General features: G+C 48.4%; 97 protein-coding genes, 1 tRNA gene, 4 pseudogenes and 1 riboswitch (2 of these 103 cut by a window edge). Of the genes and pseudogenes, 84 read left to right on the top strand and 18 right to left on the bottom strand.

What is annotated here, in order from left to right; translation table 11 throughout:
* The 4 genes from arfA to DSM465_RS0109605 form a co-directional block, all read left to right on the top strand.
* Positions 1-1,410: the 3' portion of an arabinosylfuranosidase ArfA gene (gene arfA / locus DSM465_RS0109590; protein WP_029761236.1), read on the top strand. Its footprint begins 99 nt before the window's first position; only the last 1,410 of its 1,509 coding nucleotides appear in the window; the start codon falls outside the window, past its left edge; it ends in the stop codon at positions 1,408-1,410.
* A 62-nt stretch (positions 1,411-1,472) separates the two neighbouring features.
* A complete protein-coding gene (locus tag DSM465_RS0109595; RefSeq protein WP_029761237.1) occupies positions 1,473-2,468 on the top strand; it encodes a Gfo/Idh/MocA family protein in 996 nt (331 codons plus the stop codon).
* Between the two features lie 57 nt (positions 2,469-2,525).
* Complete coding sequence (locus tag DSM465_RS0109600) at positions 2,526-3,335, top strand: HAD-IIA family hydrolase (protein WP_029761239.1); 810 nt, start codon at positions 2,526-2,528, stop codon at positions 3,333-3,335.
* Positions 3,332-4,549 carry a sn-glycerol-1-phosphate dehydrogenase gene (locus tag DSM465_RS0109605; RefSeq protein ID WP_029761241.1) on the top strand — a complete coding sequence of 406 codons (1,218 nt, stop codon included), beginning with the start codon at positions 3,332-3,334 and terminating at the stop codon, positions 4,547-4,549. The genes DSM465_RS0109600 and DSM465_RS0109605 overlap by 4 nt, the downstream gene beginning before the upstream one ends.
* A gap of 305 nt (positions 4,550-4,854) precedes the next feature.
* Here the strand turns inward: DSM465_RS0109605 and DSM465_RS20365 are convergent.
* Positions 4,855-6,189, bottom strand: a pseudogene (locus tag DSM465_RS20365) (DDE-type integrase/transposase/recombinase).
* A gap of 167 nt (positions 6,190-6,356) precedes the next feature.
* On the opposite strand from DSM465_RS20365, the pseudogene DSM465_RS0109620 reads away from it, so the two are divergent.
* From DSM465_RS0109620 to DSM465_RS0109725, 22 genes and pseudogenes are all read left to right on the top strand, one after another.
* Positions 6,357-6,563, top strand: a pseudogene (locus DSM465_RS0109620) (Gfo/Idh/MocA family protein); the annotation flags it as partial.
* A 505-nt stretch (positions 6,564-7,068) separates the two neighbouring features.
* Complete coding sequence (locus DSM465_RS0109625) at positions 7,069-8,799, top strand: sensor histidine kinase (protein ID WP_008880055.1); 1,731 nt, start codon at positions 7,069-7,071, stop codon at positions 8,797-8,799.
* On the top strand, positions 8,799-9,590 hold the full coding sequence (locus DSM465_RS0109630; RefSeq protein ID WP_008880056.1) for a response regulator transcription factor: 792 nt from the start codon (positions 8,799-8,801) through the stop codon (positions 9,588-9,590). The genes DSM465_RS0109625 and DSM465_RS0109630 overlap by 1 nt, the downstream gene beginning before the upstream one ends.
* Before the next feature lie 114 nt (positions 9,591-9,704).
* The gene (locus DSM465_RS0109635) at positions 9,705-11,027 is read left to right on the top strand and encodes an extracellular solute-binding protein (protein ID WP_008880057.1); all 1,323 of its coding nucleotides are present in this window, start codon (positions 9,705-9,707) and stop codon (positions 11,025-11,027) included.
* A gap of 75 nt (positions 11,028-11,102) precedes the next feature.
* Entirely contained in the window at positions 11,103-11,972 is an 870-nt protein-coding gene (locus DSM465_RS0109640; protein WP_008880058.1) for a carbohydrate ABC transporter permease, read from the top strand.
* 14 nt (positions 11,973-11,986) lie between these two features.
* On the top strand, positions 11,987-12,853 hold the full coding sequence (locus tag DSM465_RS0109645) for a carbohydrate ABC transporter permease (protein ID WP_008880059.1): 867 nt from the start codon (positions 11,987-11,989) through the stop codon (positions 12,851-12,853).
* A 215-nt stretch (positions 12,854-13,068) separates the two neighbouring features.
* On the top strand, positions 13,069-14,118 hold the full coding sequence (locus DSM465_RS0109650) for an aldose epimerase family protein (RefSeq protein WP_008880060.1): 1,050 nt from the start codon (positions 13,069-13,071) through the stop codon (positions 14,116-14,118).
* Between the two features lie 13 nt (positions 14,119-14,131).
* Positions 14,132-14,758 (top strand): polysaccharide deacetylase family protein, encoded by a 627-nt coding sequence (locus DSM465_RS0109655; protein ID WP_008880061.1) that lies wholly within the window; start codon positions 14,132-14,134, stop codon positions 14,756-14,758.
* A gap of 110 nt (positions 14,759-14,868) precedes the next feature.
* Entirely contained in the window at positions 14,869-16,986 is a 2,118-nt protein-coding gene (locus tag DSM465_RS0109660; RefSeq protein WP_029761243.1) for a glycoside hydrolase family 52 protein, read from the top strand.
* A gap of 2 nt (positions 16,987-16,988) precedes the next feature.
* A pseudogene (locus tag DSM465_RS18270) lies at positions 16,989-17,986 on the top strand (endo-1,4-beta-xylanase).
* A 548-nt stretch (positions 17,987-18,534) separates the two neighbouring features.
* Complete coding sequence (locus tag DSM465_RS0109670) at positions 18,535-20,178, top strand: extracellular solute-binding protein (protein WP_011887515.1); 1,644 nt, start codon at positions 18,535-18,537, stop codon at positions 20,176-20,178.
* Positions 20,179-20,309: 131 nt separating this feature from the next.
* Complete coding sequence (locus DSM465_RS0109675; protein ID WP_011887514.1) at positions 20,310-21,260, top strand: ABC transporter permease; 951 nt, start codon at positions 20,310-20,312, stop codon at positions 21,258-21,260.
* A gap of 14 nt (positions 21,261-21,274) precedes the next feature.
* Positions 21,275-22,165: a carbohydrate ABC transporter permease gene (locus DSM465_RS0109680; RefSeq protein ID WP_008880068.1), complete on the top strand. Its 891-nt coding sequence runs from the start codon at positions 21,275-21,277 to the stop codon at positions 22,163-22,165.
* Positions 22,166-22,180: 15 nt separating this feature from the next.
* Positions 22,181-24,235 (top strand): alpha-glucuronidase family glycosyl hydrolase, encoded by a 2,055-nt coding sequence (locus tag DSM465_RS0109685; RefSeq protein ID WP_008880069.1) that lies wholly within the window; start codon positions 22,181-22,183, stop codon positions 24,233-24,235.
* Positions 24,236-24,251: 16 nt separating this feature from the next.
* Positions 24,252-25,772, top strand: coding sequence for a GH39 family glycosyl hydrolase (locus DSM465_RS0109690; RefSeq protein ID WP_008880070.1), 1,521 nt, complete (start codon positions 24,252-24,254; stop codon positions 25,770-25,772).
* Positions 25,773-25,804: 32 nt separating this feature from the next.
* The gene (locus DSM465_RS0109695; protein ID WP_029761244.1) at positions 25,805-26,758 is read left to right on the top strand and encodes a sugar kinase; all 954 of its coding nucleotides are present in this window, start codon (positions 25,805-25,807) and stop codon (positions 26,756-26,758) included.
* A gap of 17 nt (positions 26,759-26,775) precedes the next feature.
* The gene (locus tag DSM465_RS0109700) at positions 26,776-27,426 is read left to right on the top strand and encodes a bifunctional 4-hydroxy-2-oxoglutarate aldolase/2-dehydro-3-deoxy-phosphogluconate aldolase (RefSeq protein WP_029761245.1); all 651 of its coding nucleotides are present in this window, start codon (positions 26,776-26,778) and stop codon (positions 27,424-27,426) included.
* 117 nt (positions 27,427-27,543) lie between these two features.
* Positions 27,544-28,242 (top strand): GntR family transcriptional regulator, encoded by a 699-nt coding sequence (locus DSM465_RS0109705; protein ID WP_008880073.1) that lies wholly within the window; start codon positions 27,544-27,546, stop codon positions 28,240-28,242.
* A 41-nt stretch (positions 28,243-28,283) separates the two neighbouring features.
* Positions 28,284-29,687 carry a glucuronate isomerase gene (uxaC, locus tag DSM465_RS0109710; protein ID WP_008880074.1) on the top strand — a complete coding sequence of 468 codons (1,404 nt, stop codon included), beginning with the start codon at positions 28,284-28,286 and terminating at the stop codon, positions 29,685-29,687.
* A gap of 20 nt (positions 29,688-29,707) precedes the next feature.
* A complete protein-coding gene (gene uxuA / locus DSM465_RS0109715; RefSeq protein WP_008880075.1) occupies positions 29,708-30,823 on the top strand; it encodes a mannonate dehydratase in 1,116 nt (371 codons plus the stop codon).
* Positions 30,799-31,644, top strand: a complete 846-nt coding sequence (locus DSM465_RS0109720; RefSeq protein ID WP_011887510.1) for an SDR family oxidoreductase — start codon at positions 30,799-30,801, stop codon at positions 31,642-31,644. The genes uxuA and DSM465_RS0109720 overlap by 25 nt, the downstream gene beginning before the upstream one ends.
* A 79-nt stretch (positions 31,645-31,723) precedes the next feature.
* Entirely contained in the window at positions 31,724-32,365 is a 642-nt protein-coding gene (locus DSM465_RS0109725) for a YesL family protein (protein WP_008880077.1), read from the top strand.
* 203 nt (positions 32,366-32,568) lie between these two features.
* Here DSM465_RS0109725 and DSM465_RS0109730 read toward each other — a convergent pair whose 3' ends face one another.
* On the bottom strand, positions 32,569-33,792 hold the full coding sequence (locus tag DSM465_RS0109730) for an endo-1,4-beta-xylanase (RefSeq protein ID WP_029761247.1): 1,224 nt from the start codon (positions 33,790-33,792) through the stop codon (positions 32,569-32,571).
* A gap of 516 nt (positions 33,793-34,308) precedes the next feature.
* On the opposite strand from DSM465_RS0109730, the gene DSM465_RS0109735 reads away from it, so the two are divergent.
* The 8 genes from DSM465_RS0109735 to DSM465_RS0109775 all read left to right on the top strand — a co-directional run bounded on the left by DSM465_RS0109735 (position 34,309) and on the right by DSM465_RS0109775 (position 43,949).
* Positions 34,309-35,103, top strand: a complete 795-nt coding sequence (locus DSM465_RS0109735; protein ID WP_008880079.1) for a Nif3-like dinuclear metal center hexameric protein — start codon at positions 34,309-34,311, stop codon at positions 35,101-35,103.
* A 22-nt stretch (positions 35,104-35,125) separates the two neighbouring features.
* Positions 35,126-35,788 carry an SGNH/GDSL hydrolase family protein gene (locus DSM465_RS0109740; RefSeq protein WP_008880080.1) on the top strand — a complete coding sequence of 221 codons (663 nt, stop codon included), beginning with the start codon at positions 35,126-35,128 and terminating at the stop codon, positions 35,786-35,788.
* A gap of 446 nt (positions 35,789-36,234) precedes the next feature.
* Positions 36,235-37,842, top strand: coding sequence for a glycoside hydrolase family 43 protein (locus tag DSM465_RS0109750; RefSeq protein ID WP_008880081.1), 1,608 nt, complete (start codon positions 36,235-36,237; stop codon positions 37,840-37,842).
* Positions 37,843-37,940: 98 nt separating this feature from the next.
* Positions 37,941-39,278 carry a xylose isomerase gene (xylA, locus tag DSM465_RS0109755; protein ID WP_008880082.1) on the top strand — a complete coding sequence of 446 codons (1,338 nt, stop codon included), beginning with the start codon at positions 37,941-37,943 and terminating at the stop codon, positions 39,276-39,278.
* A 14-nt stretch (positions 39,279-39,292) separates the two neighbouring features.
* Positions 39,293-40,792, top strand: coding sequence for a xylulokinase (xylB, locus tag DSM465_RS0109760; RefSeq protein ID WP_008880083.1), 1,500 nt, complete (start codon positions 39,293-39,295; stop codon positions 40,790-40,792).
* Between the two features lie 254 nt (positions 40,793-41,046).
* Positions 41,047-42,081: an NAD(P)H-dependent flavin oxidoreductase gene (locus DSM465_RS0109765; protein ID WP_008880084.1), complete on the top strand. Its 1,035-nt coding sequence runs from the start codon at positions 41,047-41,049 to the stop codon at positions 42,079-42,081.
* 103 nt (positions 42,082-42,184) lie between these two features.
* The gene (locus DSM465_RS0109770) at positions 42,185-43,372 is read left to right on the top strand and encodes an iron-containing alcohol dehydrogenase (protein ID WP_008880085.1); all 1,188 of its coding nucleotides are present in this window, start codon (positions 42,185-42,187) and stop codon (positions 43,370-43,372) included.
* 175 nt (positions 43,373-43,547) lie between these two features.
* The gene (locus DSM465_RS0109775; protein ID WP_008880086.1) at positions 43,548-43,949 is read left to right on the top strand and encodes an acyl-CoA thioesterase; all 402 of its coding nucleotides are present in this window, start codon (positions 43,548-43,550) and stop codon (positions 43,947-43,949) included.
* A 229-nt stretch (positions 43,950-44,178) separates the two neighbouring features.
* Here the strand turns inward: DSM465_RS0109775 and DSM465_RS20095 are convergent, their stop codons facing one another.
* Both DSM465_RS20095 and DSM465_RS18940 read right to left on the bottom strand, forming a co-directional pair.
* Positions 44,179-44,313: a hypothetical protein gene (locus tag DSM465_RS20095; RefSeq protein ID WP_008880087.1), complete on the bottom strand. Its 135-nt coding sequence runs from the start codon at positions 44,311-44,313 to the stop codon at positions 44,179-44,181.
* Entirely contained in the window at positions 44,273-44,488 is a 216-nt protein-coding gene (locus DSM465_RS18940) for a Fur-regulated basic protein FbpA (protein WP_008880088.1), read from the bottom strand. The genes DSM465_RS20095 and DSM465_RS18940 overlap by 41 nt, the downstream gene beginning before the upstream one ends.
* Positions 44,489-44,668: 180 nt before the next feature.
* Here DSM465_RS18940 and DSM465_RS0109790 point away from each other — a divergent pair, with 180 nt between their 5' ends.
* The 6 genes from DSM465_RS0109790 (at position 44,669) to DSM465_RS0109815 (ending at position 49,543) form a co-directional block, all read left to right on the top strand.
* Positions 44,669-44,974 (top strand): MerR family transcriptional regulator, encoded by a 306-nt coding sequence (locus tag DSM465_RS0109790; protein WP_029761251.1) that lies wholly within the window; start codon positions 44,669-44,671, stop codon positions 44,972-44,974.
* Between the two features lie 275 nt (positions 44,975-45,249).
* Positions 45,250-45,561 (top strand): PTS sugar transporter subunit IIB, encoded by a 312-nt coding sequence (locus tag DSM465_RS0109795; RefSeq protein ID WP_008880090.1) that lies wholly within the window; start codon positions 45,250-45,252, stop codon positions 45,559-45,561.
* A gap of 1 nt (position 45,562) precedes the next feature.
* Positions 45,563-45,895 carry a PTS lactose/cellobiose transporter subunit IIA gene (locus DSM465_RS0109800; RefSeq protein ID WP_029761253.1) on the top strand — a complete coding sequence of 111 codons (333 nt, stop codon included), beginning with the start codon at positions 45,563-45,565 and terminating at the stop codon, positions 45,893-45,895.
* A 16-nt stretch (positions 45,896-45,911) separates the two neighbouring features.
* Positions 45,912-47,231 carry a PTS cellobiose transporter subunit IIC gene (gene celB / locus DSM465_RS0109805; protein ID WP_029761255.1) on the top strand — a complete coding sequence of 440 codons (1,320 nt, stop codon included), beginning with the start codon at positions 45,912-45,914 and terminating at the stop codon, positions 47,229-47,231.
* A gap of 26 nt (positions 47,232-47,257) precedes the next feature.
* Entirely contained in the window at positions 47,258-48,670 is a 1,413-nt protein-coding gene (locus tag DSM465_RS0109810; RefSeq protein ID WP_029761256.1) for a glycoside hydrolase family 1 protein, read from the top strand.
* A gap of 159 nt (positions 48,671-48,829) precedes the next feature.
* Positions 48,830-49,543, top strand: coding sequence for a GntR family transcriptional regulator (locus DSM465_RS0109815; RefSeq protein ID WP_029761257.1), 714 nt, complete (start codon positions 48,830-48,832; stop codon positions 49,541-49,543).
* Positions 49,544-49,615: 72 nt separating this feature from the next.
* Here the strand turns inward: DSM465_RS0109815 and DSM465_RS0109820 are convergent, their stop codons facing one another.
* Entirely contained in the window at positions 49,616-50,746 is a 1,131-nt protein-coding gene (locus DSM465_RS0109820) for an MGDG synthase family glycosyltransferase (protein ID WP_008880095.1), read from the bottom strand.
* A 163-nt stretch (positions 50,747-50,909) separates the two neighbouring features.
* On the opposite strand from DSM465_RS0109820, the gene DSM465_RS0109825 reads away from it, so the two are divergent.
* The 3 genes from DSM465_RS0109825 to DSM465_RS0109840 all read left to right on the top strand — a co-directional run bounded on the left by DSM465_RS0109825 (position 50,910) and on the right by DSM465_RS0109840 (position 53,588).
* A complete protein-coding gene (locus DSM465_RS0109825) occupies positions 50,910-51,485 on the top strand; it encodes a YkoP family protein (RefSeq protein ID WP_008880096.1) in 576 nt (191 codons plus the stop codon).
* A 60-nt stretch (positions 51,486-51,545) separates the two neighbouring features.
* The gene (locus DSM465_RS0109830) at positions 51,546-52,400 is read left to right on the top strand and encodes a metallophosphoesterase (protein ID WP_029761258.1); all 855 of its coding nucleotides are present in this window, start codon (positions 51,546-51,548) and stop codon (positions 52,398-52,400) included.
* Between the two features lie 261 nt (positions 52,401-52,661).
* Positions 52,662-53,588, top strand: a complete 927-nt coding sequence (locus DSM465_RS0109840; RefSeq protein ID WP_008880098.1) for an endonuclease I family protein — start codon at positions 52,662-52,664, stop codon at positions 53,586-53,588.
* A gap of 189 nt (positions 53,589-53,777) precedes the next feature.
* Here the strand turns inward: DSM465_RS0109840 and DSM465_RS0109850 are convergent, their stop codons facing one another.
* Positions 53,778-54,737 (bottom strand): bile acid:sodium symporter family protein, encoded by a 960-nt coding sequence (locus DSM465_RS0109850; protein WP_029761260.1) that lies wholly within the window; start codon positions 54,735-54,737, stop codon positions 53,778-53,780.
* 226 nt (positions 54,738-54,963) lie between these two features.
* Here DSM465_RS0109850 and DSM465_RS0109855 point away from each other — a divergent pair, with 226 nt between their 5' ends.
* From DSM465_RS0109855 to DSM465_RS0109930, 15 genes are all read left to right on the top strand, one after another.
* The gene (locus tag DSM465_RS0109855) at positions 54,964-55,185 is read left to right on the top strand and encodes a FeoA family protein (protein ID WP_008880100.1); all 222 of its coding nucleotides are present in this window, start codon (positions 54,964-54,966) and stop codon (positions 55,183-55,185) included.
* 2 nt (positions 55,186-55,187) lie between these two features.
* Positions 55,188-57,182, top strand: a complete 1,995-nt coding sequence (feoB, locus tag DSM465_RS0109860; RefSeq protein ID WP_011887502.1) for a ferrous iron transport protein B — start codon at positions 55,188-55,190, stop codon at positions 57,180-57,182.
* A 14-nt stretch (positions 57,183-57,196) separates the two neighbouring features.
* A complete protein-coding gene (locus DSM465_RS18945) occupies positions 57,197-57,343 on the top strand; it encodes a FeoB-associated Cys-rich membrane protein (protein WP_008880102.1) in 147 nt (48 codons plus the stop codon).
* Between the two features lie 513 nt (positions 57,344-57,856).
* Positions 57,857-58,453, top strand: a complete 597-nt coding sequence (locus DSM465_RS0109870; protein WP_008880103.1) for a DUF5317 domain-containing protein — start codon at positions 57,857-57,859, stop codon at positions 58,451-58,453.
* A gap of 184 nt (positions 58,454-58,637) precedes the next feature.
* Complete coding sequence (locus DSM465_RS0109880; protein ID WP_008880105.1) at positions 58,638-60,464, top strand: bifunctional diguanylate cyclase/phosphohydrolase; 1,827 nt, start codon at positions 58,638-58,640, stop codon at positions 60,462-60,464.
* Positions 60,465-60,636: 172 nt separating this feature from the next.
* Positions 60,637-61,092 carry a c-type cytochrome gene (locus DSM465_RS0109885; protein ID WP_029761261.1) on the top strand — a complete coding sequence of 152 codons (456 nt, stop codon included), beginning with the start codon at positions 60,637-60,639 and terminating at the stop codon, positions 61,090-61,092.
* Between the two features lie 21 nt (positions 61,093-61,113).
* On the top strand, positions 61,114-62,982 hold the full coding sequence (gene nosZ / locus DSM465_RS0109890; RefSeq protein WP_011887499.1) for a Sec-dependent nitrous-oxide reductase: 1,869 nt from the start codon (positions 61,114-61,116) through the stop codon (positions 62,980-62,982).
* A gap of 51 nt (positions 62,983-63,033) precedes the next feature.
* Positions 63,034-63,600 (top strand): hypothetical protein, encoded by a 567-nt coding sequence (locus DSM465_RS0109895; protein ID WP_008880108.1) that lies wholly within the window; start codon positions 63,034-63,036, stop codon positions 63,598-63,600.
* A complete protein-coding gene (locus DSM465_RS0109900) occupies positions 63,597-64,898 on the top strand; it encodes a nitrous oxide reductase family maturation protein NosD (RefSeq protein WP_029761262.1) in 1,302 nt (433 codons plus the stop codon). The genes DSM465_RS0109895 and DSM465_RS0109900 overlap by 4 nt, the downstream gene beginning before the upstream one ends.
* Complete coding sequence (locus DSM465_RS0109905) at positions 64,895-65,692, top strand: ABC-2 transporter permease (RefSeq protein ID WP_008880110.1); 798 nt, start codon at positions 64,895-64,897, stop codon at positions 65,690-65,692. The genes DSM465_RS0109900 and DSM465_RS0109905 overlap by 4 nt, the downstream gene beginning before the upstream one ends.
* Complete coding sequence (locus DSM465_RS0109910; RefSeq protein WP_029761263.1) at positions 65,689-66,357, top strand: ABC transporter ATP-binding protein; 669 nt, start codon at positions 65,689-65,691, stop codon at positions 66,355-66,357. Before DSM465_RS0109905 ends, DSM465_RS0109910 begins: the two co-directional genes overlap by 4 nt.
* The gene (locus tag DSM465_RS0109915; protein ID WP_029761264.1) at positions 66,354-67,265 is read left to right on the top strand and encodes a FixH family protein; all 912 of its coding nucleotides are present in this window, start codon (positions 66,354-66,356) and stop codon (positions 67,263-67,265) included. Before DSM465_RS0109910 ends, DSM465_RS0109915 begins: the two co-directional genes overlap by 4 nt.
* Positions 67,266-67,452: 187 nt before the next feature.
* Complete coding sequence (locus tag DSM465_RS0109920; protein WP_029761265.1) at positions 67,453-68,205, top strand: DeoR/GlpR family DNA-binding transcription regulator; 753 nt, start codon at positions 67,453-67,455, stop codon at positions 68,203-68,205.
* Positions 68,202-69,113 carry a 1-phosphofructokinase gene (gene pfkB / locus DSM465_RS0109925; RefSeq protein WP_029761266.1) on the top strand — a complete coding sequence of 304 codons (912 nt, stop codon included), beginning with the start codon at positions 68,202-68,204 and terminating at the stop codon, positions 69,111-69,113. The genes DSM465_RS0109920 and pfkB overlap by 4 nt, the downstream gene beginning before the upstream one ends.
* A 25-nt stretch (positions 69,114-69,138) precedes the next feature.
* On the top strand, positions 69,139-71,010 hold the full coding sequence (locus tag DSM465_RS0109930) for a PTS fructose transporter subunit IIABC (protein ID WP_029761267.1): 1,872 nt from the start codon (positions 69,139-69,141) through the stop codon (positions 71,008-71,010).
* Positions 71,011-71,080: 70 nt separating this feature from the next.
* Here the strand turns inward: DSM465_RS0109930 and DSM465_RS0109935 are convergent, their stop codons facing one another.
* Positions 71,081-72,058: an MBL fold metallo-hydrolase gene (locus DSM465_RS0109935; RefSeq protein WP_008880117.1), complete on the bottom strand. Its 978-nt coding sequence runs from the start codon at positions 72,056-72,058 to the stop codon at positions 71,081-71,083.
* 89 nt (positions 72,059-72,147) lie between these two features.
* On the opposite strand from DSM465_RS0109935, the gene DSM465_RS0109940 reads away from it, so the two are divergent.
* Positions 72,148-72,549 carry a secondary thiamine-phosphate synthase enzyme YjbQ gene (locus DSM465_RS0109940; RefSeq protein ID WP_008880118.1) on the top strand — a complete coding sequence of 134 codons (402 nt, stop codon included), beginning with the start codon at positions 72,148-72,150 and terminating at the stop codon, positions 72,547-72,549.
* A gap of 137 nt (positions 72,550-72,686) precedes the next feature.
* Here DSM465_RS0109940 and map read toward each other — a convergent pair whose 3' ends face one another.
* Positions 72,687-73,436, bottom strand: coding sequence for a type I methionyl aminopeptidase (gene map / locus DSM465_RS0109945; RefSeq protein WP_008880119.1), 750 nt, complete (start codon positions 73,434-73,436; stop codon positions 72,687-72,689).
* Positions 73,437-73,651: 215 nt separating this feature from the next.
* Positions 73,652-74,957, bottom strand: a pseudogene (locus tag DSM465_RS20155) (ATP-binding protein).
* A gap of 260 nt (positions 74,958-75,217) precedes the next feature.
* Between DSM465_RS20155 and DSM465_RS0109955 the strand changes: the two are divergent.
* From DSM465_RS0109955 to DSM465_RS0109980, 6 genes are all read left to right on the top strand, one after another.
* Positions 75,218-77,584 carry an immune inhibitor A domain-containing protein gene (locus DSM465_RS0109955; RefSeq protein WP_035498423.1) on the top strand — a complete coding sequence of 789 codons (2,367 nt, stop codon included), beginning with the start codon at positions 75,218-75,220 and terminating at the stop codon, positions 77,582-77,584.
* Positions 77,585-77,901: 317 nt separating this feature from the next.
* Positions 77,902-78,153 carry a hypothetical protein gene (locus DSM465_RS0109960; RefSeq protein WP_011887492.1) on the top strand — a complete coding sequence of 84 codons (252 nt, stop codon included), beginning with the start codon at positions 77,902-77,904 and terminating at the stop codon, positions 78,151-78,153.
* A gap of 103 nt (positions 78,154-78,256) precedes the next feature.
* The gene (locus tag DSM465_RS0109965; RefSeq protein WP_029761269.1) at positions 78,257-79,051 is read left to right on the top strand and encodes a uroporphyrinogen-III synthase; all 795 of its coding nucleotides are present in this window, start codon (positions 78,257-78,259) and stop codon (positions 79,049-79,051) included.
* 184 nt (positions 79,052-79,235) lie between these two features.
* On the top strand, positions 79,236-80,252 hold the full coding sequence (locus DSM465_RS0109970; RefSeq protein WP_172437868.1) for a 2-oxoacid:acceptor oxidoreductase family protein: 1,017 nt from the start codon (positions 79,236-79,238) through the stop codon (positions 80,250-80,252).
* On the top strand, positions 80,243-82,537 hold the full coding sequence (locus DSM465_RS0109975) for a thiamine pyrophosphate-dependent enzyme (RefSeq protein WP_029761272.1): 2,295 nt from the start codon (positions 80,243-80,245) through the stop codon (positions 82,535-82,537). The genes DSM465_RS0109970 and DSM465_RS0109975 overlap by 10 nt, the downstream gene beginning before the upstream one ends.
* Positions 82,538-82,676: 139 nt before the next feature.
* Positions 82,677-83,207, top strand: coding sequence for a hemerythrin domain-containing protein (locus DSM465_RS0109980; RefSeq protein WP_008880127.1), 531 nt, complete (start codon positions 82,677-82,679; stop codon positions 83,205-83,207).
* A gap of 244 nt (positions 83,208-83,451) precedes the next feature.
* Here DSM465_RS0109980 and narI read toward each other — a convergent pair whose 3' ends face one another.
* Genes narI through DSM465_RS0110000 form a run of 4 tightly spaced genes read right to left on the bottom strand, consistent with a single transcriptional unit; the run spans position 83,452 to position 89,906 of the window.
* Entirely contained in the window at positions 83,452-84,156 is a 705-nt protein-coding gene (gene narI / locus DSM465_RS0109985) for a respiratory nitrate reductase subunit gamma (RefSeq protein WP_029761273.1), read from the bottom strand.
* Complete coding sequence (gene narJ / locus DSM465_RS0109990; protein ID WP_029761274.1) at positions 84,132-84,707, bottom strand: nitrate reductase molybdenum cofactor assembly chaperone; 576 nt, start codon at positions 84,705-84,707, stop codon at positions 84,132-84,134. The genes narI and narJ overlap by 25 nt, the downstream gene beginning before the upstream one ends.
* Positions 84,708-84,760: 53 nt before the next feature.
* Positions 84,761-86,230 carry a nitrate reductase subunit beta gene (narH, locus tag DSM465_RS0109995; protein WP_029761275.1) on the bottom strand — a complete coding sequence of 490 codons (1,470 nt, stop codon included), beginning with the start codon at positions 86,228-86,230 and terminating at the stop codon, positions 84,761-84,763.
* Entirely contained in the window at positions 86,220-89,906 is a 3,687-nt protein-coding gene (locus DSM465_RS0110000) for a nitrate reductase subunit alpha (RefSeq protein WP_011887489.1), read from the bottom strand. The genes narH and DSM465_RS0110000 overlap by 11 nt, the downstream gene beginning before the upstream one ends.
* 172 nt (positions 89,907-90,078) lie before the next feature.
* Here DSM465_RS0110000 and DSM465_RS0110005 point away from each other — a divergent pair, with 172 nt between their 5' ends.
* The 7 genes from DSM465_RS0110005 (at position 90,079) to DSM465_RS0110040 (ending at position 99,569) form a co-directional block, all read left to right on the top strand.
* Positions 90,079-90,582 carry a metal-dependent hydrolase gene (locus tag DSM465_RS0110005; protein ID WP_008880133.1) on the top strand — a complete coding sequence of 168 codons (504 nt, stop codon included), beginning with the start codon at positions 90,079-90,081 and terminating at the stop codon, positions 90,580-90,582.
* A 75-nt stretch (positions 90,583-90,657) separates the two neighbouring features.
* The gene (locus tag DSM465_RS0110010) at positions 90,658-91,407 is read left to right on the top strand and encodes an alpha/beta hydrolase (RefSeq protein ID WP_008880134.1); all 750 of its coding nucleotides are present in this window, start codon (positions 90,658-90,660) and stop codon (positions 91,405-91,407) included.
* A gap of 390 nt (positions 91,408-91,797) precedes the next feature.
* Positions 91,798-95,958: a tetratricopeptide repeat protein gene (locus DSM465_RS0110020; RefSeq protein ID WP_029761277.1), complete on the top strand. Its 4,161-nt coding sequence runs from the start codon at positions 91,798-91,800 to the stop codon at positions 95,956-95,958.
* Positions 95,959-96,040: 82 nt separating this feature from the next.
* A complete protein-coding gene (locus DSM465_RS0110025) occupies positions 96,041-96,304 on the top strand; it encodes a hypothetical protein (RefSeq protein WP_008880136.1) in 264 nt (87 codons plus the stop codon).
* Between the two features lie 42 nt (positions 96,305-96,346).
* The gene (yidC, locus tag DSM465_RS0110030; RefSeq protein ID WP_008880137.1) at positions 96,347-97,096 is read left to right on the top strand and encodes a membrane protein insertase YidC; all 750 of its coding nucleotides are present in this window, start codon (positions 96,347-96,349) and stop codon (positions 97,094-97,096) included.
* A 367-nt stretch (positions 97,097-97,463) separates the two neighbouring features.
* Positions 97,464-98,015 carry a cysteine hydrolase family protein gene (locus DSM465_RS0110035; protein WP_008880138.1) on the top strand — a complete coding sequence of 184 codons (552 nt, stop codon included), beginning with the start codon at positions 97,464-97,466 and terminating at the stop codon, positions 98,013-98,015.
* An 81-nt stretch (positions 98,016-98,096) separates the two neighbouring features.
* On the top strand, positions 98,097-99,569 hold the full coding sequence (locus DSM465_RS0110040) for a nicotinate phosphoribosyltransferase (RefSeq protein ID WP_008880139.1): 1,473 nt from the start codon (positions 98,097-98,099) through the stop codon (positions 99,567-99,569).
* A gap of 187 nt (positions 99,570-99,756) precedes the next feature.
* On the opposite strand, the gene pepF is transcribed toward DSM465_RS0110040, so the two are convergent.
* Positions 99,757-101,607 carry an oligoendopeptidase F gene (gene pepF / locus DSM465_RS0110045; RefSeq protein WP_029761279.1) on the bottom strand — a complete coding sequence of 617 codons (1,851 nt, stop codon included), beginning with the start codon at positions 101,605-101,607 and terminating at the stop codon, positions 99,757-99,759.
* A gap of 89 nt (positions 101,608-101,696) precedes the next feature.
* Between pepF and DSM465_RS0110050 the strand changes: the two genes are divergently transcribed.
* Both DSM465_RS0110050 and DSM465_RS0110055 read left to right on the top strand, forming a co-directional pair.
* A complete protein-coding gene (locus tag DSM465_RS0110050) occupies positions 101,697-102,587 on the top strand; it encodes an aldo/keto reductase (protein WP_029761281.1) in 891 nt (296 codons plus the stop codon).
* A 12-nt stretch (positions 102,588-102,599) separates the two neighbouring features.
* Entirely contained in the window at positions 102,600-104,756 is a 2,157-nt protein-coding gene (locus tag DSM465_RS0110055) for a DNA topoisomerase III (RefSeq protein ID WP_008880142.1), read from the top strand.
* A 326-nt stretch (positions 104,757-105,082) separates the two neighbouring features.
* Here DSM465_RS0110055 and DSM465_RS0110065 read toward each other — a convergent pair whose 3' ends face one another.
* Entirely contained in the window at positions 105,083-105,961 is an 879-nt protein-coding gene (locus tag DSM465_RS0110065; RefSeq protein WP_029761282.1) for a glycerophosphodiester phosphodiesterase family protein, read from the bottom strand.
* Positions 105,962-106,145: 184 nt separating this feature from the next.
* On the opposite strand from DSM465_RS0110065, the gene DSM465_RS0110070 reads away from it, so the two are divergent.
* From DSM465_RS0110070 to cobO, 8 genes are all read left to right on the top strand, one after another.
* A tRNA-Gln gene (locus DSM465_RS0110070) sits at positions 106,146-106,217 on the top strand.
* Between the two features lie 216 nt (positions 106,218-106,433).
* Positions 106,434-106,919, top strand: a complete 486-nt coding sequence (gene rraA, locus DSM465_RS0110075; protein ID WP_029761283.1) for a ribonuclease E activity regulator RraA — start codon at positions 106,434-106,436, stop codon at positions 106,917-106,919.
* A gap of 57 nt (positions 106,920-106,976) precedes the next feature.
* Positions 106,977-107,168, top strand: a riboswitch (cobalamin riboswitch).
* Between the two features lie 380 nt (positions 107,169-107,548).
* Entirely contained in the window at positions 107,549-107,713 is a 165-nt protein-coding gene (locus DSM465_RS19435; RefSeq protein ID WP_155120999.1) for a hypothetical protein, read from the top strand.
* Positions 107,659-109,023, top strand: coding sequence for a cobyrinate a,c-diamide synthase (locus DSM465_RS0110080; RefSeq protein WP_029761284.1), 1,365 nt, complete (start codon positions 107,659-107,661; stop codon positions 109,021-109,023). The genes DSM465_RS19435 and DSM465_RS0110080 overlap by 55 nt, the downstream gene beginning before the upstream one ends.
* The gene (locus DSM465_RS0110085; protein ID WP_029761285.1) at positions 109,016-110,518 is read left to right on the top strand and encodes a cobyric acid synthase; all 1,503 of its coding nucleotides are present in this window, start codon (positions 109,016-109,018) and stop codon (positions 110,516-110,518) included. The genes DSM465_RS0110080 and DSM465_RS0110085 overlap by 8 nt, the downstream gene beginning before the upstream one ends.
* Positions 110,519-110,696: 178 nt before the next feature.
* Complete coding sequence (gene cobT / locus DSM465_RS0110090) at positions 110,697-111,752, top strand: nicotinate-nucleotide--dimethylbenzimidazole phosphoribosyltransferase (RefSeq protein WP_029761286.1); 1,056 nt, start codon at positions 110,697-110,699, stop codon at positions 111,750-111,752.
* A gap of 60 nt (positions 111,753-111,812) precedes the next feature.
* Positions 111,813-112,064: a hypothetical protein gene (locus tag DSM465_RS0110095; RefSeq protein ID WP_029761287.1), complete on the top strand. Its 252-nt coding sequence runs from the start codon at positions 111,813-111,815 to the stop codon at positions 112,062-112,064.
* Positions 112,051-112,590, top strand: a complete 540-nt coding sequence (cobO, locus tag DSM465_RS0110100) for a cob(I)yrinic acid a,c-diamide adenosyltransferase (protein WP_029761288.1) — start codon at positions 112,051-112,053, stop codon at positions 112,588-112,590. Before DSM465_RS0110095 ends, cobO begins: the two co-directional genes overlap by 14 nt.
* Before the next feature lie 155 nt (positions 112,591-112,745).
* Here cobO and DSM465_RS19600 read toward each other — a convergent pair whose 3' ends face one another.
* From DSM465_RS19600 to metA, 3 genes are all read right to left on the bottom strand, one after another.
* Entirely contained in the window at positions 112,746-112,895 is a 150-nt protein-coding gene (locus DSM465_RS19600; RefSeq protein ID WP_169817286.1) for a hypothetical protein, read from the bottom strand.
* Positions 112,896-113,076: 181 nt separating this feature from the next.
* Positions 113,077-113,172 carry a YjcZ family sporulation protein gene (locus tag DSM465_RS18950; RefSeq protein WP_008880168.1) on the bottom strand — a complete coding sequence of 32 codons (96 nt, stop codon included), beginning with the start codon at positions 113,170-113,172 and terminating at the stop codon, positions 113,077-113,079.
* 142 nt (positions 113,173-113,314) lie between these two features.
* Complete coding sequence (gene metA / locus DSM465_RS0110115) at positions 113,315-114,223, bottom strand: homoserine O-acetyltransferase MetA (protein ID WP_029761289.1); 909 nt, start codon at positions 114,221-114,223, stop codon at positions 113,315-113,317.
* 128 nt (positions 114,224-114,351) lie between these two features.
* Between metA and DSM465_RS0110120 the strand changes: the two genes are divergently transcribed.
* Complete coding sequence (locus DSM465_RS0110120) at positions 114,352-114,867, top strand: hypothetical protein (protein WP_029761290.1); 516 nt, start codon at positions 114,352-114,354, stop codon at positions 114,865-114,867.
* 60 nt (positions 114,868-114,927) lie between these two features.
* Positions 114,928-115,343 carry the 5' portion of a glutathione peroxidase gene (locus DSM465_RS0110125; RefSeq protein ID WP_029761291.1) on the top strand. 61 nt of this gene lie beyond the right edge of the window, so 416 of the gene's 477 nt are visible here — the first part of the coding sequence; the start codon lies at positions 114,928-114,930; its stop codon lies beyond the right edge, outside the window.

Below are 115,343 nucleotides of genomic sequence, written 5' to 3' on the forward strand. Positions count from 1 at the left end.
GCGGTATACGGAGGGATTTATGAGCCGGGTCATCCACAAGCGGATGAAAACGGCTTCCGGCAGGATGTCATTGAAATGGTGAAAGAGTTACAAGTACCGATTATCCGTTATCCGGGCGGGAATTTTGTGTCCGGTTACAACTGGGAAGACGGAGTCGGACCGAAAGAAAAGCGGCCGCGGCGTCTTGATTTGGCGTGGAAGTCGGTGGAAACCAATGAAATCGGGTTGAATGAATTTGTTGATTGGGCAAAGATGGTCGGGGCCGAAGTGAATATGGCCGTCAACTTAGGAACGCGCGGCATTGATGCGGCACGCAACTTGGTTGAATACTGCAACCATCCATCGGGCTCGTATTACAGCGATTTGCGCATTTCCCACGGCTATAAAGAGCCGCATAAAATTAAAACATGGTGTCTAGGCAATGAGATGGACGGTCCGTGGCAAATCGGCCATAAGACGGCCGTTGAGTACGGACGAATCGCTTGTGAAGCGGCCAAAGTGATGAAATGGGTGGATCCGACAATTGAACTTGTTGCGTGCGGAAGTTCAGGTAGAAATATGCCAACATTTGCGGAATGGGAAGCGATCGTTCTTGATCATACGTATGAGCATGTCGATTATATTTCCCTCCATCAATACTTTGGAAATCGAGATAATGACACGGCGAATTATTTGGCGATGTCGCTGGAAATGGATGATTTTATCCGTTCGGTTGTGGCCATTGCTGATTATGTGAAGGCGAAAAAACGAAGCAAGAAGACGATTCATCTTTCGTTTGATGAATGGAACGTATGGTATCACTCAAATGAGGCGGATAAGCAAATTGAACCGTGGACCGTTGCGCCGCCTCTGTTGGAGGATATTTATAACTTTGAAGATGCGCTTCTTGTCGGCTGCATGCTTATTACGCTCATGAAACATGCCGATCGGGTGAAAATTGCCTGCTTGGCTCAATTAGTGAATGTCATTGCACCAATCATGACGGAAAAGAATGGCCCGGCATGGAAACAAACGATTTACTATCCGTTTATGCATGCCTCTGTTTATGGCAGAGGGGTGGCGCTGCACCCAGTCATTTCAAGCCCGAAATACGACAGCAAAGACTTTACGGATGTGCCGTACTTAGAGTCGATTGCGGTTTACAATGAAGAAAAAGAAGAAGTAACGATTTTCGCCGTCAACCGTGATATGGAAGATTCGTTATTGCTTGAATGCGATGTCCGCAATTTTGAGGATTATCGCGTCATTGAACATATCGTGTTGGAACATGAAAACGTGAAACAAACGAATTCAGCGCAATCTTCTCCGGTTGTTCCGCACCGCAACGGCAATGCCCAGATGTCCGCTGGAAAAGTGTCGGCTACGCTGCCGAAGTTATCGTGGAATGTCATCCGTTTAGGAAAACGATAAGGAAATGAAGGCTGGTCTGAGGGCCAGCCTCTCCCATTGCAAACAGGAAGGAGAGACGAAACATGGAACATAAAGTCCGCTTTGGTATTATGAGTACAGCCGCCATTGCCAAAGACGCTATGATTCCGGCCATTCGCCGGGCGGATCACGCTGAAGTCGTGGCGATCGCCAGCGAAAGCGGGAAAGCCAGCCAAGTGGCGCGGGAGCTCGGCATTCCAAAGGCGTATGACAACTACGAACAGCTGCTTGATGATCCGGACATCGACGCAGTGTACATTCCGCTTCCGAACAGCCTGCACGCTGAATGGACGATCAAAGCGGCAAAGAAGAAAAAACATGTGCTTTGCGAAAAACCGGCTGCCTTATGTGAAGAGGATGTCCGACGCATGATCGAGGCGTGCGGGAAAAACGGTGTTTTATTCATGGAAGCATTTATGTACCAGTTTCATCCGCAGCATGAGCGAGTGAAGCAGCTTTTAGCTGCTGGGGAGATTGGCGACATCAAGTATATGCGTGCCCATTTCTCTTTTTACTTGCAAGACCGGGAAACGAATATCCGTATGAACCATGAGCTTGGCGGGGGAAGCTTGTTTGATGTCGGTTGCTATTGCGTGCACTCGACAAGACACATCCTTGACGCCGAACCAATCGAATTATTCGTTCAATCCTATTTTGATCCGCACCGTTCGGTCGATTTAACGACGAATGGTTGGATGAGGATGGAAAACGGTGTTCTCGCCCAGTTCACGTGCAGTTTTGATATGTTTCCACAAAATGAATATGAAGTGGTTGGCACAAAGGGAAAAATCGTTGTCTCGCGGGCGTACCGTCCAGATGTCAATGAAGGTGAGGGGCGGATTACGGTTGTGACTGACGATGGAAATATAAGAGAAGAAACAGTGCCAGGTGATCAATACACGTTGCAAATCGAACACTTTTCGCGCGGCATTCTTGAAGGTTTACCGCTGTTGTATTCGTCGGAACAAATGATCAAACAGGCGCGGGCGCTTGACGCTTGCCGCACATCGATGGAGACAGGAAATATTGTACGGTTATAAGGGAGCAAAGTTCACAGAGATATTACATACTTACATACGAAGGCAAAGAAGAGGGGGATGCCGGTGACGGATGAAATTGAAGGTGTGTTGATTGATTTGGACGGGACGATATGGAAAGGGAATCAGCTGATTCCGCATGCGGATGAGGCGATCGCCCACCTCCGCTCTCTTGGAAAACGCATCGTGTTCGTCAGCAATCGCGGCAATTGGTCACGGCGCATGTGCTATGAACAGCTCACACGATTCGGGATGGCCGTAACAGAAGAGGAGATTATTTTATCCTCAACGGTCACAGCACAATTTTTGCGCGAACACTATCCGCTCTGTCAAGTTTGGACGCTGGGGGATAAGGGGCTGCGCGAAGAGTTGCGCCTTCACCAAGTTCGATTGGCAGCCGTGCCGGAGGAAGCGGACTTTCTTGTTATTACACTGCATGAGACAATGACATATCAAGACTTGAATTTAGCGTTTCGCGCTGTTTCTCATGGAGCGCGTATCATGGCGACCAACATTGATAAAACGTTCCCTAATGAACATGGGAATGCCATTGATGTAGCGGGGATGGTCGGGGCGATTGAAGCGGCGACGGGGCGAAAGGTGGAATTCGTATTTGGAAAGCCAACCTGCTTTATGGCTGAAGCGGCCTTACGTCAGTTACAAGTGCCGCCTAACCGTTGTCTTATCATTGGTGACAGTGTGGAGTCAGATATTCGCATGGGGCGGATGCATGGGATGAGAACCGCTCTCGTGTTGACCGGTAATACAAAGCCGAGTCAGCTTGACGCATTGAGGGCCAAGGAACGGCCCGATTATGTGTTGGGCTCGATTGGCGACATCATCCGCTTAGGGAAGGAGATCATGCAATGAATCAAACATTGGACAACATCGTTTCATTAGCCAAGCAATGTCAGTGCGGGCATCATCATTATGATATTTCGATTGAACAAATCGTCGTAAGCCATGAGGCGTTTAACCAGTTGGCCGCTTATTTGCGATACAAACAGTATAAGAAAGTCGTTGTGGTGGCTGACAATCGCACGTTTACGGCGGCAGGGCGATCATTGTGCGACAAACTGAAAAACGAATCGGTTCTCTATACAGTGTGCCTTATTCAGTCAGATGAAAATGAAGATGTCATCGCCGATGAGCGTGCGATCATGCAAGTGCTGCTAGAAACGCCGAATGATGTCGATGCTTTCATTGCCGTAGGAGCGGGAACGGTTCATGACATTACTCGTTTTAGTAGTTACAAAATGAAAGTTCCGTTCATTTCGGTTCCTACTGCTCCATCGGTCGATGGATTTACGTCCATGGGCGCTCCGCTCATCATTCGCGGGGTGAAAAAGACCATTCAAGCACAGGCGCCGATTGCTGTGTTTGCCGATACGGATGTGTTATGCCAAGCACCTAAAGCGATGATCGCTGCTGGATTCGGTGACATGGTGGCAAAGTATACGTCATTGGCCGACTGGCAGTTTGCCCATTGGATGGCGAACGAGCCGTATTGCCCGCTTGTTTATCAGCTGACGATACAGTCGCTGAACGCTTGTGTCGACCATATGGAGGATATTGCTGCGGGGAATGAAAAGGGGATTCATGTATTAATGGATGCGCTTCTTCAGTCGGGCATCGCCATGTTACTCATGGGTCAATCGTACTCCGCTTCCGGTGCCGAGCATCATCTTTCTCACTATTGGGAAATGGAATTTTTACGTCAGAATAAACGGCAGGTGCTCCATGGAGCAAAAGTGGGGGTATCGACTCCGATTATTGTGGAGCACTACCAACGTGTCTTTTGGCCTTTGTTGAGCGAATTAAAGCAATGCCCAAAGTCAATGGACGAAACCATATGGGAACGGCTCAAAATCTATACGGACTCTATTCAGGAGCTGCTTGAATCGTTGCCCTCCCCAGAGCGTATTCGGGCAATGGTAGAGAAAGTAGGCGGGGCGGTTGCTCCACAACAGCTCGGTATCGATCCATTGTTAGTAGAGCGTAGTTTGAAAGAAGCCCATCGGTTGCGTCTGAATCGTTTCACGATGCTCTATTGTTTAAACGAATGTATGTTGATGGAAGGGTAGCGTCAAAGGTTTTATGAAAACTCTACACATACTATCCCCTTGAGCATCTTAGGGATGCCTAAGGCCGGATTCACCCTTGACCAACACTTGCCAAAGGAGCGAAAGAGTCGCTAAGGGAGATGGGGACAAAAAAGAAGACAATCGAAAAGCCACTCTTGCCCTTACCGAATGTTGCTTTTGGCGGTGTTCGGTTGGTCAAGGGTTCCCGACTCCATCAGGTTTTCTCTTCAGTAGGTTCTGGAGGACAAAAAAAGTTAGGCTGCCTTGTTTCGAAGAGAGTTCTGAGCCAAGGCGATAAGCTTTGTCTAGCGGGTCGGCATATGTGGAAGATCAGTCAGTTCCAGGATGACGACCGGTACCTAGACTTCGAGCGCGCCGTGTTGGGCGCAGAAAGTTGAAGTACGCCGCAAACAGCGTCACAAAGGACACTGGAGCCTTCTTCCGTACAACTCCATGAGTCGGGCGGTAGTTGTCTTTAAAGGTCTGTTTGAATCGCTCAATGATTGGCTTGAGAGGGCGAAACTCTTCTAACACCGGATCCTCATTGGTCAGCCCGATCACTTGGTGGACATGGAACGAGATCCCATGCTGGGCGAATAATTGCTGCGCCAGACAGTAAATGAGATTGCCATCCACGACGAACGACAAGTCGCTGGGAAGGGACGGCAGCTTCTGCAGGACATCATCCATGGCCTTGATAGCCGAGAGCGTGTCTCGGCTGGGTGGAGATGCGATACGACAGTCCGATCTTTTTCACCGTGTCGAATATAAAGAACAGGTCATGCCAACGGCATTTCACACGAATATGCGTCTCGTCCCCACAGAACGAAGCGACCTGTTCATACGGGAACCGGTCACAAAGGACTTGATTCAAAGTGCGGCGTTGTTGGCATAGTTAAGCACCGTCTAATTCGAGATCGACCTTGCCATGGATCTCCTTCATGGCGGCTGCCGTCATGTGGGAGGACATCCTCGAAGTTGATATGATACGTCAGCCTGAGTCCTAACATGTGCGGTGACACAGCCATCCGGGACAAATCGACCTTCGGATTGATGGGCGGCAAGGAAGTCAGTGGGAGAAAGTCAAACAAGAATTCTCGAAACCAATATCCCACATTGAAGGATTGTGGATCTTGGAGAAAACATCGGTGTTTCTTGTTCGTCATCCGTCGAAGGTTGGCCTGGTAAAACGGGCAATCTTTACATTCCTTGATTTTTTTCAACGTCTTTTTGCAGTGCGGGCAACGAAAGACCACTTGCTTGGTGAACCGATTTCGGTGGTTGAACCGGCACTGGCACACTTTGCATGGTTTTTGCCCTTTTCTACCATTGATGGTGTACAGGTAGGAGGAGGGAGCCTGGCAGCGATGGCAGATCAGTGAATCAGGAACACCGTGTTTCGCCTTCGGGCGACGTTGAATGGGCTACAAAGGACGGCTGTGCTGCGCCTCGTAGTCTGTTAGAAGCTTTCGAAAGTCGATCGTTTTCGGCACATCGATGATCGGAAGGTCATCGACCTGAAGTTTCCGGTACGGCTTTTGGACGGGTTCGTCCAAGTCCTCAAGATTCAAGGATTTTCCAAATATCATACCCATTAAGTATACAATGATTTGATATTGGGTCTTGATTATTTCGAGCAAATAGGCTAATCATTGAGGTAACAAGCTTGTCACTCCTTTGTTTTGGCTGTTGAGTATGTGGCTACCTCAATGATGGCCGAAAAAATAGGGATCGAGAACTTTTTTCTTTCAATCGTTAAAACTCAAGGAAAAAATGTTAGTGTGGAGGATAAACGTTTGACAGTACCGATGGCGGTGAGGGGAGAATCACCGTTGTGACCGATGACGGAAATGTAAGGGAAGGCGATCAATACGCGCTGCAAATCGAGCACTTCTCGCGCGGTATTCTTGGAGGCACACTGCTGTTGTATTCTCCAGAGCGCATGATCAAACAAGCGCAGGTGTTAGATGCTTGGCGTACATCGATGAAGACGGGAACGATCGTAAGGTTATAAGGAAAGAAGCACCCTTTACGTATGAGAAGTGGTGTAGAACAGGATTAACGAAAACTGAGGGCAAAAATGTAATCGCTGGTTGAGTAGATCGGTGAGTGTATCTCAACCAGCGTTTTTTTATTGGTTAATAATGAATTTAAATGTAATCTTTGTTTAGGTTATATACAAACTATTTAAAAACTACTATACTGTTTAGTTAGAAGAGTCTGTTCTCTTTAATTATTCAGGCAAAAGTAAGGTATAACCAAAACGGAAAGATACTCGACTCGTGAGCGTGGAATTATTAGCAACCAATCTAACATAAGCATAGTTTAAGCAACTAGCTTTCTGATGAAGTGATGCATTTTTGTTTTATAACTCTTTTCCGTAGTGTTGGAGGATGTCACAGTTATACATTGAATGCTTGGATGGTACAGGTGCGGTTGAGAAATTAACATTTCAACGTACGTTGTGTTAATCATAACTTGTAGGACGGCAATTTTACTATAGAAAGGTACGTAACGTTATGGTAGATCGTATAAAAAAATGGAACACGCTGCGGAATCAAATATTAGTTATATTCTTATTTGTTATGATCATCGTACTGTCTATAGTCAGTATCATTACCCTCAGACAAGTATCTTTACTTATCAAGAATAATGCGGAAGATCAAATCAGGCAGACAGCTGTCGAGGCGAGCGGGAGGATTGATTCACTGTTTGAACAGTTAAATACGGCAACAAAATCTATTATGACGAATCACGAAGTTCAAAAACTATTTGAACGAATGTATTTAGGGAAGAGCGTAACGTTTGCGGAGTTACAGGGACTAAAAAGCATTGTAAATAATATTCAGGCGAACTCTGAAGGAGTTTATTCAGTTGAATTATATACTACAGATTTAAAGCAGATTTTTCCGCTGAACGACTCAACTAAAATGTTTCAGCGTATCAATGTAAAATGGATCCATGAAGCCGAACAAGCGAAAGGTAAGTTGGTTTGGATAGGAGAAGATCCGAAAAATGACGATTTTTATTTGGCGATTAGACGAATATCCTTGATCGAGCATAATTTTGAGAATGGCGGCTATTTATTGGTCCGGATTAATAAACCATATTTTTCAATTACCGAAGTAAATACGCAACAATATTTATTTGTATTGGATCATGAGTGGAATCCGATTTTTTCTAACTTTTCAAAATCAATCGATGTTCTTTCTTTGAAACATCAGTCAACTACAAAGATTAATCAGATTGAATATATGGTGACGAAGCAATCCTCTACTAAAGGATTTACCGTTGTTATATTAACTCCTGTTAGTGCTCTTACAAAGGGAATGAATGGCATCCGTCTGGGAATTATTTTTGCCGGTATCATTGGGATAGTGATTTACTTCTTATGTTCTTTATTTCTTTCCAATATGATTACAAAGCCGATTGTCAACTTGACAAAAACGATGCGACTTGCTAATGAGGGATTATTAACTATTGATCCGGAAACGATCACTGTTAATGAAATAAGAGAACTGAATAGCACATACAACCAATTGGTGAGGGAAACGAACCATCTGATTAAAACGGTATACCAAAAAGAAATTATTCGTAGCCAAAGTGAGTTAAAAGCGTTGCAGGCACAGATTAATCCTCATTTTCTATATAATACTTTGGAATCGTTGCGTTGGTCCTTAGAAGAAAAGGGGGAAGAAGACTTAGCTGATGTGGTCGTTTCGATGTCGGATTTATTTCGTTATACTATCAGTAGAAATTCAAACGACGATTGGGTCACGTTGAAAGAAGAGTTTGATCATATTGGGAATTACATAGAAATTATAAAATTTCGGTTTGGTGACCGCATAAAGTGGTGTTTGCTGTTACCGGAGGCGCTAGAGCATGTAAAAATCCCTAAGCTTTTAATTCAACCATTGGTTGAGAACGCGGTCGTACATGGTTCGGAAAATCAATTAGCTTCTTGTACCATTACGGTAGCGGCCGAGCTAGCTTCAGATAGTTATATACAGATCGTTGTGGAGGATGACGGGGTCGGGATGGACGAGGAAAGACTGCAGGCTGTCAAACAGGCAATGGATACTGGTGATATTATTTCAAAAAGTGGGAAGGGAATGGCTTTGCATAATGTCAAAAAACGCTTGCAGCTTTATTATAATGAGGAAATAAGTGATAGTATAACAATTTGCAGCCATAAAAACAAAGGAACGAAGATAACGCTGAAAATTCCTGTTAACGGAGGTGAAACGTAATGTACGATAAGACGATCTTAGTCGTAGATGATGAACCAAGAGCGAGAGAGGGGATTAAAAGGGCGTTGGAAAAGTGGGCCTCTGGCAAACATAGAATTATGACAGCCTCCAATGGGAAGGAGGCATTAACGATTTTACAACAAGAAAAGGTACATGTATTATTGACGGATATTCGAATGCCAGAGATCACGGGTCTTGAAGTGTTGGAAAGGATGAATGAAGAAGAAGTTTCTCCCGTTGTGATTATCATCTCCGCCTATCCTGATTTTGATTATGCGCAAAAAGCCATCGGCCTTGGTGTATTGAATTATTTATTGAAGCCCATTAAAAAAAGTGAGTTGATCGATGCGATTGAAAAAGCCATACATGTTTCTAATAAGAAAGAGAGAGAAAGGGTCATCGAAAAAGTGATTGATGATAAATTGATAAACGCTTTTGATCAAAGTAGCCAAACACGTGAACCAGTCCGGGAAGCCATTCAGTTTATTGATCACCATCTAAAGCAGGACTTATCGTTAAAAGATGTAGCAGAACATGTCCATTTGAACCCAAGTTATTTTAGCACGCTGTTTAAAGAACAAATGAAACTGACATTTAGTGAATATCTTACAAGAAGGAGAATGCAGCGAGCGAAAGAATTGTTGATTACGACAAGAATGACTGTGTCGGAAATTGCTGAAGAATGCGGATACAAAACAACTAAATACTTCATTCGGTTATTTAAAGAAATGGAAGGAGAGACGCCGAATAGCTACCGAAAACGGCAAAATAAAGGGGTTTCAATTATCTGAAAATAATGGTACTTTCCCTAATCGTTGTTACCTTTTTTGCCTCCTGTTGCAATGGTACACTGTATTCGTAAGCAAGTTTATTAATTTTAAATAACAAAAAGGGGGGCAAAATTAGTGAAAAAGAAAGCGTTAACATTGTTGGTTTTATTTACGCTTATGATCGGTTTTGCATTGTCTGGCTGCTCTTCGTCGAGTGAATCGGCAAGCGGGGACAAATCGGGAGACGGGAAAATCCATCTCAAGTTTATGCATGATTGGCCGAAAGGAAGTTCGACAGCTTACTATAATCTCGTCGAAGAAATTATTAAAGACTATGAAGCGAAAAATCCAAATGTTGTGATCGATGTGGAAGTGTTAAATCCTGATCAATATCGGGATAAATTAAAAGTGTTGGCTGCTTCGAATGAATTGCCTGATGTGGGGTTGACGTGGTCCAACGGTTTTGCTGAACCGTATGCAACGGGAGGACAGTTTGCCCCGTTAGATGATATTATAGAAAAAGAATTTAAAGACCAGTTTGTACCTGGTACAGCAGAATCGTATTCGTTTAATGGAAAATTTTATGCGCTGCCAATGGAAATGAACATTACTTATATTTTCTACAATAAAGAGATTTTCAAAAAATATGGTCTCCAAGAACCGAAAAACTTTGAAGATTTGAAAAATATCGGAAAAACGTTAGCTAAAAATGGTATCATCCCAGCAACGGTTGGTTCGAAGGACGGATGGCCGGCATCAATGTGGTTTATGTACCTCGCTGACCGGATTGGTGGCCCGACGATTTTGACGGACGTCATTCATGGGAAAGTAAAAATGTCTGATCCAGCCATTGTAAAAGCGGCGAAAGAAATTCAAAATCTTGTCGATATGGGATTCTTCGTGAAAGGAAATACTGCCTTCTCGAATGACGATGCCAAGGGTTATTTCCTAAACGAAAAAGCGGCAATGTTCTTAACGGCTACATGGGAATTGCCGAACTTTACGACAAGCCCAGATGTTCCAAAAGAATTTAAAGAAAAAGTCGGTTATTTTAAATTCCCGCTGTACGAAGGCGGAAAAGGAACAGATGTGAACAGCTATGTCGGCGGCCCAGGGTTAGGAGCGTTTGTTGCAGAAAATTCGAAACATAAAGAACAAGCCAAAGATTTCGCTGCGTTTCTTGTAAAAGAATGGGGCAAACGTTCGGTTGAAGGGGCAGGCATTCTTCCGGCTACGAAAGTCAATACGGAAGGATTAGACGTGCCAGAAATGTATCTTGATGTCTTAAATGATATTAACAACGCAACAAATATCACGACTTGGTTTGACACTCAAGCAAGCCCGAATGTGTCCGAATTGCACCACGATTTGATGACGGCTCTGTTTGGTAAACAAGTAACACCGGAGGAATTTGCAAAGCAACATGATGAAGCGCTCGCTGAGGAAGCAAAGAAATAAAGTGAACAAGAATTTTGGGGGCATGGGTGGCAACATATGCCCCCTCATTTGTAAACCGAGAAGGGGTTATTGGCGATGAAAAATGTTATGTCCAATAAAACAGCGATTGTTCTTTATGTCCTACCGTCGCTTCTTCTTGTCTTGTTTTTAATTTATATCCCGATTGTATTAACGGGATATTATGGCTTGATGGATTGGAGCGGGGTAGGCCAGATGAAGTTTATTGGCTTGGAAAATTACAAAAAACTGATTCATGACAAGCTGTTTTGGGAAAGCACTTGGCACTCCGTCCTGTTGGCGATATTTTCTGTCCTGAGCTTAGTTGGCTATTTGATTGTATCATTAGTATTGGCGAGCAAGATTAAGGGAGCTAATCTATTTAGAAAAATTTACATTATCCCAATGCTGATGTCGTCTGTCGCTATTGCTCAGCTCTGGATCAAAATTTTTGATCCCATGAACGGACTGATTAACAGCTTGTTGTCTATGTTTGGAATAAAGGATACTCCACTTTGGTTAGCAGATCCTGATATGGCGTTATATGCGATCTTTGTTCCCATTGTCTGGCAATATGCCGGGTTTTATATCATTATTATTTATGCAGCATTAATCAATGTTCCTCAAGAGCTTATTGAGGCAGCAAGAATTGACGGAGCAAATGCATTTCAAATTGCCTATAAAATTAAAGTACCCCTTATTTCGGGAGTACTGAAAGTGCTAACTATTCTCGCTGTTGTTGGTTCCTTGAAATATTTCGACCTCATTTATGTCATGACGGGGGGCGGGCCCGGCCATGCTACAGAAGTGATTGCTTCCTATATGTACAAAGAGGCGTTTGGAAAATTTAATTTCGGATATGGGAGTGCGATTGGCTTTGGACTATTGATCATTAGTATGGGAACAACATGGATGATTCAAAAAATGCTAAGAACAAATAAAGAGTAAAAGGGGAATTTACAATGAAAGGGAAGAGCGGCTCAAGATCCGAACACCAATCACCCTTAAGACGAATAGGAATGGGAATTCTTTACTTCGTATTGGTCATTGTAGCGCTTGTTCAACTATACCCGTTAGTGTGGTTATTTCAGTTGTCACTGAAAACAAATCAGGAAGTATTTGGAATGTCGCCATTTGCTTTACCGAAATCTCCACGTTGGGAGAATTATATCAATGCATGGTTTGATGGAGGGATTAACAAATACTTTTTAAATAGTGTTTGGTATACCGTTGTTGCCGTTTTGTTAACATTGATTCTAGCAAGTTTTGTTACGTTTGCATTGACGAGAATGGAGTGGAAATTGAAAGGTGTTGTTTTAGCTTTATTTATGATCGCCTATATGATTCCGCTGCATTCGACATTAATTCCATTATTTAATATTTACAATAAAATTAACTTAATTGATAATCCAGTCTCTATTATTCTTTCGTATACGACATTTAACTTGCCGATTACCATTATGATTTTATTAGGTTTTTACCAATCATTGCCGAGGGAAATTGAAGAAGCAGCTGTTATCGATGGCTGCTCGATCCATAAAATCTTTTTCCGAATTACATTACCGATGACTGTACCGATTCTTTCCACCACAGCCATCATTAACATGATTTACAATTGGAATGAATTCGTGTTTGTGAACACGTTCATTAGTTCGGAGAAATGGAAAACAATTACAGTAGGGGTAAATAACTTTGTTGGGCAATACTTAACCGATTGGGGAGCCATTGGAGCTACCCTAGTGATCAGTATTTTGCCGATTTTGATTGTTTATTTGTTCTTGAGTGATCGTATTATTGAGGGATTAGTTGCTGGTTCGGTAAAAGGGTAATATTCAGTAGGGAGTATGCAAATAGGGTTATTTCTAGCCAGCAAGTTTATCTCTTTTCAAGATTCTATTTCTATATCATCTATATACTTCGCATGCCAACTCGTCTGTGTAAAGAGTCGTTATATAAAGTTTGTTTGTGATATATACAAACTATTCTAACCACAGTATAAACGTAGAAAGGATTGCTTTGCTCAGTTGGGAAAGGGGGAGGAATTTTGGATATTTCCAAAAAAATATGGACTCAACTTCATGAAAAAGACGTTCTTTTGTTCACGTTGATGAATGACCGCGGCATGGAACTATCGGCGACGAATTATGGCTGCATTGTGACGAAACTGCTTGTCCCGGATCGGAATGGAAACGTCGAGAACGTTGTACTTGGATTTAACGACTTTGATCCATATTTGACGAATACCCCTTACTTTGGGGCGGTGATCGGCCGGGTAGCAGGACGTATTCAAGGGGCTAGCTTTGAACTTGATGGCGTCACGTATCAATTAGCGAAAAACGAAAACAACAACCATCTGCATGGCGGTCCGAATGGATTCCACCGCGTACTTTGGGAGGCGGAGCCCATCCAGCGCGACAATGGGGTCGGGGTGATCTTTTCCTATACGAGTCCAGACGGGGAAGAAGGATATCCTGGAACAGTGAATGTTCAAGTGACGTATTGGCTTAATAATGACAACGAATGGATCGTCACCTATCGAGCCCATTCGGACCAAACGACATTGTTCAACTTGACAAATCATACGTATTTTAACTTAAGCGGTAACTTAAAAAGGGATATTTTGGACCATACGTTAACGATCCAAAGTTCGCGCGTGTTAGAGTTGAATAAGGAATTGATTCCAACCGGAGCAGTCATCGATGTCGCCGGCACACCGTTTGATTTGCGTCAAGGAAAGAGAGTAAGAGAGGCAGTCGAATCGGGACATCCGCAAATTGAACTTGTCGGGCAAGGATACGATCATCCGTTTTGGCTTGACCGGCATCATGACAAAGAAATTGTGCTCTATGACGACGAGAGTGGGAGGATGTTGACAGTCGAGACGGATGAAGTCGGTGTGGTGGTGTACACGTCAAACCAATTGCCGGAAGGGCTCGATCTTAACGGTGCGCCATCGCGAAAATATTTGGGCATCTGCCTTGAAACCCAAGGGTTGCCAGATGCGATTCACCATGCACAGTTTCCGTCTTGGGTACTGTCAGCAAATGAGGAGCGGGTATCAACGACGATGTATCGGTTTGGCATAGCTGAATAAATGGGAGGATGGCATGTCTAGATTGGAAATGATTGAACATGTTGAGACGCCTCGCAAGGTGGTCGCCATAACGTTCGATGATGGACCAAATCCGGTTTATACGTTAAAGGTGCTAGATATATTTGAGAAGATAGCGGGAAAGGTGACCTTTTTCATGATTGGGCGTCATATGGAGGAACATCCCGAAATTGTAGAAGCTGTCAAATTACAGGGGCATGAAATTGGCAATCATACGTATTCGCATGCTAGACTGACCTCTTTAGATGAAGATGACTGCTTGCAAGAGATGGAGCGAACGGATGCAATGATTGCCGCTATGACTGGAAGAAAGGCTGTTGTCTTCCGTCCACCCTATCTTGACTATAATGAAACTGTTATGTCAATGTGCCATCATTTCGGCTATAAGATGATTGGTGCTCTTAATACTGATGCGCTAGACTGGGAGCAACCTGGTGTCGATTATATTGTTCAGAAGACCCGCAATCATATAAAAAATGGAAGCATCCTGCTTTTCCATGATGGATTTGGGGATCGTTCGCAAACGATCCAAGCTGTTAAAATACTCGTTTCAGAGTTGCGGTTGCAAGGATATGAATTTGTCACCATCAGCGAGTTATTACAGTTGCAGACGATGGATTAAATAATCTAGGTGATCCCTCTACCAAATTAACATTCTATCGATTGCTATTAAAATGATGCTGTTTGCGTGATAAAAGGATAAAGAGGAGAAAAGGAGAGAGAAAAATGATTATGCCAAACAATCTATTTTTTAACGCCCACCATTCACCGGTTGGAGCGTTTTCCAGCTTCACATTAGGGTTTCCGGGAAAAAGCGGGGGATTGGATCTCGAACTCGCCCGTCCACCGCGGCAAAACGTATTTATTGGCGTAGAATCGTTACATGAATCGGGATTATATCACGTTCTACCATTTTGGGAGACATCGGGAGAAGATGAAAGTAAACGGTATGACATTGAAAATCCCGACCCGAATCCGCAAAAACCGAACATTTTAATCCCGTTTGCCAAAGAGGAGATTCAACGCGAATTTCATGTGGCAACAGATACATGGAAGGCTGGAGATTTAACGTTTACGATTTATTCTCCTGTAAAAGCGGTGCCAGATCCGGAAACCGCGGACGAGGAAGAACTCAAGCTGGCGTTGGTTCCAGCTGTAATCGTTGAGATGACGATTGATAATACAAATGGAACGAGAGCACGGCGGGCGTTTTTCGGGTTCGAAGGCACCGATCCGTATACTTCGATGCGGCGAATCGATGAGACATGCCCGCAACTGTGCGGAGTTGGGCAAGGGCGAATTGTTGGCATCGTTTCCAAAGACGAGGATGTTCGCTCCGCGTTGCATTTTAGCATGGAAGATATTTTAACGGCGCAGCTCGAAGAAAATTGGACGTTCGGGCTTGGAAAAGTCGGTGCGTTAATTGTCGATGTTCCGGCGGGTGAAAAGAAAACGCATCAGTTTGCTGTTTGTTTTTATCGTGGCGGTTACGTGACAGCGGGAATGGATACTTCTTATTTCTATACTCGTTTCTTTAATAATATTGAGGAAGTCGGCCTTTATGCGTTAGAGAAGGCAGAAGTGCTGAAGGAGCAATCGTTTCGTTCGAACGAACTCATTGAAAAAGAATGGCTCTCCGATGATCAAAAGTTTATGATGGCGCATGCCATTCGCAGTTATTACGGCAATACACAGCTGCTTGAGCATGAAGGAAAGCCGATTTGGGTTGTCAACGAAGGCGAGTACCGCATGATGAATACGTTTGATTTGACCGTCGACCAACTGTTTTTTGAGTTGAAGATGAATCCATGGACGGTGAAAAATGTCCTTGACTTATATGTCGAACGCTATAGTTACGAGGATGGTGTTCGTTTTCCGGGAGAAGAGACAGAATATCCGGGTGGCATCAGTTTTACTCATGACATGGGAGTAGCGAATACGTTCTTGCGCCCGCACCACTCGTCATACGAGCTATATGGCCTTAGCGGTTGCTTCTCGCATATGACGCACGAACAGCTCGTCAACTGGGTGCTTTGCGCTGCGGTGTACATTGAACAAACCAAAGACTGGGCATGGCGCGACAAGCGGCTTGCCATCTTAGAACAGTGTCTAGAAAGCATGGTTCGCCGCGATCATCCCGATCCGGAAAAACGGAATGGCATTATGGGATTGGATAGTACTCGCACGATGGGCGGAGCGGAAATTACGACGTATGACAGTTTGGACGTTTCCCTCGGCCAAGCCCGCAACAATTTATATTTAGCAGGTAAATGTTGGGCAGCCTATGTAGCGCTTGAGAAATTATTCCATGATGTCGGCAAGGAAGAATTGGCCGCGCTGGCGGGAGAGCAGGCAGAAAAATGTGCGGCGACAATCGTCAGCTATGTGACTGATGATGGGTACATCCCGGCTGTCATGGGAGAAGGAAACGACTCCAAAATCATCCCAGCTATCGAGGGGCTTGTGTTCCCTTATTTCACTAATTGTCATGAGGCGTTAAACAAAGACGGCCGCTTCGGAGAATATATTCAAGCCTTGAACGCTCATTTGCGTTATGTGCTTCGGGAAGGAATTTGTTTGTTCCCGGATGGAGGATGGAAGATTTCCTCAACGAGCAACAACTCGTGGCTGAGCAAAATTTACTTATGCCAGTTTATCGCCCGCCATCTGTTAGGTTGGGAGTGGGACGAACAAGGCAAACGGGCCGATGCTGCCCATGTTGCATGGCTTACTCATCCAACGCTTTCGATTTGGAGTTGGAGTGACCAAATCATCGCTGGTGAAATTAAAGCCAGCAAATATTATCCGCGCGGCGTGACAAGCATTTTATGGCTTGAGGAGGGGGAATGAGCGTGAGTCAATCGCTCCCCTCCCTCCGTGAAGTATTTGCGAATGACTTTCGCATTGGAGCGGCAGTTAATCCGGTGACCATTGAATCACAAAAACAGCTGTTGATTAGCCACGTCAACAGCCTTACAGCCGAAAACCATATGAAGTTCGAACACCTTCAGCCGGAAGAAGGGCGGTTCACGTTTGACATCGCCGATCGAATCGTCGATTTCGCTCGTTCCCATCACATGGCGGTTCGCGGGCATACGCTCGTATGGCATAACCAAACGCCGGATTGGGTGTTTCAGGATGGTCAAGGTCATTTCATCAGCAGGGATGTGTTGCTTGAGCGGATGAAGTCCCACATTTCCGCAGTTGTACGGCGGTACAAGGGGAAAGTGTATTGCTGGGATGTGGTCAACGAAGCGGTGGCTGACGAGGGGAGCGAATGGTTGCGTTCATCGAAGTGGCGCCAAATCATTGGGGACGATTTTATTGAACAGGCGTTTCTCTGTGCTCATGAAGCCGACCCAGACGCGTTGTTGTTTTACAATGATTATAATGAATGTTTTCCGAAAAAACGCGAGAAGATCTATACACTAGTTAAATCTTTGCGAGACAAAGGGATTCCCATTCACGGCATCGGTATGCAGGCGCATTGGAGCCTGACGCGCCCGTCATTGGACGAAAAATTCGAGCAGCCATTGAACGGTATGCGTCTCTCGATGTGGTTCTTCACATTACGGAGCTTGATGTATCTATGTTTGAATTTCACGACCATCGCAAGGACTTAGCTGCCCCTACAAACGAAATGATCGAACGACAGGCAGAGCGGTACGAACAAATTTTCACTCTATTCAAGGAGTATCGTGACGTAATTGAAAGTGTAACATTTTGGGGAATGGCCGATGACTATACGTGGCTCGATCACTTTCCGGTGCAAGGGAGAAAAAACTGGCCATTTTTGTTTGATGAACAACACGAACCGAAGTCAGCTTTTTGGAGAGTGGCGAGTATCTAACTTCTAGTTGCTTTGAAAGCATACTATATAGCGAAGAGGGGAGAAAATAGAGTTTAGTTCCCCTCTTCCATAATAATTAAGGAACTTTCAGAAAAATGTTGAATTAGGGAAGATTTTTCGTTATAATCAAAATAAAACTGGTATACTAGTATTACTAGTAATCAAATTTTATGTAAGACGGTATGTTTGCCCTTTTCGAACTAGGAGATATTATTTCCAAACTAGTATACTAGAATGTTAATTTTGTGACCGATAATCAAATTTGTATGACCAAAAGAGAAAAAGCAGGTTGTTTACAAGGCTAGTGAAAAACGGCCATCCCTTTAGCTAGCGTACAATTCATACAAAAGGAAAGTTGCTATATTTCTCCATTTGAAAAACACCACAGGAAAGCAGGGCCTTCGGTTAAATTTATTAATATTTCGTTTGAAACCGCTTACTATCTAAGGCTTGAAAGGGGGGATTTATTTAGAGAGAGACCGATATCGTTTTTCTTTATGGTGGTTGCGAGTAAGGGGGATTTAGAAAACGGGATTGGAGGGAGAAAGGTGTTAAAAAAGGTTTTTACCACTTTAACGGTAACCGTGCTGACAGCTGGAGTGCTTGCGGGATGTACAGACAACGAATCAGCTTCATCAGGCAGCTCTAGCGAGTCGAAAGATGGAAAAGTTACTATTACAACCGTGCGTACGCTAAAAGATGATACAAAATTTCGTGATGGGGAAGATCTTAATAATAACCCGATTACACGGTGGTCGGAAAAAGAGTTAGGGATTACATGGAAAACATTGTGGACAGCCCCGAATGACGAGCAATATCATAATAAGATTCGTCTCTCCTTATCATCCGGCCAAAAGTTACCTGATGTATTCAAAGTGTCCGACGGACAATTAATTAGCGATTTAATTCGTTCCGGGAAAGTGATGCCTGTGGATGAGGCAATTGAAAAATACGCATCTCCGAGATTGAAGAAAATTTTTAATCAGTTCCCGGAGGCGTTCTATCCGGCTACGGTTGATGGAAAACGCTATGGGATTCCGCGTTTTTCTGGTGGTAATGGTTCGGACTCGTTACTTTGGATTCGAAAAGATTGGCTCGATAAGTTAGGACTCCAGCCACCAAAAACGATCGAAGATCTTGAAAAAATTATGGATGCGTTTGTCAACAAAGATCCGGATGGAAACGGAAAAAAGGATACGATCGGCTTAACGCTAGCCAGCAAAAATGGCTTGGCGACATGGCTTGCTGATGGCAGCTTTATTTTCGGCGCTTACGGCAATTATGTGCCCGGTTCATGGTCAAAAGGAGAAGATGGTTCTTTGGTCTATGGTTCCGTTCAACCGTCTATGAAAAAGGCTCTGGAAAAATTGAATGAATGGTATAAAAAGGGATATTTAGATAAAGAAGTAGGTATTTTAGATGAACAAACGGCAATTGAAAGCTTTGTTTCCGGGAAGTCTGGGATTATTTCCGCCCCGCCTTGGGCAGCTGACTGGCCGATCACAGATGCATTGAAAAATAATCCAGGGGCTGTAGTTGAGCCGTATCCGCTACCAAGCGGCCCAGACGGCAAAATTGGGCGGCGCGGTGAGGGACTTGTTACAGGGATGTTCCTGTTCAGTAAAGACTTTAAACATATGGACAAGTTCTTTGAATACTTAGATGAGGCCTTTGCCTACGTGTATAACGATTCTAAATACTTCAAATATGGATTAGCCGAAGGCTATGACTATGTAATGAAGGACGGCAAGCCTGTTTATGATGATAAGGAAATCCCAAACGGGAGACTGGATCCAGGTGCATATTTTATCACAGAAGCAATTCCAACGGTTCCATACATGCTTTATGATCTAGTTGAAGAATTGTATACAACAAAACGCGAGCCTAAAAACGCCTATGAGTACACAAGAATCGTCTCCTTAGGTGATTCTTTTATGAAGGCAGCAACAATTGTTAATCAGCAAAACCAATACCGCATCGAAAATGAATTTACTGGACCGCCGACAAAAACAATGCAAAAACGCTTTGAATTCCTAACGAAAATGGAGCGTGAGACGTTTGCCAACATTATTTATGGCCGGGCTCCTCTCAGTGCATTTGATGATTTCGTGAAAAAGTGGGAAGAATCTGGCGGTAAAGAGATTACAAAAGAAGTGAACGAATGGTATCAATCAGTGAAAGGAGAAAAGTAAAAGAGCATGGTATAGCGGTGCGGACATGGTTGGCATAATCCATTATGACAATCGGTGTCTGCACCTATCTTTTCTTAATATGGGTATGCTTGGGAAAAGCGCTTTGAACGAAGAGAAAGGGGGAGGAAATAATGCAGCCGACAGTAGATCTAAAACAGCAAACAGCGGCGGTTGGAACGCGGAAACAATGGAAGTTGAAAGGGACATGGCAGTTGCATACGATGTTGCTTCCAGCCCTTGTCATTGTATTCGTTTTTCAGTACATTCCAATGCTTGGATTAGTGATGGCATTTCAAGATTATGAGCCGTGGCTTGGTTTTTTGCATTCACCTTGGGTTGGCCTTGAACATTTTAAAACGATGTTTGAATATGAAGATGCTCGTCAAGTGATATGGAATACACTTGTAATTTCCACTTTGAAAATCATTTTTAATCTTGCCATACCGCTTGCGTTCGCTTTACTACTGAATGAAATATATGTAATGAAGTTTAAACGGACTGTCCAGACGATCGTTTATTTACCGCATTTTTTGTCTTGGGTTATCTTAGGCGGTATTTTGATTGATATGCTTTCCCCAGAAGGGGGCATGGTCAATCGCGTGCTGACGGCATTATTTGGTATTGAGCCGATTTTCTTTCTCGGTGATAATGATTGGTTTCGCACAGTTGTTGTCGTGACTGATGTTTGGAAAGAATGTGGGTTTAATACGATCGTGTTTTTAGCTGCTCTTACTTCAATTAATCCATCATTGTATGAAGCTGCAATTGTTGATGGGGCGAATCGTTGGCAGCAAACCATTTACATTACCTTGCCTTCCATGTTGCCGATTATCATCGTTGTGGGGACTTTATCGTTAGGAAACATTTTAAATGCGGGGTTTGATCAAATTTTAAACTTGTACAACCCACTCGTTTACAAAACGGGTGATATTATCGATACGTACGTTTACCGCGTCGGTCTTTTAAACGGGGATTTTAGCTATGCGACGGCCGTTGGGTTATTTAAATCGATCATTAGCTTTATTTTAGTAGTGACAGGATATCGTCTCGCCTATAAGTATGCTAACTATAAAATTTTTTAAGGGAGGGGAGGCATATGCATCATCATTATCAAAAAAGCTTGTCCTACAAAATATTTACTATTTTTAACTATACTTTTTTAACGGTTGCTGCTTTGCTTTGTATTTTGCCTCTTATTCATATTTTAGCTGTTTCTTTTAGCGGTAGTGCAGCAGCAACGGCCAATCTTGTCGGGCTTTGGCCAGTCGATTTTACGCTTGATGCGTACGAAAAAACGATCGGGAACGAAAACTTTTTGCGCTCCCTCTGGAATTCCTTTTTACGGGTCGTATTAGGGACGGCCATTTCCATGGCAGTCATGTTGTGCGCAGCTTATCCGTTATCCAAAAGCGACAAAGCATTTCGTGGACGAAAAATTTATATGTGGTTTTTCGTTTTTACTATGCTGTTCCATGGTGGGCTTGTTCCGACCTATATGGTTGTGACAAAGCTCGGATTGACTGATACGATTTGGGCGCTCATTTTGCCGTCTGCGGTCAGCTCGTTCAACTTAATTTTGCTTATTAACTTTTTCCGTACATCGGTGCCAAAATCGCTTGAGGAAGCTGCTTTAATGGATGGGGCAAATCACTTCACGATTTTCTGGAAAATTTATTTACCAATCTCTGTGCCAGCGATTGCGACGATTTCACTCTTTACAATGGTATTCCATTGGAATTCATGGTTTGACGGCATAATTTATATGTCCGATGTCAAGCATTATCCGTTGTCCACTTTTTTGCAAACGATTATTGTCCAACAAGACTTTACTAAAATGAGTGTTGATGCAGAGACATTACAAAACTTGTCCGAACGAACAGTGAAAGCAGCACAAATTTTTATTGCTGCGTTGCCAATGCTAGCCGTTTATCCATTTGTACAAAAATTCTTTGTCAAGGGGATTGTCTTAGGAGCGGAAAAAGAATAAGAGGGGGAAGTGAACATGCCAACGGAATACGAACCTTGCTGGCTAAGATATGTGCAAAATGATAAGTATAAAGATAATCAATTGGTGTTTACAACGATCGTAGCAAAAGGAGAGTCTCCGATCTTCGGCGCTGCGGTGGAAGAGTTAAGAATTGGTATTACATCGATGCTAGGCCTCGAGCCGCAGGTGGTGCCAGAGATGAAACAAACAAGCTTCATTTGGCTTGGAACACTTGACGATGAGGAGCTAAAACAGCAATCGCTCGACAGGGAGAGGGCAGCACTTATTCATCCAGAAGGGTATGTCATCCGATCAGATGTCCACGATGGACAATCACGTATCTACATTGCTGGGAAGACAGACAAAGGTGTGTTGTATGCGGTGTTTCATTTCCTCCGTCTGTTGCAAATGAAAAAGAATGTACACAATTTGTCGATCGTTGAGCAACCAAAAAATAAATTGCGAATGATCAATCATTGGGACAACATGGATGGCAGCATAGAACGCGGGTATGCGGGACAGTCGGTTTTCTTTGCTGATGGTCAGTTTGTGAAACAAAAACAGCGGATCAAAGATTATGCCCGGTTGCTTGCCTCAGTTGGTATTAACGCCATTTCGATCAATAATGTGAACGTTCACCAACTAGAGACAAAATTAATTGCGGAAGAGTGGCTGCCAGAAGTGGCGAAAGTGGCTGATATTTTTCGGGTGTATGGCATCAAACTGTTTTTGAGCATTAACTATGCCAGCCCTATAGAGATCGGAGGGCTTTCGACCGCGGATCCTCTTGATCCAAATGTACAGCAGTGGTGGAAGAAGACCGTTGCACGCATTTACCGCTATATCCCTGATTTTGGAGGTTTTGTAGTCAAGGCAGATTCTGAGTTTCGACCTGGCCCGTTTACATATGGACGTAATCATGCCGAGGGAGCAAACATGCTGGCAGAAGCATTGGCACCGTTTGGTGGTATTGTCGTGTGGAGATGTTTTGTTTATAACTGTCAGCAAGATTGGCGTGACCGGACAACTGACCGGGCGAAAGCGGCATATGATCACTTTCAGCCGTTAGATGGACAGTTTCATGAGAATGTCATCTTGCAAATTAAAAACGGTCCAATGGATTTTCAAGTAAGGGAGCCAGTTTCTCCGTTATTCGGAGCCATGCCGAAAACGAATCAAATTCTAGAAGTGCAAATCACTCAAGAATATACCGGTCAACAAAAGCATTTATGCTACCTCGTTCCACAATGGAAAGAGGTACTGGAATTTGATACGTATGCTAAAGGAAAAGGTTCAGAAGTGAAGAAGGTGATTGGCGGCTCGCTATTTGGTTATCGATATAGTGGGATGGTCGGGGTGTCAAATATTGGTGATGATCCGAACTGGACCGGGCATACATTGGCGCAAGCCAACTTATACGGGTTTGGGCGACTTGCTTGGAATCCAGATTTGTCGACCGAAGAGATTACGAGTGAATGGATTGTGCAAACGTTTGGAGATGATCCGCAAGTGGTCGAACAGATCAGCCAGATGTTGCTAGATTCGTGGCGAATTTACGAAAGCTATACCGCTCCGCTCGGTGTTGGTTGGATGGTGAATCCGGGACATCATTATGGACCGAATGTGGATGGATATGAATACTCACACTGGGGAACGTACCACTATGCTGACCGTGATGGAATCGGAGTAGACCGGACGGTTGCGACGGGGACAGGGTATACAGCGCAATACTTTCCAGAGAATGCAGCTATGTATGAATCGTTAGATACGTGTCCTGATGAGTTGCTCTTATTTTTCCATCATGTTCCATATACTCATCGGTTAAAATCAGGCGAAACAGTGATCCAACATATTTATAACACCCACTTTGATGGGGTGGAACAAGCAAGGCGGTTAAAGGAGCGGTGGGAACAGCTAAAAGGAAAAATTGATGAAAAACGGTACACTGATGTGTTAAATCGACTCATTCTTCAAATTGAGCATGCCAAAGAATGGAGAGATGTCATCAACACATACTTTTACCGTAAGTCGGGGATTGCTGACCAATATGGGCGGAAAATTTATCGATGAATAGGAGGGGGAGCGGATGAAGGTCGTGAAAGTGCCAAATAGCGGGCAAATGCGATTTAAAAAGAACTGGAAGTTTTGTGTTGGTACTGGGCGACTGGGTCTTGCCTTGCAAAAGGAATATCTTGATCACTTAAAGCTCGTGCAAGAGAAAATCGGATTTCAATACATCCGCGGCCATGGTTTGCTCTCCGATGATGTCGGAATTTATCGGGAAGTCGAAATCAACGGGGAAATCCGGCCGTTTTACAACTTTACGTACATCGATCGAATTTTTGACTCGTATTTAGCTTTGAATATCCGGCCGTTTATTGAACTTGGATTTATGCCAAACGCGCTTGCATCGGGAGATCAAACCGTTTTTTATTGGAAAGGTAACGTTACGCCTCCAAACGATTATAACAAGTGGCGTGACCTCATTGTAGCGGTCGTTTCTCATTTCGTGGAGCGATATGGAGTTGAGGAAGTGCGAACGTGGCCGTTTGAAGTATGGAATGAACCGAATTTAGTAAACTTTTGGAAAGACGCTGATAAGGAAGAGTATTTCAAGCTGTATGAAATAACAGCAAGAGCGGTAAAAAGTGTAGATCCATATCTGCAAGTAGGGGGACCAGCCATTTGCGGAGGAAGTGATGAATGGATTATGGACTTTCTCCATTTCTGTGCCGAACGGGAGGTTCCTGTTGATTTTGTCAGCCGTCATGCTTATACATCGAAGGCACCGCATAAAAAAACGTTTGAGTATTACTATCAAGAGCTCGAACCGCCTGAGGATATGTTGGAGCAGTTCAAAACGGTTCGCGCGCTAATCCGTCAGTCGCCTTTCCCGCATTTGCCGTTGCATATTACGGAATATAATACATCTTACAGTCCGATCAACCCGATTCATGACACAGCGCTCAATGCCGCGTACATCGCCCGTGTTTTGAGCGAGGGTGGAGAGTACGTTGACTCGTTTTCGTATTGGACGTTCAGTGATGTATTTGAGGAGATGGACGTTCCGAAAGCATTGTTCCACGGTGGATTCGGTTTAGTAGCGCTTCATTCGATTCCAAAACCGACGTTTCACACGTTTATGTTCTTTAATGCGCTAGGCGACGAAGTGTTGTACCGGGATGCAGAGATGATTGTGACAAGGCGAAAAGATGGATCGATTGCCGCGGTGATTTGGAATTTAGTAATGGAAAAAGGAGGAGGATTTACAAAAGAAGTGCAACTCGTCGTCCCAGTTCCGTTTTCTTCAATCGCATTTATCAAACGGCAAACGGTTAATGAACAGTACGGGAACCCGTGGAGGGTCTGGAAGCAGATGGGGCGGCCTCGCTTTCCGAATCGACAAGCAGTGGAAACGCTTCGACAAGTAGCGCAGCCTCATGTGATGACGGAGCAGAGAAAGGCAACAGACGGCATGATTCACTTATCTATTATTCTAACAAAAAATGAAGTGACGTTAATCGAGATTGAGCAGGTTCGGGATGAAACAAGCACCTATATCGGCTTAGATGATAGTGAAATGACATCGTATTCTTCATCTGAATGATATACAACAAATCGTTGCAGCGGAGGGATGAGATGGACGTCGTCACGATTGGGGAATCGATGGCCGTATTGACACCGACAAGCGGTGGATTCATGAGGCAGGCGATCACCTTTACAAGACAAATCGGCGGTGCGGAATCGAATGTGGCTGTCGGCCTTGCCCGCTTAGGCCATCGAGTCGGTTGGATTAGCAAAGTGGGAGACGATGAGTTTGGGAAAGCGATTTTGTCTTTTCTGCAAGGTGAAGGCGTGGATGTCAGCCAGGTGAAAGCCGATCTGGAAGCGCCAACCGGTATTTACTTTAAGGAAAAAAGACGTCCAGGCGATACTAGGGTGTATTACTATCGCCGGGGATCGGCGGCAAGCCGGTTGACGCCTAATGATTTGGATGAGGAATATATCGCTAAGGCGAAGTATTTGCATATTACCGGGATTACTCCAGCGCTAAGCAGGAGCTGCCAAGAAACGATTTTGGCGGCAATTGCCATGGCTCGCCGTCACGGAGTGAAAATTGTCTTTGATCCGAATTTGCGCTTGAAGCTGTGGCGCGAAGCAAATGAAGCGAGAGAGATGCTTCTTCGTATTGCTGTTCAATCGGATATCGTTCTCCCTGGGGTTAGTGAAGCTGCGTTTTTGTTCGGTGATCGATCGATTGAAGAGTGGGGGGAACGGGTGCTCGATGCTGGCGCATCGCTTGTTGTCATTAAACTTGGTGCAAGCGGAGCACATTATTTTACAAGCGGTGCAAATGAATATGTTCCTGGATTTCCTGTTGAGCAGATTATTGATCCGGTCGGTGCTGGTGACGGATTTGCAGCTGGATTGTTATCTGGATTGCTTGATGGACTCAGTCTGACCGAGGCTGTCCGACGGGGGAATGCAGTCGGGGCGCTAGTAACGATGGTTGAAGGCGATGTGGACGGGATGCCGGAGAGGGATGAAGTAAAGCGGCTCATTGACCGCCAAGGGGAAGATGTCACCCGGTAAGAAGGAGGAAGATCTTTATGGATGTATTGACAACGATCAAAAAAATTGGCATCGTGCCTGTTGTCCGTGGCGCGACAGTGGACAATATTCTCCCGATTGCCTCTGCCCTGCGTCAGGGAGGGATTCCAATCATTGAAATTACGATGGAAACCACTGAAGCCCTAGCAGCACTGGAAAAGGCTACAAATGAATTAAACGATATGCTTATCGGAGCTGGGACGGTGCTTGATTCCGAGACAGCGCAGCAAGCTATTTTTGCGGGAGCACGATTTATCGTTTCACCGTCACTTTCTGTCGATGTGATTAAGGCAACAAAACAGCATCAAGCTATAAGTATTGCCGGTGGACTGACGCCGACAGAAATCGTCACTGCGTTTCAACAGGGGGCTGATATGGTGAAGATATTTCCGGCTCATGTCTTTGGGCCAAAGTATATTCAAAGTTTAAAAGATCCGCTCCCTCATATTCCTCTAATGGTAACAGGAGGGATAAACCGAGAAACGGTCGGAGAGTATATAAAAGCAGGGGCAGATGTGGCTGGTATTGGAGGCTCGTTAGTGAATGTCAAACACGGGTGGGCGGCCGATGAATTAGAAGCCATTACCCAACGGGCTACCGAACTTGTTTCAATCATACAAAAGGAACGGAAAGAGGAAATGCATGCGTAGACCGTAGAGAAATTTGACAGGAAATATTCCTTTTATTACATTTGTAAAAAAGAAACAGTATATAACGAACGAAGCTTGTTTCTACCATACTAGTATATAAAAAAGGAGAATCAAAAGGTGATTTTTTCTGCTCAACAAAGCCAACAAATTAAAAATTCTGTCAGAGGTTCGGCACGTGACCAGTTGTATGACATGTTGAAGGAAAAGATTTTACGGCTTGAGCTGGAACCGGGAACGAAAATTTCAGAAAAAGAAATTGCCGAACAGCTCCATATTAGCCGTACTCCAGTGCGGGAAGCGTTCTTAAAACTGGCGCAAGATGAGTTGCTTGATATTATTCCTCAAAGTGGAACGATTGTTTCACGTATTAATTTGGAATATGTGGAAGAAGGACGATTGATTCGTGAGGTCGTTGAAAAGGAAGTAGCTGCTTTAGCGTGCGTAAAGTTTCGCGAGGATCATTTATTTCAGTTGGAAAAAAATATTACGATGCAAGAGTTATGTGTCGAAAGAGGGAACTTCCTTGAACTTTTTGAGCTGGATGAAGCGTTTCATCAGCTTATTTATGACGGATGCCGTATGTCTCGTTCATGGAAAATGATTCAAAATTTAAACATTCATTTTAATCGTTTGCGTGTGCTCCGACTCTCTTCAAATTTAGATTGGGATATTATTATTTCTCATCATAAGCAAATTTGCCAATTGATTGCGAATAAGGAAGCAGATAAGGTGCGTCAAGTGATGGAGGAACATTTGCGGCTTGTTGAGATTGAAAAAGATATGTTGAAAAGGCAATATCCGCATTACTTTGTTTAAGTGGCTAAAAGTCCCATTGACGTGAAGGGAGAGGAGAAACGATGCAGCCGTTCATTGATGATCGTTTTTTGCTGCAAAATAAACATGCCGAAGTGTTGTACCACGACTATGCCAAATCGTTGCCGATTATTGATTACCATTGCCATTTAAGTGCGAAAGAGATTGCCGAGGACCGACGGTTTCATGATATGACAGAGCTTTGGCTCGAAGGAGATCACTACAAATGGCGGGCGATGCGGGCGTTGGGGGTAGAAGAAAAATATATTACAGGAAGCGCTTCTCCTGAGGAAAAGTTTCAAGCATGGGCGAAAACGGTGCCGTATTGCATTGGGAATCCACTTTATCACTGGACGCATTTAGAGTTGAAGCGCTATTTCCAAGTCGGTGTCCTCTTAAATGAGCAGACGTGGAAGGAAGTATGGGATCATTGCAACGAGTTGCTCCAACAAGAAGGATATTCAGCCCGTTCTTTCATGATTCAATCAAACGTGGAGTGGATCGGGACGACGGATGATCCGCTCGATGACCTAATGGATCATCAAAAAATCGCCCAAGACTCGTCATTTTCGATCAAGGTTGTGCCATCGTTTCGGCCTGATGCCGTTATCGAAATTAATCGGCCGTCTTTCTTGGATTACGTAAGTAAGCTAGGGGAAGTGGCTGACCTATCGGTCGACGATTATGGCCAACTATTGCAAGCGCTCGAAAATCGAGTTCGTTATTTTCATGAGGCAGGATGCCGGATGGCCGATCACGGTCTTGAATCGATGCCGTACGCTGAATGCACCTTGGATGAGGCGAGGGTCATTTTTCAAAAAAGAAAAGAAGGATTTGCCCTTAGCCGAGAGGAGGAAGAAAAATATCAAACTTTCACTTTATGTTTCTTAGCCCGTTTATACTATTCTCTTGGTTGGGTGATGCAGCTGCACATTGGTTCGATTCGAAATACCAATCAAAAGATGTTCCAACAGCTTGGGCCGAATACTGGGTATGATTCGATTAACGACTTTTTCTTTGCCCAGCCGTTAAACGCTTTTCTCAATCGATTGGAACGTGACGGTCAGTTGCCAAAAACGATTGTGTATACATTAAACCCTGCTTATAACTATATTGTCGCATCAACGATCGGCAACTTTCCATCAGAAGGGGTAAAAGGGAAAGTCCAATTTGGGGCAGCCTGGTGGTTTAACGACCATCAGGATGGCATAATACGCCATCTCAATGATCTGGCCAATGTGGGAGTATTCAGCACATTTGTTGGCATGTTAACCGATTCGAGAAGCTTCTTATCTTATGTGCGCCATGAATACTTTCGCAGAATCGTATGCAATTTAATCGGCTCGTGGATTGAAAAAGGAGAGGCACCGCAAGATTATGCCTTTTTAGGGAAAATTGTCCAAGATATATGTTATTTCAATGCGAAACAGTATTTTGATTTATCGTGAACGGGGGAGGTGAGACCACAATGAAAATGACATTTCGCTGGTTTGGTAAGGATTATGATACGGTTTCATTGGATCATATCCGTCAAATTCCAGGAGTAGAAGGAATTGTAGGAGCTTTGTATCACATTCCGGTCGGGGAAGTATGGCCACTAGAAGACATATTGGAATTAAAGCGGCAAGTGAATAAGAACGGATTTCACCTCGAGGTGATCGAGAGTGTCAACGTTCATGAAGATATTAAACTTGGCCTGCCTTCGCGGGAACGGTATATCGAAAACTATAAACAAACGATTCGCAACTTGTCGAAAGCCGGAGTGAAAGTGATCTGTTATAATTTTATGCCGATTTTCGACTGGACTCGTTCTGATTTGGCGAAAAGACGGCCTGACGGTTCAACAGTGCTTGCTTATGAGAAGCAAAAAGTTGAACAAATTGACCCTGAGGAAATGATCCGCCGCATTGAAAACGGAGCGAATGGTTTTTTGCTTCCGGGATGGGAGCCGGAACGATTGAAAACGATTAAACCGCTTTTCGCTCTATATAAAGGAGTAACGGAGGATGATTTGCTTGACCATTTGCGTTACTTTTTGGAGCAAATCGTTCCGGTCGCGGAGGAATGTGGCATCCAAATGGCGATTCACCCTGACGATCCACCGTGGTCAGTGTTTGGACTGCCACGGATTGTAACAAATAAAGAAAACTTGAAGAAAATTATCAATATGGTCAATAGCCCAGCGAACGGACTGACGCTATGCTCTGGCTCACTCGGTGCGAATCCGGACAACGATATTCCAGACATCTTTCGTTATTTTTTGCGTATGGGGAGAGTGCCGTTTGTCCATGTACGCAATATTGAAATTCATACGAATGGCGATTTTGAGGAAACATCCCATCGCAGCTGTGATGGTTCATTGAATATATGTGAAATCGTAAAAGTGTTACACGAATCGGATTTTCAAGGATACATTCGCCCAGACCACGGCCGGATGATTTGGGGGGAACAAGCTCGCCCGGGCTATGGACTGTATGATCGGGCGCTTGGCATTATGTACTTGTTAGGTATTTGGGATAGTTTGGAAAATGAGAAAAGAAAACGGGAAGGAGACAAAACATGCTCCCAATCCATCCAAGTTTAAAAGGAAAAGTAGCGGTCGTCACAGGTGGAGGTGGGGTGCTATGCAGCTGCATGGCAAAAGAGCTTGCCCGCCAAGGGATGAAAGTAGTGATTTTAAATCGTACATTGGAGAAAGCGGAAAAAGTCAAGAATGAGATTGTTGAACAAGGGGGAGAGGCGTTAGCCATTCAATGTGATGTACTTGATGCCGGTCGTGTCAGGCAGGCTGCGGAGACAGTGGCAGAAGTATACGGACCTTGCGATGTTTTGATTAACGGAGCGGGTGGCAACCATCCACAAGGGATAACGACAAAGGAAATATTGGAGCCACACGATCTTGAAAATCGAGAGATGACAACGTTTTTTGACTTAACGGCAAAAGGGTTTTCTTATGTTTTTGACTTAAATATTCTTGGGACCATCATTCCGACGCAACAATTTCTGAAACAGATGATCGGTAGGGGAGGGACTATCATCAATATTTCCTCGATGAGCGCCCCAAGGCCGATGACGAAAGTGCCGGCATACAGCGCAGCTAAAGCGGGGATCGAAAACTTCACGAAATGGCTGGCTGTACACGTGGCCGAAGTTGGAGTTCGTGTCAATGCGATCGCGCCAGGTTTCTTTTTAACGAAGCAGAACGAACATCTTCTCAAACGCTCAGATGGATCGTATACAGAACGAACAGAGAAAATTTTATCCCATACACCGATGAAGCGGTTAGGCAAACCGGAAGATTTATTGGGGACACTTCTTTGGCTGGTAGATTCTCAGACAAGCGGGTTTGTCACTGGGGCGGTTGTTCCTGTTGACGGCGGCTTTTTGGCTTATGCCGGAGTTTGAAGGGAGAATAAACAAAGTCTCCCTTCTTTTTTTGTCTTATGATATACTAATTTTAAAAGAAATCAAAGGTGGATGAGTTATGCGTACCGGTTTGGTGGATGGGAAGCTCTATCGGATCTGCGAATGGATTACAAGGCTCGCATACGTTAATTTGTTATGGATTTTTTTTACTATCATCGGGCTGGTGATCTTCGGGATCGCTCCAGCGACAGTGGCGCTGTTTACAATTATAAGGAAATGGATATTTTTTCATGATACAGAGATTCCAGTGCTGAAAACGTTTGCCCGTACATATAAGTGTGAATTTTGGAGAGCGAATCGGATTGGGCTGTTGCTTATGGCGATAGCGTATATTTTCTATATTGATATCATCTATCTCGCTCATGTTCCGCCAGAATGGAAACTTCCGTTTTCTGTCGCTTTGCTCATTATTTTTCTCTTTTATATGGTGATGTTGCTGTATGTGTTTCCTATTTATGTGCATTACGAATTGCGTTTTTGGCAATATATGAAGTATGCTTTTATGATTGGAATGGCCAATCCGCTTATGACACTTATCATGTTGGCTAGTGTGGGAATACTGTTTCTCATCTTGATGTATATCCCGGGTTTAATTCCATTTTTCAGTATCAGTTTGGCGGCATTGGTTGTTATGGGAAGCGCATTGCGTGTGTTTCGAAAAATGGAAGAAAAACAGGCGATATGGCAACAAGGAAAATAACATCATCTTCCGGTGAAATACAGGTATACCATTATGAAGAGGTTTGACGCATATATTGAAAAATGGACTGAGCCAAAGGAGCGTCTTTTTCGAGGAAGAATATAGGATATTGTTTTGTTGGAATTGTTCATCACGTATATATAGTCATAAAGAAGGGTGTCTCATTACTTTTGAGACACCCTTCTTTCAATTTGTGATAAGCCTCACTTATGATCGATAATAGCCCAATACGCAGGTTTTACGTTGTATTCGGGGTCGAACACAAATGGCGCATCTTTTCCATTCCCTTTTTCCACTCTCGTATATGGGGCTTTCGGGTCTACAATCACATTCCCATCAGCATCATAGTAAACATCCGCTCGACTGTCGAGCCACGTATGGTTGTCGGCGATGCCCCAGAAGGTGACGTTACTGATTTTATCGCTGAGTTTTTCATACAGCTTAAACAATCGATCATAGCGATCCGCTTGGTCCAAAAACTTTTGCTCCGGAATGGCGTCATACGACAGGTAAGCCCGCGGCGGCCAGCCGTACATGCTCACATCCAGCTCAGTAATTTGGTTGTCTAACCCTAGATCGGCAAACATGATAATCGTTTTTTCGATTTCCTCTTCAGAAGGCCAGTCAATTTGGATGTGGGACTGATGGCCAATACCATCAATGGGAATGCCCTCTTCTTTTAATTGTTTCACCAAGTTATAAAGAGCGCTTCGCTTTGGTTCAACTTCCGTATTGTAATCATTAATGTAAAGTTTAATCTTGTTGCCGCCATATTTTCTCGCTGTTTGGAACGCTACCTTAATATAATCGATGCCAGCGATTTGATACCATGGGGAATCGCGCAATTCTCCATCATCCCCGACTACCTCATTTACAACGTCCCAATATTTGATGTCATCTTTATACCGCTCGACAATCGTTTTAATATGGGTTTCGATCCGTTTTAATAACAGCTGTTTATTTTGTTCGCGTTTCACAGGGTCCGTTTCATTGACCATTGGTTGGCCTTCCTTGTCAAGAAAGAACCATTGAGGTACTTGGCTATGCCAAACGAGCGTGTGGAAACGGATATCCATATGGTGTTTTTTAGCAAACCGAACGATTTGATCCGCCTCAGCAAAATTGAATTTTCCTTCTTCCGGTTGAATATTAATCGGCTTCATAACGTTCTCAGCGACAATGCTGTTAAAATGGCGTTTTAGCATTTGTGCGTCTTTCTCGTTTAGTAGCTGATAAGGTTCAACAGCCGCACCAATAGTGAATGAATCTTTGTAGCGCTGGTCCAATTGTGGGGCATGCAATGCGCTGATTTGAGGCTTTTTAGCGTATGATTGTTCAGTTTTTGCCAATGCATTCGTCATCCCTAAAGGGAGCAACAGCATAAATGAGAATCCAACTATTATCGCTTTTCGCGATCTTTTCAACATGATTTTGTCTCCTCCTTGTATAGTTATGATTCATAGCCAAACAACATAAAAAACAGAAAGCGCTTATCACTCCCTTCCTTTCATTGTTCCAACCTGTAATGGGAAGGTGTCTTATCGCGAGAAGAAGATGTTTGTAGGGAGGTTGACCTAATTTTATTTTAACAACGCCATCTTGGTTTATCAATTAAATATACTAAGTTTTTGTTATTTTTTTAAAATTTATAAAAATATCTAAGAAAGGGCTTTTATTAATCTTCCTTAACTGTAAAAGTCGGAGCTAGAGGGCTTATTTATTCGATCATCAACCTTTGCAACAAAGAGGAAGAAACATAAATCATGACGTAGATTACGTTGAAAGTTGGACTCGGAGAGAAGTAGCAATTGATCTTGCCTACCATATAGTATACAAACACTTGAAAGTTTGAAAAATTCTTTATAAAATTAGTTTATATAATCAACATACTTAAACAGATGGAATCGATTGAATCTATTCAAATTTCAGAAGGGAATAGAACGATGGCTATTACTGTGCAAACTGTGATGGAACGATTAACAGCTTGCGTAGAGACCCGTTCTCCTACTGTGGATACGCTTAAATATGGTGATTCAAGCATGGAAGTAAAGGGGATTGCGGTCAGTTTCATGCCTACGTATCGTGTCATTGAACAAGCTGTTCAAGCGGGGGCAAATCTTCTCATCTCTCATGAAGGATTGTTTTATAGTCATGCTGGCGATGCTGAAACAATGAAAAATGATCCAGTGTATCAGGAAAAGGTTCGCTTGATTTGTGAGTCAGGCATTGCGATTTATCGTTTTCACGACCAATGGCACCGATATCAACCGGATGGGATTATGGTTGGTTTAGTTCGTGCTTTGGGATGGGAGTCGTATGTTTCTGAGTACCAATCAGCGGCTACGATTGTAACGATTCCTCGGATATTAGCAAGGGATATGGTGAAGTATGTGAAAGAGAGATTAGGTATTTCATTTATACGGGTTGCTGGAGATTTATCGACTATATGTACCCGCATAGGGTTGCTGGCAGGATATCGTGGCCACGGATCTTTGACGATCCCGTTGTTTGAAAAAGAGAAGCTTGATGCGATCATTTATGGGGAAGGGCCGGAATGGGAAACGCCGGAATATGTTCGAGACGCCGTGCATCAAGGAAAACGAAAGGTGTTAGTGGTGCTAGGGCATGCAGAAAGCGAAGAGCCTGGCATGAGATATTTGGCTCAAAAGTTAAGAGAAATGTTTCCCACGATTCCTGTGCATTTTATTTCAGAAAAACCACTTTTTCATTTCATGTAATTGATCAAGGAGAGGGAGAACAATGATACTTGGCAAAGGAGAAAAATTGCTGTTTATTGGCGACTCCATTACGGATTGTGGCCGGGCTAAACCAGAAGGAGAAGGGGGGATTGGAGCGCTGGGAACTGGATATGTCGCGTATGTGGACGGGCTTCTGCAGGCGGTTTATCCAGAACTGGGGATTCGAGTGGTGAATAAAGGAATTAGCGGCAATACGGTTCGAGATTTAAAAGCAAGATGGCAGGAGGATGTGATTGCTCAAAAACCGGACTGGGTATCGATCATGATTGGAATTAACGATGTTTGGCGACAGTACGATTTGCCATTCATTAAAGAAAAGCATGTATACTTAGATGAATACGAAGAAACGCTCCGTAGTCTTGTCATTGAAACAAAGCCGCTCGTTACAGGAATCATCCTTATGACCCCGTTTTATATAGAAGGGAATGAACACGATTCGATGCGCCGGACAATGGATCAGTATGGTCTCGCTGTCAAGCGAATTGCTGAAGAAACAGATAGTATATTCGTTGATACCCAAGCCGCTTTTAACAAGGTATTAAAGACACTTTATCCGGCGGCATTGGCTTGGGATCGCGTTCATCCGTCTGTTGCCGGACATATGATTCTGGCAAGAGCATTTTTGAACGCCATCGGTTTTGATTGGAACAAATCCAACGGATGAAGTAAGGACTAGTCTAAAACCAGGTTGATAAAAAAATAAAAGATGAGGTGCATATATTGATGTTTAAGGTTACTAAAATACCATTATTCATCAAAAAGAAAATCCCGTGCAATTAGAAAGGACTTGCATCGGTGGCTGAATGAATATGGGAAGATTTCATTAACAGTTAACCAGTTCAGAGCATGCATTGCGCTCATACGGTTGCCAAAATCGTTAGGAAAGGGAATACTGGATTTTTGTTTGAGAGTTTGACGGCATTGATTATTCTGTCTAACGAGTTTCCCCTCCAAGACGGGGATTGGATAGAATTTCAGACCCTGAGATTTGGGATATTGTCCAATGTAGTCAAATTGTTGGCCTAACAAGTGTTGGCCGACAAAAAATAAAGTGTAAATGTATGCCATTCTTCGAAAAAGTGACATTCTATCTTTTTAGGAGGGTTAGACATGGTTAAAATTAAAAATCCCATTTTAACTGGTTTTCATCCCGATCCGTCCATTTGCCGGGCGGGAGATGACTATTACATTGCCGTTTCGACGTTTGAATGGTTCCCGGGGGTGAGAATTTACCATTCGAAAGATTTAAAGAATTGGCGTTTAGTAGCGCGTCCATTAAACCGGTTAAGTCAATTAAATATGATTGGAAACCCAGATTCTGGAGGGATTTGGGCTCCGCACCTGTCATATAGCGACGGGAAGTTTTGGCTCATTTATACGGATGTGAAAGTCGTCGAAGGCCAGTGGAAGGATGGTCATAACTATCTCGTGACGTGTGATACGATCGATGGCGAGTGGTCCGATCCCATTTATTTGAATAGCTCTGGGTTTGACCCGTCTTTATTTCATGATGAGGACGGAAGAAAATATTTAGTGAACATGTATTGGGATCATCGAGTGGGACATCATCCATTTTATGGTATTGTACTTCAAGAATACAGTGTTGAACAGAAAAAATTGATTGGTGAGCCGAAGATCATTTTCAAAGGAACGGACCTACGAATTACAGAAGGACCACATTTGTATAAAATCGACGGTTATTATTATTTACTGACGGCGGAAGGGGGGACGCGGTACAACCATGCGGCAACGATTGCCCGATCAGCGTCACTGTATGGTCCGTATGAGGTGCATCCGGAAAATCCGTTGATTACGTCTTGGCCTTATCCGCGCAACCCGCTGCAAAAGGCTGGTCATGCTTCGATTGTCCATACTCATACAGATGAATGGTTTCTTGTGCATCTAACCGGCCGGCCGCTGCCAAGAGAAGGACAGCCGCTATTGGATCACCGCGGCTATTGCCCGCTCGGACGTGAAACAGCGATTCAGCGGCTTGAATGGAAAGATGGATGGCCTTATGTAGTCGGAGGAAACGGGCCTTCGTTAGAAATCGACGGGCCGAACGTTGAGGAAGTTCCGTGGGAAAGAGATTACGATGAAAAAGATGATTTTGATGGCGATACATTAAACCACCATTTTCAAACATTACGAATTCCTTTAGGAGAAGACATCGCCACCTTAAAAGCCCGTCCGGGACATTTGCGGCTATACGGAAGAGAATCGCTGACTTCCCGATTTACACAGGCGTTTGTCGCTAGACGATGGCAGCATTTTCACTTCATAGCGGAAACGAAAGTTGCGTTTCGTCCAACGACCATCCAACAATCGGCTGGGCTAGTGAACTACTATAATACGCAAAACTGGACAACGCTGCAATTGACATGGCATGAGGAAAAAGGACGGATCCTCGAATTAATGGCATGCGACCATCTTGTGGTTGAACAGCCCTTGCGCGGCCGAGAAATTGTTGTCCCCGATGATGTCGAGTATGTGTATTTACGAGTCAACGTACAAATGACCACGTACAAATATTCGTATTCTTTCGACGGGGTGGATTGGAAGGAGATTCCTGTCACCTTTGAATCATATAAACTATCAGACGACTATATCAAAAGCAATGCTGCGTTTACCGGGGCGTTTGTGGGCATGCATTGCCGGGACGGTTCCGGGCAAAACAATTACGCGGATTTTGACTACTTTTTGTACAAAGAGTTATAGAATACTTTGTTTATATGATAGACAAACAAATATGAAAGCGTTATAATAAAAACTAGCACAAGTCATTTTCACTATTCGTGATTAAGGGGGATCTAGACATGGCTTATTTTCCGAATATCGGCAAGATTGCGTATGAAGGCCCGGAGTCGCGCAATCCGTTCGCGTTTAAGTTTTACAATCCGGAAGAAAAAGTTGGCGGCAAAACGATGGAGGAGCATTTGCGTTTTTCGGTGGCGTATTGGCATACGTTTACGGGGGATGGATCGGATCCGTTTGGCGTTGGCAATATGATTCGTCCGTGGGACAAATACAGCGGCATGGACTTAGCGAAGGCGCGCGTCGAGGCAGCGTTTGAGCTGTTTGAAAAGTTGAACGTTCCGTTTTTCTGCTTCCATGACGTCGACATCGCCCCAGAAGGGGAGACGCTCAGCGAGACGTACAAAAACTTAGACGAAATTGTCGACATGATTGAAGAGTACATGAAAACAAGCAAAACGAAGCTGCTTTGGAATACGGCGAACTTGTTCAGCCATCCGCGCTTCGTTCACGGGGCGGCAACATCGTGCAACGCTGATGTGTTCGCCTATGCGGCGGCGAAAGTGAAGAAAGGGCTGGAGATTGCGAAGCGGCTCGGAGCGGAAAACTACGTGTTTTGGGGCGGCCGCGAAGGATACGAGACGCTGCTGAACACGGACATGAAGCTAGAGCTTGACAATTTGGCCCGCTTCTTCCATATGGCGGTCGACTATGCGAAAGAGATCGGCTTTGATGGTCAGTTTTTAATCGAGCCGAAGCCGAAGGAGCCGACGAAACATCAATACGATTTTGACGTGGCCACGGCGCTAGCATTCTTGCAAACGTACGGGCTCAAGGATTATTTCAAATTCAACATCGAAGCGAACCATGCGACGTTAGCTGGCCATACGTTTGAACATGAACTGCGCGTCGCCCGCATCCACGGCATGCTCGGTTCGGTCGATGCGAACCAAGGCGATATGCTCCTTGGCTGGGACACGGATGAATTCCCGACCGATTTGTATGCGACGACGTTGGCGATGTATGAAATTTTACAAAACGGCGGCCTTGGGCGTGGCGGCTTGAACTTTGACGCGAAAGTGCGGAGAGGCTCGTTTGAACCGGAAGATTTGTTCTACGCTCATATCGCCGGAATGGACAGCTTTGCGATCGGTTTGAAAGTCGCCCATCGCTTGCTGGAAGACCGCGTGTTTGAACAATTCATCGAAGAACGGTATAAAAGCTATACGGAAGGTATCGGCCGCGAGATCGTCGAAGGAACAGCGGACTTCCACAAATTGGAGCAATATGCGTTACAGCTCGGCGAAATTCGTAATACGTCCGGCCGTCTCGAGCGCTTGAAAACGCTGCTGAACCAATACTTGTTGGAAGTCAGCGTGCCGAGTAAAGCCCGCTTGTGAAAGAGGGATGAGCGTTGGAATATGTCATTGGCGTCGATTTAGGAACAAGTGCGGTCAAAGTATTGCTTGTCGACCGAAACGGGCAAGTTAGAGGGGAATGGACCGAGTCCTATCCCCTCTACCAGCCGCATTCCGGATATAGTGAGCAGCGCCCAGACGATTGGGTGGAGAAGACAATTGTAGCGCTGCGCCGCGTTTGGGAGACCGCCGGCATTTCTCCAGAGTCGGTCGTGGGATTAAGTTTCTCCGGGCAAATGCACGGGCTTGTGTTGCTTGATGGTGATGGGAACGTCGTTCGCAACGCGATTTTGTGGAACGACACGCGAACGACAGCTGAGTGCCGGGAAATTGAGGAGAAAGTTGGCAGAAAGGCGCTGCTCGCAACGGCGAAAAATGAGGCGCTCGAAGGGTTTACGCTGCCGAAATTGCTGTGGGTGAAAAAACATGAGCCTCATCTTTACGAGCGGGCGCGAACGTTTTTATTGCCAAAAGATTATGTCCGTTTCCGTTTGACTGGGCACATCGCGATGGACGTATCCGATGCAGCGGGAACGCTATTGCTGGATATCGAAAAGAAAACATGGAGCGAGGAAATTGCACGGGCCGTTGATGTCGATCTTGCCCTTTGTCCGCCGCTTGTCGAGGCAACGGCATTGGTTGGGACGTTGCGGCCAGATGTAGCAGAACAGACCGGGCTGCCGGCATCGGTGAAAGTATTTGCCGGCGGGGCGGACAATGCCTGCGGCGCGGTGGGCGCCGGCATTTTGGCGGAAGGGAAGATGATGTCGAGCATCGGCACATCCGGTGTCGTCTTGGCGTATGAACAAAGCGGTGAAAAAGATTTCGCTGGACGAGTGCATTACTTTAACCATGCCGAACCAGATGCCTACTATATTATGGGTGTCACGTTGGCGGCTGGGTACAGCTTTGACTGGTGGAAGCGGACGTTTGCGGAAGACGTGCCGTTTGCCGAGATTGTAACGCGTGCCGCTGAGTCGCCGATTGGCGCCAACGGCTTGTTGTTTACACCATACCTTGTCGGTGAGCGGACGCCTTATGCCGACGCCGATATTCGCGGGTCGTTCATCGGTGTTGATTCGGCACAGACGAAATGGGATTTTGCCCGTGCGGTTATCGAAGGGATTACGTTTTCACTGAACGAATCGGTTGAGATCATCAAAGCAAGCGGCAAAACGATCGATTCGGTTGTGTCCATTGGCGGTGGGGCGAAAAGCGCCGAGTGGCTGCAAATCCAAGCGGATATTTTCGGCATCCCGGTGGAAAAACTGAAAAACGAACAAGGGCCAGGACTTGGCGCCGCCATGATTGCCGCGTGCGGCGTCGGCTGGTTTGACTCGCTCAACCAATGCGCCGATGCGTTCAAACAAGTCGATGCCGTTGTTGAACCGCAGTCGGATGCCGTTGCGAAGTACAAAGAGCTGTTTTCCATCTATCGAGACGTATATCCACACACAAAAGAGATAGCGAAACGGTTAAAAGCGTTTCGGCCGTGACGACAAAACCTCCCCGAATCAATTGATGGTTTGGGGAGGTTTTTGTTTACTCAGGTAATCAGACAGGCTGACCCGCTAGGTTTGTCCAAGGAGAACTTGAAAGGTGAGAGCGAAACATGGACATTCGAAAAGAATTCGAAAATCTTAGATAGATTGATTGGCTAAGAGAAAGGGATTTTCTGCGCCAAGCACGAAAGAGTAAAGGGGAGTTAACTGAGCTAGGGTGGTTACTTATATGAGGGGAGAGATTAGCTATGTTCTCTACGCTTCCCGTCCCCATTATCCAAGCACCGATGGCAGGAGGGGTGTCAACGCCCGAACTGGCAGCGGCGGTGTCAAATGCCGGAGGGCTTGGATTTTTGGCTGGCGGGTACCAGACGGCGGAGATGATGAGAACGGAGATTCACAAGCTGCGAACATTGACGGACCGTCCGTTTGGAGTGAATGTGTTTGTGCCAGGGGAAACAACGGTCGATGAAGAGACGCTTAGTCGTTATCGCGCTGTACTGGCGACTGAGGCGGAACGGCTCGGCGCAACAGTCGGAGAGCCGAAATGGGATGACGATGATTGGGAGGCGAAACTCGATGTGCTCCTTAAAGAGCGGGTACCGGTCGTCAGCTTTACGTTTGGTTGCCCGGAAACAGCGGTGATCACTGCCTTGCAAAAGGCTGGGGCGTTTGTAATCGTGACAGTTACATCGGTGGAGGAAGCCCAAATCGCAGCAGAAGCTGGTGCGAATGCCCTTTGTGTGCAAGGGGCAGAAGCGGGTGGTCATCGTGCGTCGTTTCGCAACGATCCGGAAAAAGATGAAGTATTGACGTTGTTCCCGCTGTTGGCCGATGTACACGCGTCGGTTCGTCTCCCGCTTGTGGCGGCGGGTGGGATCATGGATGGGTACGGTATCGCAGCGGCGCTTCAAGCGGGGGCGAGTGCGGTGCAGCTCGGGACAGCGTTTTTACGCTGTCCTGAGAGCGGGGCGCATCCGCTCCATAAACAGGCGCTTGTGGATCCGCGCTTTACCGAAACAGCGGTAACAAGGGCGTTTACCGGCCGGCCGGCGCGCGGGCTGGCGAACCGGTTTATGGCTGAATATAGCGATCTAGCGCCGGCGGCGTATCCGCAAGTGCACCATATGACAAAGCCGATGCGCGCTGCGGCCGCCAAGGTGGGTGACCGAGAGCGGATGGCGCTTTGGGCTGGAGAAGGGTACCGAATGGCGCGAGAACTTCCCGCGGGGGAACTCGTGCGCGAATTGAAGCGGGAGCTCGAGGAGGCACAGGGTCGCTAAATCAATCTTTGCATTCGGCTCTAGAAGAAGAGAAGCGCATTGTGTTGAGCGAGTTTTGGAATGACGCTGTTTAATCAACCAAATAGGAAGGGAGAGGAGAACCATGAGTGTAGCCCGCATTGTCTTTCCGCCGCTCAGCCATGTCGGCTGGGGAGCGCTTGACCAGTTAGTTCCTGAAGTGAAGCGGTTGGGAGCAAAACATATTTTGGTGATTACCGACCCGATGCTTGTGAAGATCGGCCTAGTCGATCAAGTGACGTCCCCGCTCCGTCAAGAAGGGTATAGCGTGCATGTGTATACGGATGTTGTGCCAGAGCCGCCGCTTGAGACAGGGGAAAAGGCAGTGGCGTTTGCCCGCGACGGAAAGTTTGACCTTGTCATCGGTGTTGGTGGTGGCAGCGCGCTGGATTTGGCGAAACTGGCGGCTGTTTTGGCGGTGCATGATGGCTCGGTCGCTGACTATTTAAATTTGACAGGAACGCGAACACTTGAGAAAAAAGGGTTGCCGAAAATTTTGATTCCCACGACATCGGGCACCGGGTCGGAAGTGACAAACATCTCTGTCTTGTCTTTGGAAACGACGAAAGATGTCGTGACGCACGATTACTTATTGGCCGACGTCGCGATCGTTGATCCGCAGCTGACCGTTTCCGTTCCACCGCGGGTAACGGCCGCAACGGGAATTGATGCACTCACCCATGCAGTTGAGGCGTATGTGTCGGTCAATGCGAGCCCAACATCGGATGGATTGGCCGTTGCCGCTATTCGGCTGATTTCACGCTCACTGCGCAAAGCGGTGGCCAACGGTTCGGACAAACAGGCGCGCATTGATATGGCGAACGGCAGTTATTTGGCCGGCTTGGCATTTTTCAACGCCGGGGTAGCCGGTGTGCATGCGCTCGCTTATCCGCTCGGTGGTCAGTTTCATATCGCTCATGGTGAATCGAATGCTGTGCTGTTGCCGTATGTGATGGGCTACATCCGTCAAAGCTGTACGAAGAGAATGGCCGATATTTTCAACGCGCTTGGCGGCAACTCAAGTTTTTTGTCCGAAGTGGAAGCGTCTTATCGGTGCGTCGAGGAACTAGAACGGTTCGTCGCCGATGTCGGCATTCCGAAAACATTGGGGGGATTTGGCATCCCCGAAAGCGCGCTAGAAAGCTTGACGAAAGATGCTGTCCAACAGAAACGTTTGCTTGCCCGCAGTCCGTTGCCGCTGTTGGAAGCCGACATCCGTGCGATTTACGAAGCCGCGTTTGCCGGGACGATCGTAGAGCCGCACAAGGCGTAAACCGTTGGGAAACAGGCGCTGCAAACGGCGCCTGTTTGTTATGTAGATTGAATATATCCTTGCACATTGGAGCCTTCGTTCTGTATGATCTGTTAAACCCATGATTCTTTAAGCAGGAATCCCTATGACATAACGCGAATCAATGGAAGGAAACGGTGGAGGGGGATGGTAGGAGATGTTTACAACGACGATTACGCCGCGTGTGTCGGAAACGGACGGTGTCGGTCATATTAACAATACGACCGTTCCGGTCTGGTTTGAAGCGGGGCGGCATGAAATTTTTAAACTGTTTACGCCGGATTTGTCGTTTCGGCGCTGGCGGATGGTAATCATCCGCATGGAAGTTGACTATGTCAACCAAATGTATTACGGACAAGATGTGACGGTGTACACTGGCGTTGAACGCATCGGCAACACGAGCCTTACGATTTATGAAGAAATTCATCAAAATGGGGTGGTCTGTGCCAAAGGACGGGCAGTGTATGTCAATTTCAATTTTGACACCGGGCGGCCTGAGCCAATTCCTGATGATATTCGAAGAAAATTACGTGAACATCTCTGGCAGCCGGGCGAGTAAATTAGCTGAGAAATAACCCGTGGGAGCAAATGGACAAGAAGCTTGCTTCCTGCTCTATTCCACTGACGATCTCCCGTGAGCAATTTTCAGTGTGAAACGGTCTCCAGTCGCTGAGCTGGAGACCATTTCTTTTTTACATGTCGCGATGAACGATTCTGTAAGTCTATGAAAGACAGATGGCATATTGGCTGGCTCCTTTCGTTCCGGATGGTTGCGGCTGAATGTGTGACTAACGGTTTTGCAAAAAGCGGAGCAGTTCATCAGCTTGGCTGCCAACGAGTGCGATCAGCTGTTCAAACATGGCGTCGCGCTCTAAGTCCAATTCAATGATGCGCTTCGCCAGTTCGAGGGCTTGTTTGTCCATGCCGGCTTCCTCCTTCCGCGTTGTAAGCGGGATTGAATCGTTCATATTCGCGACGCAGTTCGGCCATCGTCCATTGCTCGAGTCGCTCATGGTCGTTAACAAAGCCGGACTGCATGAGCTGTTGAATGTAAAACTGTTTTTGCCGCTGTATGGCGCTTCGCATCCATTTTCCCATTCAATTCCCTCCGTTTTTTTACCTTTACTATATCATCGCCTTCTTCAGTGTACAGCGAATGTGTTAAGCTCATTTACAAGAAATTTAAAAAATATGTTAATTTTATTTACAAAAGATAACGAATCGTATTCATTTTTTATATAATGATGTTAGAAAAAGTTACATTAAAGGGTGAGGAAAATGACGGTGAATCGGCAAGAAGAGAGTTACAAACATAAAAAAGTGATTTCAATCGGTATTGTTAGTGAACTAACCGGATTGTCGCCACGTCAAATCCGATATTATGAGGAGCGGAAACTCGTGTTTCCTGATCGATCGAAAGGAAGTCGCAAATATTCGTTTGCGGATGTTGAGCAGCTCATGAGAATCGCTGATCAGCGCGAGGAAGGCGTATCCACCTATGAAATTCGTCAAGAGATGACCAAAGAATTGCGTGAGCGGATGCTAAAAGGGCAAATGAATGCCCATTTTCGGATGCGTTCGTAAGGAAAGAGTCAAATGCCCAACATCCCCTCTTGCTTTATCATCAGAGAATCGAAAAGACCATCTAATTATACTCGCATGCTATAAAACAACAGCTAGAACATTTAGCGTTTTGCGCGCACAAGAAGGTGAGTGCGCGCTATTTTAGTTGTGGAAATGGGGAAGATGAAAATATTAATCTTTTTAATTAAATGACTAGACAAATATATTTAAATGTATATAATTAAAATTGAAAACGATAACATTTATTTCATTCAATACAAGGGGAGGAATGAATCATGAAACGAATTTTATTGGCATGCAGCGCCGGAATGTCAACGAGCTTATTGGTGACGAAAATGCAGGAATACGTCAAGTCGATTGGTGAAGAGGCAGAGATTTGGGCGGTCGGTCAAGATCAGGCGAAGAAGGAAATGGAGAACGCTGATGTCGTGTTGATTGGCCCGCAAATGAGCTTTTTAAAAGGGGAATTGCAAAAAGAGGCACAAAAATATGGCATTCAAGTGGACGTCATTGATATGGTGGCCTATGGGATGGCGGATGGAAAAAAAGTGTACGAACAAGCGCTGAAATTAATGGAGGAAAAATAAGATGGAAAAAGTGGACATACACCAACTTACGAATGAACAAATTGCTTTTCACATCATTTTGCATAGCGGCAACGCTCGCAGTAAAATTGTCCAAGCTATCCGTGAATACCGCTCAGGCCAAATTGAGGAATCAGAACGATTGATCGAAGAAGCGGAACAAGAGTTAGGTGTCGCGCACGATGTCCATTTTCAACTTATCCAAAAGGAAGCGAGCGGAAAGCCAACAACGATCACCTTGCTTCTTATGCATGCGGAAGACCATGTTATGTCAACGTTGGCGATGAAAGAGATTGTGAAAGAGATGCTTGCTTTGTTAAAGGAGCGGAATATATAAAAAGGAGGGCTGTCAAATGAACGGTGCTTTATTTGAGAAATTGAGCAAAGTGCTCGTTCCGGTCGCTGGAAAGTTGAATAACAGTCGTTATTTGCAAGTGTTGCGTGATGCGTTTATGTTGGCGTTTCCGTTGACGATTTTCGGTTCGATCGCGGTCGTCATCGCCAACTTGCCGTTTTTAGATAAGATCATGAGCGAAAGCAGCCTGAATATGTTAAAAGACATGCTTGGTGTTGCCCCGAATGCGACAATGGGGGTGATGACGGTTTTCGTCGTGTTCGGCATAGGTTATTATTTGTCGAAAAGTTATGAAGTCGAGGGGATTTTTGGCGGCGCGATTGCTTTAGCTTCATTTCTCTTATTGACGCCGTTTGTGGTCCAAATAGAAGGAAAGGAAGCGGTGCAAGGAGTCATTCCGCTTGACCGTCTTGGAGCGAAAGGAATGTTCCTTGGGATGATTACCGCCTTTATCGCTGGGGAAATTTACAGAAAAGTTGTGCAAAAAAACATTACAATTAAAATGCCGGCCGGGGTGCCACCGGCGGTTGCGAAGTCGTTTGCGGCATTAATACCGGCAGTGGTCACCCTGACCTTTTTCCTCGTCGTCAATATTATTGTAACACAAATGTTTCAAACAAACATGCATGATGTGATTTACAACGCTGTACAAGCCCCGCTTGTTGGTCTCGGGAGCGGCATTATTCCAACGTTAGTCGCTATTTTTGTCGCACAAATTTTATGGTTTTTCGGATTGCATGGGCAAATCATCATTAACTCGGTGATGGATCCGATTTGGAACACACTGTCGCTTGAAAACTTAAATGCGTACACACAAACCGGGGAAGTTCCGCATATCGTCAGCAAACAGTTTATTGAAATTTACACGGTCGGGATGGGCGGAACGGGAATGACGCTTGCGGTCATTTTTGCGATATTGCTCTTTATGAAGAGCAAGCAAATGAAGCAGGTAGCTAAGCTTGGGCTCGGACCCGGAATTTTCAATGTCAATGAACCGATCATTTTCGGTTTGCCAATAGTGATGAATCCGCTTGTTATCGTCCCGTGGATTTTGGCGCCAATGATCGTTACGTTGGTCACCTATTTGGCGATGTCCTCAGGGCTTGTGCCGCCTCCAAATGGTGTGGCGGTGCCATGGACCGTGCCGATTTTTATTAACGGTATTATGGCGACAAACTCGCTAGCTGGTGGACTATTGCAATTGGTCAATTTCTTGATTGTGCTCGTCATTTGGTTCCCGTTCTTAAAATTCATTGACCGGATGAACTTGCAAAAGGAGAGAGAAGAGGAACAAGCCTCTGCAAAAAGTGCATCATAACTACGCAGCAAACGAGGTGAATCGCGATGGAACAACAATCGAAGCAGCCAATCACGTACCGCTTCCCTGCCGGTTTTTGGTGGGGAAGCGCGACGTCCGCAACGCAAATGGAAGGGGCAGCCAACGAGGGGGGGAAAGGGAAAAATATTTGGGATCATTGGTATGAAAAGGAGCCACATCGCTTTTTTAACGGCGTCGGCCCGTCAACTACATCAGATTTTTATCACCGCTACAAAGAGGATATTGCTTTGATGAAGGAGATCGGGCATAATTCATTCCGGTTTTCGATTTCATGGTCACGCTTGATTCCAAAGGGAATCGGTGAGGTCAATCCGGAAGCCGTGCGGTTTTACAATGCAGTCATCGATGAACTATTGGCGAGTGGGATCGAGCCATTTGTGAATTTGTATCATTTTGATATGCCGTTAGCACTGCAAAATATCGGAGGTTGGGAAAACCGCGAAGTCGTGGATGCATACGCCCGTTACGCCAGCATTTGTTTTGAGTTGTTCGGGGATCGGGTAAAAAAATGGTTTACCCACAATGAACCGATCGTTCCGGTGGAAGGAGGGTATTTATACGATTTTCATTACCCAAACATCGTAGACTTCCGCCGTGCTGTACAAGTGGCTTACCATACGGTGATTGCCCATGCCAAAGCGGTTGCTGCCTTCCGCAAGGCGGCCATCCAGGGAGGACAGATTGGCATCATTTTGAATTTGACGCCGTCTTACCCGCGCAGCCAGCACCCAGCTGATGTAAAAGCGGCACATATTGCGGATTTGTTGTTTAACCGGAGTTTCTTAGATCCGGCGGTGAAAGGAGAATACCCGCAAGATTTGATTGAACTGTTGGATGAACATGGCTTTTTGCCTGTAACGGAAGCCGGTGATCGCGAGCTGATCAAAGAAAACACGATCGATTTGCTCGGCATCAACTACTATCAACCGCGCCGCGTTAAGGCAAAAGAGCATCTCCCCAACCCGGATGCCCCGTTTTTGCCGGAGCGATTTTTCGATTATTATGCTATGCCTGGACGGAAAATGAATCCGTATCGCGGTTGGGAAATTTATGAAAAAGGCATTTATGATATTTTAATCAATATCAAAGAAAACTATGGAAACATTGAGTGCTTTATTTCTGAAAATGGCATGGGCGTCGAAGGGGAAGATCGGTTTCGTAATGAAAACGGCATGATTGATGACGACTACCGGATTGCTTTCATCCGCGAACATTTAAAATGGGTGCATCGCGCGGTGGAAGAAGGGGTCAATGTGAAAGGCTATCACCTTTGGACGTTTATGGACAACTGGTCGTGGACCAATGCCTATAAAAATCGGTACGGGCTCGTCGCGGTTGATTTGGACAACGGCTTGAAGCGAACGATCAAAAAAAGTGGCTATTGGTTTAAAACAGTCGCGGAAAACAACGGATTTTGAATGAAGGAAAAGGCGTCCCGGGGCAGCGGGGCGCCTTTTCTAGATTGAATGGATGAGGCAGCGTGAAAAGAGGGATGAGGGGGAAAGTCACACTGGCTATTGTGTAAACAGATGATTGTTCGTACAATGAAGATAAGATAATGGTGAGGGATGAAAATGATGCCAAAGTATGAACAAATTTCAAATGAAATACGTAGGCGAATTAAAGAGGGGATGTATTCTCTAGACGAGCCGATTCCTGATGAAATCTCGCTCGCTGAGGAGTTTGGCTGCAGCCGGATGACTGTAAAACGAGCACTTGATGTGCTTGTGTCCGAAGGGCTGTTGTATCGAAAGCGCGGTCATGGCACATTTATTGTGAAATCCGCGATGCTTAACGGGCTAGTGAACGTTGTCAGCAACGAAACGCTCGGCTTAACGAGCTTATTGGAAGGACGAAAGGTGACAAGCCATATTATCACCTTTGAAGTGTTGTTTCCCACTGATGAGGTGGCTTCGCATTTGTGTATTGATGCAAACACACCGGTGTATCACTTAATCCGACTGCGCAAGGTCGATGGGGAGCCGTACGTCATTGAACGGACGTATATGCCTGTCCATTTGATTTCGGGACTCAATGAAACGGTGCTTCATGGCTCGATTTATCATTACATTACTCATGAGCTTGGGTTAACCATTGCCGGATCGCACCGAAAGATTCGTGCCGATAAACCGAACGAGCTTGATCGGCAATACTTGCAATGCGCGCCCGATGATCCTGTGTTGGAATTGGAGCAGGTTGGCTTTTTAAACAACGGCAAACCGTTTGAATATTCGTTTTCCCGCCATCGGTATGATAAGTTCGTGTTTGTCACCGTCAGCACCCGTCGCTAAAAGGCGTCTGCCCAGCTGCTTTGAGGCAGGCGCCTTTTTCTATATATGGAAGAGGCGGTGAAGCCAAAGCGGTTACGACTTTTGCCGGGACGGCACGGCCGCTAAAAAGCGCTCGTAAATGACAAGCGCCGGATCGGCTGGGGAGAGTGCGCGGTGATAGTCGTCCATCTTGGCAAGGCAGCGGACAAGAGTTGGCGAGTGTAGCATGGAGATGATAGCTTCCGACAGTGACGGGAGTGAGCGCCAATGGCGGAAATCGAAAACGAGCCCGTCGTCGCACAAGAGACGAAAGTTGATTTCCTCCTGCCCAGGCAACATCGCATAAATAAACGTTGGTTTTCGCTTGCAAAGGCATTCGCTTAAGGTGACGCCGCCTGGCTTTGTGAGTACAAAATCGACTTCGTCATAAAGCGCACTCATTGCCGCAGGAGATGAAATGTAACGGAGCGGAAGGAGGCGCGGATGGTTTTTCTTCTTCAACCGCTCATACAGCTGTTCGTTTGTGCCGCATAACACATAATAGTCAACCGGATCATCCGGTGCGATTTTACTTAAAAGCCGTTCCCAATCGCCAAGACCTAGGCTGCCGCCGCTAATGAGCCCGGTGTAGCGGGAACGCGCCGCCGGTGCCGCCGACCGGACGGAAAACACTGGGTGAACGGGAATGCCGGTAACGACGATCCGCTCGCTTGTTACTCCTTTTTCTTCTAGTTTTGCCTTCATGGCCGGATGACCGACAAAATGGACATCAATGGCTGTTTTTCCCCATAAATTATGGACAAAATAATCAGTATACACGTTGACGACGGGAACATCGATTTCCCCACGTTGCTTAAGAAGGTCGAGCAAATATGATGGAAACGCATGAGTACAGACAATCAGCGCCGGCGTTAGGCGACGGATCAGTTGTTTCAGATGGCCGCCAAACAGCCACTCATAAGGTGGGAAGGACGGCGGTTTGGATGAGGGATGCAAAACGGAACGACGATAGGCGATGCTGTATGCTTTAGGAACATGACGAATGCAGCGCAAATAGAGGCGGGAAATCCACTGTTCTTTGGCGCCAAGTCGCGAGGAAAGCAATTCGATTTTTTCGCACTTCACGGCGCGATCGATGGACCGCAACCCTTCCGCCAGCGCCTCAGCAACCCGATGATGGCCGGACGGAAGCTGAAGTAGCGGGAGAAAAAGCACTGTTGTCATGATAATCACAACCTAGGCGAAAATTTGGAGTTTGATTTCAGTATGTGCGGCCCACGACCGGTTATGCGCCGGCGTGATGCGCCTTTTTTCCCCATTTATAATGTGTCGGCAAATGTTCCAAAATGTTAATACATAAGATATGAGATAAAGGAAGGATGCAGGCATGAAGGAAAAAGCGGTTGAATGTTTGTTGGCGATGTGGGGAATCATCGATCCGATTTATTACGCCTGTTCTCGACTCGAATACGCTGGTGAAGCGCAGGATGGACGCCGTTCCATTTTCCGCGTCCGCCCGCTCCAATACAAAGGGGAGACGATCCATCTTTCGGACGGAACGACGATTGCGGCGAATGATTGGCTGTTGAAAATTCATCTCCACAACGTCCGGCTCGTGCGTGAACTGTTTCGATATGACAGTGACATTAAAAAAGGGCGCTATATTCTTGAACAAGTCAAATCCGGCTTGCCGTATGTCGCCTACCATCTTTATCACCATAAACATTCTGAACGGATGAAAGGGATTATTGGTATTACAATGTTAAACAAAGGATGCGAACGGCTCGGATTTGAAACGGTGGATATTGCCAATCCGTTGTATCGTTGGTTCAAAACAATGGCGCTTGTGCCGATGATGGCGGTGGCTCGACCTGGGTTGTCGCCATTTGGCCGTCCGCCAAAATATTTGTTGATGTCGAAAGAAAAGCTGTTTTCCTTATACGGTTACCATCTTATCCACTAACTCCCTCTTTCTTCTCTCCTCCGTTTCACTATAATGGTTATCGAGGGAGGAGAGAAGACAATGGCGTTCTTGTTGATCATTCTATCATTCTTTTTGTTGTTGGCTTTTGGTCTGCGAAAAGCACACCGCAACACGTATGAAGCGGTTTTGCATAAAGTTCAGGTCGGCAGCCCGGAGGATGGGAACGGTGCTATCCGCATTTTACAGCTGTCTGACCTTCATTTAGAAAAGTTATCCATTTCTCCGGACGATTTATACGAAAAGCTTAGAGGGGAACCGATTGATTTCATTGCTTTGACCGGTGATTTCCTAGACCGTGAAGCGAGCATTCCTAAGCTCGGTCCGTATTTGACGGCATTGAAAAAGTTGCAGCCAGCTTATGGCATGTATGCGGTGTTCGGCAACCATGATTACGTGCTTCAAGGCGAGCCGTTTGAGCGTTTGAAGGCGACGCTTGAGGAGCATGGCTGCATCGTGCTGCAAAACGAAATGAAGACGATTACAGTTCACGGTCAAACCGTTAATATTATCGGCATTGATGATTTTTACACGAGACGCAGCGATATGAAAAAGGCGTACGCCGGCGTGAAAGACGGCATCAACATAGTATTGACGCACGATCCAGACATCGTTCCGCATATGGGTGCCTACCATTTTGATTATTTGCTTTCCGGTCATTTCCATGGCGGGCAAATTCATTGGCCTAAGCCGTACCATTTGGCAAAAATGAGTAAAACGCTCACCAAGCGGAACATGATTAAAGGCTATCATGAATGGGAAGGAAAGCCGTTTTATATTAATGAAGGGCTCGGGCAAACCGGAGTGAACATCCGGGTTGGTTCAAAGCCGGAAGTAACCCTTCACTTGTTGTCGTTACCGTCTGTTGCGCAAAGCGAAACAGTCAAAGCTGTCTAAAAGGCAGCTTTTTATTTTTTTTGGACCGATTTCATAAACGTGCGACAAGGCGAATCGTTCCTTAGCATGACCGTAGTTCTGATCATGAAAGCCCCGCAGATGTCGCTAGAGCAAATCGTTTCGCCATTAGGGAGATTCGAATCCAGTCGTCTATGTATGAAGGTGATCCTGTCGTTCATCGCTGTTTCTTTTTGGTTAGTCATGTTGCGGTCATCCCCCCTTCCCATGGTAAACTAAAGGAAAAGAAAGAGGGGAACAGCGATGGGAGAGGCGGAACGACAGCTTAATGAGCTTCGCCAATGGCAAATGGATGATGCTGTGGCGCAGCTTGAGCATCTGAACGAGCGACTTGCTTTGGAAGACGCGTATTATCGCGCCGAAGAAGACCGACAGGCGCGCGAACGGTATTACCGTTATGTACCGTTTGATGGGGACGGATTGATGCTGTTTGTCCGTTACCACGAGCTGGTGGCGCACACCCATAAGCGACGGTTGCCGTATTTTTTCAGCAAAGACGAGTATTTGTACACATGGGTTGACTTGCAGCCGGATGGGACGGTGCGCAGTTTGTATTCCGGCGAGCGAAAAGATCCGAAAACGTTGATTGTCCAAGATGTCGAAACGATGAAACGACGTTACGATGAGTTTCGCCAACTATTAAAAAAAGCGAAACATGGGCCGGGTGATGTACGCGAGCGAGTGAAAACGATCGAGAAGCAATGGAAATTTAATGCTGAGCATGTCGTGCCGCAGTCATGGTTCGGTGCCCGTGAACCGATGAAAGGCGATTTGCATCATTTATTCGTTTGCCAGCCGGAATGCAATACGCTTCGGTCGAACTTCCCGTACGCTGATTTTCCATTTTACAATCCGGAAGATCCAGGCGAGCAGATCCAGAACCGATGCGGCGTCGCCCATAACGGTTATTTCGAGCCGGAGTACGGCAAAGGGACGGCGGCACGGGCGATGTTGTATTTTTTGCTCCGTTACCCGAAGGCGATTGAGAAATCGTTTCGGCGTAAAATCGACATTCCACTTCTTGTCCGGTGGCACGAGCAATTCCCACCGACGGTATATGAATACCATCGCAACAGCGCCATTTTTTTCATTCAAGGCAACCGAAATCCGTTCATCGATTTTCCTGAATTGGCTAGGCGGATCGTGTTTCCGTTTGAACGGATGTTATAAAACGAAGTTGAAGGCGGATGTCCGCCTTTTCGTTTTTTTTTAACGTGTACATGATTGTCAAAGAAACGTTAGACCGCTGGTGGCGAGAAGGAACGTGAGCGGTGGCGGGCATAAAAAAGCTGTCTCCGAAAGATGGTCGTTCACTTCAGGAGACAGCTTTTTCCTTGCTGCTAGACAAAGTGTGAGAAGTTAAGTGGAAATCGTTTTGTCATTCGCTGTTTGGTGGTTTGCTTGTTTGCGGAAGTATGTCGCGACGATCGGACCAGAAATATTGTGCCAGACGCTGAAAAGGGCGCTCGGAACGGCAGCGAGCGGCGAAAAATGGGCGGTCGCCAAGGCCGCACCAAGCCCAGAGTTTTGCATGCCAACTTCGATGGAAATCGCTTTTTGCTTTGGCGGCGACAGGCGAAACAGTTTGGCAAACCAGTACCCAATCAACAAGCCCAACCCGTTATGGGCAACGACAATAAGAAAAATAAGGAGTCCGCTTTTGGCAATGGCTGCTTGGTTTTGTCCGACGACGGCAGCGACGATAGCAACGATGGCGATGACAGAAACGAGCGGCAATGCCGGGATGCACGCTTTTACTTGCTTTTGGAAAAGTGTTTGCGCGATAAGTCCTAAAAGAATCGGAATCAGTACGACTTTGACGATCGACCAAAATAAAGCGGCAGCGGATACGGACAGCCATTTCCCGGCTAAAAGCAAAATGAGTGAAGGCGTCAAAATCGGCGCTAAAATCGTAGACACAGAGGTGACGGCAACCGACAGCGCCGTATCTCCTTTCGCCAAGTATGTCATGACGTTGGATGCCGTTCCGCCCGGGCAACAGCCGACTAAAATAATGCCGAGCGCCACTTCGCGCGAAACCGGCAAAAAGTAGGCGAGCAAAAACGCAATGAGCGGCATGATGAGAAATTGGGCAATGACGCCGATGAGCACATCTAGCGGGCGCTTGAATACTTCTTTGAAATCGTTCGCCGACAGCGTCAACCCCATGCCAAACATCACAATCCCCAAGAGCGGCACAATATACGGGGCGATCCACGTAAACGCGCTTGGAACGAAAAAGGCAAGTACGCCGAAGAGAAGCACCCAAATCGCAAACGTATTGCCGACAAAGTTGCTGATTCTCCCGATTGTGTTCACTGCATTTCCTCCTTGAGCAAAGATGGGAAAGATATACAAGAAATTATATATATTTTTTCGAAAAGTTCAACTAATCTTGCAGAGAATTTTGAAAAAATGTTGACAATATAGAATGATTGTGAAAAAAGTCACTTCCTTTTTCTTCGGTTATGTTATGATAGGAATTGAGAAAAAGAATCATTCTTGACACAAATGAGAATAGACAGGGAAATAGGGGGAAAAGACGATGGTGCTGACCGATTTGCATAAAGGAGAAACGGCGGTCGTTGTCCGCTTGGCCGTTGAGCATGAGGCACTGAAACAGCGTCTTCTTCATCTAGGGGTTAAAGAAGGAAAAATGGTGCGGGTGAAAGCCGCGATGCCGTTTGGCGGCCCGGTAATGGTTGAAGTCGATGGGCAGGCAATCGGCTTACGGCGCAAAGAGGCGTCATCGATTGAGGTGAAATAAATATGTCGTACGTAGCGCTGTTTGGTAATCCGAATACTGGCAAAACGTCATTGTTTAACTGTTTAACCGGCTCTTATGAATATGTTGGCAACTGGAGCGGGGTGACGGTTGAGAAGAAAGTGGGAGTGCTTCGCCAACACGGCGTGCCGGTCGTTGATTTGCCCGGCATTTACTCGCTCCAGCCACTGTCCCGCGATGAAGGGGTGGCGACCGATTTTTTATTGACCGAGCCGTGTTCGGCGATCGTTAATATCGTTGACGCGTCGCAACTTCAGCGCAACTTGCATTTGACGGTTCAGTTATTGGAATTTGGCCGGCCGCTCATCATCGCTTTGAACATGGTGGATGTCGCGGAAAAACGCGGCATCAAAATCGATGCAGTCAAGTTGTCGCGTCATCTTGGCGTCCCAGTTGTTCCGGTCATCGCTCGAACGGGGAAAGGGGCAAAGGAATTAGAGCGTGCCATTTTGTCGGCGAAAGATGGACACCATTCCCGCATGTTCATTGACTATGGCGTCGAAGTGGAACGTGCGATCCGCCGCATTGCTGAGCAACTGCCGGATGACGTGCCGGGAGATAAGCGCTGGATGGCGTTGCAATTTTTAGAAGGAAACGAGCGCCTTGCCGCCTATTTGCGCGACCACTTCGATTTGTCACCGCTTTTGGCGATCCGCAAGGAAACGGAACAGGCGCTTGGTTGTCAGGCGGCGAAACATATTTATGAAACGCGCGACCGATGGATCAGCGAAACGATCGCTGCTGCGGCCATCGAGTTTAAGCCAAAACCGCTCACGCTGACGGAAAAAGTGGACGCAGTGGTGACAAACCGCTATGTTGGTTTGCCGATTTTTTTGGCGCTGATGTATATCGTGTTTATGTTGACGTTCAACTGGCTCGGCACGCCGCTTGCTGATCAACTTGACACCTTTTTCTCTGGACCGCTCACCGATTGGCTGTCGCGCTTGCTTGATTGGGCGGGGGCGTCGCCGTTTATCGAAGCGCTTGTGTTAGACGGCATTGTCGCTGGGGTCGGCGGTGTACTTGTGTTTGTACCGCAAATTTTCATTTTGTTCTTTTTCATTTCTTTGCTAGAAGACTCCGGGTATATGGCACGCGTGGCCATGGTGATGGATCGGCTGATGGAAGCGATCGGGTTAAACGGCAAAGCGTTTATTCCGATGATCATCGGCTTTGGTTGCAACGTTCCTGGGGTGATGGCGGCACGCACGATCGAGCAGCCGAAAGAACGGCTACTGACGATGTTGCTGTTGCCGTTTATGTCGTGTTCCGCCCGCTTGCCGGTGTACGCATTGTTTGCTGGAACGTTTTTTATTCATGAGCAGGCGCTTGTCGTCTTTTCGCTTTATGTGCTTGGTATCGTAGTGGCCTTGGGGCTCGCCAAGTTGTTTTCATCGACAGTATTCAAAAATGAAAGCTCGCTCTTTGTCATTGAATTGCCGCCATATCGCGTGCCGCAGGCGCTCACATTATGGCGCAGCACATGGGAGAAAGGGAAAGGATTTGTCCGTAAAGCCGGAACATTTATTTTCGGCGGTTCGGTGGCCATTTGGCTGTTGACATATGTTGGACCGCACGGAGTTGGCGTTCCGATGGATGATAGTTTGCTCGCTGCGATCGGCGGTTTGATCGCTCCGCTGTTAGCGCCGCTCGGTTTTGGTGCTTGGCAGGCAGGGGCCGCGTTAATCACCGGCTTTTTGGCGAAAGAAGTCGTTGTATCAACGATGAATATTATTTACCACGTCCGTGAGGCAAACGGTCTCGAGCAGATGATTGCCGCCCATTTCACTCCGTTATCGGCACTCAGCTTTATGGTGTTTGTTCTTTTATATACACCATGCTTAGCGACGGTGGCGACGATCCGTAAAGAAACCGGATCGTGGAAATGGACGCTGCTGTCGATCGGCATCGCCTTAACGGTCGCTTATATGATTTCATTCCTTGTCTATCAAGTTGGAATGATGTTTCACTTTCAATGAAAGGGGAGAGTGTGATGATTGCTAATATCATCATTGGCGGGGCGATTTTCGTCTATGCCGGGTGGGTGTTGGTTCGCCATGTGAAAAAAAGCGCCAAAGGGACATGCGCAGCGTGCCATTTGGCCGACCGTTGCTCTGGCAGCTGCGGGCCAGAGCGGTAAGATTGATGGGTGAACGGGTTCCTGACGGTGATAGGAATCCGTTTTTTCTATTTTTGGAAAGAAGACTCTCATTTGTATAGGGCATCATTAACAATAAGCCGGAGACATAGGCGGCCAGTCGGTTCAACGAACGGCTCGTTTCTCATCTTTATTGTGAATCTCTGTTCTAGCGTAAGTGGAAACAACGAAACGGTGAAGGGAATGAAGATCACCTAGCCGCCTGCCATGGTGAAGCGCGCCCAAGAGCTTCTTTACAAGCGCTTATGTAGATGGGGGAGTGTTCCATAAAATAGTTATTTTTTTATACTTCTTTAGATACATATCGTGCTGTTTTTTGTCATTTTTTTGTTTTGAAAAATGACGAAAATAGAGGAAATAAGACGGTATTGATTAAAATTTGTTTGTAGTTAGGAAAAATAGACTATTTACACAGAATGAAAAAAACGGTAAAAATAGAAATAAGAATGGAAGTTTAGAAAAGAGAGAAAATTTCATTTATAAAGGGGCAGCACCATGGTTTATGATGGGATCGTCTTGTCGTTGTTGATCGGCTGGTTTCGCGGCGGCAGCTTGAAAGGGCTTGCCCATATGAAATTGCGAGGCGGTTGGTTATTTCCACTGTTGTTGGCGTTGCAGTTTGTCATCTTTTTCCTTCAGGAGAAAGTGGCATGGATCGCGAAAATGAGCAATGTGATTTTTCTTCTCGTCTACATCACCGGGCTTGTGTTTTTATGGCTCAACCGCCATCAGCCAGGACTCCCTGTTATTTTTGCCGGCGTGTTGCTCAACTTTATCGTTATGGCGGCCAACGGCGGGCGAATGCCTGTCTCCGTCGAAGCTGCGCAATTTCTCGGCCGCGAATATATTGAAGCGTTAAAGGCCGGTCTGTACGCCAAACACCAGGCGATCACATCGGATACGCTTCTGCCGTTTCTCGGCGACATCATTCCGCTGTCTCCGCCGTATCCACGCCAACAAGTTATCAGCATCGGAGACGTGGTGATGAACGTAGGAGCGTTCTTGTTTATTCAGCATCTGATGCTCAGTGCGCCGCGACATGGGAAAGGTAATGCCGGAGAAGAAAAAGTAACTGCTTCTGTCAATCAGTAATTTTTAAAAGGGAGGAAAAGGAAATGAAAGTCAAAGTGAAACAAGTGTTGATCAATCTGTTTATCCTTGGTTCGGTGATTGTGGCGTTGACGTCGGGGTATAGATTTGGCAGTTAAAAACCTTTATCTTTTTCCTCTTCTTGAAGCATATGATGATGTAGATAAAAACGAGAGTGATCATTACCATGACTTTTACGGTAAAATGGCAAGGAAAAATATATTTATCTTTCATTACTTTGATTGCTCTATCTATATTCTGGGTTGAAGATGTTTTTGTTAATCATTCTCTTAAAGATTGGGTTTTCGTTTATATTCTATCGGCCGCGGTTCTTTTGCTTAGTTATTTTTCAATTCATCTTCCACCAAAGGGTAACTCATTTTCCATGGATTCAGCTATCTACTTAGCTGTTATGTTCTTATATGGTATTCATATGGCATTAAGCATTTTGTTCATTAGTATTTTAGTGGAATTTTTATATAAGCGGAAAATGGAGTGGTGGAAACATTTATCCAATTTTTCAATGTACTCATTAATGATTGCCGGATCATATTATTCCTTTCTATTTTTTGGAGGAGATATTGGTAAAATTAGAACAGATAATCTGTTCCCTTATGTAGCCAGTTTGTTAATATACTTTTTAGTCAATATAGCGTTAATCTTCGCTTTTTTCTTTTTTTTAGGGCGTGTTTATAGAGGAGCATTTAACTTAGGAGTATTGCTAGAGTCAGTGGTAGGTTACTTAGTGACTTTAATATTATCTTTAGTTTTAGCGATTTTGCTTGCCGAGGAACGATATTTTGGGTTATTTTTATTCACCATATTAGTTATCATTTTGTCATTTGTTTTTCGTAAATTTTTATACTTATATCAATTAGTATCTAACCGCGCCAACAAAGACCATCTCACCGGCTTATACAACCACGGTTTTTTCAAAGAAACGCTCAAGGAGCAGTTTGCTGACTGTAAGAGGCTCAAGCAGCCGCTGACGTTGGCGTTGCTTGATTTGGACGATTTTAAAAAATATAACGATCGAAACGGCCATTTGCAAGGGGATCGTTTGTTGATGTTTTTTGGGAAACTGCTGCAAAAAGCGGTCGAAGGGACGAACTTTACTATCGCCCGCTATGGTGGCGAAGAGTTTGCCATTTTAATGCCCAATACGACGAAAGAAGACGCGTATGTGTTTTTAAACCGGTTGCGCAAACAAGTGAACGATACATATTTTGACGGCGTCGAGCATATTCCGTACCGTTGCTTGTCGTTTTCGTGCGGCATTGCTGAGATGGAAAAAGATATGTATGAAAGCGACGAGCTCATTCACCGGGCTGATCAGGCACTCTATTATGCGAAAGCGCAAGGGAAAAATAACGTGCAGTTGTATGATCAGCACAATATCAGTTTGAATGAAATTCAGTTTAAGCAAGATTTGGAAGCGCTCGAGCAACAAGTGAAATTTTTTCTTTCTAAAGATGTATATACATACCGCCATAGCAAACGGGTGTTTAAATATGCGCTCGAGTTTGGCAGCCGTTTGGACGAGTTGACTAACCACGAGCGGCAGACGCTTAGTTTAGGGGCGCTCATTCACGATATCGGCAAAATCGAAGTGCCGCGAGATATTTTAAATAAGCAAGGAAAATTGGAAAAACATGAGTGGGAAATTATCAAGAAACACGTAACATGGGGACGGGAAATCATTGCGGAAGAGAAGAGGTTTGATGATTTGCTTCCGCTCATCGAACTGCATCATGAGCGATATGATGGGAAAGGATATCCATACGGGCTGAAAGGGGAAGAAATCCCGAAACTAGCCCGCATTTTATGTATTATCGACTCGTTTGACGCCATGACGACGGAACGGCCGTACCAACCGACGAAAACGTTTGATGAGGCGCTTAAAGAAATTGAACGCTGCGCAGGGACGCAGTTTGATCCAGTTTATGCGGCGAAGTTTATTGCATTTGTGCGTGAGCGTTATTTGCCGCTGGTGAAAATGCCACAATGGGATTAGGTTGAAGGAAACACTTGCCGATGGCAAGTGTTTTTTATTTTTCATCGTTTTGCCACGTTTTTTTCAAATAACGTTCACTGATTTTGGAAATAAAGTGATTTTTTGCACAGGAGAGGCTAAGAACAGGTGGCTATAATGATAGCGAATTTCGAACAGCAGAAGGAGGAGAGGCATGAAACAAACGGTCGCCATTTTTCTCATTAGCGCTTTGATCGGTCTGGTTGGCGGCTATTCGTATTTCCAGTTGGGAGGAGCAAAGGGAGAGACAAATGCCGCACAGGAAGGAAAGCAAGAGACAGCTCAATCGTCCCAGTCATCCGCTTCAACGGGGGATGGAAATGGGGCGGACAAAACGGCAAATGATAGCGCGCAAGACGGGAATATGTTGCAACAAAAAGGTTGTCTCTCTTGCCACTCTGTTTCCAAGCTCAACTTGCAAGGAGGGACGACGGGGCCGGATTTATCGAACGCTTATCAAGAAGTCGAGGGCAAACACGGCAAGCCGATGGAAGAGTTTTTAAAAGCGCCGACGTCTGCAGTAATGTCTGGCGTGATCAAATCCAATCCACTGACGGATCAAGAGCGGGCTGAAATTATCGCTCTCTTAAAAGAGGCATCGGAAAAATAAGAACCGCTGGGAGGGAAAAGAGTGAAGAAAAAAGTGATTTCCGCGTTGTCGGGGTTGGCGGTTGGGGTGCTGGCGTCGACTGTCTTTTTCGGGAATTTTTCTACTCCTGACACCGTTTCCAACGCATCGGCCAAAACCGATGCTGAAAAAGTGTACGTTCCGTTTGGCGAAAAAGATGAATACTACTTGTTCGCTTCTGGCGGCCATTCGGGGCAAATGTTTATTTATGGGGTACCGTCGATGCGCCGCATTCGCACTGTCCCTGTTTTTTCGCCTGATTCGGCGACCGGCTATGGGTGGGATGCCCACTCGAAAAAAATGCTTGGCGGCTACACGTGGGGAGATCTGCATCACCCGGCTTTCTCGGAAACAAACGGAGAATATGACGGCAAGTATATGTTTGCCACTGATGTGGCGAACAGCCGGGCGGCGGTAATGGATTTAAAAACGTTTACAGTCAAAGACATTATCGAAGTCCCCAACACGAGCGGTCCGCACTGTGCCGCGTTTGTGACTGAGAATACCGAGTACTTATTTTTACCGACCCGGTTTTCGGTTCCGCTTGGCCATCAGTACGCCTCGCTTGATGAGTATAGCGAAAAATACCGTGGCGTCATGAGTGCGGTCACGTTCAATGAAAAAGCGCAAAAGCTGCACATCGCCTATCAAGTTGCGCTGCCCCCGTGGTCGTACGATTTGTCCGATGCCGGGAAAAAAATATCAAAAGATTGGGCCGTGCTGACAACGTACAATACCGAAGAAGCGACAACGAACTTAGAAATTAACGCATCTCAAGAAGACCGCGATTTTATCGTGTTGTTCAACTGGAAAGAGCTTGAGAACATGGTGAAGGAAGGAAAATATGACAACGTCGGCGGCCAAAAAATGATCTTCCCGGAAAAGCATAAAGGGGGCATTTATTTGGTACCGGTCGCCAAATCGCCGCATGGCGTCGATGTCACTCCAGACGGAAAATATTTTATCGCTTCTGGGAAGCTCGCTCCGCTGTTGACGGTGTTTTCGTTTGAAAAGGCGTTTCAAGCGATTGAAAAGAAAGAGTTTGCTGGTGAGCGGAACGGCATTCCGATTTTGAAATATGAATCGGTGATGGAGCGGGAAGTCAATCCGGAAAACGCGCTTGGGCCGTTGCATACGCAGTTTGACGACAAAGGCATGGCGTATACGACGATGTTTATTTCGTCTGAAGTCGTGAAATGGAATCCGGAAACTGGGGAAGTGCTTGACCGCGTCCCGGTTCAATATTCGCCGGGGCATGCCGTCGCGGCTGAGGGGGATACGGTGTCTCCGGACGGCAAATACTTAGTGTCGCTCAACAAGTTGGCAAAAGACAGCTATTTATCGGTTGGGCCGTCCCATCCGGAATCGATGCAGCTCATTGACATTAGCGGTGAGAAAATGAAAGTGATTCAATCCTCGCCGGTCGATCCGGAACCGCACTATGGACAAATGATTAAGGCCGATAAAATTAAAACGGTTGAAGTGTATCCGAAAGATGAAAACCATCCGAATGCGGTTTACAACCAAAAAGATGCCCGCATTGTCCGAAAAGGAAATGAAGTGCACGTCTACGGCATCGCGATGCGTTCGAAGTTTATTTTTGACGCCAACGCGAAACGGCCGGATGTCATTGAAGTGAATGAAGGGGATAAAGTCGTCGTCCACCTGACGAACTTAGACTTTGATGAAGACATTACCCATGGTTTTGCCATCAATCAGTATAACTTGAATATGGAAATCCAGCCAGGGCAAACGAATACGATTGAGTTTACCGCTGATAAGCCAGGAACATATCCGTTGTATTGCACGAACTTCTGTTCGGCGCTGCATCAAGAAATGACCGGATATTTGTTAGTGAAGCCGAAACAATGAGCCGAGGGGGGCGGTTGCGTCCCCCTTGACTAGCAAAAGAGGTGTGGAAAAATGGCCGCAGCGAAACTGTCTGTTCTGTCTGCCGCCCTTGTCGGCGCGGCCGGGGGATTATTGCTTTTATCTTTGGCGTTTCCGTGGTGGGGGATGAATTTCATTGCTCCACAATATCCGGAAGGATTAGAGATTGTTGTTTACCCGAATAAGCTTGAGGGAGATATCGAGATTATTAACGGGCTCAATCATTATATCGGTATGAAGCCATTTAGTGAAGAAAGCTTTCCCGAACTCGGATATTTGTCTTACATCGTGATCGCCATGGCCATAGCGGCATTCATCGTGGCGCTAACTAGAAGCAAAAGCGGGCTGTACGTACTGATCGCCGTGTTTCTCATCGGCGGGGCGCTTGGTATTTACGATATTCACCGCTGGCTCGTTGACTTTGGAACGAATTTAAACGATAGCGCCCCGATCGATATCGAACCGTTTGTGCCACCAATTTTCGGAGAAAACCGGATCGCCAATTTTACCACGTTCAGCTATTTTGCGACTGGTGCGTATATCGTCGGTGTTGCGTTCGTTTGCCTGCTCGTTCCGTTATGGAAGGAGAGAAAAAAATGAAACGATGGCTGCTCATTTCCTTGTTCATTTTTTTCTTTTTCGATGTTCCGAAAGAAGCGGCTGCCGGTCAGACGCTGCAGCAGCTGATTGACGCTGCTCCAGCTCATGGAACGATTCGTCTAACAGGCCAAACGTACAGTGGCAATATTGTCATCGACAAGCCGCTGACGATCATCGGCGCAAAAGGCACGGTTATTCGAGGAAACGGGCGTGGCAACGTGATTTCGATCAAGGCGCCGCATGTGGTCATCAAGCATGTGACTGTCACGAATAGCGGAAAAAGCCGGAGCACGCAAGAAGAATACGCCGGCATCAAAGTTTATTCCGATTACAATACGCTCGAACACATTACAGTAAAACAATCGTTTCATGGCATTTACTTGAGTCAGGCGCATCATAACCGGATCGCCAATGTGCGAGTGATCGGCGAACAAAACGGGGAAATCGCTGGACAAGGAAATGGGCTGCATATTTATTATTCTAATTTTAATAAGCTCGAAAACAACACCATTGTCGGAACGAGGGATGGCATCTTTTTTGACTATGCGAACCATAACGTCGCGAAGGGAAACAAAGTGTCGCACACCCGTTACGGGCTTCATTACATGTATTCGGATGACAATGCGTTTTATGACAATACGTTTATGCTCAATAACGGCGGGGCGGCGATCATGAACTCGAACCGGATTATCTTGAAAAACAACTGCTTTTTATTCAATAAAGGAATGCGTTCGTTTGGGTTGTTGCTGCAAATGGCGAACGATAACCGAATCATTGACAATACGTTTTATCAAAACGAGCGGGGGCTGTATGTCGATCAGTCGAACGATAATTTTGTGCGACGAAACGTTTTTTTGCAAAATGAGATCGGTATTGAGCTTTGGGCGAGTTCACAGCGCCAAACGTTTACGGAAAACCGGCTTTGGAAAAATACGATTGCCGTTACGCGCCTTGGCGGCGAGGACAATAACAGCTGGGATTTTCGCGGCGTTGGCAATGATTGGGGCGACGAAGCGGCGTTGCTTGATTTGAACGAAGATGGGAAAGGAGATTCCCCGTTTCGCTATGCGTCTTCCTTTCATAAGTTAGCGGAAGAAAATGAACTGGCGTACTTGTTTTTATCGTCGCCAAGCTTAGGCGTCTATGAGGCCATCAACGAATGGCGGCAAGCAGGCGAAGTGATGGCGGTCGATCATGCGCCGCTTGTGAAAAAGAGCGCATCGGCTAGTTGGTGGTGGGGATTGCTTGGCTTTGGAGCCATCACGGTGATTGGTCTGCAAAGGAGGGGGAGGAGATGAGCTACATTTGGAAAGAATGGCTTGAGCTTTCGCGGGGGAAGGCGTTTTGGTTGTTTTTTCTGCTGGTTGTTGCCGCATCGCTTTCCGTGTTGATGAGCGCTAAGTCATTGCCGGCTGAGCATGGATTGACGATTTTTTTGCAGATGATGTTTGACATGAATGCATACATTGTGCCGCTTCTTTGTTTATTTTTTGCTTCTTTTTCCGTCATGCAGGAGAAGGAGCAGCGGACGATGGTGATGATTGTCGCAAAAAGTGGATCACCTTGGCAGTTTTTATGGAAAAAAAGCGCGGCGATCCAGCTCATTACGATGATGGTGTTTGTCGTCTGGTACTTCGTTTTGATTATTCCAGCCAAGTTTTGGTTTGTCTTTCATTTATCGTATTTTCTCTACTTTTTGCTCGCCACGGTGGTGCTCGTGTTCATTTTTAACCAAATCGGAATTGGGCTAGGGTTCGCGTGCAAGACGAAAATTCAATTGATTGGCGCCAATTTGTTTGCCGCATTCTTTTTCATTTATTTGTATGACTTTGTACTGCTTTATATTTTGCCGTCGGTGACGTATGACAATGTGCATGTGTTCTCATTGGTTTATTTTCTGCAGCCGCTTCATGCGCTCCGTTTTTACTTAGAGACGTCGCTCGGGATGTTCTCGCTTGATTATTTGTCACGGACGATGAAAAAATTTTTCTCCTTCCCTCCCGGCGCTCTTGTTGCGTTGAATATGTTCGTCTGGGGGCTTGGGGCATTGGTGGCATCGATGGTATGGAGTCGAAAGGGGGAAGAACGATGATTGAAGTGACAGGGTTGACGGTTTCCTACCGAAACAATAAAGTGCTTGATGACGTCGATCTTGTCATTCATAAAGGGGAGCGGTGTGCCTTAGTTGGGCGGAATGGCGCTGGCAAGTCGACATTGATTCATAGTTTGTTGAATTTGCTTCCGGCAGTGCGCGGAACGGTATATATTGATGGCATTGATCATCGGCGGCATGAGTGGAAAAAGAAAGTCGCTTATTTGCCGGAAAAGTTTCAGTTGTATCCCCAGTTAACGGGTGAGGAAAATGTTCGCTTTTTTGCCTCGTTGCACGGTGTGGTCGATGAACAGCGGATCGAAGACGTTTTGCACACCGTTCGGTTATGGGAAGCACGTCATATGAAAAGCAAACAGTATTCGAAAGGGATGCTGCAGCGGCTTGGGCTTGCCATTATGCTTTACTATGATGCTGACTTGCTGATTTTAGACGAGCCGACAAGCGGGCTCGATCCGTTAGGACGGGCGGAGGTGTTGATGATTTTACGCTCTTTGCCGAACAAAACGATATTGCTGTCGTCGCACCATATCGATGAAGTAAGGCAGCTTTGCACCCATGTCGCTTACTTGGAAAACGGGAAAATCACGAAATATCGAATCGAAGAATTTGAACTGAGCGCACTGATGGGGGGGAGAATAAAGTGAAGCAACGATGGATGCTCGTTATGGCTGCTCTTCTCTTCTTGCTTGCCGGATGCCAAGGAAACGATTGGACCGTGTCGGTGAAAACGTCTCCCTTTTATAAGGAGGGGACAGCTTCTTCGTTTGCGATCGCCATTCAAAAGGATGGGAAACCAGCCAGCGGGCTTGAAGTGACGGCGATATTTGAGATGGCGAATATGGATCATGGGCAAATCGTTGCCTCGTTGGAGGAGAAGGAAGACGGCCTTTATGAAGGGGATGTGCAGCTGCCGATGGAAGGGGAATGGGATGTTTTGTTGCAAATCAAAGACGGTAATGAGACGATCGAAAAGCTTGTTACACTAGAGGTGAAGCGGCAAGACGTAGCGGCGATGATCAATGGGACGGCGATTACGACGGCAGATGTCAAGTTTTATCAAACACGCTGGCAAATTGAGATCTCCTCGGCTATGGAGGCGGTCAAAAAGAAGTATCGGGGCGAAGAGCTCAACGAGCGGATCAGTTATTGGGAGCGGCAGCTGAATGAGACGGCTGAGCCTCGCTCCGCTGTTACCCGTCTCATTGAACTGCATTCGATGGCGCTGCTTGCTGAAGAAAAAGGCTATTCGGTAGATGAACCGGTCGTTGATCGTGAAGTAGAAAAAAGAAAGCGTCAATACGAAGGGAGCGAAACCGCTCGAACGCTCCTCCGCCAATACGGTGAATCGGCATTTTGGGAGCAAGAACGGCGATATGTCCGGCTTGTTTTGTTGGCGCAAAACGTGTGGAATGACATGGTGGAACAAGTCAAAAATGAGCATCCGGATGTAACGGAGGCGGAGATGCGTTTTTTAGCACAAAAGAAGTACGATGAATTGCTCGTTTCCCAAATCGACTCCTTGCACATTCAACTATATCTTTCCGAATTATAGTTCAGCAACATTGCCTGACGAAATGAAAGGCAATGTTTTTTTGTTGTTGGTGATGAATGATCATGACCGTTTTAAATGATATTTTTGATTAATATTGAGTGTTAATGAATGATTTTGATTGATTTTTTCTCTGTTTTCGCTTATGATAGGGATACAAGCGATATCGATCATCATGGGAGGTGGAAACGTGCTGACCGAAGAGCGCCACCGTCTCATTTTGGAACTTTTGGCGCAAAAAGAAATTGTCAAGCTGCAAGAGCTCGTGGAGGCGACCGGTTCTTCCGAGTCGACGATTCGTCGCGATTTGACGCAGCTTGAAAAAGAAAAAAAGCTGCGCCGCGTGCACGGTGGAGCAGCCTTGTTGCAACAAAAACGTGAAGAGTTAAGCGTGTCGGAAAAATCGCTGAAGTATATAGAAGAAAAGCAGCGAATCGCCGCTTATGCGGCCAGTTTGGTACAAAAAGGAAACTGTATTTATTTGGATGCAGGAACGACAACGTGGGAAATGATTCCACATTTGGCTGACAAAGAGGTCACTGTTGTCACGAATGGTGTGATGCATGTGGAACGGTTGCTTGAACATAACATAACGACGTACTTAGTCGGCGGCATGATTAAGCCAAAGACGAAAGCGTTGATTGGGCGAGGGGCCATCGAGTCGCTGCGGCAGTACCGCTTTGACCAATGCTTTATCGGTGCTAACGGTGTTCATGACGAGTATGGCTACACGACGCCGGATCCGGAAGAGGCGCTGGTCAAATATACGGCAATGCAGCTGGCGCAACGCGCGTATGTGCTTGCGGATCATTCGAAACTCAATGAGAGCGCGTTTGCCAAAATTGCTGATTTAAACGAGGCTGTGTTGATTACTGATGAGTTGGATGAAGAGTGGCAAGAACGATATGAAGCAAAAACGATTGTCGAGGTTGTTCGCGTATGATTTACACATGTACGTTTAATCCATCTGTTGACTATGTGGTTCATGTTGATGAATTGCGTGTCGGCGAACTGAACCGTGCGCTGAAAACGTTGACATTCCCAGGAGGGAAAGGAATTAACGTGTCGCGAGTGCTCAAACGTCTCGGTGTCGACAGCACGGCGCTCGGGTTTGCCGGCGGATTTACGGGACAGTTTATTGAAACGGAATTGCAAAAAGAAGGCATTCGCTGTGATTTTGTCCACGTCTCCGGCCAGACGCGCATTAATGTAAAGTTGAAAGCCAAGCAAGAGACGGAAATTAACGGTCAAGGTCCGACCATCGCTAGCGAAGATGCCGCGCAGCTGATGGCGAAAATCGAGACGCTTTCGACTGGTGATGTCCTCGTGTTGGCGGGAAGCGTACCGTCATCACTGCCGGCGGATGTATATGAGCAGATGGCAGCGGAGACAGCGAAACGGAAAGCCCGCCTTGTCGTCGATACGAGCGGTCCGGCGCTCCGAGCGCTGCTCGCTTGCCGGCCGTTTCTTATCAAGCCGAACCATCATGAGCTCGCTGAGCTGTTTGACACCTCTAAGCTTATGAAAGAAGAAATCGTCATCTATGGCCGTTGTTTGACCGAGATGGGAATTCGCCATGTCATCGTGTCGATGGGCGGTGACGGAGCGTTTTATTTCGGCAAGGAAGTCGCGCTGTTTGCCGAAGCGCCGCAAGGAACGGTGAGAAACTCGGTCGGAGCGGGCGATTCAATGGTCGCTGGCTTTTTGGCCGCCCAAGAGAGCGGGAAATCGATCGAAGAAGCGTTCGCTTACAGCGTGGCGGCTGGAAGTGCGACGGCGTTTTCCGAAGATTTATGCACGAAAGAAGAAGTGGAAGCACTCGTCGACCGCATTCGCGTCATACGTTTATAAACGGAAATAAAGGGGGATCGCCAAAATGAACATCACCGATTTGTTGACAAAAGAAACAATCATTCTTGCACTTCGAGCGCAGACAAAGAGCGAAGTGATTGATGAATTGGCCGCCAAGCTCGCTGAGGTGGGAGCAGTCAGCGATGTCGAGGCGTTCAAACAAGCGATCTGGGCGCGTGAAAAGCAAAGCACGACCGGCGTCGGAGAGGGCATTGCCATTCCGCATGCCAAAACGGCGGCGGTCAAGCGCCCGGCCGTGGCATTCGGCCGTTCAGCGGAAGGCATTGATTACGAATCGCTCGATGGCAAGCCGAGCCATTTGTTTTTCATGATTGCCGCCCCCGAAGGTGGGGAGCAAACGCATTTGCAGGCGTTGGCTCGGTTGTCTTCGATGTTGATGGACGCGTCGTTCCGCGCTGCTCTTGAAAACGCTTCAAATGAAGAGGAAATCGTCCGTTTGTTGGCGGCAAAAGAGAGCGAAGAGGAAGAGCCATCGCTAGGGACAGCGTCAGCTGACAACGGACGGAAAGTGCTCGCCGTTACCGCCTGCCCGACCGGGATTGCCCATACGTATATGGCTGCTGATGCACTGAAAGCAAAAGCAGCGGAAATGGGTGTGATGATAAAAGTAGAAACCAATGGATCTGATGGGGTGAAAAATGCTCTCACCGCACAGGAGATTGAAGATGCTGCGGCGATTATTGTCGCGGCTGATAAACAAGTCGAAATGGATCGCTTCGATGGCAAACATGTGATCCAAGTACCGGTCGCCCAAGCGATTCGCCAGCCGGAAACGCTCATTGAGCAAGCGCTGCGCCAAGATGCGCCAATTTACCGAGCGAGCGGTGCTCCGCAGGGCGGCGCGGGGGCGGCAAAACCGCGCACTGGCTTTTATAAACATTTGATGAACGGCGTTTCGAATATGCTTCCATTCGTCGTCGGTGGCGGGATTTTGATCGCGCTCTCCTTCACTTTCGGCATTAAGGCGTTTGACCCGAACGACCCGTCGTACCATCCATTTGCTAAAGCATTGATGGACATCGGCGGCGGCAATGCATTTGCCTTAATGATTCCTGTGCTTGCTGCGTTTATCGCGATGAGCATTGCCGATCGGCCAGGATTTGCGCCAGGGATGGTCGGCGGCTTTATGGCAGCCAACGGCGGCGCTGGTTTCCTCGGCGGATTGATCGCTGGCTTTTTGGCCGGGTATTTGGTCGTCGGACTGCGGAAATTATTCAGCCGCTTGCCGCAATCGTTAGAAGGAATTAAACCGGTGTTATTGTATCCGTTGTTCGGCATTTTCTTGACCGGTATCATTATGATGTATATTGTCATCGATCCAGTGAAAGCGTTGAATGAAGGGTTGAAACATTGGCTTTCCGGCATGGGGACGGCGAACTTAGTGCTGCTTGGCGCGGTGTTAGGCGGCATGATGGCGGTTGATATGGGCGGCCCGATTAACAAAGCGGCGTTTACGTTCGGAATCGCCATGATCGATGCTGGCAACTATGCGCCACATGCGGCCATTATGGCTGGCGGGATGGTGCCGCCGCTCGGGTTGGCGCTGGCGACGACGTTCTTTAAAAAGAAATTTACGAAAGCCGAACGCGAGGCTGGCAAAACGTGCTATATTATGGGCGCTTCGTTCATTACGGAAGGAGCGATTCCGTTTGCGGCAGCTGATCCGATGCGGGTGATTCCGTCGATTATCGTCGGCTCGGCTGTAGCTGGGGCGTTGACGATGTTGTTTGGCATCGGCCTTCCGGCGCCGCACGGCGGCATTTTCGTCATTCCAATTGTCAAAGGAAGCGCATGGCTGTACATCCTCGCTATTTTGATCGGCTCGGCCGTGACAGCCCTGATGGTAGGGTTGTGGAAAAAAGAAGTGAAAGAATAAGAGAAAAAGCGTTCCGCGGGCAGCGGAGCGCTTTTTTCTTTGCCTCAGTCGCGGACGTTCATGCGGACGTTCATTGCTCGTTTCCGTCGGATTCAGCATGCCCATATTCACGCTTAGCGGCTAGTTGAGCAGCGATGTCCATCACCTCGCCGAGCTTCAGGCAAAGCAGGCGGCTGTCATCCAATCCGCGCCGCCGCCACTCGGCCCATAAGCGGTCGAGCGCTTCTTTTGGTGTATCGTCGGCGAGCCGGAAGGCACCGTAATGCATTGGAACAAACAAACGGGCGCGGCAATCTAAAAACGCCTGCACCGCTTCTTCCGGTGTTGTGTGCTGCGGCCCCATGAACCATTCTGGCTCATACGCACCGATCGGCAGGAGAGCATAGTCGATCAAAAAGCGTTCACCGATGTCGCGAAAACCGCGGAAATAGCCGCTGTCGCCAGCGAAATAAACCGTCGGGGCGCCGTTGGCTTCGATGACCCATCCGCCCCAGTGTGATGTATTCATATCCCAAAGCGTCCGCCGCGTCCAATGTTGAGCAGGAACAAATGTTAGCGATACGTTGCGAAAAGTAGTTGTTTCCCACCATGACAGTTCAGTGACATGACGGTAGCCACGCCGGTGGAACAGGCGGCTGAGGCCGGCCGGAACGAATATATGCGGGTCACCGGGCAATCGGCGAAGGCTGCTGAAATGCAAATGGTCGTAATGGCCATGGGAGATTAAAACGGCGTCAACGGGTGGCATCTCTTCAAGAGGCACGCCTGGGGCCGACAGGCGTTTGGCCGTTCCCATCCGCTTCGCCCAGACGGGGTCGGTGACGATTGTGATGCCGTTTACTTGCACGACGAACGTCGAATGGCCGATCCAACAAAGCTGCGGTCGTCCGTTCGGCTGATGAAGCCGGTCCCATTGCGGCGGCACGGCGTGCGGTACGACATAGGACAAGTCTTTTCGCTTTTGCTTCCGTTCTCGCTGCCAGCGGCGAAAATCGGCCCACGTTTTTTGCATGGATACGTTATCTAAATTTTCATACCGTTTCGGCATCGTTTTTCTCTCCTTGCTCGTTTTGCGCTATAATTAGAGTAGCAAACATTTCTTTCCGGTACAAAATCTTTGTTCAGGTGGTGGAATCGATGCTTCGTTCCTTTACGATCCGCACGGCGAAGCGGGATGAAATGATTGATATTACCTCATTTGTCGAGGAGACGGTGCGCCTGTCTAAGGTAGAAGAGGGGATGGCTGTCGTCTATTGTCCGCACACGACGGCAGGAATCACGATTAATGAAAACGCGGACCCCGATGTTAAACGCGACATGATGCGCCGTTTTGATGAAACGTATCCGTGGGAGCACCCACTTGACCGTCATATGGAAGGGAACACAGCCGCTCATATGAAAGCAAGCACCGTCGGAGCGTCGCAGCACGTCATTATTCACGAAGGTCGGCTGCTGCTTGGGCGCTGGCAAGGCATTTATTTTTGCGAGTATGACGGACCACGTCAGCGCACCGTTTACATCAAAGTGCTCGAGGGATAGATAACCATAATTATATTATGTAAACTTAATTAAAAATCACCGCATAACAGAAATCATCAGAAGAGGATGAAAAACCCGGGTGAACGTCTCCCGGGTTTTTCTCATCGAAGTTAGCCGCTAGGAAGCCATTGGCGTGCTCATGCCAGCGTTGTTAAAATGAGCGGCCCGTCTTTCGTAATGGCGATCGTATGTTCATATTGCGCTGAGTACGAGCCGTCAATGGTTCGCGCCGTCCAACCGTTCGCGTCCATTTTGCTTTGCCAAGCCCCCATGTTGACCATCGGTTCGATCGTAATGACCATTCCTTCTTTTAAGCGCATCCCTTTTCCTTTTTCGCCAAAATGGGGAATGTACGGCTCTTCATGAATTTTCGGCCCGATGCCGTGCCCGGTGAAATCGCGGACGACGGAAAACCCGTGCGATTCGACGTACGTTTGAATGGCATGGCCGATATCGCCGATCCGGTTGCCAAGAACCGCTTGTTCAATCCCTTTATATAGCGACTGCTCGGTGACATGAAGCAAAGTTTGCACGTCTTCGTCGATATCGCCGATGGCGTACGTCCAAGCGGAATCGGCGAGCGCTCCGCGCCAATTGACGACAAAATCGATGGTGACGATATCCCCTTCCTTAAGCGGTTCTTTGCGCGGAAACCCGTGGCAAATTTCATCGTTTACCGAAGCACATGTGGCATATGGATAGCCGCGGTATCCTTTTTGTTCCGGCTTGGCGCCGTATTTGGCCAAAAACGTTTCCACGAACCGGTCGATCTCCATAGTAGTTACCCCCGGTCCGATGCGTTTGGCGATTTCTTGATGGCAGGCAGCGAGCAGCTTCCCTGCCTCGCGCATCAATTGAATTTCCCGTTCTGTTTTGACGTGAATCATCCCAACGTCTCCTTTTCTCTCGATGTGTTTCCACTCCTATAGTATTGTAACAAAAACAACGGCGGTGATAAACCACGATGAAATGAACAGAGAATAGATGAAAAGGATGCCTGAAAAATGAGGCATCCTTTTTGGACGATAGAAGTTGTGATCATCCTTTTGTTGTTTTGCTTTCAAACGAAAAAGGAGAGCGCTAACAATCCGGACAGTTATGTTTACAGTACGGCAAACAGCTGTTTTTCCTTATCAGAAATTCGAGAAGAGGACAGGGACGAAGCGAGCGGCAAATAAATCGATACGGTCGTCCCCCTATGTATTTCGCTTTCGATTCGAATGGTGCCGTTCATCGATTCAATGATGCGGTATACAACCATCATTCCAAGACCGGTGCCTTTTACCCCTTTGGTCGTAAAGTATGGCTCGCCAAGCCGTTCAAGCTGTTCTTTCGTCATGCCGACGCCAGTGTCGGCAATGCGGATGAGCACGCGCCCATCGTCGATCGAGACGTATACTTGCAACGTTCCGCCGTTTGGCATCGCTTCGATGGCGTTTTTCATGACATTGAGCAAACATTGGCGGAATTTTTCACGTTCGCCCATGACAGAGAAAGGGGACAGCGTCGTTTTGATATCAACACAACTCATATTAGCCAACGGACGAATGATGTCAATGACTCGTTCAATCTCCAGCTTGACGTTCAGTTTTTCTGGCGTTTCCGGCGCGGGTTTTGCGAAGGTCAAATAATCGGTAATGATCGCCTCGGCCCGGTCGAGCTCTTCCATAGCAATGCGTGCATATTGGCGTCGTTTATCGGCGGCGAGCGGCTGTTCTTCAATCAGTTGGATAAACCCGCGTGCCGCGGTGAGTGGATTGCGGATTTCATGAGAGATTGAGGCCGCCAAATGGGTGACCGCTTCCATTTTCTCAGCACGAATGATCCGCTTGCGCAGCGCGATATTGTGGCGCGCCATCTCTCGAAAAGCGCAGACGATGAACATGCTCGCTGGCTGCACAAGCAAAAACATGAGTGACACTGAAAGCGGGGGGGAGAGCAGAGGGCGCCATCCCTCCCGTCAGAGCGACCGTCAACAGGCCAGAACCGAAGCTGAGCGTTGTGGTGAGCAATATTCGTTGCTTGGTTGGCAACCGCTCAAACTTTTTGGTCAGTAAACTGCTTGCTGCTGCAATGACGATGGAAACGATGGCAGTGATAAAGATGCCGATTCCTCCAAATAAAGTTCGGTAAGTGATGGTGACGATCGCTAAGCACGCTGCCGCCCCCGTCCCGCCATACAAGCTGCCGAGCCAAAGCGGAATTTGCCGCAAATCAAAAATATAGCTGTTTCCCGTGCCGACGGGGAGAGTGATGCATAAGACGATCACGATCGCGTAGCAGACGGTTGGCAAATAAAGGCGGAGGCGTTTTGGTCCCTTTTCTTGCTCTGTCCAAAACGGGACGAGAAATACCGGTAGGAGAATAAAAAATAAGTTGAGCAAAAAATCTTTGAAAATACTAAGCATCGCGACACCCTCTTTCCCATCGTCAGCTGCATAGCGCGAATTCCTACAAAAACTGCGAATATATTACATTGTAACCGGAAAATGCGCGAGATGTTAAGGTAGAATCCATAGCCTTTTTTTGATATAAATCTTGTTTTTTCGACAACGATAGGTAAAAAGAAATGTTTTGCATCTATGAAAAAGTTCTCTTTCTTTTCTAGTAATTGTATAATATTTTAAATATATAAAATTATATTAATTATTTGATAGGAGGGGGCTTTTTGAAAAAACGATCGATTCTTTCATTGACAGCGGCGCTGTCGCTCGGAATAGGGCTGTGGGCGGCGCCGGCAAAAGCGCCGCAAGCAGCCAACACCGCGGCGATCCCGGCGGTGAAGCAAGGCGGGCCAGTCGATTTTGCCATTGCCAATGAAGACAAACTGACGGAAATGTTAAAACGAAACGGAACGCTTCGCTCCAATGCGACTCCCGCTGAGGCAGAACAGGAGGTGCGCAAGTATTTGCGGCAAAAGGCAGCTCACATGCCGCGGGCAAAGGGGGAACTGTACGAAAAAGAGAAGAAGCGCACCGAAGTGTTGCGACAAAAATTGCGGACAAACGGCGTGCTGAATGGGAAAGGGAAAAAACTTGGCCAATCAAAGACAGCTTCCGTGCCGCCCGTCCAGCCGGAGCCGTGGAATGGGGGCAAACGGGTCGACCGAGTGCTCGTCTTGCTCATTGAATATCCGGATTTTCCGCACAACAGCATTCAACCAAATGAAACAGACATGTATTACAAAGATTATACACGCGAGCACTATGAAGACATGATTTTTGGCGGCGATGATGGCTATTACGAAGGGCCAAACGGCGAAAAACTCATGTCGGTGAAACAATATTACGAAGAACAATCGGGAGGCAGCTATTCGATCGAAGGAAAGGTGGCTGGTTGGTACAAAGCCAAACATCCTGCCAAATATTACGGCGGCAACGTGCCGGCGCCGGACGGGAACGATGCCAACCCGCGTGAGCTTGTGCGCGAAGCGCTGATGGCGGCAGCCAACGATCCGACCATTGATTTAAGCGAGTTTGACCAAGAGGATCGGTATGATTTGGACGGTGACGGCAATTACCGCGAGCCAGACGGCTTGATCGACCATTTGATGATCATCCACTCGAGCGTCGGTGAAGAGGCGGGCGGCGGTTCGCTCGGCGGTGATGCTATTTGGTCGCACCGTTGGAATTTAGGATCGGTATACCCGATTCCGAACACGACGACTGAGGTGCCGTATTGGAATGGTCAGCTGGCTGCTTATGACTATACGGTCGAGCCGGCCGACGGGGCTGCGGGGGTGTTCGCCCACGAATACGGTCACGATTTAGGGTTGCCGGATGAATATGATACCATTTACTCCGGCTTGGGCGAACCGATTGCGTATTGGTCGATCATGTCGAGCGGCAGCTGGGCGGGGCGCATTCCGGGCACGGAGCCGACCGGTTTCAGCGCCTGGGCAAAACAGTTTTTGCAGTCAACCATGCCGGGAAGCAACTGGCTGCACGGAACGACCGTGGAATGGGATGAAGTGACGAAACAAGGAGTAGAGGTTGTATTGGATGAAGCCAATACGAAAGGAACAAACAACGATGCCGTGCGCATCAACTTGCCGGATAAGAAAACTACCATCGTTTCTCCAGCCAGCGGCGCCTATGCATACTTCTCCGGCAAAGGGAATAATTTGAACAGCTCTATGTCCACCACAGTTGATTTGACAGGCGCATCGCAAGCAGTATTGACGTTTGATGCATGGTATGCGATTGAGAAAGATTGGGATTACGGCGTGGTTGAAGTGAAGGAACAAAGTTCGAATCAATGGGTAACGGTTTCAGGAAATATTACAACGACCGACGACCCAAATGGGCAAAACCCAGGCAACGGCATTACCGACACATCGGACGGTTGGGTGAAAGCCGAGTTTGACTTGTCGGCGTACGCAGGCCAAACGATTGAGCTGCGTTTCCGTTACGTGACCGATGCGTATGTATCGGAAGCTGGCTGGTATATTGATAATGTTCAAGTGATGGCAGACAAAACAGCCATACTTACGGACGGAGCGGAAAACGAGAGCGTTTTCGTGTTGGATGGTTTTGCGAAAAGCGACGGTACGCTGCGTTCGAAACATTACTATTTGTTGGAATGGCGCAACCACCGTGGCGTTGATAAAGGACTGGCGCATATTTTGCGCGGCGATCAATTGCTGTCGTACGACCCGGGCCTTGTTGTTTGGTATGTGGATGAGTCATATGACAACAACTGGACAGGCGTCCATCCGGGTGAAGGGTTCCTTGGTGTCGTGGATGCTAATCAGCACACGTTGAAATGGTCAGGCAATACGGTGGCTTCCACGCGCTATCAAGTGCATGATGCGGCATTTAGTTTGCAAAAAGGCGTGCCGTTTCGCGTTGAAATTGACGGATCGAAACTGATCGACAACGACACGTCGCCGTTGCCGGTTTTTGATGACAGCCGGTCGTACCGTAACAAAGGAGCGGTTGATGCGGGGCGGAACGTGCCGACGTACGGTTTAAAAATTCGCGTCGTCGGTGAAAGTGCCGACCGCACTGCGGCACGTGTGTTGATTTACCGCTAATCGAGCAAAAAGGGTGTTCCAAAATGGGCACCCTTTTTGTATATACGCACGGAACCATTCAAACAGTTTATCTCTTGTGTCTTTCTTGAAGACAGAAGATTTTTGGGGAGCGGCATCTTTCTTTTTAGCCGATATAGGGAAAACAACTAAAGTGCTTAGTTTATCGAAAGTGGGGAACGCTTGTGTGGCGTTGATGAAAGTTTCTCGACACCATTTGTCATTCATTTGCCGAATTTGTTGATTTTTCTTCACTCCTTTTTCCGTTTTTTCCTTTTATAATCATAAGTAGGAATGGATGAGAGGGGAGAGCAAATAGAATGAAAGAATTGTGCCAACAGCTTTCGGTGTGGATTGCCCAGAAGCAGCCAGTGCGCGTGCAAACGGCGCAAGGGGAGGAGACGGTTGTGCTGCCGGTCAAGTTGTATCAGGAAGCGCGCAAACTGTTCGTTTATAATCGGCAAATGCGGTTGATGAACATTCCGTTAGATGGGATTATTTCTGTGCAGCCGACGCGCATTACCGGTTCGTTTGACCGCCGGGGAGAGGAAGCCATCGTACATACTCGCTGAGACGGTGACACGCGCCTTTTAGGGTGCGTGTTTTTTCATTGCCTAGGCGGGGGCGATCTTTTAGAATGGAAAGGACGAATGATTGACGACGGGAGGGAAACGAATGCGCGGCAAACGGGTCGCCTTATGCGCTTCGCGCAAGTTAGACGAAATGACAACACTCATTGAAAAGCAAGGAGGAACGGCCGTCATCCGCCCGGCGCAAGGGACGGTTTTTTTAAAAGGAAGTGAACTCAGTGAGGAAATGCGCGCGATCATTATGATGCGGCCGGACTGGATAGTGTTTACAACGGGCATTGGGGTTGAAGCGCTCTGGAAAACGGCTGAAAGGGAAGGGATCGCGGTTGAGTGGAAGCGCGTGATCGAGAATGCTGATATCGCTGCGCGCGGCTATAAAACGGTGGCGGCATTGAAAAACATCGGCGTCATCCCAACAGCGGTGAGCGAAGACGGGACGACGAAGGGATTGATTTCCGCCCTTAACGCGCATGACTTTGCCGGCAAGAGCGTCGTCGCACAGCTATACGGTGATACGGCGCCAGTCTTGAAGCAATTTTTCCTTACGCGCGGTGCGTCTTACACAGAGCTATTCCCGTATCGGCATGTCGCCCCGGATCACGAGATGCTGGAGACGCTATACAACGAAGTCGTCGGGCGCAAAATTGATGCGGTCTGTTTTACATCGGCGATACAAGTCCGCTTTTTCTTTTCGTTTGCCCGGGAGAAACAAGATATCACTCCGCTGCTTGAGGCGTTCTGCACCGATGTCGTCGCCTGTGCTGTCGGGAAAGTGACGAAAGAAGCGCTGGAAGAGGAAGGAGTCAGCCGCGTCATCGCCCCTGAACATGAGCGGATGGGAGCGATGATCGTGACGCTTGCCCGTTATTTTCAACAATAAGCCCCGTTGGGGCTTTTTGTTTTATATCAATTGTCCCATCTGTTATATAAGAATTTATCTTGTTATTCACTGTTTTATATTACGTGTTTCACCAAAATCTACAAACTGTTTGATTTTTGTCACAGTTTTTCGAACATTTTCCACTTATAATAAAACTGGGGATGTATTTTTCACATGGGAGGGGATGACGATGCTGCCAAAGACGAATGAGCAAGGTTTTTTTGAGATTCGCCTCGAGTCGATCGGCGGGTTGGGGGCGAACTTGGCGGGGAAAATGTTCGCTGAGGCTGGCGTGTTGTGGTCGGGGCTGAATGGGGCGAACTTTTCTTCGTACGGTTCCGAGAAAAAAGGAACACCGGTCAAAAGCTTTATCCGCTTTTGCGAGCCGCATATTGAAATTCGTGATCATAGTCCGATCGCCACTCCGCACGTCATTGGTGTGTTTCATGAGGCACTCGCCAAAATGGTCGATGTGACGAGCGGTCTTGTCGCTGACGGAACGGCCGTCGTGAATTCAACGCGCGAGTTCGATGACATTCGCCGCGATTTACGCCTGCCTTACGGGACGTTGGTGATAGTCGATGCGCTCGGCATCGCTGTCGAGGAGCGAGTGAAAATCAACATGCCGATGGTAGGGGCGCTGTTGCGCGTTTGTTCTTTTATCCAACCGGAAGCGATGGAGACGGTCATTCGCCGGACGTTCGCCACAAAAGCGCCGCATCTCGTCGAAGCAAATATTCGCGCTTTTCGTCGCGGGTATGAGGAAGTGCGGATTCAAGCATCTCCCGCTCCGGCGGAGGAAAGAACGTTCGTCCGTCCCAGTCCTCGATTTGGATATGAAACACAGCTGATCGGCGGTGTGATTGTCGCTGGCGGAAATAGTTTGTTGAAAAATGTAAGCGGTTCCCGTCAAGGGTTTTTGCCACGTTGGGAAGCCGACAAATGTATTCATTGTGTCGCCTGTGACAACGTCTGTCCCGATCTTTGCTTCGTTTGGGAGGAACGGGTGGACAAAAAAGGGCGCAAACAGATGTTTTTAGCTGGCATTGACTATCAATATTGCAAAGGTTGTTTAAAATGTGTCGAAGCGTGTCCGACGGCTGCGCTTGTGGCCGAACGGGAAGTGCCGGGATTTGCCGAAGCACATTCCTTGAAACATTCGTTTTCGTTTATGAAAGGGGGAATGGAAGCATGGCAATGATTGAAAAAGATGTTGAGATGGCCAACCAAGCAGTACAAGAGATGACGTTTGCCTCCGGCAATGAAATGGCGGCGTTAGCGGCGAGTCAAATTAACTATCACATTATGGGTTACTTCCCGATCACGCCGTCAACGGAAATCGCCCAGCTGCTTGATCAAATGAAAGGGCGGGGCGAACATGAAACGATGCTCATTCCAGCGGATGGTGAGCACGGTTCAGCCGGGATTTGCTACGGCGCGTCGCTCATGGGGGCGCGCGTGCTGAACGCCACGAGTGCCAACGGGCTGATGTACATGCTTGAACAACTGCCAGTGCAATCAGGCACCCGCTTTCCGATGGTATTGAATCTCGTCACCCGCTCGGTCAGCGGTCCGCTCGATATTCACGGCGACCATTCCGATTTGTATTTTACGCTCAACACCGGCTGGGTTGTGCTGCTAGCCCGCACGCCGCAAGCCGTTTACGATATGAACGTCATGGCGCTCAAAATCGCCGAACATGAGGACGTCCGCCTGCCGGTCATCATCGCGTATGACGGGTTTTTCACCTCACATCAAAAACGGAAAGTGCATTATTTCCGCGATCGTGAAACGGTGCAGGCGTTCATCGGTCCGCGCAAAGAAGGGTTCCCGACAGCAGCCGATCCGAAACGCCCTGTGACGATCGGAGCACATATGGGCGGCGATGATTTGATCAACAACCATTATCAACAGTCTGTCGCCTTGTACCGGGCTGGCGACGTATTCCGGCAAGTGGCCGCGGAATATGAAAAATGGTCGGGGCGTCGCTATGAGCCGCTCGATTTATACCGGATGGAAGATGCCGAAGTGGCGCTGTTTTTGCTCAACTCGGCGGCAGAGACGGCGAAAGACGTAGCCGACCGCCTGCGAAAACAAGGGATAAAAGCGGGCGTCATCAGTCCGAACATTATTCGCCCGTTCCCGGCCGAGGAGATCCGCCAAGCGCTAAAACATGTGAAAGCACTGTTGATCGGTGAGCGGGCCGATTCGTACGGGGCGCACGGTGCGAATATGACGCATGAAGTGAAAGCGGCACTGCAGGAAGACCGCGATAATCAGACGATCGTATTAAGCCGTGTTTACGGCCTTGGCGGCAAAGATTTTTACGCCGAAGACGCTGAAGCATTGTTCCGGATGGCCATTGATGCGATGGAAAAAGGAAAAGCGGAAAAAACGTTTGACTATTTCGGCCACGTGCCTGGACGTCTTGAGCAGCAACCGAAACGGCTGCTTGAACCGATCCATGGCGATGCGTTCCGCAGCGGGCTCATCCACGTGACGGTCGATGACAAAACGAAACGGCTAAACGTCAAAATTCCGCCGCTGCGGGCGCTGACCGCCAAGCCGAAGCGTCTCGCCCCAGGGCATGGGGCATGCCCAGGATGCGGCATTTTCCCGGGGCTCGAGCTGTTTTTCAAAGGAATTGAAGGCGATATCGTCGTCTTGTTCCAAACCGGATGCGCGTACGTCGTTTCAGCCGCGTATCCGTACAGCTCGCATAAACAAACGATGGTGCACAATTTGTTCCAAAACGGGGCGGCAACGCTCTCGGGCATGGTTGAAGCGTTCTTCGAACTGAAGCGGCGCGGCGAGCTTAATGTCTCGGATGATGTCACGTTTGTCATGGTCACCGGTGACGGCGGGATGGACATCGGCATGGGGTCCGCCATCGGGACGGCGCTACGCAACCATAAGCTGATCATCATTGAATATGATAACGAAGGTTATATGAACACCGGGGCGCAAATGTCGTACTCGACCCCGATGGGCCATATGACCACAACAACCGGGGTTGGAAAAGGACAACGCGGAAAATCGTTCCATCATAAAGATACGCCGCAAATTATGGCAGCAACGAACATCCCGTACGTTTTCACCGGGACAGAAGCGTTTCCGCAAGACTTGGTGAAAAAAGCGGCGAAAGCGCAATGGTACGCGCAGCATGAAGGAACGGTGTATGGTAAGCTGCTCATTACTTGTCCGCTCAACTGGAAATCGGAGGAGCGGTACGGGGAAACCATTTTGCAGGCAGCGGTGAATTCATGCTTTTTCCCGCTGTATGAAGTGGAGCGGGGGAAAACGACGATTACGTACAATCCAGAAGCAAAAGGACGCCGCATCCCGTTAAGTGAATGGCTAAAATATATGGGAAAAACGAAGCATTTGCTTCGGGAAGAAAACAAAGATTTGCTGCGCGAGTTGGAGGAGGAAGTGGAACGGAGATGGACGATCTTAAAAGCGAAGCATGAACATCCGTATCTATAAAAGGGTGTCGCAGCACGCTGTGCGCGTGCTGTTTTTTTATGCTTGCCCTTTGGTTGGTGTGATATGGCTCACAACGGGGAAGAGGATGCGCACGGTATAATGGAGACAACGAACAGATCATCAAAAGGGGGAAACGTTGATGCATTCATTTTGTCATATGGGCGGCCCTGAAGGGGTAAAGCTATGCGCTGGCTTGGCGCAATTAAAACAGGAACACGGCCCGCTGCGCGTCCAAATGGAGCAGCTACTCGCTACAGCGGAAGCGATCGGACAAGGGGCAGATGACCGCAACTGGCGCGAGCCGCTCGCCGAATTGAGAGAAAAAGTCGAATCGTTCGTCTCGGTTTTAGATCCGCATTCAGAGCGGGAAGAGGGAGTGTTGTTCCCGATGATGGCCGAGTACATCGGGCGGACGACCGGACCAATCGCCGTCATGGAATACGAACACGAACAGGCAAAAGCACGTCTTTCCATGTTTTTAGAAAAAGCTGCCCAACTGCCAGAGAAAGTTGACACCGATCAGGCGTTGACGCTCGCTGGCGCGGTCATTGAGGCGCATCATATTTTGGATGAGCATTTCATGAAAGAAGAAAATGTGCTCTTCCCGATGGCCGAGCGGCTGTTGTCGGACGAGGAGAAAGAGGAACTGTTTGTGCGCATTAATGAGTAACGAATGGAAAACGGGATGCCTCCTGATTGAGAGCATCCCGTTTTTTGTTTGTATTTCATTCATGGTGTGATCTTGTTGGCGGATGGTGATGGATGATTGTTGGGATATGAACGCGTATGTTTCTTTATTTCAGCTGCTATCAAGGTTGAAGAGCCGCAGTCGTATAAGAAGGCGAGGGCAACTTGTCCTCGCCTGCTCCATGATCGCCGTGTTTGGCGTTCCTGGTGTAATGCTCGCCGCTCGCTCATTGAGCGCGTTTGAACGGTTCTGCTTGTTTTGGCATTCGCTTCCGATAAACGACATAGCTGCGCTGCAAGTAGCGGATCGGAAAGCTGAACACGTGAACGAGACGGGTGAATGGCCACGAAGCGAACAAGCCGAACGCAGCGAGAATATGGATTTGAAACCAAAGCGGCACCGTTTCCATATAGGCTGGATTCGGACGGAACGTAAGAAGGCCACGGAACCACGGGCCGATCGTCGTCCGGTAGTCAAACCCGTGCGAATCGACGTTCAGAAATGTCGATGATAGTCCGCTGGCGATGACGATGGCTAAAAATCCGAGCGCCACCCAGTCGCCAGTGCTGCTTGTCGCCCGCACACGTTTCACCGTGAGGCGGCGACGGAAAAGGATCACTAAACCGACGAGCGCGGCCAAGCCGGCTGGGATGCCGCCCGCCAAGGCGATGACGTGGTACATCTCTTCGGTGATGCCTAACGCTGTATAAAATGATTCAGGAATGAGAATTCCCATCACGTGACCGACGAAAACGAACAAGATACCCCAGTGAAAGAGAAGGCTTCCAAGGCGCAACTGCCGTTTTTCGAGCAGTTCGCTTGATTTTGATGTCCAGCCGAACTGGTCGCGTTGGTAGCGCCAAATATGGCCAGCAACAAAGAGCACAAGCGACAAATAAGGAACAATTATCCAGAGAAATTGACGAGCCATGCCGTTGCACTTCCTTTCGGTATCGGCGTGACGCCGAGTTGAGTAAAGGTAAGGTTGAGCGTTTCAAATAGCTGTACGTACGGGCTGCCTGCGGCTGCCAACCGCTCGCCGATTTCGCGGATATGGCCGGCATAATCGGCGAGCAAGGAGATGGCATGAGGTTCCTCCGCATAGGCGAGAAATTCAAGCATAAGCGGCAAGTAATCGGGCAGTTCGTGCTCGGAGACGGTGAATCCGGCCGCCTCGTAACGTGCTTTTAAGGCGACGAGTTCGATTCCGCGCTCCCGTTGTTCACCATTTGTCATATACGTAAGATACAAATTCGTTTTTTTGCCGAAGTCAAATGTTTCGACATATTGCTCCATCCGATCTCGAGCCGGAGTGGCTGCAAGCTGCTCGGCAACCGCCAAAAGCGGCGTGCGGACGGTTTCATCTTCGAGCGAACGGATGGCTTCCAAGTAGTCAGGAAGCGATTCAGCCCACTGTTCGTCCGGATAGGACAACAAATAGGACACACATAAAAAGATGGTTTGCCGTTGTTCGCTGTTCATCATGCATCCTCCATTTTCGTTGTTTGAGGGGAAGGGGGCGAAGCCCGCCCTCATCAAAGCGTGCCGCAAGCGCCCGGACCGCCGGCAAATGCGAGCCCACAGCTGCCTTGTTCGGTGTAGAGATCCGCTACTTCCTCGCGGTGTGACGCCGGGATGACAAAGCGATCTTCGTATTTGGCGATCGCGAGCAAGCGGTACATCTCTTCGATGTCCTCATGGCTTAAGCCGAGTGACTCGATGAGACGAATGTCCGGCTGTTTGTTCGTCTGTTTCGCCCTCATGTACGAACGCATCGCCGCCATTTTTTTCAATGTCGTGCGGATGTGCGCTGTATCGCCGGCCGTCAGCAAATTCGCCAAATATTCGATCGGAATGCGCATTTCATCAATGGCTGGGAAGATGTCATCGGCGTTCGCGCCGCTTCCTTTTCCTTCGATCGTATTCATGATCGGGCTTAACGGTGGAATGTACCATACCATTGGCAGTGTCCGATATTCCGGGTGCAGCGGCAAAGCGATTTTCCAGTCAACGATCATTTTGTAAATCGGCGAGCGCTGCGCCGCTGCAATCCATTCGTCCGGAATGCCGGCTTTTTTCGCTTCTGCGATGACAGTCGGATCGTTTGGGTCAAGGAAAATATCAAGTTGGGCGTGATACAGCTGTTTCTCATCTGTGACGCTCGCCGCTTCCTTCACTTTATCCGCGTCATACAGCATGACGCCGATGTAACGGATGCGGCCGACACATGTTTCCGAGCAAATTGTCGGCAAGCCGGCTTCGATGCGCGGGAAACAGAGCGTGCATTTTTCCGCTTTGTTCGTTTGCCAGTTGAAATATACTTTTTTGTACGGGCAGCTGGTGACGCAATATCGCCAAGCGCGGCAGGCGTTTTGGTCGACGAGGACGATGCCGTCCTCATCGCGTTTGTACATAGCGCCCGATGGGCAGCTCGATACGCATGACGGATTGAGACAATGTTCACAAATGCGCGGCAAATACATCATAAAGACATCTTCGAATTCTGCTTGGATCGCCTGCTCCATTTTGACAACGTTCGGGTCGCGCAAGCCGGTGACATGGGCCCCGGCCAAGTCGTCTTCCCAGTTCGGTCCCCACGATACTTCCATCCATTCACCGGTGATGGCCGATTTCGGCCGGGCAACCGGCTGATACCGCTTTTGCGGGCTGTTCGTCAACGTTTCGTAGTCGTAGTTCCATGGTTCGTAGTAATCGTCGATCGTCGGCTGGTACGGGTTGTAGAACAAATTGACGAGCCGCATGGCTTTCGGGCCGGATTTAAGCCGCAATTCGCCGTCTTTTAATTCCCAGCCGCCTTTATATTTATCTTGATCTTCCCACTGTTTCGGATAGCCGATCCCCGGCTTTGTTTCCACGTTGTTAAAGTACATATATTCGGCGCCGGGCCGGTTTGTCCATGTGTTTTTGCATGTGACGCTGCACGTATGGCAGCCGATACATTTATCCAAATTCATGACCATGCCGACTTGCGCTTTAATCTTCAAGCCAATCAACCTCCTCTAATTTGCGGATGACAACGAACAAGTCGCGTTGGTTGCCCGTCGGTCCGTAATAGTTGAATCCGTAGCTTAACTGCGCGTATCCGCCGATCATATGCGTCGGTTTCACATGGATGCGTGTCGGGCTGTTGTGCGTGCCGCCGCGGTTGTTCGTCAGCTTCGTGCCCGGCACGTTAATATGGCGGTCTTGCGCGTGGTGCATAAACGCCATGCCGCGCGGGAGACGGTGCGAGACGACGGCGCGGGCGACGACAACGCCGTTTTCGTTGAAACATTCGATCCAGTCGTTGTCTGTGATGCCGGCTTCGGCTGCGTCGTCTTTGTTCATCCAGACGGTCGGTCCGCCGCGGAACAATGTCAACATTGGCAGCGAATCGAAATACATGCTGTGAATCGACCATTTGTTATGCGGTGTCAAATAGTTTAAGACGACCTCTTTTCCGTTTTCCGTCGGCCGTTTGTTCGAGAATGGGCGGTGCGGCAAGACTGGCTTGAACGTTGCCATCGTTTCACCGAACTCGTGCATCAGTTCATGGTCGATGTAAAACGACTGTCTGCCGGTCAGTGTCCGCCACGGAATGAGCCGTTCGACGTTCGTCGTAAACGGCGAGTAACGCCGTCCGCCTTTTTCCGAACCGCTAAAGGCCGGTGAAGTGATGACCGTTTTCGGCTGAGCGGTGATTTGTTCAAACGTGAAGCACTCTTCTTCGCGTTCTTTCGCCAAGTCAGCAAGCTCCAAATTCGTCTTTTTCTCGAGCGCTTCCCATGCTTTGACGGCCATTTTTCCGTTTGTGGTCGACGACAGCGTCAAAATCGCTTCAGCTGCTTTTTTCGCTTCGCTAATGTCCGGGCAACCATCGGCGATGGAAGCGCGTCGGACAGTGCCAAGCCGGCGTTTCAGCTGTTCGTATTCGTCTTTCGCCGTCCAGGCGATCCCTTTTGTACCGATCGGCTGGCGGGCGACATTCGGACCTAAAGCGGTCATTTGGTCGTAAAGAAGGGTATAGTCGCGTTCAATGACGTGAATGTTCGGCATTGTTTTGCCCGGAATCGGTTCGATCTCGCCTTTGCTCCAGTCTTTCACTTCACCAAACGGCTGCGCCAGTTCTTGCGCCGTATCGTGCAAAAGCGGGGTGGCGACGACTTCTTTCATCGGCTTCAAGCCGGCTTGTTTGGCGACATCAGATACGGCTTTAGCGAGTGATTTGAAAATATCCCAGTCCGAGCGTGCTTCCCAGAGCGGAGGCACGGCTGGATTGAACGGATGGACGAACGGATGCATATCCGTGCTGCTTAAGTCATGTTTTTCATACCATGTCGCTGCCGGCAGGACGACATCGGAGTAGAGCGCTGTGCCGGCCATGCGGAAGTCCAAGTTGACAAGCAGATCGAGCTTGCCTTCCGGCGCTTCATCGCGCCAGCGGATTTCTTCCGGGCGCAGGCTGTCGCGGTCATCGTTTAACAAGCCGTTCGTCGTGCCAAGCAAATGTTTTAAGAAATATTCATGCCCTTTGCCGGAGCTTGAGATTAAGTTAGCGCGCCAAACGATCAAGTTGCGCGGGAAGTTCGCTTCATGATCCGGATCTTCGATAGCAAACTGCAATTCTTTATTTTTCAGCTGTTTCGCGACATAGGCGCCGATCTCTTCCGGCGTGCGAGCTCCATGGCTTACTGCTTCGTTATACAGCTCGATGCCATTTTTGTTAAACGTCGGGTACGACGGCAGCCAGCCGAGCCGGGCGGCCAAAACATTGTAATCGCCAGGGTGCGAATAGCGCGCTTTTTTAGCCAACGGCGAGATGAGTTCATCGATTGGCCGCTCTTCATAGCGCCATTGGTCAGTCGCAAAGTAGAAGAACGACGTGCCGTTTTGCAATTTTGCCGGTCCAACCCAGTCGCGAGCGGTGGCGATCGTCTGCCATCCTTCCGCTGGGCGCAGTTTCTCTTGCCCGACGTAATGGGCCCAACCGCCGCCGTTGACCCCTTGGGCGCCGACGAACAAGACAAGGTTCAGCACAGCGCGATAAATCGTATCCGAGTTAAACCAATGGTTAATGCCAGCACCGACGATGATCATCGACCGGCCGTTCGTGTCGATCGCATTGTCAGCAAACTCGCGGGCGATTTTCACGACAAGTTCGCGCTTGACGCCGGTGATGGCTTCTTGCCATGCCGGGGTGAACGGCACATCGTCATCGTACGAACGGGCGACTGTGCCGCCGATGCCGCGGTCGATGCCATAGTTGGCCAAAATCAAGTCATAGACGGTCGTGACGTAAACGTCTCCCGTTACGGTTTGCACTTTTTTCACTGGAACCGCGCGTTCGATCGTTTTTCCGCCGTCAGCGGTGAAATATGGAAGCTGGATCGAGATGACTTCATCTTCGCTCCCTAAAAACGACAGGCGTGGCTCAAGCGGCTGTTCTGTTTCCTCATCAACAAGACGCAAGTTCCATTTTCCTTTGTCTTCCCAGCGCGTGCCGATCGTTCCGTTCGGCACGGCAAACGAGTCGGTGTTCTCGTCGTAGATAACCGGCTTCCATTCGGCATTTTCGGTATGTTTGCCAAGATCTTTGGCCAACAAGAAGCGGCCGGCCGTCCATGCACCGCCGTCTTGTTTTAAAGTGACGATAAACGGAAAATCGGTGTACGTTTTTGCATATTGTTCAAAGTACGGGATAGTCCGTTTGACATAATATTCGTTTAAAATGACGTGCCCCATTGCCATAGCCAAAGCGCCGTCCGTTCCTTGTTTCACTGACAGCCAATCATCGGCAAATTTCGTCGACTCGGCGTAATCAGGGCTGACGGACACAACTTTCGTGCCGCGGTAGCGCACTTCAGCTAAAAAGTGAGCGTCCGGCGTCCGGGTGAGCGGGACATTTGAGCCCCACGTGATGATGTAACCGGCATTGTACCAGTCGCTTGATTCCGGCACGTCCGTTTGATCGCCCCAAATTTGCGGCGATGCCGGCGGCAAATCGGCGTACCAATCATAGAAGCTTAACATCGGTCCGCCCATCAGTTGCATAAACCGTGACCCAGCGGCATGACTGACCATCGACATCGCTGGGATCGGAGAGAAGCCGACATTGCGATCTGGGCCGTATTTTACGACCGTATATAATAAGGAAGCAGCGACAAGCGTCAATGCTTCGTCCCAGCTGACGCGCACGAATCCACCTTTCCCGCGCGCCTGTTTGTAGCGCTTTGCTTTTTCCCGGTCTTCGACGATGCTTTTCCACGCTTTTAGCGGATTGTTTGGGTAATAGGTAAGCGCCTCACGCCACATGTCAAGCAAGATGCCGCGAACATACGGGTATTTGACGCGCAGCGGGCTGTACATATACCATGAGAAGCTCGCGCCGCGCGGGCAGCCGCGTGGTTCAAAGTCTGGCATATCCGGTCCGGTCGACGGATAGTCGAGCTGCTGTCCTTCCCACGTGACAATGCCGTTTTTGACGTAAATGTTCCAACTGCATGACCCGGTACAGTTGACGCCATGAGTTGAACGGACGACTTTGTCGTGCTGCCAGCGTCGGCGGTATGCATCTTCCCAGGCGCGGTCGCCGTAGGTTACTTCGCTATGTCCATCGGCTTGACGCTCGATCGGACGAATATATTTGAAACGGTTAGCGAGTGGAGATCGTCTTCGCTTCATTTTGTTCACTCCTTAATTAGCGTTTTGTACTTTTAACTATAGCCATGATGTCAATAACGCGATGTTAATTTTGTCACATTTGGTCGCATTGTCACAAATTCGTCAAAGAAGCGAACAAATATTCTTTGTTATGGTATAATGGGGAAAACAAGGAAGTTTGAGGGGATGTTCGTTGCGGTATTCGAGTCATGTGATCGTTTCATTATGCCTCGGGGCGTCGGTATCTACGTATACGGCGCTTCCGTTTACTGCTGCCTATACGGCTGGTCTTGTCATCGGCAGCCTTCTTCCTGATATTGACGAGCCGTCGTCGTATGTCGGACGCCGTTCGTTTGGCGTCGCAAGTAAAGTCAAAGAAGCATTTGGCCATCGTGGCATGACGCATTCGTTCATCGTCTGGGGTGTGCTTGCTGCCCTCGTGTGGCGCGACTCATCGTCGCCGTTCGCCGCCGGGATCGTGCTTGGCTATTTGTTTCATATTATTGAAGACTTTTTTTCTGTCCAAGGGGTGCCTTTGTTTTGGCCGTTTTCTTCGAAGCGGTGGAAAGTGCCGCTCTATCGGACGGGAAAAGGGATGGAAAAAGTGTTGGTTTACGCTGCCTTAACCGGCTTCGTTTATTTCGTGGCCAACGGATTGTTCCGCGAGTGGTGGCAATCGATTTTATTCATTTGGTGAGAGGTTGAAAAAGGAAACGGAGATGGGGGCGGCGAATGTATATGGATGAAAAAGACAGATAAGGGAGAGGACACGATGAAAGAACGATATCCTGTACTTCCCGGCGCAGAGCCGTTTTACGCTGAAAACGGGCCGGTCGGGGTGCTGTTGTCGCACGGGTTCACGGGCACGCCACACAGCATGCGCCCGCTTGCTGAAGCGTATGCCCAAGCCGGTTATACCGTTTGCTTGCCGCGCTTAAAGGGGCATGGGACGCACTACGAAGACATGGAACGAACGACGTTCCACGATTGGATTGCCTCGGTCGAGGAAGGATATGAATGGCTGAAACAACGATGCCAAACCATTTTTGTCACCGGGCTGTCGATGGGTGGGACGCTCACGCTTTATTTGGCGGAACAGCACCCGGAGATTTGCGGCATCGTACCGATTAACGCCGCTGTCGATATTCCGGCCATCGCCGCTGGGATGACGGGTGGGGGCGAGGTGCCGAGGTATCTTGACTCGATCGGTTCAGATTTGAAAAATCCAGATGTGAAAGAATTATCATACGAGAAAACGCCAACTGCATCGCTCCTTCAGCTGGCTCAATTGATGGAGCGTGTGAAAGAAGAGCTTGGACGCATTACTTGCCCGGCGCTAATTTTCGTTTCCGATGAAGACCATGTTGTGCCGCCTGGGAATGCCGATATCATTTTTCAAGGCGTTCAATCGTCAGAGAAAGAGATCGTCCGTCTTCACAACAGCTACCATGTAGCAACATTAGATTATGATCAGCAAACGATTATCGAACGGTCACTTCAGTTTTTCGCCAAACATGCTTGAACGCTCTCCCGTCTACGCTCACGCTGAGAAGGGGAGATCTTTTCCGTTCGCGATGATGCATGTGTCTGCTTGCGACCCATTCTGTCGAAAACAGGGTGGGTCATTTCTTGTTTCTTTGTCGTTATTTTTCTAAAAAAATATATGGTTGTTTTAGGTGGCTTGTTCTAAACTTATTACTAAAGTAGAAGGGGAAGAGAGAAGAACAAGATGGCTTCTTATCCTCTATTTTCTTATTTCGAAGAACAATGTGCGCAGGTAGGATCATGTATTTGTTCGAAACATCAGCGGTTTCAATGATATCGATTGACATTCATCTCCTACCGCTCGCAACCTACATATTCCTTAAGGAGGCAGCTTTTTGCCGGAACATGATAAAGGAGTTTTTGTTGCATGAACCATATTGAACATATCGCATCGCTCGTTGAAGAAAAACGAATTGTAGACGCCCTCGCTGAAGTGCGGCCACAGTTAGAAAAGGTCGGATTGTTTGGATGGCGGTCACTGTTGGCGTCATGGGACAGCATCGAACCGTTCCGGGCGCTCATCCGGCTGTTTGATTATGCGCTTATGTACCGCCATAGCGGGCTTATCGCCCGCTACGCCCACCGCAAGTTGAACACATTGCAGACGTTGGCTTGGGTGTGTGATGAATGGCTTGAGAACCGCCGGCCACTTGATGTTGAAGAGGCGCTCCTACCGCGCCTTGCCAAAGCGCTTCAAGGCAAGACCGACGAGCCCGACGAAGCAATCGCCCGGGCGGCGTTTACGTTAGTGCGCGCCTTGTTGGATATGCGGCGAGTCGATGAGGCACGTGAATGGATGAATGTGGTCGCCCGTTATGAGACGGTGTCGATCCATGACAAATGGGGCTATTTTTATATCGAAACCGGCGACCGGAAGCGAGCGGAACAAGTGATCCGCTCCGGGCTGGACGACTCGGAGCGCGGCGATATGTGCTATTTGCTTCTGGCTGATCTGTATGCGCTTGATGGCCGTCATCACGAGGCGTTGGCCGTTCTTGAGGAAGGAAGACGGCGTTTCCCACAAGTGTTGTCGTTTTACGCGGAACGCGTGCGCCGCTTGCGCGATGTGCGCGCCTACCGTGAGGCGCTCGCGGCGATGGAAGAGCTTGACCGCTTGAATCCGCTTCATATGCATCGCCGTTATTTCGCCCATGTGCGCGCAGAACTGTATTATCAGCTAGAGGAATGGGAGAAGCTTGAGTCGTTGGTGAGAGCCGAGCCGAGGCTTGAGAAAACGCCGTACGCCCGCGCGCTTGGGCGGCAAAGGGAGCGGGCGGTCGTGCTGCCGCTTGTTTCAGTTGTTCAAAAGCATAACTATTGTGTGCCGGCGAGTTTAGAAATGATGCTTCGCTTGCTCGGTTCTCCCCGGACGCAAGATGAAGTGGCGGAGCATATTTTTGATGTGCGTGGTTCTAAATTATCAACGACGGTTCATTATTTGGAGAAGCTCGGGTTTGTTTGCCGCTTTTTCATCGGTTCACCACCGCACTGGAAGCGGCTCATTGATGAAGGGATTCCAGTGCTCTTGAGCGTTGATTACGAGCAGTCGTCGCACGTACAAGTGTTGTTTGGCTATGATGAGCGGCTCGGGGCGTTTTACGTGCAAGATCCAAACGTATTCGAACCCTTTGTCGTTCCAGAAGAAGAGCTCGAAAAATGGTACGCCGGGACGCATTATTTGTCGATTGTTGCGCTTCCCCGGGAAAAAGTTGCCCTTGCTGCGGAGCTTCCTATTGAGGAAGACCGTTATTTCCGGGAACTGCATGCCTTTGCGGAAAAGATGGATGAAGATGAACAGGCGTATTTCGATGCGTTTGTTGCTTTTTTGCGCCAGCATGAGCATATTCCGTACACATGGCTATATACGGTCAAACATTTTGGCAGTGATGAGGCGAAGACGCTTGTGCTTGACTATGCTGAGCGGGTTTTGGAACGATATCCCGAGCATAACGATTTATTGCTAGTAACAGCGAAAGCTTATGTTTATATACAAGAAATGGAGCGGGCGGAACAGGCGCTGAAACAGGCAAAAGGAAAAAGGCAAAGCCCGCTGTACCATTACTTGCGCGGACGCATTGCCTTTTTTATGAGCCGCTATGAAGAAGCGGTCCGCCATTTTCGCGCTTCGCTTCAGCTTGATCCGGATCAGCCGGAAGTGTGGAGCTACACGGCGCTCGCTTCGGCATATGCTGGCTATACTGAAAGGGGGCTGGTTTGTTCACGCATCGCTGTCCATTTGCACCCGGGCGATCTGTTTATCGAAACGAACCATGGCTTGTTGTTGTTCCACGCGAAGCGTTTGGCTGAAGCGCGCAAATGGTTTGATCACCTCGTGCGCCGCGAGCGGCGCGACGCTCATCTTTGGTATGAGCGCGCCCGCTGCGATCTGGAGCTTGGCCACCGGCGTAAGGCCGAGCGCGGCTTTCGTGTTGCCAAGGCGCTCGATCCGCGGGAGCCGTACCCGTATGTCATGCTTGCTGACTTGTATGATGACGATGGTAAACGGGAACAGGCGAAAGCAGTGCTCAAAGAAGGGCTCGCGGCCGCGGAACGGTTGGCGCTGCTTTACGTTCGACTCGGCGACGCTTATATGGACGAAGGGGAGGTGGAACAGGCCGCCTCATGCTACGAAAAAGCCATTCGTCACGATGACAACGACGTGTTTGCCCATCTTGGGCTGGCATCTGCCCTGATGGAGCGCGGACACGTTGAAGCGGCGAAACGGCACGTGATGGAACAGCGCACTCGTTTTGCCGATGATAGCGAATATTGGCTAAACGCCGGCAAGTGGCTATTGGTCCATGGGGTTGCCAATGAGGCGGAGGGAAAACAACTGGCGCTCTCATGGCTTGAGAACGGGCTTCGCCTCGCCGAATTTGATATCGAAGAAGTGTATGAGTTTTACATTGACCAGCTGACAACGCCAGCTCTTCGAGAGCGCGGCCGGACGTTTTTGGAACAGCTCATTGCCGCTCGTCCCGGCCTAGCTCCGGCTCATTCGGCCCTCGGTGTCCTTTACGAGCGGCAAAGCCGGCCGTCCAAGGCGATGGCAGTTTATCGAAAAGCCGCTGCCATGGGCCATCCGCTTTCATTATACCGGTTGGCGGAGCTGTGCAGCGCCCTCGGCCGCTACGAAGAGGCAAAACAGCATTATGAATCGTGTTTGGATGCCGATCCGTCGTTTGCCCTTTGCCATTTTCGTCTGGCCGCGCTATACGAGATGGAAGGAAATGAAGAGCAGCAGCACGCGCATTTGCTTGAGGCGGTCCGGCTTGCCCCGCTGCGTGCAGATATCGAATCGTTAGCGGCGCTCCTCGAGCCATCTGCGTTGCTTCAAGCGTTAGCCGATGCCCGCCGTCTGGCCGGGGATGTATGGTATTATGACAGCCTCGGGTATGTATACGGGGCGCTTGGGCGCGAAGATCAAGAAAAGATGGCCGTCGAGAAAGCACTTGCCCTTGAACCGGATCACCGTGAAGCGCTTCGCCATTACGCGAATGTGCTTCACCAAGAAGGCCGTACGAAAGAGGCGATCGAGTTATTCGAACGATTGATGATGCACCATCCTGACGATGAATCGTTGTATTCGGCATATGTCGCTCTTTTTCCGAAAACCATGCGCGGTTTAGGAAAGCTTCGCCATCGGTTGGAGCGGCTAACCATCGATCGTCAAGAAAAAAGTGTTGTTTATCGAAATGCGGCCGCCGCTCTCCTTCCGTATTTGGAAGGAGAGCGGAACAAAAACGAAGCGGGGGCGCGCTGGTGGACAAAAGCGAAACAATGGGTTGGAAGAGTTTCTGTGCTTTCGATCGCCATGGATTTGTATGAGGAAGCGATCCATCTCGACCGCGGCCATCACGAAGCCTATGGGCAGCTCGCCCGCCTTTATGCGGCTGCCGAGCTGGAGGGCGATGCTGTCAAAATGTGGCGCAAAGCGCTTGCTAACGTTTGGGATCCTTCGTTGGCGCGTGAATTTGTAGAATACTTATTGGCGGCTGATGATGTTCGAAAACGGCAAGAAGCACAGTCATGGCTTGATCGATTGCTCACGGACGAACCGGATGATTTGGAATTGCTCACATGGCAGGCGGTCATTTGGCTCAAGAGCGGACAACAGGAGAAAGCCGAGCGGCAATTGCAGGTGATCGTTGCTGAGGAGCCGCTTGCTCGCGAAGCATTTATGTTGCTTAGCGAACAATATATGGAGACCGGCCGCTACGCTGAAGCGGCAGCGCTTTGGGAGCATTGCGCCCATTGGTATGTTGAAGATACAGAATGGCACCTGCAGTTGGCCGCTATTTACGAGGAAATGGGGCATCTCAATCAGGCGCTTGCGACCATTGAACGGCATGCTCATGTGTCGGAAGATATCCACCTTCGTTACGAGCGCGCTCGCTATCTTTCACTTCTTGGGCGTTTCGATGAGGCGAAGCAAGAGCTCGATGCCGTGTGGGCGGCCGATGAGAGTGGAGAGTTTGCTGCGTTAGCGGCTGAGGAGCCGGCGTTTCATCGAATGAAACAAATGTGATGGATCATTGCTTTTCTTTTAAAAGAAAGTTTGGTATTGTTATGAGAAGAAGAGAATTGTCAGGCGGAAAGGAGGGGAATGCATGGAAGCGCCGATCGAGCTGCTTTGGTACATGTCACTTGTTGGTGTGCTGTTTGTCATCGTTAAAGGCTATATGGGCATACACCGGGTGACGAAATCGTTATCTTACGAATCGGCATGGACTACGGTTCGCGAGTATCGGGCAGGAGCAGCTACGGGTTTCGTTGCGCTTCCATCACGTCCGCTGTTTTTGCCGCAGCGACGGAAAATCCCCATTCGCGAACGGACGAACCGGACCGATGAGGATGGAAGGCCCTTTTCTTGATGAAACGACATGATTTTTTGACATGATCAAGGAGGGCTTTTCATGAAAAAATGGTTAGTAGTGTTGCTTAGTGTTGCCTTGCTTCTTTCTGGCTGCAGCTCGAATGAACCGATCGACGAACATAGCCAAGGGATTTGGAATCATTACTTTGTCTATCCGATGTCCAAGCTGTTGTTGACGTTTGGCCATTGGTTTGGCGACAACTACGGCATTGCCATTATCGTGTTGACGCTCATTGTCCGTTTTTGTTTGCTGCCGCTTATTTTGAAGCAGTTCCGCACCTCGATTGCTATGCAAAAGCTGCGCCCGGAGCTGTTGAAACTGCAAGAAAAATATAAAAGCAAAGACCCAGAAACACAACGCAAGCTCCAGCAAGAGATGGTTCAACTGTACCAAAAGCATGGGATCAATCCGGCGAGCGGTTGCCTGCCGGTACTTATCCAAATGCCGATTTTTATGGCGCTTTATTATGCGATTTCGCGGACGCAGGAAATCAAAACCCATTCGTTCTTATGGGTCGAACTCGGCCACCGCGATCCGTATTTCATTTTGCCGATTTTGGCGGCATTGACGACATTTCTCTCGCTTCGCCTGTCGCCATCCATGACTGAAGAACAAATGCCGCAAATGGCAATGATGTCCTACATCATGCCAGTGATGATTTTTATCGGTGCTAGCTCCGTTCCGTCGGCGCTGTCACTCTATTGGGTTGTCGGCGGCTGCTTCTCGATCATCCAATCGCTTATGTTGCGCAGCCAGCTGAAAGCAGCCAAAACGGCAGAAAACAGCTAACGACAATGAAATGAAACGATCCTCCGCTTCGCTTTTCGGATGAAAAGGGAAAGGAGGATCGTTTTTTATTTTTCTAGTTGCAGGCCCATCATACGCGCAGTTGGGCTCTCAGGCAAGAAAACGCTTTTACTGTTGTGATATAATATAGAAAACGCTAAAAAGGACGCGGCCGAGATGGAAACATCGCAACGAAGCCGTATCTCTTCCTGTCTAAAATATTCACATTTGGAAAGGAAAAGAGAATAGAATTTTTCAAAAACTAGACATGTTCAACTCAGAGCAAGAGGCGCTCCGTTCGGGAGATTCCGTTTGCTCGGATGTTGACTGCTTGGATACAGGAGAAGAAAAAAAGGGGGAGTGATGCAAAATGGGGAAAGCACTGATTAACATCGACTACACCGTTGATTTCATTGCCGATGACGGTGCGCTCACATGCGGGAAGCCGGGACAAGTGATTGAGGACGAGCTTGTGCGGGTAACGAAACAGTTTATTGACCATGGCGACTTTGTCGTTTTTGCCATTGACAAGCATACGGAAGAAGACCATTATCATCCGGAGACAAAGCTGTTTCCGCCGCATAATATCGAGGGGACGAAAGGACGGAAGCTGTATGGGGAGCTAGAGACGTTGTACCAAGCGAATAAGCATAAGAAGAATGTGTATTGGATGGATAAAACGCGCTACAGCGCGTTCGCCGGAACCGACTTAGAGCTGAAGTTGCGCGAGAGAGGCATCACGGAAGTGCATTTGGTCGGGTGCTGCACCGATATTTGCGTCCTTCATACGGCGGTTGATGCGTACAACAAAGGATTTCGCCTCGTCGTTTATCGGCGGGCGGTCGCGAGCTTTGATGCGGCCGGGCACGAGTGGGCGCTTCGGCATTTTCACCATGCGCTAGGCGCAGAAATAGTGGAATAATGGTCGAAACATGGTAGAATAGACCGTGGACATTCTTTTTCATCCGGTGGCGTGTTCATTTGGTTGTTGGAGGTTGCAAAAATGGGTGGAACATATGCAGACGACAGTTTGATGCTCCATACGGACTTATATCAAATTAATATGGTTGAAACATATTGGGAAGACGGGATACACGAGCGCCGGGCCGTGTTTGAGGTGTTTTTTCGCAAGTTGCCGTTTGGCAACGGCTATGCCGTCTTTGCCGGGCTTGAGCGCGTGATACAGTTTTTGCAAGGATTCCGTTTTTCCGACAGTGATATCAATTATTTGCGCAATGAGCTTGGTTACCGCGACGATTTTTTGGACTATTTGCGGACGCTTCGCTTTACTGGTACGGTTCGTTCGATGAAGGAAGGAGAAATCGTCTTTGCCAACGAGCCAATTATGCGCATTGAAGCACCGCTTGCGGAGGCGCAGCTCATTGAAACAGCCATTTTAAACATCATCAATTTCCAGACGCTCATCGCTACGAAAGCGTCGCGCATTAAGCATATTCTCGGGGACGAACCAGCATTGGAGTTTGGCAGCCGCCGGGCGCAGGAGATGGACGCTGCTCTTTGGGGTGCGCGCGCGGCGTATATCGGCGGGATTGAAGCGACATCGAACGTGCGGGCCGGGAAGCTGTTTGGCATTCCAGTCGCCGGGACGCACGCTCATTCCATGATTCAAGCGTATCAAGACGAATACGTAGCATTTTACAAATATGCACGCCGCCATAAAGACTGCGTATTTCTTGTTGATACGTACGATACGTTAAAATCCGGGGTGCCGAACGCCATTCGCGTCGCTAAAGAGCTTGGTGATAAGATCAATTTCATCGGCATTCGCATTGACAGCGGCGATTTGGCTTATTTATCAAAAGAAGCGCGGAAAATGCTTGATGAGGCTGGGTTCCCGAACGCGAAAATTTTTGCTTCGAACGATTTGGATGAAGATACGATTTTAAACTTGAAATCGCAAGGGGCGAAAATCGACGTGTGGGGGATCGGCACGAAGCTGATCACGGCATACGACCAGCCGGCGTTAGGTGCGGTATATAAAATCGTAGCGATTGAAAACGAAGCCGGTGAGATGGTCGATACGATCAAAATCAGCGGCAATCCAGAAAAAGTGACGACGCCGGGGCTAAAGCGGGTGTATCGCATCGTCAATAAAATCAATCATAAAGCAGAGGGCGATTACATTGCCTTAGAAAGCGAAAACCCGCAGCAAGAAGAGCGGCTGAAAATGTTCCATCCGGTGTACACATTCATCAGCAAATTCGTCACGAATTTTGAAGCGCGCGACTTGCATGAAACGATTTTTGACAACGGCAAACTCGTTTACACATCGCCGCCGCTTCCGGACATTCAGGCATATGCGAAGGAGAGTTTACGTTTATTTTGGGAGGAATACAAACGAACGCTCAACCCGGAGCAATATCCCGTCGATTTGAGCCAAGCGTGCTGGGACAATAAGATGGAAAACATTCGTAAAGTAAAAGAAAAGATTGGGCACTCATCTGCAAACGAGTAAGCAACCACACCAGTTTCAAAGCTGTCAAAATAGAACAAGGTGTATGCTTACATAGTGCCAGGAGTGGAACGTGCCGACAACAAAGCGTTTGGCTGTCACTAGAACAAGCCCCGAGCTGAAAATAGCTAAGATGAAAGGGTTGTCAAGGAAAAAAGTGTCCCGCGTTGAAGCGGGGCACTTTTCCACATCACGGCTGTGTTTTTTGAGCTTGTAGCTGCTTGTCCAGTTCGTCAACGAGCTTAGCGAAATGACGCAAGACACGCTCGACTGGTTCGGAGCTTGTCATATCGACACCAGCTCGCTTGAGCAGGCGAAGCGGATCGTCTGACGTGCCGGATCGCAAAAACTGTTTGTACCGCTTCAACGCCTCGCCGCTTTTGTCGGCTTTGATGTCACTGACGATGGCATATGAGGCGGCGAGGGAGGTCGCATATTTGTATACATAAAACGCGTCATAAAAATGGGGGATGCGCAGCCAGCCGCGTGCGGCTCCCGGATCGGCGGCGTATGCCGGACCGTAATACGTTTTCAGCAACTCCAGCCAAAGATGGTTGAGTTCATCTGCCGTCAAACTGCCGCCTTGACGCACTTTATCATGGATCACCCGTTCAAATTCAGAATACATCACTTGCGTGTACAACGTGCCGCGAATTTGCTCGATCTGTTCGATGAGCAGGCGGAACTTTTCCTCTTTTGTTTTCGCTTGTTTGTACAAATAATCAAGCATCAGCCATTCATTGGCAGTGGATGCCACTTCTGCGGTGAAAATCGAATGGCCGGAATAATGGTACGGCTGTGTGCGGTTCGTGTACACGGAATGCATGGCGTGCCCGAGCTCATGTGCCATCGTCAACACGCTGTCAAGCGATCCGTTGTAATTAAGCAAGATGAACGGATGGGTGTCATACGCTCCCGTATTGTAGCCGCCGGTATATTTTTTTGGGCGCGGGTAAACATCAAGCCATCGTTCCGTAAACGCTCGGTGTACATGCTCGATATAGTCGTCACCAAGTGGTCGGAGCCCTTCCAATAAGAGGGTTTTTGCCGTCTCCACAGGGATGGATTCCTCTGTTTTACCAGCGAGCGGCACATATAAGTCGTAGCTATGGACACGGTCGAGGCCGAGCGCCTGTTTTCGCAACTCAATATAACGATGAAGCGTTGGCAAGTGGCGATGGACGGCAGTGATCAAGTTGTCAAACACTTTCTTTGGCACATCGTCAGCAGCGAGTGCAGCGTCTAGGCCGGATGGATAGCGGCGAATTTCGGCATACAGCTCATCCGCTTTAACGGATGCGTATAGCGTCGCCGCAGCCGTCTGTTCGAGCGCCTCGTAGCTTTTGGCTTTTGCTTCAAACGCGGCTTTCCGGTAACGGCGGTCCGGATGCTGAAGGAGGGTGGCATAGTTATGATCCGTCAGTGTCACTGTTTTTCCGTCCGGCATGCGGACAGACGGCGGCTCGTAATCGCCGCGAGAAGCGTGGTCGTAAATGTTTTCCGCTTCGCCAAGAGCCGGCGCCAGTTTGGCGAGCAGTCGTTCCTCACGTTTTGTGAGCGTATGCGGCTTTTGTTCGCGCAGTTCGGTGAAGTAATAGCGATAGGCCTTGAGCGGCTTGCTGTTTTGGAGCTTTTTAAGCGTCTGCTCCGGAAGGGCGAGCAGCTCCGGCTCGATAAATGCGGTCTTTTCCGCATATTGAGTGGCGAGCGCTTTCACTTTTGCCTCAAGCTGGGCGGCTGTTTTGTCTTTAATGTTGAGGTCGCGTTTTAAATGGGCATAAAGCGACAGTTTTTCAAGCTTGCGGGCCGTTTGTTCATTCAAGGAGAACAGCTTGGCGATCGTTTTGGCATCGTTAAGTTTTCCTTCAAAGGCTGCCAGTTTCGGCAAAGCGTTGTTAACCGCTTGATAGTCGCGCATCCATTCCGCTTCGGACGGATAAATGTCGGCTAAATTCCATTCGTATGCCGTGTCAGCGGCCGACGTTGGCCATGGAATGGCCAAAAGAAGCATCGCCAACAGCGAGACGAGCCGGCGCTTCATATGATCACGTCCTTTCCGTTTTTTTCCTCTCGTCTGTAGTATGTGCAAACAGGAACGTTTTAGCCAAAAAAGAAGAAAGGAAGAGGATGATGGAACGAGTTCAGTTAGCGGACAACTTGTCTTTTTCCCGCGTCATTTACGGCTGCTGGCGGCTCGCCGACTGGGGCTATTCGGCCAGGCAGCTGCTTTCATTAATTGAGTTTTGCCTTGAGCGTGGCATCACCACATTTGACCATGCCGATATTTATGGCAACTACACGTGCGAATCACGTTTTGGCGATGCGCTGACATTAAAACCAAGTTTGCGCAGTCAGATTGAGATCGTGACGAAATGTGGCATTAAGCTGCCATCGAAGTATGGGATGAAATTGTACGATACAAGCAAAGATCATATTATCGCCTCGGTCGAGCAATCGCTGCGGAATTTTCGTACCGATTATATCGATGTCTTGCTCATCCATCGCCCGGATCCGTTCATGAATCCGGAAGAGGTGGCTGAGGCGTTTTGCCAGTTAAAGGCAGACGGAAAAGTGCGTTATTTCGGCGTCTCGAACTTTAAGCGTTCACAGCTTTCAATGCTTGAGTCGTATTTACCATTTCCGCTCGTTACCAATCAAATTGAAGTATCGGCGTACCGGTTGGAAAATCTTGAAGACGGCACGGTTGATCTTTGCTTGGAGAAGCGAATGCCGCCAATGGTCTGGTCGCCGCTCGCCGGTGGAGCGATCTTTTCCGCTGATGATGACCGAGCGGTGCGGTTGCGCGCCACCTTAGAACAAGTGCGGGGTGAGCTCGGCGCCGAGACGATCGATGAAGTGCTGTACGCGTGGCTTTTCGCCCATCCGGCGCGGATGATGCCGATTGTCGGCTCAGGGAAACAAGAACGAATCGAGCGGGCGGTGCGAGCATTATCTTTCTCGCTGTCCCGTGAGCAATGGTTCGCCATTTTGCAAAGTTCGATGGGGCATGATGTACCGTAAGGAGAGAAGTCGATGAAAGTCATTATTGCAGAAAAACCAGATCAAGGGGCAACACTCGCCTCCATTTTTCGCACGAAAAAACGGCAAGGTTATATCGAAATTTTGCCAAACGACTTGTTTCCGGACGGAGCGTACATGACATGGGCGATCGGCCATCTTTGCCAGCTTGCGCCGCCTGAGCGGTATCGCTCGGAATGGAAGCGGTGGACGTTGAAGGCGCTGCCCATCATTCCAGAACGATTTGAATACGAAGTGGAAAAAGCGAAAGCAAAGCAGTTCAAAGTCGTGAAAGAACTGCTGCGGAAGCCGGAAGTGAAGGAAATCATTCATGCCGGCGACGCCGGGCGTGAAGGGGAGCTCATTGTGCGCAACATCATCCGCCTGAGCGGCGTCAATAAACCGATGAAGCGGCTTTGGCTGTCGTCATTGACCCCGAAAGCGATTGAAGAAGGGTTTCGCCGCTTGCTCGACGAGCGGACGACGCGTCCATTGTATGAGGAAGCGTACGCCCGCGCCTGCGCGGATTGGCTCGTCGGCATGAACGCTTCACGAGCCTACAGCCTGTTGCTTAAGGAGCGGGGGATGAACGATGTGTTCTCCGTTGGGCGCGTGCAAACGCCGACATTGGCCTTAATTGTCCGGCGTGAGCGGGAAATTGAACAGTTTCGCCCTGAGCCGTTTTGGGAAGTGGTCGCTTCGTTTGTCATCGGCGATAAGCAGTATGAAGGAAAATGGATAGATGAAAACGGGCAAACGCGTCTCAAGGACGAAGCGATGGCAAAAAACATCGCCGCTTTCTGTCGGGGGAAGCAGGCGGTAGTCGCCGACGTCCGTACGGATCGGAAAACGTTCCAACCGCCGCTGTTGTTCAACCTGTCGACACTGCAGGCGACAGCGAACAAACTCTATCGCTTTTCCCCCAAAAAAACGCTCGATGTGTTGCAGTCGCTCTATCAAAAAGGAATCGTCTCGTATCCACGCTCTGATTCGATGCATGTGACCAGGGGAGAGGCGGAAACGTTCCCGGCTATTTTACAAAAGCTGTCGGCGTTTTCAGCGTACGCTTCGTATTTTCCGCTGCCGCAGCCTTCGATTTTACATAACAAACGTTATGTAAATGAAAAGAAAGTGACTGACCATTATGCCATCATTCCGACCGAACAAGTCGTTGACCCAGAAAAGCTGTCGGCCGATGAGCGGAAAGTGTATGATTTGATCGTCCGCCGACTCATCGCCGCCCATCACCAGGCGGCGGTTATCGATTATACAACGGTGGCGACGCTTGTTGATGGACGTGCTCGTTTCATCACAAAAGGAAGACAAGTCATTGAGGAAGGATGGCGCGCTGTCATTCGCCCACATGAGGAGGAAAAGGAAACGGTGCTTCCGCTACTCTGCCAAGGTGAAGCCGGCGAAGTGGCGGACATCCAAGTAAAAGAAGGAAAAACGGAACCTCCGAAACGGTATACGGAAGGGCAACTCATTACGCTCATGAAAACAGCCGGGAAGTTTTTAGATGATGAAGCGCTTGAAAAAGTGCTCGCCAAAACGGAAGGGCTCGGCACAGAGGCGACAAGGGCGGCGATCATTACGATGCTGAAAGAGCGGAAGTATATCGAGGTGAAAAACAACCTTGTGTATGCGACGGACAAGGCCAAAGTATTGATCGAGGCGCTCGGTGGCACGATTCTCGCTTCACCGGAAATGACGGCAAAATGGGAACAGCGTTTAAGCGAAATTGGTGAAGGAGCGGCCTCCTCCGCCGCGTTTATGGAACAGGCGAAAAAGCTGGCGCAAAAAGTGGTTGCTGATGCCATCGCCGCTGCGCCAAGCTGGAATTTCAGCGGGCTTGACACCGCTTCGATCCAGCGGACGAAAACGAAAAAAACGGTTGGTGAACCGCTCGGGCGCTGTCCGCTTTGCGGCGGAACCGTCGTTGACAAAGGAACGTTATACGGCTGTGACCAATATGTGAAAACGAGCTGCTCGTTTACGGTCTCAAAACGTATTCTCGGCAAGTCGATTTCGGCGGCGAATATGAAAAAGCTGCTTGCGAAGGGCAAAACGAATGTCATCAAAGGATTCAAAAAAGGTGGAAAAACGTTTGACGCTGTCCTAGTGTGGGATGAAAACGATAAGAAGCTGTCATTTCAGTTTCCGAAACGGTGACGGAAGGCAGATAAAGCATGCTGCTTGTGAAAAAGCGTTTCGCAAAAAGGCGGGCCGTGAACGGCCTGCTTTTTTTCATTTTTGAATCCGCTCGCTAACCAGCCGAGGGTGTTTGATGTGGCAAAGCTGAACGGCTTGTACAACCATCCGCAAACATTACCTTGCGGATGGCGGTGGTCTATTGTGATCGTAAATAGGCCGTTTGTGTCATCAGCAATCGGCTACATCGATCTGCTTTTTTGATGATAAATGAAAGGAGAAATGCTTTTAATCAAATAAACCGTAATTATATTATGTTAACAAAAGAGGAGCCGCCCAACTATCTGTTAACCACGGGGCGGCTGGTGGCAAGCAGCAATGCGGGCGGGGCGGTCCGGGTAGTCGGTGAACAAGCCGTCAACGCCGATGGAGCATAGACGTGCCAAATCGTGTGGGTTGTTCACCGTGTAGACATGCACGATGAGCCCGCGGCTATGAGCGGCATCCACCCACTCTTGATTGGCGAGTGAAAGCGGCAAGCCAACGCCATCGGCATAGACGGCGACCTGCTCTAGCAGCTCGTTCGGGCTTATACGAGCCGTCTCGCGTTCTCCAATGAGCTGAATGAGCGGAATGCCATTTGGGATGAGCGGCCTTAGCGTCTGCAAACTCTCGGGGTGAAACGATTGAAATATGATGCGTCCGCGCTGTAAATAATAATGTTTTTGCAATAGCTGTACGACCGATTTTTCGATGCCGGGCTGCTTTAGTTCAATGTACAAAGGGGCATCGATTCGTTCTGATTTCAGCGTGTGTATGATGTCCTCAAGTGTCGGGATCGGTTCGCCGGCAAAGCGCTTACCAAACCAGGAGCCGGCATCAAGACGCTTCAGCTCGGCGAGTGAAAAATCGCCAACCTGCCACGGAGAACGGCGAGGGTAGACGGTTTCGGCATTCGTCGTTCGGGCGAGTGTTGCATCATGCATGGCGATGAGTTTTCCGTCTTTCGTCATGCGCACGTCAACCTCAATATAATCAGCGTGCATGCGGGCGGCAAGCCGGTAGGAGGCAAGTGTATGCTCCGGTGCATGTCCGGAAGCACCGCGATGGGCGATGATGATCGGCTCGCGGGTGACAGACGGCTGTTGTGGAGCAGCAGAGGAGGCTAAGCCTAGCGGCAACCATACCAAGAATGAGACATAAAGCCATATTCGATGCAACGTCATCCCCCCTTTCTGTTTCCAGCATACCTTATTGGAATGAAACGGTTGTGAAGACAAGATGAAGAGATGGTAAAACGTGCGGAACGTGAATGCTTATCCGTATTTTTCCACTTGATGCAAAACGATATTCGTTTTTACGTATAAAGGAAGCCACTATGCTGCATACTGTGAATGACGACAAACACGTTGGGCTATAGCCAAGTGGTAAGGCAACGGACTTTGACTCCGTGATGCGCTGGTTCGAATCCAGCTAGCCCAGCTAAATGAGCCGGCTAGGGCGGATCGGCTTTTGGCTGGCAAAAACGGTCTCTGCCATTTCGGCATGAGGCCGTTTTTTCGTATGAAAAGCAGTTTTGCGCCGTTATGTCTTGGTGATTTGAAATCAAAGAAAGGATGGCTGCTAAAAAATCATCACGACGGCAGGATTTTGACGAATGGAGGCGAATGTAAAAAAAACGAAGGGAGAGGAATGATGGTGAAAACTGCTGATTTATGCGACCAATTTCTTGACGAGCTGCAAGTGTGCGATCTTGCCTTTCAATCGTACGGCGGAAAACAGATGTTTTCCGGGCCAATTGCCACTGTTGACGTGTTTGAAGATAATGTTCTTGTCCGCGAAGCGCTCGAGACGGTACCGCCGGGCACAGTGCTTGTTGTTGACGGAAAAGGGTCGCGCCGTGTTGCGTTGCTTGGCGACCGACTAGCGCAAATTGCCTGCGAGAGGGGGCTCGCTGGCGTCATTATCCACGGTTGCATTCGCGATTCCGCTGAAATCAGCACGATGCCGATTGGCGTGATGGCCATTGGTACCTGTCCGGTAAAAAGCAAAAAAGAAGGAAAAGGAGTGCGCGATACGGCGTTGGAATTCGGCGGCGTCCGTTGGGAGCCAGGTGCGTATGTGTATGCGGATGCGGACGGCATCGTGATCGCGCAAATGAACTTGTCGGAAAAACACGATTGACGATAAAGCCATCGCTGTACTACGATGGAAAAGGATGCTTGTTTCATAAAAGCGTATATATTGAAAGAGAAACAAGGTGCCCGGCCTGCTTAGGGCTTGGGTGAAAAGGGAAGTACGGTGCAAAGCCGTCACGGTACCCGCCACTGTGATGGGGAGTTTTGCGGCAACAAGCCACTGAAGGGTTGTTCGGGAAGGCGCCGCAAAGCGATGATCCTAAGTCAGGAGACCTGCCTTGTTTGGATCGGACGGATGCCTACGGGAATATAGGCGGACGTGCGGGAGAATGATGGTCGAATGAGGCTTCTTTTGGCTTATTTGTGGCTTCGTATGCATTTTTCTGCACCTCTGCTATAGAGGTGCTTTTTTCTTTGAACGAAGCCGGATGTTTTTTTGCTTAGTTTGCCCCATATTGTCCGCCCGTTGAAAGATGATCTAGAGCACTGGTTCTCTTTTTTCTGCTCATTACAACGCCGGCGTCGGGGTTGTTCGCCTTACTGCGGCGCTGAGAGTTCTTCGTTGGGGCGGATGCCACTTTTTCCACCGGCTTGTGAGTGAGAACGGATTGAGCGCTACCGAAAGCCGGAAGCGGACGCCTTCAATACGGCTGGCATGATGGTGGGGATGAACGAGTGAGGCAAGGACGGCTTGTCGTGAAAAAGAAATCCAGCGATGTGACGATTTCTGTAGCGCTCATCAATCATCCATCGAAGGTGAGGATGCGAAGAAAGGGGAAAGGGACATGCGACGATTGGTCATTGCTGCAACCGGAAGCGGCGCCGGCAAAACGACGGTGACGCTTGGTTTGATGGCGGCGCTCAAACAAAAAGGTTACATCGTGCAAGGGTTTAAATGTGGGCCAGATTACATTGACCCGACTTATCATACGGCGGTCACCGGCCGACCGGCGCGCAATTTGGACAGCTGGATGACCGGAACGGAAATGGTGCGGACGGTGCTGGCGAACGGCTGCGAGGGGGCGGATATTGCCATCATCGAAGGGGTGATGGGGCTGTTTGACGGGAAGCAGCCGCTGTCTGATGACGGATCGACGGCTGACATTGCCGCCATTACGAAAAGCCCGGTTCTCCTTGTCGTTGATTGTTCCGGCATGGCCCGCAGCGCCGCTGCGATCGTCCGCGGTTTTCAAACATTCCATCCGGACGTTCATATCGCCGGTGTATTTGCCAACCGCGTCGGCGGCGAGGGGCATTTCCAGCTCATCAAAGCAGCGGTCGAGCAAATGTGCGGACTGCCGGTCGTCGGTTTTTTGCCGAAAGACAGCGCGCTGTCGCTGCCGGAACGTCATTTAGGGCTTGTACCGTCTGTGGAGCGCGGGGAACTGGATTCGTTTTTTGCCGAGTTGGGACGAAAAATTGCGGCCACGATCGATTGGGAGACGCTGTTGTCGATCGCTGAGGCGCCTGTGCTGGAACCGTCCGCCCCGCTCATTCGCCCTTCGCGGCTGTATCGCGCGCGCGTGGCGGTGGCCAAAGACGCCGCTTTTCATTTTTACTATCCGGAAAATCTCGAAATGCTTTCCGCTTGCGGCGCAGAGCTTGTTTATTTTTCTCCGCTCGCCGGCGAACCGCTTCCCGACGGGGTGGATGGCTTGTATATCGGCGGCGGCTTTCCGGAAGAATTTGCCGCTGAACTGGCGCGCCAGACCGTGGCCAAGCAGTCGATTCGCGCCGCCATTGAACGCGGATTGCCGACATTGGCGGAATGCGGAGGGTTTATGTTTTTGACCGAGCGGCTGATGACGGCCGACGGGGCGGAATACGAAATGGCGGGCGTTATACCGGGGCGGGTCGTCATGCAGCGGAGGCTGGCTGCGCTTGGATATCGCGAAGTGCACGGAAGGAGAGGAAACTTTCTATTGCCGGAAGGGGAGCGGGCGCGAGGGCATGAGTTTCACTACTCGGTATATGAACCGAGCGGTGAGGTGCCGTTTGCCTATGAAACGAGCGGTCGATCCGGAGCGAAGCCGGACGGCTATTTAGCGCATCGGCTCGTCGCTGGCTATGTCCATTTCCATTTTGCTTCTGCTCCGACGATGGTGGAGCGATGGCTTTCAGAATGTGAGAAGGTGATGACTCATGGCTAACGCGTTGCCCATCATGTTTCAAGGCACTCATTCCGACGCTGGCAAAAGCGTCATTGCGACGGCGTTTTGCCGTATTTTTGCCCAAGATGGCTGGAAAACGGCGCCGTTTAAGTCACAAAATATGTCGTTAAACTCGTATGTGACACCGGACGGAAAAGAGATCGGGCGGGCGCAAGGCATTCAAGCGGAAGCGGCTGGGGTAGCGGCTCGCGCCGAGATGAACCCGATTTTAATTAAGCCAAGTCGCGAGTATGAGTCGCAAATTGTCGTGTTAGGCAAACCGTATGCCAATATGCAGGCGTTCGCCTACCGGAATGAGTTTTTTCATCGAGGGCTGGCTGTCATTCGACAGTCGCTCGAAACATTAATGAACGAATACGATCGGTTGGTCATCGAAGGGGCGGGAAGCCCAGCCGAAGTGAACTTAAACGACCGTGAGCTCGTCAATATGCGCATCGCCCGCCTCGCCAACGCCCCGGTCGTTTTAATCGGTGATATCGAACGGGGCGGGGTGTTCGCGAGCCTCGTCGGGACGTTGGCGCTTTTAGAACCTGAAGACCGCAAACGGGTAGTCGGCGTTATCATTAACAAGTTTCGTGGTGATGCGGCGTTGCTTAAACCAGGGCTTGACTGGTTTGAACAATATACGGGCGTGCCAGTGCTTGGCGTCGTCCCGCATTTGCCCGATTTGGCGATCGATGCCGAAGATTCATTGGCACTGGAACGGTTTGCCGCGTCGTCCGATGACAAGGGAGCAATTGACATTGCCGTCATCCGTTGTCCGAAAATCGCCAACTTCACCGATATCGATCCGCTGTTGACTGAACCGGACTGCCGCGTCCGGTTAGTCACGCACGCCGGGGAGCTCAGCGAACCGGATGTGATCGTGTTGCCAGGAAGTAAAAATACGATTGAAGATTTGATGTATATGAAAAAACGGGGCCTTGCTTCCCGCATCGTGTCACTTGTCAATGAAGGAAAAACAACGGTTGTCGGCTTATGTGGCGGCTATCAAATGCTTGGCGATGTCATCCGCGATCCGCACGGGGTCGAAACGCCATTTCCGGAAGTGAAAGGGCTCGGGCTGTTGCCGGTTGCGACGACGCTTGAGCGGACGAAAACAACCGTCCGCTCTGAAGGAATGCTCACGTGGGCCGGGGAACGGTTTAGCGTGCGAGGGTATGAAATTCATATGGGTCGCTCGACGCCGCTTCCCGGTTATGTGCCGCTCATTGAGATCGGCGGCCGCGGCGAAGGCGCGAAGCGGGAGGATGGACGTGTGCTCGGCACATATATGCACGATTTGTTCCATAACGACGCGTTTCGCACCGCCTTTTTCAACGTCATTCGCCGCGAAAAAGGACTCGCCAGTTCCGCCGTCAGGCCGTTTCATTCGCTCAAAGAGGCGGCGTTTGACCGGCTTGCCGCCCATGTTCGGCAACATGTGGCCGTTGAACGCATCGAGCAGATGATGCGTCAATTTCAGCAACGATGAGCGGACAAATTTCCCCATTGGCCATTTTTCACCGGTAGTTGGTGAAAGAACAAGTTAGTGACTCGAGCTCCGATGCAAGTAAATAGACTGTTCCTAGCTGTGGAAAATAGAGGGAGATCATAGATGGAAAGGGGGAAAGCACCTATTCCTGCCGGATGAGGGATATGGTGCATCTGTGATGAACAGTTCGATTCCACCGTTTTGCCACGAAATGGTCGAGGAAGCGCGCGCTTATCTTGATCAATTGACGAAGCCGCCCGGCAGCCTGGGACGATTGGAAGAAGTGGCGGTTGAGCTTGCTGGTATGACGGGGGAGCTGCACCCGCGCGTCACGCCGCCCGGTGTTTTAGTGTTTGCGGCTGATCATGGCATCGCGGAAGAAGGGGTGTCTGCCTATCCAGCCGAAGTGACGGCGCAGATGGTGTATAACTTTGCCAATGGCGGGGCGGCGATCAACGTCTTTAGCCGTCGAATCGATGCGCTTCTTGAGATCGTCGACGTCGGGGTGGCCGTGCCGATTGAGGACGAACGGGTCATTGTGAAAAAGGTTCGTTACGGAACCGGCAATTTTGCCAAAACGGAAGCGATGACGCCTGAAGAAGCCGAACAAGCGCTTCACGTTGGCTATGAGCGGGCGGCACGCATCATCGGACAGGGTGCCCGTACGTTCATTGCTGGTGAGATGGGAATCGGCAATACGACGGCAGCCAGTGCCTTATTAGCCACGTTGACCGATGAACCGCTCAAACACATTGTCGGCAAAGGAACCGGCATCGCTGCTGAAAGGCTGGTTCATAAACAGGAAGTCATCCGTCAGGCGCTGGCGCTCCACCGGCCCGACCCGGCGAAGCCGATCGAGTGGCTGGCGAAAATCGGCGGACTTGAGATTGCTGCGATGGCCGGTGCCATGCTTGCGGCTGCTGAGCGGCGCACTCCGATTTTGCTTGACGGCTTTATTTGCACAGTGGCCGCCCTTGTTGCCCGTCAGTTTGCCCCGAACGTCACGGATTATATGATCGCTGGCCATCGTTCGGAAGAGCCGGGGCACCGCATTGCCCTGGGCTTATTAGGGAAAGAACCGCTGATCGATTTGCGCATGCGCCTTGGTGAAGGAAGCGGCGCGGCGGTGGCGTTTCCACTTTTGGCATCGGCGGCGGCAATGGTGAGCGAAATGGCGACATTTTCTTCAGCGGGCATTTCCACTGCAGAAGCGAAGGGGGAGAAGGAACGTTGACTGGCGGTAAAGTGTATTTCGTCGGTGCCGGGCGATGAAACAAAGGGAGACACAATCGTCATGTACATGGGAGCAGCGAACTTGCCAGACATTTGCAATCGGCTGGTTGTAGATGGAAAACCACACGATACACCGACAGCCATCATTGAGTGGGAGGACGACCGAGCAGCAACGTCGCTTGCGGCATTGCCAGCAGAAGCAAAAAAGGCCGGCATTTCACATCTTGCTGACCATGTCGTCCGGCTGCGCAAGACGCTGCAATGGTTTCCGGAACATCAAGGAGGGGAGTCGGTTGTCTATACGGAATCGTAATGGACGGGTAATCGTCTACACGGGCGATGGCAAAGGGAAAACGACGGCTGCCTTTGGGCTTGTGTTGCGCGCCGTGGGTCGCGGTATGAAGGTCGCCGTTTTGCAGTTTATTAAATCACCAGAGCGCACATATGGCGAGCAGCTTGCTCTTCGCCGCCTCGGCATCGAAGTGCATCAGCTCGGCGCCGGCTTTACATGGACGAAAACGGCCGATGTTCACCGTCAAGCGTTACAACGGGCATGGACATTGGCGAAACAGTATGTTCATTCCGGACAGTATGATCTGATCGTGCTAGATGAATTGAACAACGCGTTAGCCATCGATCGATTCCCGGTCGATGACATCATATCGGTGGAAGATGTACTCGAACTGATCCGCACGCGCCCGCCGTCACTCCATCTGGTCATTACCGGGCGCTCCGCTCGCCCAGAGCTGATCGCTGTCGCCGATATTGTCACTAAGATGACGCTTGTCAAGCATGACTATGAACAAGGGGAGGCGGCCATGAAAGGAATTGAATTTTGAGAAGAAACAGTTGGCGGAGGAATCTTTCTCACTCGTCTGCCAGCGTCTTATGCTATTGAAAAAGCGGCCGGATTCGGCCGCTTTTTTGTCGAACTTTATCTCGATGGACGGTGCCGTTTGTTCCTAGGAGGGAAAACTCGCTCATGACGGTTTTTCTATGCGTCGGTGTCCGTTTTGTCGTTTTGTTCCTTATTTTGCCGCCGTCCTTTGCTGTTATCACCGGATATCGGACCGTGAAGCAAGGCCATGGGGTCTTGCGTCGGCGCGTTTTGATTCCGGCTTCCTTTGTTTGGCCGTTTTGTCACAGACCACACCTCCTTTAGGCGCTATGACCATATCATTAGCATAGGCTGCTCGTCGGTTTTTATACATTGACGGCGGCTAGAAAAGAAAAACGGGAAGCGCGTTTGTCATGCGTTCCCGTGAGCAAATACGTCCGGATGCTGGCAAATATGGCGGACGGGAGGGGTGGAGACAAATGATTTTTTAGTAAGCGTACCGGCCGAAAGCAGTGCCGACAATGATAAGCAAAATAAACAAGACAACGATCAATGCAAAGCTATTACCATGCCAAGCGCTCATCCTGCTCACCTCCTTGGAAAATCTATTACATGGTATGCAATTTATTGCATGAATGCATGGGAAAATTGTCGAAAAATGCAAAATAACAAAAACGCCTTGCTAGGAAAGCAAAGGCGTTTTTGTTGTTGGATGGGACTTCTTTTTATTCCCAAATATAAGGCGTTTCCTGATAGACGTAATAGTTGAGCCAGTTGACAAACAGCAAATTGGCGTGTGAGCGCCACGTATTGAGCGGCGGTTGACTCGGGTCATCATTCGGGAAGTACGACTCCGGAAGTTGAATCGGTAACCCTTTGGCCAAATCGCGCTCATATTCGTCTTTTAACGTTGTTGCATCATATTCTGGATGACCGGTCAAGAAAATATGACGGCCGTCGTTCGAGGCGACAAGGCAAACGCCAGCTTTGTCGGCGACTGATAAAATCATGAGCTCCGGCACTTTTTCAATGTCTTCTCGCTTGACGTCCGTATGGCGGGAGTGCGGCATGCGGAACACGTCGTCAAAGCCGCGCAAAAGCTTTACATTTTTTACTTCCAGTGTATGGTTGAACACGCCGAAGCATTTTTTCGGCAGTGGATATTTCGGAATGCCATAATGGTAATACAAGCCGGCTTGCGCCCCCCAGCAAATATGGAGCGTCGATGTGACGTTTGTTTTTGTCCATTCCATAATGTCGGTCAACTCGTCCCAGTACGTCACTTCTTCAAACGGCATTTGCTCGACCGGCGCTCCTGTGATGATCATTCCGTCGAACTTCCGATGGCGGATGTGAGGAAAAATTGTGTAAAATTGATCCAAATGATGTTTACTCGTCGTTTTCGGTTCATGGGTCGCCGGACGCAAAAAGGTGACGTTTACTTGCAATGGGGAGTTGCCGAGCAGACGCAGCAGCTGCGTTTCTGCTTTTTCTTTTTCTGGCATTAAGTTTAAAATGACAATATTGAGTGGACGAATGTCTTGCGAATACGCCCGTTCTTCATCCATAACGAAAATGTTTTCTTGTTCGAGTATTTCCTTGGCAGGCAAATCTTTTGGGATGTTGATTGGCAACGATGTCCCCTCCGTTTCGTTCTCCTTTTTTAAATAATTTCATTATAAAAACTTTACCGAATTTATTCAATTCATTTTTTCCATGCAAGGAAATTCAGTACTTAAGGTGGAAAAAAGGAGGAAAACGCATGGATCCAACAGCATTTGACAACTTGAAAACGGTGTTGGAAGGGGCGGTATATGACGCTGATTTACAAGGACGCATTGTCGTTATCGACCGCCGCGATCTAGCTGATTTGGCTCGTCTCTCACGGGAGTATACCATTTCGTTTCAGCTCCATGATGCGCCTGATTCGCCAGTCACTTGTACGGCGCAGCTTTCCATCGATTTTGCCGAGCTCGTCAATGAACGGCTCCATCACGGCCGGTCTGGGTGCCGGCTCGCTGTCGTGTTCACGATGCCGATCCGCCGCTCGTCCGTTTGCGCCCTTATTGAAGGAACATTGCGGACGATTTGGGGGGAAGAACGGATCATTCGACAGACGCTCAGCTGGCAGTTTCCACATGAACGCGGTCCATACAAAAATGAAGCAACGGTTGAATTTTCCCGACTGATTTATGAGGAAAACGCTGCCGATTTGCCGGAGATGGTGCCGTATATGATTTCTTCGCTTGAGGAGCTGCAGCCGTTATCCGGCCAATAACGGTTCAAAAAAGTGGAAACCAAACGGGAAATCGACTATGATGGTGATGAGGTGAGAACAATGAGCGTATACGAGTTCAGCGCTAAGACGATTCGCGGGGAAGAGCAGTCGCTGTCTTCCTATCGCGGGGACGTTCTTCTTATTGTCAACACGGCCAGCCGATGCGGTTTGACACCGCAATATCAAGAATTGCAGGAGTTGTATGACGAATATCGTGACCGCGGGTTTGTCGTGCTGGGGTTTCCGTGCAATCAATTCGGTGGCCAAGAACCGGGAACAGAAGAGGAAATCGAGCAATTTTGCCAGTTGAATTACGGTGTAACGTTTCCGATGTTTGCAAAGGTGGATGTTAATGGCGACAACGCCCATCCACTGTTTCAATACTTGAAAGAACAAGCACCAGGGGCACTTGGCACGAAGGCGATCAAATGGAATTTTACTAAGTTTTTGGTTGACCGCGATGGTCGAGTTGTTGC

The organism is Geobacillus thermodenitrificans subsp. thermodenitrificans DSM 465, from assembly GCF_000496575.1.
In the GTDB taxonomy this organism is placed as follows: domain Bacteria; phylum Bacillota; class Bacilli; order Bacillales; family Anoxybacillaceae; genus Geobacillus; species Geobacillus thermodenitrificans.

Bases quoted from the DNA above. Each gene is read 5' to 3' on its own strand.
- DSM465_RS0109765 (WP_008880084.1), top strand. From the start codon at position 41,047: ATGTTCTCTACGCTTCCCGTCCCCATTATCCAAGCACCGATGGCAGGA.
- DSM465_RS0109800 (WP_029761253.1), top strand. From the start codon at position 45,563: ATGGAAAAAGTGGACATACACCAACTTACGAATGAACAAATTGCTTTT.
- DSM465_RS0109770 (WP_008880085.1), top strand. From the start codon at position 42,185: ATGAGTGTAGCCCGCATTGTCTTTCCGCCGCTCAGCCATGTCGGCTGG.
- DSM465_RS0110055 (WP_008880142.1), top strand. From the start codon at position 102,600: ATGAAAGTCATTATTGCAGAAAAACCAGATCAAGGGGCAACACTCGCC.
- DSM465_RS18945 (WP_008880102.1), top strand. From the start codon at position 57,197: ATGATTGCTAATATCATCATTGGCGGGGCGATTTTCGTCTATGCCGGG.
- DSM465_RS0109900 (WP_029761262.1), top strand. From the start codon at position 63,597: ATGAAACGATGGCTGCTCATTTCCTTGTTCATTTTTTTCTTTTTCGAT.
- DSM465_RS0109910 (WP_029761263.1), top strand. From the start codon at position 65,689: ATGATTGAAGTGACAGGGTTGACGGTTTCCTACCGAAACAATAAAGTG.
- DSM465_RS0109885 (WP_029761261.1), top strand. From the start codon at position 60,637: ATGAAACAAACGGTCGCCATTTTTCTCATTAGCGCTTTGATCGGTCTG.
- DSM465_RS0109815 (WP_029761257.1), top strand. From the start codon at position 48,830: ATGCCAAAGTATGAACAAATTTCAAATGAAATACGTAGGCGAATTAAA.
- DSM465_RS0109730 (WP_029761247.1), bottom strand. From the start codon at position 33,792: ATGTTGAAAAGATCGCGAAAAGCGATAATAGTTGGATTCTCATTTATG.
- DSM465_RS0109680 (WP_008880068.1), top strand. From the start codon at position 21,275: ATGCATCATCATTATCAAAAAAGCTTGTCCTACAAAATATTTACTATT.
- DSM465_RS0110020 (WP_029761277.1), top strand. From the start codon at position 91,798: ATGAACCATATTGAACATATCGCATCGCTCGTTGAAGAAAAACGAATT.
- DSM465_RS0109940 (WP_008880118.1), top strand. From the start codon at position 72,148: ATGCTTCGTTCCTTTACGATCCGCACGGCGAAGCGGGATGAAATGATT.
- DSM465_RS0109980 (WP_008880127.1), top strand. From the start codon at position 82,677: ATGCATTCATTTTGTCATATGGGCGGCCCTGAAGGGGTAAAGCTATGC.
- DSM465_RS0109695 (WP_029761244.1), top strand. From the start codon at position 25,805: ATGGACGTCGTCACGATTGGGGAATCGATGGCCGTATTGACACCGACA.
- DSM465_RS0109640 (WP_008880058.1), top strand. From the start codon at position 11,103: ATGAAAAATGTTATGTCCAATAAAACAGCGATTGTTCTTTATGTCCTA.
- DSM465_RS18950 (WP_008880168.1), bottom strand. From the start codon at position 113,172: ATGAGCGCTTGGCATGGTAATAGCTTTGCATTGATCGTTGTCTTGTTT.
- DSM465_RS0109625 (WP_008880055.1), top strand. From the start codon at position 7,069: ATGGTAGATCGTATAAAAAAATGGAACACGCTGCGGAATCAAATATTA.
- DSM465_RS0109600 (WP_029761239.1), top strand. From the start codon at position 2,526: ATGCCGGTGACGGATGAAATTGAAGGTGTGTTGATTGATTTGGACGGG.
- pfkB (WP_029761266.1), top strand. From the start codon at position 68,202: ATGATTTACACATGTACGTTTAATCCATCTGTTGACTATGTGGTTCAT.
- DSM465_RS0110120 (WP_029761290.1), top strand. From the start codon at position 114,352: ATGGATCCAACAGCATTTGACAACTTGAAAACGGTGTTGGAAGGGGCG.
- DSM465_RS0109595 (WP_029761237.1), top strand. From the start codon at position 1,473: ATGGAACATAAAGTCCGCTTTGGTATTATGAGTACAGCCGCCATTGCC.
- DSM465_RS0109970 (WP_172437868.1), top strand. From the start codon at position 79,236: ATGACGATGCTGCCAAAGACGAATGAGCAAGGTTTTTTTGAGATTCGC.
- DSM465_RS0109870 (WP_008880103.1), top strand. From the start codon at position 57,857: ATGGTTTATGATGGGATCGTCTTGTCGTTGTTGATCGGCTGGTTTCGC.
- narJ (WP_029761274.1), bottom strand. From the start codon at position 84,707: ATGAACAGCGAACAACGGCAAACCATCTTTTTATGTGTGTCCTATTTG.
- DSM465_RS0110035 (WP_008880138.1), top strand. From the start codon at position 97,464: ATGGGGAAAGCACTGATTAACATCGACTACACCGTTGATTTCATTGCC.
- pepF (WP_029761279.1), bottom strand. From the start codon at position 101,607: ATGAAGCGCCGGCTCGTCTCGCTGTTGGCGATGCTTCTTTTGGCCATT.
- DSM465_RS20095 (WP_008880087.1), bottom strand. From the start codon at position 44,313: ATGGACAAACAAGCCCTCGAACTGGCGAAGCGCATCATTGAATTGGAC.
- DSM465_RS0109960 (WP_011887492.1), top strand. From the start codon at position 77,902: ATGAAAGAATTGTGCCAACAGCTTTCGGTGTGGATTGCCCAGAAGCAG.
- map (WP_008880119.1), bottom strand. From the start codon at position 73,436: ATGATTCACGTCAAAACAGAACGGGAAATTCAATTGATGCGCGAGGCA.
- DSM465_RS0109645 (WP_008880059.1), top strand. From the start codon at position 11,987: ATGAAAGGGAAGAGCGGCTCAAGATCCGAACACCAATCACCCTTAAGA.
- DSM465_RS0109895 (WP_008880108.1), top strand. From the start codon at position 63,034: ATGGCCGCAGCGAAACTGTCTGTTCTGTCTGCCGCCCTTGTCGGCGCG.
- DSM465_RS0110085 (WP_029761285.1), top strand. From the start codon at position 109,016: ATGGCTAACGCGTTGCCCATCATGTTTCAAGGCACTCATTCCGACGCT.
- DSM465_RS0110040 (WP_008880139.1), top strand. From the start codon at position 98,097: ATGGGTGGAACATATGCAGACGACAGTTTGATGCTCCATACGGACTTA.
- DSM465_RS0109965 (WP_029761269.1), top strand. From the start codon at position 78,257: ATGCGCGGCAAACGGGTCGCCTTATGCGCTTCGCGCAAGTTAGACGAA.
- DSM465_RS0109935 (WP_008880117.1), bottom strand. From the start codon at position 72,058: ATGCCGAAACGGTATGAAAATTTAGATAACGTATCCATGCAAAAAACG.
- cobT (WP_029761286.1), top strand. From the start codon at position 110,697: ATGAACAGTTCGATTCCACCGTTTTGCCACGAAATGGTCGAGGAAGCG.
- xylA (WP_008880082.1), top strand. From the start codon at position 37,941: ATGGCTTATTTTCCGAATATCGGCAAGATTGCGTATGAAGGCCCGGAG.
- feoB (WP_011887502.1), top strand. From the start codon at position 55,188: ATGTCGTACGTAGCGCTGTTTGGTAATCCGAATACTGGCAAAACGTCA.
- DSM465_RS0109810 (WP_029761256.1), top strand. From the start codon at position 47,258: ATGGAACAACAATCGAAGCAGCCAATCACGTACCGCTTCCCTGCCGGT.
- yidC (WP_008880137.1), top strand. From the start codon at position 96,347: ATGAAAAAATGGTTAGTAGTGTTGCTTAGTGTTGCCTTGCTTCTTTCT.
- DSM465_RS0110065 (WP_029761282.1), bottom strand. From the start codon at position 105,961: ATGACGTTGCATCGAATATGGCTTTATGTCTCATTCTTGGTATGGTTG.
- DSM465_RS0109930 (WP_029761267.1), top strand. From the start codon at position 69,139: ATGAACATCACCGATTTGTTGACAAAAGAAACAATCATTCTTGCACTT.
- DSM465_RS0110050 (WP_029761281.1), top strand. From the start codon at position 101,697: ATGGAACGAGTTCAGTTAGCGGACAACTTGTCTTTTTCCCGCGTCATT.
- DSM465_RS0109795 (WP_008880090.1), top strand. From the start codon at position 45,250: ATGAAACGAATTTTATTGGCATGCAGCGCCGGAATGTCAACGAGCTTA.
- DSM465_RS0109820 (WP_008880095.1), bottom strand. From the start codon at position 50,746: ATGACAACAGTGCTTTTTCTCCCGCTACTTCAGCTTCCGTCCGGCCAT.
- DSM465_RS0109775 (WP_008880086.1), top strand. From the start codon at position 43,548: ATGTTTACAACGACGATTACGCCGCGTGTGTCGGAAACGGACGGTGTC.
- DSM465_RS0109725 (WP_008880077.1), top strand. From the start codon at position 31,724: ATGCGTACCGGTTTGGTGGATGGGAAGCTCTATCGGATCTGCGAATGG.
- DSM465_RS0109830 (WP_029761258.1), top strand. From the start codon at position 51,546: ATGGCGTTCTTGTTGATCATTCTATCATTCTTTTTGTTGTTGGCTTTT.
- DSM465_RS0110010 (WP_008880134.1), top strand. From the start codon at position 90,658: ATGAAAGAACGATATCCTGTACTTCCCGGCGCAGAGCCGTTTTACGCT.
- DSM465_RS0109825 (WP_008880096.1), top strand. From the start codon at position 50,910: ATGAAGGAAAAAGCGGTTGAATGTTTGTTGGCGATGTGGGGAATCATC.
- uxuA (WP_008880075.1), top strand. From the start codon at position 29,708: ATGAAAATGACATTTCGCTGGTTTGGTAAGGATTATGATACGGTTTCA.
- DSM465_RS0109720 (WP_011887510.1), top strand. From the start codon at position 30,799: ATGCTCCCAATCCATCCAAGTTTAAAAGGAAAAGTAGCGGTCGTCACA.
- DSM465_RS0110080 (WP_029761284.1), top strand. From the start codon at position 107,659: ATGCGACGATTGGTCATTGCTGCAACCGGAAGCGGCGCCGGCAAAACG.
- DSM465_RS0110095 (WP_029761287.1), top strand. From the start codon at position 111,813: ATGTACATGGGAGCAGCGAACTTGCCAGACATTTGCAATCGGCTGGTT.
- uxaC (WP_008880074.1), top strand. From the start codon at position 28,284: ATGCAGCCGTTCATTGATGATCGTTTTTTGCTGCAAAATAAACATGCC.
- DSM465_RS0110000 (WP_011887489.1), bottom strand. From the start codon at position 89,906: ATGAAGCGAAGACGATCTCCACTCGCTAACCGTTTCAAATATATTCGT.
- DSM465_RS0109975 (WP_029761272.1), top strand. From the start codon at position 80,243: ATGGCAATGATTGAAAAAGATGTTGAGATGGCCAACCAAGCAGTACAA.
- DSM465_RS0109660 (WP_029761243.1), top strand. From the start codon at position 14,869: ATGCCAAACAATCTATTTTTTAACGCCCACCATTCACCGGTTGGAGCG.
- DSM465_RS0109690 (WP_008880070.1), top strand. From the start codon at position 24,252: ATGAAGGTCGTGAAAGTGCCAAATAGCGGGCAAATGCGATTTAAAAAG.
- DSM465_RS0110025 (WP_008880136.1), top strand. From the start codon at position 96,041: ATGGAAGCGCCGATCGAGCTGCTTTGGTACATGTCACTTGTTGGTGTG.
- DSM465_RS0109905 (WP_008880110.1), top strand. From the start codon at position 64,895: ATGAGCTACATTTGGAAAGAATGGCTTGAGCTTTCGCGGGGGAAGGCG.
- DSM465_RS0109750 (WP_008880081.1), top strand. From the start codon at position 36,235: ATGGTTAAAATTAAAAATCCCATTTTAACTGGTTTTCATCCCGATCCG.
- DSM465_RS0109685 (WP_008880069.1), top strand. From the start codon at position 22,181: ATGCCAACGGAATACGAACCTTGCTGGCTAAGATATGTGCAAAATGAT.
- narI (WP_029761273.1), bottom strand. From the start codon at position 84,156: ATGGCTCGTCAATTTCTCTGGATAATTGTTCCTTATTTGTCGCTTGTG.
- DSM465_RS0109605 (WP_029761241.1), top strand. From the start codon at position 3,332: ATGAATCAAACATTGGACAACATCGTTTCATTAGCCAAGCAATGTCAG.
- DSM465_RS0109855 (WP_008880100.1), top strand. From the start codon at position 54,964: ATGGTGCTGACCGATTTGCATAAAGGAGAAACGGCGGTCGTTGTCCGC.
- DSM465_RS0109630 (WP_008880056.1), top strand. From the start codon at position 8,799: ATGTACGATAAGACGATCTTAGTCGTAGATGATGAACCAAGAGCGAGA.
- DSM465_RS0109740 (WP_008880080.1), top strand. From the start codon at position 35,126: ATGATACTTGGCAAAGGAGAAAAATTGCTGTTTATTGGCGACTCCATT.
- celB (WP_029761255.1), top strand. From the start codon at position 45,912: ATGAACGGTGCTTTATTTGAGAAATTGAGCAAAGTGCTCGTTCCGGTC.
- DSM465_RS0109655 (WP_008880061.1), top strand. From the start codon at position 14,132: ATGTCTAGATTGGAAATGATTGAACATGTTGAGACGCCTCGCAAGGTG.
- DSM465_RS0109790 (WP_029761251.1), top strand. From the start codon at position 44,669: ATGACGGTGAATCGGCAAGAAGAGAGTTACAAACATAAAAAAGTGATT.
- DSM465_RS0109700 (WP_029761245.1), top strand. From the start codon at position 26,776: ATGGATGTATTGACAACGATCAAAAAAATTGGCATCGTGCCTGTTGTC.
- DSM465_RS18940 (WP_008880088.1), bottom strand. From the start codon at position 44,488: ATGGGAAAATGGATGCGAAGCGCCATACAGCGGCAAAAACAGTTTTAC.
- DSM465_RS0109735 (WP_008880079.1), top strand. From the start codon at position 34,309: ATGGCTATTACTGTGCAAACTGTGATGGAACGATTAACAGCTTGCGTA.
- DSM465_RS0109880 (WP_008880105.1), top strand. From the start codon at position 58,638: ATGACTTTTACGGTAAAATGGCAAGGAAAAATATATTTATCTTTCATT.
- DSM465_RS0109675 (WP_011887514.1), top strand. From the start codon at position 20,310: ATGCAGCCGACAGTAGATCTAAAACAGCAAACAGCGGCGGTTGGAACG.
- DSM465_RS0109840 (WP_008880098.1), top strand. From the start codon at position 52,662: ATGGGAGAGGCGGAACGACAGCTTAATGAGCTTCGCCAATGGCAAATG.